Source organism: Campylobacter coli (genome assembly GCF_009730395.1).
GTDB lineage: Bacteria > Campylobacterota > Campylobacteria > Campylobacterales > Campylobacteraceae > Campylobacter_D > Campylobacter_D coli.
In genome coordinates this window covers 807,402-922,744 of record NZ_CP046317.1, presented here as the reverse complement: position 1 = coordinate 922,744, position 115,343 = coordinate 807,402, and the positions used below count along the sequence as shown (strand labels likewise).

Annotated in this window: 116 protein-coding genes (2 of these 116 cut by a window edge); 86 read left to right on the top strand and 30 right to left on the bottom strand. The window is 31.9% G+C overall.

What is annotated here, in order from left to right:
- The 13 genes from FOC43_RS04610 to FOC43_RS04550 form a co-directional block, all read left to right on the top strand.
- Nucleotides 1–395: the 3' portion of an FtsX-like permease family protein gene (locus tag FOC43_RS04610; protein ID WP_002776224.1), read on the top strand. 412 nt of this gene lie to the left of the window's left edge; the window shows 395 of its 807 coding nt (coding positions 413–807); its start codon lies beyond the left edge, outside the window; its stop codon occupies nucleotides 393–395.
- On the top strand, nucleotides 392–1,594 hold the full coding sequence (locus FOC43_RS04605; protein ID WP_002786036.1) for a murein hydrolase activator EnvC family protein: 1,203 nt from the start codon (nucleotides 392–394) through the stop codon (nucleotides 1,592–1,594). Before FOC43_RS04610 ends, FOC43_RS04605 begins: the two co-directional genes overlap by 4 nt.
- Nucleotides 1,595–1,645: 51 nt before the next feature.
- Nucleotides 1,646–2,362: a UMP kinase gene (gene pyrH, locus FOC43_RS04600; RefSeq protein WP_002776232.1), complete on the top strand. Its 717-nt coding sequence runs from the start codon at nucleotides 1,646–1,648 to the stop codon at nucleotides 2,360–2,362.
- Between the two features lie 13 nt (nucleotides 2,363–2,375).
- Complete coding sequence (locus tag FOC43_RS04595) at nucleotides 2,376–2,600, top strand: DNA-directed RNA polymerase subunit omega (protein ID WP_002776235.1); 225 nt, start codon at nucleotides 2,376–2,378, stop codon at nucleotides 2,598–2,600.
- Nucleotides 2,584–4,779 carry a RelA/SpoT family protein gene (locus FOC43_RS04590; RefSeq protein WP_004284955.1) on the top strand — a complete coding sequence of 732 codons (2,196 nt, stop codon included), beginning with the start codon at nucleotides 2,584–2,586 and terminating at the stop codon, nucleotides 4,777–4,779. Before FOC43_RS04595 ends, FOC43_RS04590 begins: the two co-directional genes overlap by 17 nt.
- A gap of 15 nt (nucleotides 4,780–4,794) precedes the next feature.
- Nucleotides 4,795–6,000, top strand: a complete 1,206-nt coding sequence (gene tyrS, locus FOC43_RS04585) for a tyrosine--tRNA ligase (RefSeq protein ID WP_002786039.1) — start codon at nucleotides 4,795–4,797, stop codon at nucleotides 5,998–6,000.
- On the top strand, nucleotides 5,997–7,088 hold the full coding sequence (locus FOC43_RS04580; protein ID WP_002776244.1) for a nitronate monooxygenase: 1,092 nt from the start codon (nucleotides 5,997–5,999) through the stop codon (nucleotides 7,086–7,088). The genes tyrS and FOC43_RS04580 overlap by 4 nt, the downstream gene beginning before the upstream one ends.
- Nucleotides 7,088–9,037 (top strand): N-acetylmuramoyl-L-alanine amidase family protein, encoded by a 1,950-nt coding sequence (locus FOC43_RS04575; RefSeq protein WP_004284956.1) that lies wholly within the window; start codon nucleotides 7,088–7,090, stop codon nucleotides 9,035–9,037. Before FOC43_RS04580 ends, FOC43_RS04575 begins: the two co-directional genes overlap by 1 nt.
- Complete coding sequence (gene mnmC, locus FOC43_RS04570) at nucleotides 9,034–10,869, top strand: bifunctional tRNA (5-methylaminomethyl-2-thiouridine)(34)-methyltransferase MnmD/FAD-dependent 5-carboxymethylaminomethyl-2-thiouridine(34) oxidoreductase MnmC (RefSeq protein ID WP_002780934.1); 1,836 nt, start codon at nucleotides 9,034–9,036, stop codon at nucleotides 10,867–10,869. The genes FOC43_RS04575 and mnmC overlap by 4 nt, the downstream gene beginning before the upstream one ends.
- A gap of 132 nt (nucleotides 10,870–11,001) precedes the next feature.
- A complete protein-coding gene (locus FOC43_RS04565; RefSeq protein ID WP_002776249.1) occupies nucleotides 11,002–12,141 on the top strand; it encodes a hydrogenase small subunit in 1,140 nt (379 codons plus the stop codon).
- A gap of 5 nt (nucleotides 12,142–12,146) precedes the next feature.
- Nucleotides 12,147–13,862: a nickel-dependent hydrogenase large subunit gene (locus FOC43_RS04560; RefSeq protein ID WP_004284957.1), complete on the top strand. Its 1,716-nt coding sequence runs from the start codon at nucleotides 12,147–12,149 to the stop codon at nucleotides 13,860–13,862.
- An 11-nt stretch (nucleotides 13,863–13,873) separates the two neighbouring features.
- Complete coding sequence (cybH, locus tag FOC43_RS04555; protein WP_002787327.1) at nucleotides 13,874–14,566, top strand: Ni/Fe-hydrogenase, b-type cytochrome subunit; 693 nt, start codon at nucleotides 13,874–13,876, stop codon at nucleotides 14,564–14,566.
- The gene (locus FOC43_RS04550) at nucleotides 14,563–15,096 is read left to right on the top strand and encodes a HyaD/HybD family hydrogenase maturation endopeptidase (RefSeq protein WP_002780939.1); all 534 of its coding nucleotides are present in this window, start codon (nucleotides 14,563–14,565) and stop codon (nucleotides 15,094–15,096) included. The genes cybH and FOC43_RS04550 overlap by 4 nt, the downstream gene beginning before the upstream one ends.
- Nucleotide 15,097: 1 nt before the next feature.
- Here FOC43_RS04550 and recR read toward each other — a convergent pair whose 3' ends face one another.
- Genes recR through FOC43_RS04535 form a run of 3 tightly spaced genes read right to left on the bottom strand, consistent with a single transcriptional unit; the run spans nucleotide 15,098 to nucleotide 17,581 of the window.
- Nucleotides 15,098–15,673: a recombination mediator RecR gene (gene recR / locus FOC43_RS04545; RefSeq protein ID WP_002776257.1), complete on the bottom strand. Its 576-nt coding sequence runs from the start codon at nucleotides 15,671–15,673 to the stop codon at nucleotides 15,098–15,100.
- Nucleotides 15,663–16,913, bottom strand: a complete 1,251-nt coding sequence (locus FOC43_RS04540) for an ArsS family sensor histidine kinase (RefSeq protein WP_004284958.1) — start codon at nucleotides 16,911–16,913, stop codon at nucleotides 15,663–15,665. Before FOC43_RS04540 ends, recR begins: the two co-directional genes overlap by 11 nt.
- Nucleotides 16,910–17,581 (bottom strand): response regulator transcription factor, encoded by a 672-nt coding sequence (locus FOC43_RS04535; protein WP_002776259.1) that lies wholly within the window; start codon nucleotides 17,579–17,581, stop codon nucleotides 16,910–16,912. The genes FOC43_RS04540 and FOC43_RS04535 overlap by 4 nt, the downstream gene beginning before the upstream one ends.
- Nucleotides 17,582–17,727: 146 nt before the next feature.
- On the opposite strand from FOC43_RS04535, the gene dnaJ reads away from it, so the two are divergent.
- Complete coding sequence (gene dnaJ / locus FOC43_RS04530; protein WP_002790050.1) at nucleotides 17,728–18,852, top strand: molecular chaperone DnaJ; 1,125 nt, start codon at nucleotides 17,728–17,730, stop codon at nucleotides 18,850–18,852.
- A 139-nt stretch (nucleotides 18,853–18,991) separates the two neighbouring features.
- Here the strand turns inward: dnaJ and FOC43_RS04525 are convergent, their stop codons facing one another.
- From FOC43_RS04525 to dsbD, 4 genes are all read right to left on the bottom strand, one after another.
- On the bottom strand, nucleotides 18,992–20,224 hold the full coding sequence (locus FOC43_RS04525; RefSeq protein ID WP_004284959.1) for a major outer membrane protein: 1,233 nt from the start codon (nucleotides 20,222–20,224) through the stop codon (nucleotides 18,992–18,994).
- Nucleotides 20,225–20,505: 281 nt separating this feature from the next.
- Nucleotides 20,506–21,849, bottom strand: coding sequence for a sodium-dependent transporter (locus FOC43_RS04520; RefSeq protein WP_002838426.1), 1,344 nt, complete (start codon nucleotides 21,847–21,849; stop codon nucleotides 20,506–20,508).
- Between the two features lie 50 nt (nucleotides 21,850–21,899).
- Entirely contained in the window at nucleotides 21,900–22,568 is a 669-nt protein-coding gene (locus FOC43_RS04515) for an MOSC domain-containing protein (RefSeq protein ID WP_002841234.1), read from the bottom strand.
- Nucleotides 22,565–24,265, bottom strand: coding sequence for a protein-disulfide reductase DsbD (gene dsbD, locus FOC43_RS04510; protein WP_002790057.1), 1,701 nt, complete (start codon nucleotides 24,263–24,265; stop codon nucleotides 22,565–22,567). The genes FOC43_RS04515 and dsbD overlap by 4 nt, the downstream gene beginning before the upstream one ends.
- Nucleotides 24,266–24,359: 94 nt before the next feature.
- Between dsbD and ppk2 the strand changes: the two genes are divergently transcribed.
- From ppk2 to FOC43_RS04485, 5 genes are all read left to right on the top strand, one after another.
- Nucleotides 24,360–25,241 carry a polyphosphate kinase 2 gene (gene ppk2, locus FOC43_RS04505; protein ID WP_002776266.1) on the top strand — a complete coding sequence of 294 codons (882 nt, stop codon included), beginning with the start codon at nucleotides 24,360–24,362 and terminating at the stop codon, nucleotides 25,239–25,241.
- Between the two features lie 4 nt (nucleotides 25,242–25,245).
- Nucleotides 25,246–26,436 carry a M20 metallopeptidase family protein gene (locus FOC43_RS04500; RefSeq protein WP_002794738.1) on the top strand — a complete coding sequence of 397 codons (1,191 nt, stop codon included), beginning with the start codon at nucleotides 25,246–25,248 and terminating at the stop codon, nucleotides 26,434–26,436.
- An 81-nt stretch (nucleotides 26,437–26,517) separates the two neighbouring features.
- Nucleotides 26,518–27,690 (top strand): efflux RND transporter periplasmic adaptor subunit, encoded by a 1,173-nt coding sequence (locus tag FOC43_RS04495; RefSeq protein ID WP_002787335.1) that lies wholly within the window; start codon nucleotides 26,518–26,520, stop codon nucleotides 27,688–27,690.
- On the top strand, nucleotides 27,690–29,615 hold the full coding sequence (locus FOC43_RS04490; protein WP_004284961.1) for an ABC transporter permease: 1,926 nt from the start codon (nucleotides 27,690–27,692) through the stop codon (nucleotides 29,613–29,615). Before FOC43_RS04495 ends, FOC43_RS04490 begins: the two co-directional genes overlap by 1 nt.
- 1 nt (nucleotide 29,616) lies before the next feature.
- Nucleotides 29,617–30,981 carry a TolC family protein gene (locus FOC43_RS04485; RefSeq protein WP_004284962.1) on the top strand — a complete coding sequence of 455 codons (1,365 nt, stop codon included), beginning with the start codon at nucleotides 29,617–29,619 and terminating at the stop codon, nucleotides 30,979–30,981.
- A gap of 70 nt (nucleotides 30,982–31,051) precedes the next feature.
- Here FOC43_RS04485 and FOC43_RS04480 read toward each other — a convergent pair whose 3' ends face one another.
- From FOC43_RS04480 to FOC43_RS04465, 4 genes are read right to left on the bottom strand one after another with little or no spacing between them, the layout of a single operon-like run.
- Nucleotides 31,052–32,221 carry a GDSL-type esterase/lipase family protein gene (locus FOC43_RS04480; RefSeq protein ID WP_002787347.1) on the bottom strand — a complete coding sequence of 390 codons (1,170 nt, stop codon included), beginning with the start codon at nucleotides 32,219–32,221 and terminating at the stop codon, nucleotides 31,052–31,054.
- Nucleotides 32,211–33,191 (bottom strand): SGNH/GDSL hydrolase family protein, encoded by a 981-nt coding sequence (locus tag FOC43_RS04475; RefSeq protein WP_002806729.1) that lies wholly within the window; start codon nucleotides 33,189–33,191, stop codon nucleotides 32,211–32,213. Before FOC43_RS04475 ends, FOC43_RS04480 begins: the two co-directional genes overlap by 11 nt.
- On the bottom strand, nucleotides 33,192–34,568 hold the full coding sequence (locus FOC43_RS04470) for an MBOAT family O-acyltransferase (protein WP_002780975.1): 1,377 nt from the start codon (nucleotides 34,566–34,568) through the stop codon (nucleotides 33,192–33,194).
- A gap of 49 nt (nucleotides 34,569–34,617) precedes the next feature.
- A complete protein-coding gene (locus FOC43_RS04465) occupies nucleotides 34,618–35,118 on the bottom strand; it encodes a ferritin (protein WP_002776281.1) in 501 nt (166 codons plus the stop codon).
- Nucleotides 35,119–35,457: 339 nt separating this feature from the next.
- Here FOC43_RS04465 and FOC43_RS04460 point away from each other — a divergent pair, with 339 nt between their 5' ends.
- The 15 genes from FOC43_RS04460 (at nucleotide 35,458) to hypA (ending at nucleotide 49,766) form a co-directional block, all read left to right on the top strand.
- A complete protein-coding gene (locus FOC43_RS04460; protein WP_002776282.1) occupies nucleotides 35,458–36,453 on the top strand; it encodes a substrate-binding domain-containing protein in 996 nt (331 codons plus the stop codon).
- A 9-nt stretch (nucleotides 36,454–36,462) separates the two neighbouring features.
- On the top strand, nucleotides 36,463–37,377 hold the full coding sequence (gene pstC / locus FOC43_RS04455) for a phosphate ABC transporter permease subunit PstC (protein ID WP_002784291.1): 915 nt from the start codon (nucleotides 36,463–36,465) through the stop codon (nucleotides 37,375–37,377).
- The gene (gene pstA / locus FOC43_RS04450; protein WP_002836290.1) at nucleotides 37,374–38,462 is read left to right on the top strand and encodes a phosphate ABC transporter permease PstA; all 1,089 of its coding nucleotides are present in this window, start codon (nucleotides 37,374–37,376) and stop codon (nucleotides 38,460–38,462) included. Before pstC ends, pstA begins: the two co-directional genes overlap by 4 nt.
- Complete coding sequence (pstB, locus tag FOC43_RS04445) at nucleotides 38,459–39,199, top strand: phosphate ABC transporter ATP-binding protein PstB (RefSeq protein WP_002776307.1); 741 nt, start codon at nucleotides 38,459–38,461, stop codon at nucleotides 39,197–39,199. The genes pstA and pstB overlap by 4 nt, the downstream gene beginning before the upstream one ends.
- Nucleotides 39,200–39,259: 60 nt before the next feature.
- Nucleotides 39,260–39,934 carry a DUF2920 family protein gene (locus FOC43_RS08985; protein WP_010790925.1) on the top strand — a complete coding sequence of 225 codons (675 nt, stop codon included), beginning with the start codon at nucleotides 39,260–39,262 and terminating at the stop codon, nucleotides 39,932–39,934.
- A complete protein-coding gene (locus FOC43_RS08980) occupies nucleotides 39,855–40,523 on the top strand; it encodes a DUF2920 family protein (RefSeq protein WP_079254170.1) in 669 nt (222 codons plus the stop codon). The genes FOC43_RS08985 and FOC43_RS08980 overlap by 80 nt, the downstream gene beginning before the upstream one ends.
- 89 nt (nucleotides 40,524–40,612) lie before the next feature.
- Nucleotides 40,613–41,929, top strand: coding sequence for an MATE family efflux transporter (locus tag FOC43_RS04435; RefSeq protein WP_004284965.1), 1,317 nt, complete (start codon nucleotides 40,613–40,615; stop codon nucleotides 41,927–41,929).
- A complete protein-coding gene (locus FOC43_RS04430; protein ID WP_002796834.1) occupies nucleotides 41,905–42,552 on the top strand; it encodes a M48 family metallopeptidase in 648 nt (215 codons plus the stop codon). Before FOC43_RS04435 ends, FOC43_RS04430 begins: the two co-directional genes overlap by 25 nt.
- A 41-nt stretch (nucleotides 42,553–42,593) precedes the next feature.
- Entirely contained in the window at nucleotides 42,594–44,114 is a 1,521-nt protein-coding gene (locus FOC43_RS04425; protein WP_023890787.1) for a hypothetical protein, read from the top strand.
- Entirely contained in the window at nucleotides 44,095–46,281 is a 2,187-nt protein-coding gene (gene hypF, locus FOC43_RS04420) for a carbamoyltransferase HypF (RefSeq protein WP_004284968.1), read from the top strand. Before FOC43_RS04425 ends, hypF begins: the two co-directional genes overlap by 20 nt.
- Before the next feature lie 76 nt (nucleotides 46,282–46,357).
- Entirely contained in the window at nucleotides 46,358–47,095 is a 738-nt protein-coding gene (gene hypB / locus FOC43_RS04415) for a hydrogenase nickel incorporation protein HypB (RefSeq protein WP_002796836.1), read from the top strand.
- Nucleotides 47,095–47,376: a HypC/HybG/HupF family hydrogenase formation chaperone gene (locus FOC43_RS04410; protein WP_002796838.1), complete on the top strand. Its 282-nt coding sequence runs from the start codon at nucleotides 47,095–47,097 to the stop codon at nucleotides 47,374–47,376. The genes hypB and FOC43_RS04410 overlap by 1 nt, the downstream gene beginning before the upstream one ends.
- A complete protein-coding gene (hypD, locus tag FOC43_RS04405) occupies nucleotides 47,360–48,451 on the top strand; it encodes a hydrogenase formation protein HypD (protein ID WP_002785902.1) in 1,092 nt (363 codons plus the stop codon). Before FOC43_RS04410 ends, hypD begins: the two co-directional genes overlap by 17 nt.
- On the top strand, nucleotides 48,448–49,422 hold the full coding sequence (gene hypE / locus FOC43_RS04400; protein ID WP_002784268.1) for a hydrogenase expression/formation protein HypE: 975 nt from the start codon (nucleotides 48,448–48,450) through the stop codon (nucleotides 49,420–49,422). The genes hypD and hypE overlap by 4 nt, the downstream gene beginning before the upstream one ends.
- Entirely contained in the window at nucleotides 49,422–49,766 is a 345-nt protein-coding gene (gene hypA / locus FOC43_RS04395; RefSeq protein WP_002784266.1) for a hydrogenase maturation nickel metallochaperone HypA, read from the top strand. The genes hypE and hypA overlap by 1 nt, the downstream gene beginning before the upstream one ends.
- A 107-nt stretch (nucleotides 49,767–49,873) precedes the next feature.
- Here hypA and FOC43_RS04390 read toward each other — a convergent pair whose 3' ends face one another.
- Both FOC43_RS04390 and FOC43_RS04385 read right to left on the bottom strand, forming a co-directional pair.
- Entirely contained in the window at nucleotides 49,874–50,839 is a 966-nt protein-coding gene (locus tag FOC43_RS04390) for a DNA polymerase III subunit delta (RefSeq protein ID WP_002787382.1), read from the bottom strand.
- Nucleotides 50,832–52,766, bottom strand: coding sequence for an RNB domain-containing ribonuclease (locus FOC43_RS04385; RefSeq protein WP_002781664.1), 1,935 nt, complete (start codon nucleotides 52,764–52,766; stop codon nucleotides 50,832–50,834). Before FOC43_RS04385 ends, FOC43_RS04390 begins: the two co-directional genes overlap by 8 nt.
- Before the next feature lie 122 nt (nucleotides 52,767–52,888).
- On the opposite strand from FOC43_RS04385, the gene ilvC reads away from it, so the two are divergent.
- From ilvC to FOC43_RS04360, 5 genes are read left to right on the top strand one after another with little or no spacing between them, the layout of a single operon-like run.
- Nucleotides 52,889–53,911 (top strand): ketol-acid reductoisomerase, encoded by a 1,023-nt coding sequence (gene ilvC, locus FOC43_RS04380; protein ID WP_002776360.1) that lies wholly within the window; start codon nucleotides 52,889–52,891, stop codon nucleotides 53,909–53,911.
- 2 nt (nucleotides 53,912–53,913) lie between these two features.
- Complete coding sequence (locus tag FOC43_RS04375; protein WP_002820415.1) at nucleotides 53,914–54,945, top strand: divergent polysaccharide deacetylase family protein; 1,032 nt, start codon at nucleotides 53,914–53,916, stop codon at nucleotides 54,943–54,945.
- A complete protein-coding gene (gene dprA, locus FOC43_RS04370; RefSeq protein ID WP_004284970.1) occupies nucleotides 54,935–55,705 on the top strand; it encodes a DNA-processing protein DprA in 771 nt (256 codons plus the stop codon). The genes FOC43_RS04375 and dprA overlap by 11 nt, the downstream gene beginning before the upstream one ends.
- Nucleotides 55,702–56,082: a Holliday junction resolvase RuvX gene (gene ruvX / locus FOC43_RS04365; RefSeq protein WP_002776373.1), complete on the top strand. Its 381-nt coding sequence runs from the start codon at nucleotides 55,702–55,704 to the stop codon at nucleotides 56,080–56,082. The genes dprA and ruvX overlap by 4 nt, the downstream gene beginning before the upstream one ends.
- A 10-nt stretch (nucleotides 56,083–56,092) precedes the next feature.
- On the top strand, nucleotides 56,093–56,947 hold the full coding sequence (locus FOC43_RS04360) for an RsmB/NOP family class I SAM-dependent RNA methyltransferase (protein WP_370300696.1): 855 nt from the start codon (nucleotides 56,093–56,095) through the stop codon (nucleotides 56,945–56,947).
- Between the two features lie 222 nt (nucleotides 56,948–57,169).
- Here the strand turns inward: FOC43_RS04360 and msrA are convergent, their stop codons facing one another.
- Genes msrA through aspS form a run of 4 tightly spaced genes read right to left on the bottom strand, consistent with a single transcriptional unit; the run spans nucleotide 57,170 to nucleotide 60,569 of the window.
- Nucleotides 57,170–57,670 carry a peptide-methionine (S)-S-oxide reductase MsrA gene (gene msrA / locus FOC43_RS04355; protein WP_002776375.1) on the bottom strand — a complete coding sequence of 167 codons (501 nt, stop codon included), beginning with the start codon at nucleotides 57,668–57,670 and terminating at the stop codon, nucleotides 57,170–57,172.
- Between the two features lie 47 nt (nucleotides 57,671–57,717).
- On the bottom strand, nucleotides 57,718–58,236 hold the full coding sequence (gene ppa / locus FOC43_RS04350; RefSeq protein ID WP_002776378.1) for an inorganic diphosphatase: 519 nt from the start codon (nucleotides 58,234–58,236) through the stop codon (nucleotides 57,718–57,720).
- A 9-nt stretch (nucleotides 58,237–58,245) separates the two neighbouring features.
- The gene (locus tag FOC43_RS04345) at nucleotides 58,246–58,821 is read right to left on the bottom strand and encodes an adenylate kinase (protein ID WP_002776379.1); all 576 of its coding nucleotides are present in this window, start codon (nucleotides 58,819–58,821) and stop codon (nucleotides 58,246–58,248) included.
- Nucleotides 58,818–60,569, bottom strand: coding sequence for an aspartate--tRNA ligase (gene aspS, locus FOC43_RS04340; RefSeq protein ID WP_002784258.1), 1,752 nt, complete (start codon nucleotides 60,567–60,569; stop codon nucleotides 58,818–58,820). Before aspS ends, FOC43_RS04345 begins: the two co-directional genes overlap by 4 nt.
- Before the next feature lie 92 nt (nucleotides 60,570–60,661).
- On the opposite strand from aspS, the gene FOC43_RS04335 reads away from it, so the two are divergent.
- The 12 genes from FOC43_RS04335 (at nucleotide 60,662) to mrdA (ending at nucleotide 71,458) form a co-directional block, all read left to right on the top strand.
- On the top strand, nucleotides 60,662–61,522 hold the full coding sequence (locus FOC43_RS04335; RefSeq protein ID WP_002776381.1) for an NAD(+) kinase: 861 nt from the start codon (nucleotides 60,662–60,664) through the stop codon (nucleotides 61,520–61,522).
- The gene (locus FOC43_RS04330; RefSeq protein ID WP_002784256.1) at nucleotides 61,522–63,045 is read left to right on the top strand and encodes an AAA family ATPase; all 1,524 of its coding nucleotides are present in this window, start codon (nucleotides 61,522–61,524) and stop codon (nucleotides 63,043–63,045) included. Before FOC43_RS04335 ends, FOC43_RS04330 begins: the two co-directional genes overlap by 1 nt.
- A gap of 88 nt (nucleotides 63,046–63,133) precedes the next feature.
- Nucleotides 63,134–64,378, top strand: coding sequence for a bile resistance response regulator CbrR (gene cbrR / locus FOC43_RS04325; protein ID WP_002781652.1), 1,245 nt, complete (start codon nucleotides 63,134–63,136; stop codon nucleotides 64,376–64,378).
- A complete protein-coding gene (locus tag FOC43_RS04320; protein WP_002792206.1) occupies nucleotides 64,369–65,181 on the top strand; it encodes a TatD family hydrolase in 813 nt (270 codons plus the stop codon). Before cbrR ends, FOC43_RS04320 begins: the two co-directional genes overlap by 10 nt.
- 2 nt (nucleotides 65,182–65,183) lie before the next feature.
- Entirely contained in the window at nucleotides 65,184–66,317 is a 1,134-nt protein-coding gene (locus tag FOC43_RS04315; RefSeq protein ID WP_002776385.1) for a lytic transglycosylase domain-containing protein, read from the top strand.
- Nucleotides 66,262–67,101: a septal ring lytic transglycosylase RlpA family protein gene (locus FOC43_RS04310; protein ID WP_002776386.1), complete on the top strand. Its 840-nt coding sequence runs from the start codon at nucleotides 66,262–66,264 to the stop codon at nucleotides 67,099–67,101. The genes FOC43_RS04315 and FOC43_RS04310 overlap by 56 nt, the downstream gene beginning before the upstream one ends.
- A gap of 4 nt (nucleotides 67,102–67,105) precedes the next feature.
- Nucleotides 67,106–67,594 (top strand): HAD-IIIA family hydrolase, encoded by a 489-nt coding sequence (locus FOC43_RS04305; RefSeq protein WP_002776387.1) that lies wholly within the window; start codon nucleotides 67,106–67,108, stop codon nucleotides 67,592–67,594.
- Complete coding sequence (locus tag FOC43_RS04300; RefSeq protein WP_002776388.1) at nucleotides 67,585–68,097, top strand: hypothetical protein; 513 nt, start codon at nucleotides 67,585–67,587, stop codon at nucleotides 68,095–68,097. Before FOC43_RS04305 ends, FOC43_RS04300 begins: the two co-directional genes overlap by 10 nt.
- Nucleotides 68,098–68,108: 11 nt before the next feature.
- Nucleotides 68,109–68,540, top strand: a complete 432-nt coding sequence (gene lptA, locus FOC43_RS04295) for a lipopolysaccharide transport periplasmic protein LptA (RefSeq protein WP_002776390.1) — start codon at nucleotides 68,109–68,111, stop codon at nucleotides 68,538–68,540.
- The gene (yihA, locus tag FOC43_RS04290) at nucleotides 68,537–69,127 is read left to right on the top strand and encodes a ribosome biogenesis GTP-binding protein YihA/YsxC (protein ID WP_002781644.1); all 591 of its coding nucleotides are present in this window, start codon (nucleotides 68,537–68,539) and stop codon (nucleotides 69,125–69,127) included. The genes lptA and yihA overlap by 4 nt, the downstream gene beginning before the upstream one ends.
- Nucleotide 69,128: 1 nt before the next feature.
- A complete protein-coding gene (locus FOC43_RS04285; RefSeq protein ID WP_002784250.1) occupies nucleotides 69,129–69,623 on the top strand; it encodes a hypothetical protein in 495 nt (164 codons plus the stop codon).
- The gene (mrdA, locus tag FOC43_RS04280) at nucleotides 69,623–71,458 is read left to right on the top strand and encodes a penicillin-binding protein 2 (protein ID WP_002796846.1); all 1,836 of its coding nucleotides are present in this window, start codon (nucleotides 69,623–69,625) and stop codon (nucleotides 71,456–71,458) included. The genes FOC43_RS04285 and mrdA overlap by 1 nt, the downstream gene beginning before the upstream one ends.
- Nucleotides 71,459–71,490: 32 nt before the next feature.
- Here the strand turns inward: mrdA and FOC43_RS04275 are convergent, their stop codons facing one another.
- The 8 genes from FOC43_RS04275 to FOC43_RS04240 all read right to left on the bottom strand — a co-directional run bounded on the left by FOC43_RS04275 (nucleotide 71,491) and on the right by FOC43_RS04240 (nucleotide 79,391).
- On the bottom strand, nucleotides 71,491–73,278 hold the full coding sequence (locus FOC43_RS04275; RefSeq protein WP_002792214.1) for an aminopeptidase P family protein: 1,788 nt from the start codon (nucleotides 73,276–73,278) through the stop codon (nucleotides 71,491–71,493).
- Nucleotides 73,279–73,362: 84 nt separating this feature from the next.
- On the bottom strand, nucleotides 73,363–73,920 hold the full coding sequence (locus FOC43_RS04270) for a hypothetical protein (RefSeq protein WP_002776400.1): 558 nt from the start codon (nucleotides 73,918–73,920) through the stop codon (nucleotides 73,363–73,365).
- Nucleotides 73,920–74,993 (bottom strand): hypothetical protein, encoded by a 1,074-nt coding sequence (locus FOC43_RS04265; RefSeq protein WP_002787393.1) that lies wholly within the window; start codon nucleotides 74,991–74,993, stop codon nucleotides 73,920–73,922. The genes FOC43_RS04270 and FOC43_RS04265 overlap by 1 nt, the downstream gene beginning before the upstream one ends.
- Nucleotides 74,983–75,858 (bottom strand): GTPase Era, encoded by an 876-nt coding sequence (gene era / locus FOC43_RS04260; RefSeq protein WP_002776404.1) that lies wholly within the window; start codon nucleotides 75,856–75,858, stop codon nucleotides 74,983–74,985. The genes FOC43_RS04265 and era overlap by 11 nt, the downstream gene beginning before the upstream one ends.
- On the bottom strand, nucleotides 75,855–77,174 hold the full coding sequence (hslU, locus tag FOC43_RS04255) for an ATP-dependent protease ATPase subunit HslU (RefSeq protein WP_002776406.1): 1,320 nt from the start codon (nucleotides 77,172–77,174) through the stop codon (nucleotides 75,855–75,857). Before hslU ends, era begins: the two co-directional genes overlap by 4 nt.
- Complete coding sequence (gene hslV, locus FOC43_RS04250; RefSeq protein WP_002776411.1) at nucleotides 77,171–77,713, bottom strand: ATP-dependent protease subunit HslV; 543 nt, start codon at nucleotides 77,711–77,713, stop codon at nucleotides 77,171–77,173. Before hslV ends, hslU begins: the two co-directional genes overlap by 4 nt.
- On the bottom strand, nucleotides 77,713–78,156 hold the full coding sequence (rplI, locus tag FOC43_RS04245; protein WP_002787396.1) for a 50S ribosomal protein L9: 444 nt from the start codon (nucleotides 78,154–78,156) through the stop codon (nucleotides 77,713–77,715). The genes hslV and rplI overlap by 1 nt, the downstream gene beginning before the upstream one ends.
- A 14-nt stretch (nucleotides 78,157–78,170) precedes the next feature.
- Nucleotides 78,171–79,391: an argininosuccinate synthase gene (locus FOC43_RS04240; protein WP_002776416.1), complete on the bottom strand. Its 1,221-nt coding sequence runs from the start codon at nucleotides 79,389–79,391 to the stop codon at nucleotides 78,171–78,173.
- Between the two features lie 139 nt (nucleotides 79,392–79,530).
- On the opposite strand from FOC43_RS04240, the gene FOC43_RS04235 reads away from it, so the two are divergent.
- The 5 genes from FOC43_RS04235 (at nucleotide 79,531) to FOC43_RS04215 (ending at nucleotide 83,762) form a co-directional block, all read left to right on the top strand.
- A complete protein-coding gene (locus FOC43_RS04235; protein WP_002776417.1) occupies nucleotides 79,531–79,776 on the top strand; it encodes an RNA-binding S4 domain-containing protein in 246 nt (81 codons plus the stop codon).
- Nucleotides 79,773–80,180, top strand: a complete 408-nt coding sequence (gene tsaE / locus FOC43_RS04230; protein WP_002776418.1) for a tRNA (adenosine(37)-N6)-threonylcarbamoyltransferase complex ATPase subunit type 1 TsaE — start codon at nucleotides 79,773–79,775, stop codon at nucleotides 80,178–80,180. The genes FOC43_RS04235 and tsaE overlap by 4 nt, the downstream gene beginning before the upstream one ends.
- Nucleotides 80,173–80,901 (top strand): LPS export ABC transporter ATP-binding protein, encoded by a 729-nt coding sequence (gene lptB / locus FOC43_RS04225; RefSeq protein ID WP_002776419.1) that lies wholly within the window; start codon nucleotides 80,173–80,175, stop codon nucleotides 80,899–80,901. The genes tsaE and lptB overlap by 8 nt, the downstream gene beginning before the upstream one ends.
- Nucleotides 80,901–82,151 carry an RNA polymerase factor sigma-54 gene (locus tag FOC43_RS04220; RefSeq protein ID WP_002776420.1) on the top strand — a complete coding sequence of 417 codons (1,251 nt, stop codon included), beginning with the start codon at nucleotides 80,901–80,903 and terminating at the stop codon, nucleotides 82,149–82,151. Before lptB ends, FOC43_RS04220 begins: the two co-directional genes overlap by 1 nt.
- 186 nt (nucleotides 82,152–82,337) lie before the next feature.
- Entirely contained in the window at nucleotides 82,338–83,762 is a 1,425-nt protein-coding gene (locus FOC43_RS04215) for an anaerobic C4-dicarboxylate transporter (RefSeq protein ID WP_002776421.1), read from the top strand.
- A 34-nt stretch (nucleotides 83,763–83,796) separates the two neighbouring features.
- Here the strand turns inward: FOC43_RS04215 and uvrB are convergent, their stop codons facing one another.
- Nucleotides 83,797–85,770 (bottom strand): excinuclease ABC subunit UvrB, encoded by a 1,974-nt coding sequence (uvrB, locus tag FOC43_RS04210; RefSeq protein WP_002776424.1) that lies wholly within the window; start codon nucleotides 85,768–85,770, stop codon nucleotides 83,797–83,799.
- A gap of 153 nt (nucleotides 85,771–85,923) precedes the next feature.
- On the opposite strand from uvrB, the gene FOC43_RS04205 reads away from it, so the two are divergent.
- From FOC43_RS04205 to ispG, 5 genes are read left to right on the top strand one after another with little or no spacing between them, the layout of a single operon-like run.
- The gene (locus FOC43_RS04205; protein ID WP_002776426.1) at nucleotides 85,924–86,154 is read left to right on the top strand and encodes a hypothetical protein; all 231 of its coding nucleotides are present in this window, start codon (nucleotides 85,924–85,926) and stop codon (nucleotides 86,152–86,154) included.
- Entirely contained in the window at nucleotides 86,144–86,389 is a 246-nt protein-coding gene (locus FOC43_RS04200) for a hypothetical protein (protein ID WP_002776428.1), read from the top strand. The genes FOC43_RS04205 and FOC43_RS04200 overlap by 11 nt, the downstream gene beginning before the upstream one ends.
- Nucleotides 86,386–86,832, top strand: coding sequence for a type II secretion system protein (locus FOC43_RS04195; protein ID WP_002776437.1), 447 nt, complete (start codon nucleotides 86,386–86,388; stop codon nucleotides 86,830–86,832). Before FOC43_RS04200 ends, FOC43_RS04195 begins: the two co-directional genes overlap by 4 nt.
- Nucleotides 86,829–88,667, top strand: a complete 1,839-nt coding sequence (locus FOC43_RS04190) for a primosomal protein N' (protein ID WP_002776439.1) — start codon at nucleotides 86,829–86,831, stop codon at nucleotides 88,665–88,667. Before FOC43_RS04195 ends, FOC43_RS04190 begins: the two co-directional genes overlap by 4 nt.
- A gap of 59 nt (nucleotides 88,668–88,726) precedes the next feature.
- Complete coding sequence (gene ispG, locus FOC43_RS04185) at nucleotides 88,727–89,800, top strand: flavodoxin-dependent (E)-4-hydroxy-3-methylbut-2-enyl-diphosphate synthase (protein ID WP_002776443.1); 1,074 nt, start codon at nucleotides 88,727–88,729, stop codon at nucleotides 89,798–89,800.
- An 83-nt stretch (nucleotides 89,801–89,883) separates the two neighbouring features.
- On the opposite strand, the gene flgH is transcribed toward ispG, so the two are convergent.
- Complete coding sequence (gene flgH / locus FOC43_RS04180; RefSeq protein ID WP_002787400.1) at nucleotides 89,884–90,582, bottom strand: flagellar basal body L-ring protein FlgH; 699 nt, start codon at nucleotides 90,580–90,582, stop codon at nucleotides 89,884–89,886.
- A gap of 101 nt (nucleotides 90,583–90,683) precedes the next feature.
- On the opposite strand from flgH, the gene pta reads away from it, so the two are divergent.
- From pta to FOC43_RS04165, 3 genes are all read left to right on the top strand, one after another.
- A complete protein-coding gene (pta, locus tag FOC43_RS04175; RefSeq protein ID WP_072212063.1) occupies nucleotides 90,684–92,189 on the top strand; it encodes a phosphate acetyltransferase in 1,506 nt (501 codons plus the stop codon).
- 13 nt (nucleotides 92,190–92,202) lie between these two features.
- The gene (locus tag FOC43_RS04170) at nucleotides 92,203–93,393 is read left to right on the top strand and encodes an acetate kinase (protein ID WP_002781587.1); all 1,191 of its coding nucleotides are present in this window, start codon (nucleotides 92,203–92,205) and stop codon (nucleotides 93,391–93,393) included.
- Between the two features lie 73 nt (nucleotides 93,394–93,466).
- Nucleotides 93,467–93,958, top strand: coding sequence for a hypothetical protein (locus FOC43_RS04165; protein WP_002776453.1), 492 nt, complete (start codon nucleotides 93,467–93,469; stop codon nucleotides 93,956–93,958).
- Here the strand turns inward: FOC43_RS04165 and FOC43_RS04160 are convergent.
- Together FOC43_RS04160 and rsmH are read right to left on the bottom strand one after the other, a co-directional pair.
- Nucleotides 93,946–94,833: a hypothetical protein gene (locus FOC43_RS04160; protein ID WP_002789913.1), complete on the bottom strand. Its 888-nt coding sequence runs from the start codon at nucleotides 94,831–94,833 to the stop codon at nucleotides 93,946–93,948. The genes FOC43_RS04165 and FOC43_RS04160 overlap by 13 nt on opposite strands.
- Nucleotides 94,833–95,768: a 16S rRNA (cytosine(1402)-N(4))-methyltransferase RsmH gene (gene rsmH, locus FOC43_RS04155; protein WP_002781583.1), complete on the bottom strand. Its 936-nt coding sequence runs from the start codon at nucleotides 95,766–95,768 to the stop codon at nucleotides 94,833–94,835. Before rsmH ends, FOC43_RS04160 begins: the two co-directional genes overlap by 1 nt.
- Nucleotides 95,769–95,920: 152 nt before the next feature.
- Here rsmH and FOC43_RS04150 point away from each other — a divergent pair, with 152 nt between their 5' ends.
- The 5 genes from FOC43_RS04150 (at nucleotide 95,921) to flgG (ending at nucleotide 101,879) form a co-directional block, all read left to right on the top strand.
- On the top strand, nucleotides 95,921–97,408 hold the full coding sequence (locus FOC43_RS04150; RefSeq protein ID WP_002781581.1) for a peptidylprolyl isomerase: 1,488 nt from the start codon (nucleotides 95,921–95,923) through the stop codon (nucleotides 97,406–97,408).
- Nucleotides 97,405–98,793, top strand: a complete 1,389-nt coding sequence (gene ftsA / locus FOC43_RS04145) for a cell division protein FtsA (RefSeq protein WP_072212064.1) — start codon at nucleotides 97,405–97,407, stop codon at nucleotides 98,791–98,793. Before FOC43_RS04150 ends, ftsA begins: the two co-directional genes overlap by 4 nt.
- 16 nt (nucleotides 98,794–98,809) lie before the next feature.
- Complete coding sequence (gene ftsZ, locus FOC43_RS04140) at nucleotides 98,810–99,922, top strand: cell division protein FtsZ (RefSeq protein WP_002781577.1); 1,113 nt, start codon at nucleotides 98,810–98,812, stop codon at nucleotides 99,920–99,922.
- A gap of 322 nt (nucleotides 99,923–100,244) precedes the next feature.
- A complete protein-coding gene (locus tag FOC43_RS04135) occupies nucleotides 100,245–101,057 on the top strand; it encodes a flagellar hook-basal body protein (protein WP_002776464.1) in 813 nt (270 codons plus the stop codon).
- Between the two features lie 30 nt (nucleotides 101,058–101,087).
- Entirely contained in the window at nucleotides 101,088–101,879 is a 792-nt protein-coding gene (gene flgG / locus FOC43_RS04130; protein ID WP_002776471.1) for a flagellar basal-body rod protein FlgG, read from the top strand.
- 243 nt (nucleotides 101,880–102,122) lie between these two features.
- On the opposite strand, the gene glnA is transcribed toward flgG, so the two are convergent.
- The gene (glnA, locus tag FOC43_RS04125) at nucleotides 102,123–103,553 is read right to left on the bottom strand and encodes a type I glutamate--ammonia ligase (protein ID WP_002776475.1); all 1,431 of its coding nucleotides are present in this window, start codon (nucleotides 103,551–103,553) and stop codon (nucleotides 102,123–102,125) included.
- 198 nt (nucleotides 103,554–103,751) lie between these two features.
- On the opposite strand from glnA, the gene FOC43_RS04120 reads away from it, so the two are divergent.
- The 17 genes from FOC43_RS04120 to FOC43_RS04040 all read left to right on the top strand — a co-directional run.
- Nucleotides 103,752–104,456, top strand: a complete 705-nt coding sequence (locus FOC43_RS04120; protein WP_002776477.1) for a chemotaxis protein — start codon at nucleotides 103,752–103,754, stop codon at nucleotides 104,454–104,456.
- On the top strand, nucleotides 104,453–105,709 hold the full coding sequence (locus FOC43_RS04115) for a peptidase U32 family protein (protein ID WP_002776479.1): 1,257 nt from the start codon (nucleotides 104,453–104,455) through the stop codon (nucleotides 105,707–105,709). The genes FOC43_RS04120 and FOC43_RS04115 overlap by 4 nt, the downstream gene beginning before the upstream one ends.
- Entirely contained in the window at nucleotides 105,706–106,200 is a 495-nt protein-coding gene (gene purE / locus FOC43_RS04110) for a 5-(carboxyamino)imidazole ribonucleotide mutase (protein ID WP_002776481.1), read from the top strand. The genes FOC43_RS04115 and purE overlap by 4 nt, the downstream gene beginning before the upstream one ends.
- 12 nt (nucleotides 106,201–106,212) lie before the next feature.
- On the top strand, nucleotides 106,213–106,767 hold the full coding sequence (locus FOC43_RS04105; protein WP_002776483.1) for a DUF3972 domain-containing protein: 555 nt from the start codon (nucleotides 106,213–106,215) through the stop codon (nucleotides 106,765–106,767).
- 1 nt (nucleotide 106,768) lies between these two features.
- The gene (gene glyQ, locus FOC43_RS04100; protein WP_002776485.1) at nucleotides 106,769–107,632 is read left to right on the top strand and encodes a glycine--tRNA ligase subunit alpha; all 864 of its coding nucleotides are present in this window, start codon (nucleotides 106,769–106,771) and stop codon (nucleotides 107,630–107,632) included.
- Nucleotides 107,619–108,344, top strand: a complete 726-nt coding sequence (locus tag FOC43_RS04095) for a Nif3-like dinuclear metal center hexameric protein (protein ID WP_002776487.1) — start codon at nucleotides 107,619–107,621, stop codon at nucleotides 108,342–108,344. Before glyQ ends, FOC43_RS04095 begins: the two co-directional genes overlap by 14 nt.
- A gap of 9 nt (nucleotides 108,345–108,353) precedes the next feature.
- Complete coding sequence (locus FOC43_RS04090) at nucleotides 108,354–109,070, top strand: zinc ribbon domain-containing protein (protein WP_002776489.1); 717 nt, start codon at nucleotides 108,354–108,356, stop codon at nucleotides 109,068–109,070.
- Nucleotides 109,067–110,224: a lipid IV(A) 3-deoxy-D-manno-octulosonic acid transferase gene (gene waaA, locus FOC43_RS04085; protein WP_002784217.1), complete on the top strand. Its 1,158-nt coding sequence runs from the start codon at nucleotides 109,067–109,069 to the stop codon at nucleotides 110,222–110,224. Before FOC43_RS04090 ends, waaA begins: the two co-directional genes overlap by 4 nt.
- Nucleotides 110,205–110,957: an RluA family pseudouridine synthase gene (locus tag FOC43_RS04080; protein WP_002781565.1), complete on the top strand. Its 753-nt coding sequence runs from the start codon at nucleotides 110,205–110,207 to the stop codon at nucleotides 110,955–110,957. Before waaA ends, FOC43_RS04080 begins: the two co-directional genes overlap by 20 nt.
- A 67-nt stretch (nucleotides 110,958–111,024) precedes the next feature.
- Nucleotides 111,025–112,362, top strand: coding sequence for a signal recognition particle protein (ffh, locus tag FOC43_RS04075; protein WP_002776497.1), 1,338 nt, complete (start codon nucleotides 111,025–111,027; stop codon nucleotides 112,360–112,362).
- Between the two features lie 67 nt (nucleotides 112,363–112,429).
- The gene (gene rpsP, locus FOC43_RS04070) at nucleotides 112,430–112,657 is read left to right on the top strand and encodes a 30S ribosomal protein S16 (RefSeq protein WP_002776499.1); all 228 of its coding nucleotides are present in this window, start codon (nucleotides 112,430–112,432) and stop codon (nucleotides 112,655–112,657) included.
- Nucleotides 112,658–112,662: 5 nt separating this feature from the next.
- Nucleotides 112,663–112,905 (top strand): KH domain-containing protein, encoded by a 243-nt coding sequence (locus tag FOC43_RS04065; protein WP_002776501.1) that lies wholly within the window; start codon nucleotides 112,663–112,665, stop codon nucleotides 112,903–112,905.
- Nucleotides 112,898–113,437, top strand: a complete 540-nt coding sequence (gene rimM, locus FOC43_RS04060; RefSeq protein WP_002776503.1) for a ribosome maturation factor RimM — start codon at nucleotides 112,898–112,900, stop codon at nucleotides 113,435–113,437. Before FOC43_RS04065 ends, rimM begins: the two co-directional genes overlap by 8 nt.
- A complete protein-coding gene (gene trmD, locus FOC43_RS04055) occupies nucleotides 113,434–114,138 on the top strand; it encodes a tRNA (guanosine(37)-N1)-methyltransferase TrmD (protein WP_002776505.1) in 705 nt (234 codons plus the stop codon). Before rimM ends, trmD begins: the two co-directional genes overlap by 4 nt.
- A gap of 10 nt (nucleotides 114,139–114,148) precedes the next feature.
- Nucleotides 114,149–114,505 carry a 50S ribosomal protein L19 gene (rplS, locus tag FOC43_RS04050; protein WP_002776507.1) on the top strand — a complete coding sequence of 119 codons (357 nt, stop codon included), beginning with the start codon at nucleotides 114,149–114,151 and terminating at the stop codon, nucleotides 114,503–114,505.
- Nucleotides 114,506–114,656: 151 nt separating this feature from the next.
- The gene (uraH, locus tag FOC43_RS04045) at nucleotides 114,657–115,070 is read left to right on the top strand and encodes a hydroxyisourate hydrolase (protein WP_002776509.1); all 414 of its coding nucleotides are present in this window, start codon (nucleotides 114,657–114,659) and stop codon (nucleotides 115,068–115,070) included.
- A 23-nt stretch (nucleotides 115,071–115,093) separates the two neighbouring features.
- Nucleotides 115,094–115,343, top strand: the 5' end (the start) of a protein-coding gene (locus tag FOC43_RS04040; RefSeq protein WP_002776512.1) for a class II 3-deoxy-7-phosphoheptulonate synthase. Its footprint extends 1,094 nt past the window's final position; the window shows 250 of its 1,344 coding nt (coding positions 1–250); it begins with the start codon at nucleotides 115,094–115,096; its stop codon lies off the right edge, out of view.

Genomic DNA, 115,343 nt, shown 5'->3' with positions numbered 1-115,343 from the left:
TTTATTCTTTGCTTGTTTTGATGAAATTTGTATTTTGGTTGTTTTTATTTATCATTATCTTGCTTTCTTTTGTTTTGTTTTTAAAACAAATGAGAATTTGGCTTTTTGAACACACTGAACGCGTAGAGATTATGTGTTTGTTTGGTGCGCCTTTTTGGTTTAGATCTTTTATGCTATATAAGATTGTGGTTTTGGATTGTTTTATTGCTTTTATTATTTTATTTGTATTTTTTACACAAATTTATAATCTTTCTATAGTCCAAGATAGCCTAAAAGCGGTTGATATTATCTTGCCTCCTATTAATTTTATCGTGCATTTGGGCGTGATTTTTTTAGTGACTTTGTTTATATGTTTATTCTGTGTAAATTCGGTGATGTTTAGGGTGAAAAAATGAGAAAAATTCTAATTTTTCTTTGTTTTTTTTTATTGTCCAATGAAATGCATGCTAATGCCATTAGTGAAAAAACTAAGAATTTAGAAGAAAATAAACGCATTCAAGAGCAGGTAAATAAAAAGCTTGAAGATTTAGCCAATGATATATTAAGTGGAGAAAAGAGCTTGAAAGAGTTAAGTGCTCAAATTGAAACTCTTAATTCTCAAACTCTCAAGCTTGAAGCTCGAGCCAAGGCACAAAATAAAGACTTAAATTTACTCACAAGTCAAAACACAGATCTTTTGAAAAATAAAGCCAATATGGAAGGCAAACTTATAGCCTTGATGGCTAAGGATTTTGCCTATGATTTGCCTATACCGCAAGGTTATGTTGAAAGCAAGGAAAGTTTTATGGCTTTTGAGGTTTTGGGTGGCTTGGATAAAATTTTGCAAGATGAAATTTTTAAACTTTCTAAGGATTATGAAGATATAAGTAAATTAATCGATGATAAGCAAGAACAAATTAAAAAAATTAATGAAGATTTAAAAGATTACAATACCCAATTAGCAAAACTTCAAAATTTAAGACAAAAGCAAGTCAGTGAGATTAAAAAACAAAAAACCGATCGGGCAATTTATGCTAAAAAACTTGAGAATTTGCAAGATCAGCAAGATGAATTAAGAAAAACCTTAAATCAATTAAAAATTATAGAAAGCAAGCAAGAGGATAAAAAACAAAGTCAAAAAACTGCCAGCGATAGCAAAATTGTCAATAATACTCAAAAAATTCGCCAAATTGGATCTAGCTACCAAGGAAGCTCTACTAAGCGTTATACAGGTAAAAAAACTATAGCCCCTTTAGAATCGTTTACCGTAAAACAAAAATTTGGAAATTATATCGATCCTGTTTATAATATTAAAATTTTCAATGAAAATGTTGTTTTAAGAAGCAATAAAGCCGATGCTGTAGTGAAAAGTGTTTTAGATGGAAAGATAGTTTTTGCCAAAGATACAAGTATGCTAGCAAGAGTTGTGATAGTCGAACATGATAATGGAATTCATACTATTTATGCACACTTAGATAAGATAGCACCTAATATCAAAGTCGGTAAAAATGTAAAAAAAGGTGCGGTAGTGGGTAGGATAAAAAATGATTTAACTTTTGAAGTAACACAAAAGAATTTTCATATCAATCCTTTAGAACTTATTAGTTTAAATTAGCTAATTTTAATGCAATTTTCAATATAATTTCAAGTTGATTAAGGAGAAAAAATGCAAGAGAGAAAAAGAGTTTTAGTAAAATTTTCAGGAGAAGCTTTAGCCGGAGAAAATGGTTTTGGTATTGAAAATTCTATTTTAAAATTCATAGCAAATGAGATTAAAGAACTGGTTAAAAACAATATAGAAGTAGGCATAGTGATAGGGGGTGGAAATATCATTCGCGGTGTTTCAGCAGCCAAAGGCGGTCTTATCAAACGCACAAGCGGCGATCACATGGGAATGCTTGCGACTGTTATTAATGCTATTGCTATTCAAGAGGCTTTAGAAAGTTGCGGACTTGATGTGAGAGTACAAAGTGCGATTCAAATGGAAGCTTTTTGTGAAACTTATATTATGAGAAGAGCTCAAAGACATTTAGAAAAAGGTAGGGTTGTAATCTTTGCCGCAGGAACGGGAAATCCTTATTTTACAACCGATACAACAGCTATCTTAAGAGCGGTTGAGATTGATGCACAAATGGTTATTAAAGCAACAAAAGTAAACGGAGTTTATGATAAAGATCCTAATAAATTCGATGATGCAGTATTTTTACAAACCCTAAGCTATGATGAGGCAATGCAAGATAATATTAAAGTTATGGATGATACTGCAATCGCTCTAGCTAAGGATAATTCTTTGCCTATAGTTGTATGTAATATGTTTGAAGAAGGAAATTTGCTTAAAATTATACAAGGCGATAACAGTCTTTGTTCTATAGTTAAAAATTAATCAAGGAGAACTAATGGAAAACAGAATCGAAGAAATAGCAGCTAAAGCTCTAGAAAGAATGGGAGATGATCGCTACCGTCTTTCTTTGGTTGTTGCAAAAAGAGCAGAACAATTAGCCGATGGTGCAGCACCTTTAGTGGATATTGATAAAAGTAAATTAAAATTTGCAGATATTGCTTTATATGAGATAGCAGAAAATAAAATCACTTTAGAGGGTCTAGTTGAAACCAGTCGATGAGGAATTATTGCTCGAAAAACTCATTGAAGATATTAAAAATTGTAGAGATTTAACAAGAGCAAAAGAACTTCTTTTTAGCATTTGTCAAGAGGATGCTATTGTAGAAAAAGCTGTGGATTATTGCATAAAGTCCCACGAAGGTCAGGTTAGAAAAAGCGGAGAACCTTATGCAGTTCATCCCATCTTGGTTGCAAGCTTGGTTGCTTTTTTAAGTGAAAACAAAGCCACAATTTTGGCTGCGCTTTTACATGATGTGATCGAAGATACGCAATGTACCGAAGAAGAACTTAGGGATCAGTTTGGATCCGAAGTTTTAAAGCTTGTTTTAGGTCTTACAAAGATTGTAGAAATCAGAGAAGATAATCTCATTCCTTCAAAATCAAAAAAAAGTTTAACCAAATCCGCTCTTACATTTAGAAATATGCTTTTAGCAAGTATTGAAGATGTCGGGGTTTTGGTGGTAAAACTTTGCGATAGACTTCACAATATGCTAACCTTAGATGCTTTAAGAGAAGATAAGCAAAAGCGTATTAGCGAAGAAACTTTGGTCGTTTATGCACCCATAGCACATAGACTTGGAATTTCTAGTATTAAGAATTATTTAGAAGATTTAAGCTTTAAGTATTTGATGCCTGATGAGTATAAGCTTATCGATAATTATATTAATTCAAACGACCAGCAAATGCAACTAGGACTTAATGAATTTATTTCTAAAATCGAGCTTTTATTTCTTAGCAATGGCTTTAGGCAAGGAAGTTTTCAAATTCAAAAACGCATCAAACACAGTTATTCTATCTATCTTAAAATGCAAAGAAAAGGTGTGGGTATAGAAGAGGTGCTTGATTTGCTTGGTGTACGAATTTTGGTTGAAAATGTGAGCGATTGTTATTTGGCTTTAGGGGTTTTGCATACAAATTTTAATCCCTTGGTTTCGCGTTTTAAAGATTACATAGCTTTACCAAAACAAAATGGCTATCAAACTATACATACCACTCTTTTTGATACAAAAAATATTATCGAAGCACAAATTCGTACTTTTGATATGCATAAAATCGCTGAATTTGGTATAGCTGCACATTGGAAATACAAAGAAGATGGGAGTGTTGTAGCTCCGCGACTTGATTGGCTTACTGATATTTCGATGCAAAGTACGAACAATCTTGAAAACGCAGAAGATTATAATGCTATCGAGCTTTATGAGTATGCAAAAGATAGTCTTTATGTAGAAGATGTGGCTGTTTATTCTCCAAAGGGTGAAATTTTTACTTTGCCAAGAGGAGCTACTGTGCTTGATTTTGCTTATGAGGTGCATACTAAAGTAGGACTTCATGCAAAAAGTGCTTATGTTAACCGTGTAAAAGTCCCTCTTTTAACCGAGCTTAAAAATGGAGATATAGTAAGGGTTGTAACTTCCAATGATAGGTTTTATCGTTGTTCTTGGGTTGATAGTGTAAAAACAGGAAAAGCAAAAGCGAGCATAAGAGAATTTTGTAAGCAAAAAATGAGAGAAATCAATCTTTTAAGCGCGATTAATATGTTAAGTTTTATTTTTAGTGTAGATAAAAACAAGATAGAAAATTGGATTGAAAGAGAGAATTTAGGCAGACGCATACGACAAGTAGCCAGTGATAGTGCTTATTTGAAAGATATAGTCAATGGGCTTAAAAAATACGCTAAAAAATCTTATTGGTTTGACAAATACGAAATCAAAGAACAAAAGATTGGGAATTTTTTATTGTATTCTAATCATAAAATTGCTAATGTGGATTTTGATTACTGCTGTCATCCAAAAAGAGGCGATGCTGTACTTGCATTTATTGAAAATGGAAATGCTATAGTTCATCATAAACTCTGCGATAGGGCAGATAAGATGATAGACAATAATAAAGACATGGTTTTGATTAAATGGGATTCTAATATCCCTAAATCATACAAATTAATCTTTTCTTTAGAAAATAAAAAAGGAATTTTAGCAGAGTTTTTGGCAGTTTTGGCTAAAATGCAGATTAATTTATTAACGATTAGTTTGTCAAGTGATATTAATACAGTGGTGGATTATTTTGAGATCACGATAGAAATTCCTGACAATATAAATCCTGATAATGTCCGAGACAGGTTGAAATCTTATTGTAAAATTTTAGATTTTACTTCATTAAATGACGCTTATAAAGAAGCTTAAACTAAAAGGTAGAAAATGGATATAAAAAATATACTTGCAGAAATCAAACGAGGGTGCGCAGAAATCATCGATGAGGAAAGAATTGAAAATTTGATTAAAAATTATTACGAAAAGGGAGAAAATTTTTTCGTAAAAGCAGGATTTGATCCTACAGCACCTGATTTGCATTTAGGTCATAGTGTGGTTTTAACCAAAATGGCATATTTGCAAAAACACGGAGCTATAGTTCAATTTTTAATCGGTGATTTTACAGGACAAATTGGCGATCCTAGTGGAAAAAGCGTTACGCGTAAAAAACTTGATAAGGAACAAGTATTACAAAATGCTAAGACTTATGAGGAGCAGGTATTTAAGATTTTAGATCCGCAAAAGACACAATTAAAATTCAATTCTCAATGGCTTAACGAACTAGGAGCTACTGGGATAGTAGAGCTTACTTCGACCTTTAGTGTAGCAAGAATGCTAGAGCGTGATGATTTTACGAAGCGTTTTAAAGAGCAAAGCCCTATTTCTATATGTGAGTTTTTATATCCTTTACTTCAAGGATATGATAGTGTTGCTTTAAAATGCGATATAGAAATGGGCGGAACAGATCAAAAATTCAATCTCTTAATGGGAAGAACCCTGCAAAGAATTTACAATATCGGAAAAGAACAAGCTGTGATGATGATGCCTCTTTTAGAAGGCTTAGATGGTGTAAATAAAATGAGTAAAAGCTTAGGGAATTATATCGGCGTTACAGAAAAAGCTAATGATATGTATGCTAAAATTCTAAGTATTAGTGATGAGTTAATGTGGCGTTATTATGAGCTTTTAAGTACTAAAAGTTTAGAAGAAATTGAAAATATGAAAAAAGAAATTTCTAGTGGCAATTTACATCCTAAGCTTGCTAAGGAAAATTTGGCGCTAGAGATTACTACGCGTTTTCACAATGAAGAAAGCGCTAAGGCTGCAAAAGCCGAATTTGACAGCGTACATAGCGGAAATGCTTTGCCAAGCGATATAAAAGAATTTGAGATAGAGGGTGAAATTTGGCTTGCTAAAGCTTTAGTAGAATGCGGTTTGGAAAATTCTACCTCTGCAGCAAGAAGAAGCATTAATGCAAATGCGGTGAGTGTAAATTCACAAAAAGTAAGCGATGAGCAAATGCAACTTGGCACAGGGGAGTATATTTTACAAGTAGGTAAGAGAAAATTTGCAAAATTAAAGGTGAATATATGAGTTTAAAATCCCTTCAAATAGGAAAACACACTATAAAATATCCCATTTTTCAAGGTGGAATGGGGCTTGGTATAAGCTGGGATAAATTGGCTTCAGCAGTGTCATTAAATGGCGGTCTTGGTATCATCTCATCTGTTGGAACAGGATATTATGAAAATCGCACCCATATTAGCAAAGAATTGAATGCTAAGCCTTATGGTAGTGAAAATTTTTATTCACGAGAAGGCTTGCAAACTTTGATAAATAATGCAAGAAAAGTTTGCGGTGATGCGCCTTTGGGTTGTAATATTTTATGCGCAAGTAATGATTATGCAAGAATTGCTCGTGATGCTTGTGAAGTGGGTTTTAATATTATAGTTTCAGGTGCTGGACTTCCTACCAATTTACCTGAATTTACAGCAGATTTTCCTGATGTTGCTTTAGTTCCTATAATCTCTTCACCTAAGGCTTTAAAAATCATCTGTAAAAGATGGCAAAGTAGATACAACCGTCTGCCTGATGCTGTTGTGCTTGAAGGACCTAAGAGCGGCGGACATCAAGGTTTTACCTATGAGCAATGTTTAGATCCTAATTATCAACTTGAGAATTTAATCGCACCTGTGGTTGAAGAGGCTAAAAATTGGGGTTCTTTTCCAGTGATTGCAGCGGGTGGAATTTGGGATAAAAAAGATATAGAAAATGCCATTTCTTTAGGTGCTAGCGGGGTTCAAATGGGAACTCGTTTTATAGGTACTTTTGAATGCGATGCAAGTGATGAGTTTAAAAATGTATTGCTTGCATGTAAAAAAGAAGATATAGAACTTATCAAATCTCCAGTGGGATATCCTGCAAGGGGAGTAAGGACTAATTTACTTGATTTAGTCGATAAAAGAATGGGACCAAAGATCAATTGTATCAGCAATTGTGTAGCGCCATGTGGCCGAGGCAAAGAGGCGACAAAGGTGGGTTATTGTATAGCAGATAGGCTTTTTGATGCATGGTCGGGAAAAAAAGAAACAGGATTATTCTTTACAGGAGCCAATGGCTATCGTTTAGAAAAATTAATCAGTGTTAAAGAGCTTATGGATAAACTCGTCAATGGTGAATAATGTTTAGAATTTTAGTTTTTTGTATCGCACTTTTTAGTATTTGTTTTGGGGCATATGAAAATGAGCTTGCTAATTTTGATAAGAATTTTATCGCGTCAAAAAATGATGCTCAAGTTAAGTTCCATCATCAGCTAAAAAGTCTTTATATACAAAGTGTGATCAATGAAGATGAAAAAACTAAAATTGAAATTTTAAAAAGATTGATTATAAGTTCTAATGCTTTAAATTTGGATGATAAATCTTATGCGAACGAATTAGAAGAAAGCGGAGTGAGTAAGGCTAGCATCAATGCTTTAAGAAAAGCTGTGATTAAGGATAAGCAAAAAGTTCAGCCTGATTCTAAAAATGTCGAGGTTTCAAGCTTTGAACCTCCTAAAAGTACTTCAAAACCCCCACAAACCAAACAAGAAAGCACAAAAACACAAAACAATAAACCCCAACAGACAAAAAAAGTAGATAAGGTTTATGTTTTAAAATCAAGTAAGACAAGTCAAGGAGTGGTACTTGATTTAAATACCAATTTAGAGCAAAAAGATATAAAAAGTTTTGCCTTGGATGAAAAAGGAAATTATCGTTATATCAGTGATTTTGAGGGTATTTTAGAAGGCGGAAGAAAAGAATATAAATTTGATGATTATCGCATAGTAATTTCACAATACAATCCTAAGATGATTCGTATCGTTGCTTATGCTAAGGAAAAAATTCCTCTAAACTTTGATTTTGAAGATGAAAAAATAAGTATTTCTAAAAAATCACAAGCTATACAAAAAAGTACTCCGAGTAAGCAAGAGTCAAAAACAGCAGCAAAACAAGAAAGTGAAAAAGTAGTCGCAAAACAAGAGTCCAAACCAGTTAAAACTCAAGAAGCTAAAACAAATACCAAAAAAGAACAAGAAAATGATGAACCTTTATATGTTTTAGATGTAGATAAAAGTTCTAATTCTGTTGTTTTAAATTTAAGCGATGAGCTTGATGAAAAAGATATTACAAGTTTTAGCACAAAAGATCAAAAATTCTTTAGACAAGTAGTGAGCTTTCAAGGAATTTTAGAAGGTAGTCGCAAGAATTTTACTTTTGGGCAAAATGCTGTTACAGTTACTCAGTATAATCCAAAAACAGTTCGTATTGTACTCAGCTCAACTAAAGAATTTAAGCTTTTTAAAGATTTAGATGATAAAAGTTTGACTTTAGGTTTTAGTGGCAGTACAAGCAAAAGCACTTCAAAAACTGCTAGTAAAAATGTTTTAAATTCTAATTTCAAATCCGATAAACTCATAGTCTTAGATGCAGGACATGGGGGTAAGGATAGCGGTGCTTTAAGCGATAAAAAAGGGAGTTTAAAAGAAAAAGATATAGTTTTAAGCACGACCTTAAAGCTTGGAAATGAGCTTAAAAAACGCGGTTATAAAGTACTTTATACAAGAAGTTCAGATAAATTTATCAATCTTAGAGATAGAACAAAATATGCCAATGATAAAAGAGCGGATTTGTTTTTATCTATCCATGCAAATGCAGCGCCTAATGCATCAAAAGCAAAAAGCAGTGAGGGTGTGGAGACTTTTTTCTTAAGTCCTGCTAGAAGTGAAAGAAGTAAAAAAGCTGCTGAAAAAGAAAATCAGGGTGATTTTGAAGAGATTAATTATTTTTCAAAGCAAAGTATTTTGAATTTTTTAAACAGAGAAAAGATCGTGGCTTCAAACAAACTTGCTATAGATGTGCAAAAAAATATCTTAACCCAAACTCGTAAGAAGTATAAAATTGTCGATGGTGGAGTAAGAGAAGCTCCTTTTTGGGTTCTTGTTGGAGCTCAAATGCCTGCTATTTTGATAGAAATTGGATATATCACTCATCCAAGTGAGGGAAAAAGAATCGCAAATAAAAGTTTTCAAGACACTTTGGTTAAGGGTATAGCTGATGGTGTGGAGAATTATTTTTATAACAATAGATGAAAAAAGCTAATTTAATCTTTAAAGACAATACCCCATTTTCTTTGGATTTTGATGATTTTTATTTTAACTCAAAAGATGGTTTAAATGAGAGCAAATTTGTTTATAGTGAGGCTTTTGAATTTGAAGAAAATGATACATTTATCATTGCTGAAAGTGGCTTTGGTATAGGGCTTAATTTCTTTTTAACCCTTAAAAGATTTCTTCAAGCAAAGAAGCGTCCTAAAAAATTATTTTACACCAGCATTGAGGGTTTTTATATTGAAAAAGACAAGCTTAGAGAAATTTATCAAAAGCTTGGATTTTATGAAGAATTTAAAGAAATTTTAGAAGCTTTTTTAAAGTTTTATCCTAAGGCTAAAAAAGGGTATTATCGTTTTTATTTTAAAGATTGTTTTTTGGATTTAATCTTTGATGATATTGCTATTCTTAGAGAGCTTGATTTTAATGCTGATGTTTGGTTTTTAGATGGTTTTTCTCCGAGTAAAAATTCAGCCATGTTTGATGAAAATTTCATAGCTCAAGTTGCTCGACTTTCAAAGACTAATACCCAAATTTGCACCTTTTCTGCTTCGAGTGCTTTGCAAAAAAATCTTATAAAATATGGCTTTGAAATCCAAAAAACCAAAGGTTTTAGAAAGCGAGAGATGATCAAAGCTTTTTTACGCAAAGAATATCCAACCCTAGATAAAGAAGCTTATTTTCAAAGAATTCCAAGTTTATATAAAAATAAAAAAGTAGCCATCATAGGTTCGGGCATATGTGGTGCAACTTTAGCTTATGAGCTTTCTTTGCGTGATTTTGAAGTCAGTGTTTTTGAAAAAAACGATAGTTTAGGATGTGGCGCAAGTGGCAATGAAAGTGGAATTTTAAGCTCTTTGATTTTAAAGCCTGATGTTGCTTTGGGTGAATTTTCTCAACTTGCTTTTATCGAGGCGAGTCGTTTTTATAAGCAAATTTTAGATTTAAATCTAAAAGGAGTGATAGAATTTGCTCATACTCCTTTGATGCAAGAGCGTTTTATAAGCCAAAAAGATAATATTTTATTTAAGATTGATAAGAATGAAGCTTTTTTAGAAGATGGCGGACACATCAAGCCTAAAGAAATTTTAAAATCTCTTTTTGAAAAAAGTCAAGCAAAAATGTATTTTAATCACGAATATGATTTTTTTCAATACCAAGAAGACAAATTTATTTTGCATTTTAAAAACCAAAAAGCAATGCAAGATTTTGATATTTTAATCTATGCTATGGGTGCTGATACTAAGGATTTTTTAGTTTATGATGGAATGCTTTTAAGTAAGGTTAGAGGACAGGTTACTCATCTAAAACCTTTTTTGGATAATGCATTTGCCCTTTCTTCAAAAGCTTATATTTGTCCTAGTGATGGGGATTTGCAAGTTATTGGCGCAAGTTATGATAGGCTGAATTCAAATCCAAATCCACAAAAAGCCGATGATGAAGAAAATTTGCAAAACATACAAGAGTTTTTAAAAGGCGATGAGGAAATCATCATCAAAGGCTCTAGAGTAGGTTTTAGATCTTATTCTAGCGATAGGTTTGCTATTGTGGGAGCAGCTTATGATGAAGCTTTTTATAAGCAAGAATATAAAGCTTTATTATGGACAAAAAACAAGGCGCAAGTTCTGCCTCAAAATATCCCTAATTTATATCTTAATCTTGCTCATGGCTCAAGAGCTTTTAGCACTTCTGTTTTGGCTGCAAGATATCTTTGTGCTTTGATTAACGAGGAGCCTTTGGGGGTGTTTAAAAATTTTATTCCTTGTATACATCCTGCAAGATTTTTGATCCGCAAGCTAAAGAAAGGGATATAAATTTTTTAGCTTTTATTAATATATCTTTAAGTTTTGTTTATATTTTTCTATTGAAATTTAAATTTTAATACATTTTTAATTTGCTTTGTTTTATTATTAAGTGGAATAAATTACATTAATTAAGGAATTTCAATGATTGATTATAATCAAATAGAGTCCCGTTTAAGCGCACTTGAGAAACTTCCTTCTTTAAATCCTGAAAATTCTATACCAAAAGCTTTGGAAAGATCTGGCTTTACTAGAAGAGATTTTATGAAATGGGCAGGGGCGATGACAGCATTTTTAGCATTGCCAGCGAGTTTTACCCCTATGGTGGCAAAAGCTGCAGAACTTGCAGATAGACTTCCTGTGATTTGGCTTCATATGGCTGAATGTACGGGCTGTAGCGAGAGTTTATTAAGAAGTGATACTCCAACTATTGATAGCTTAATATTTGATTATATTTCTTTAGAATACCATGAAACCGTTATGGCTGCAGCGGGTTGGCAGGCTGAAGAAAATTTAGAAAGTGCCATTGAAAAATATAAAAACAAGTATATTTTAATGGTTGAAGGTGGTATCCCTATGGGAGATACAGAGAATTTTTTAACCATAGGGCCACATGGAAAGAGTGGATATGAGCTTTCTAAAGTAGCGAGTGAAAATGCTTTGGCGATTTTTGCGATAGGAACCTGTTCGAGCTTTGGCGGAATTCAAGCTGCAAGACCAAATCCAAGCAATGCTCAACCTCTAAGCAAGGTAACAAGCAAAACCGTTATCAACGTGCCAGGTTGTCCGCCAAGTGAAAAAAACATAGTAGGAAATGTTTTACATTATCTTCTTTTTGGTGAGTTACCTGCGCTTGATGTTTATAATAGACCAAAATGGGCTTATGGTTTAAGAATTCATGATCTTTGTGAAAGACGCGGACATTTTGATGCGGGTGAATTTGTACAAAACTTTGGCGATGAGGGTGCAAAAAATGGTTATTGTCTTTATAAAGTAGGTTGTAAAGGTCCTTATACTTTTAATAACTGCTCTAGAGAAAGATTTAACCAACACACTTCTTGGCCTATCCAAGCAGGACATGGCTGTATAGGTTGTTCTGAGCCAAATTTTTGGGATACTATGGGACCTTTTGAAGAGCCTATGGCAAGTCGTAAATTTGATACTGTTTTTGGATTAGGAGCTGATAATGTATCAGATAAAATAGGCATAGGTGTTCTAACGCTTACAGGCGTTGCTATCGCAGCGCATGCGGTGATCGCATCCATGAAAAAGAATGAGGAATAAAATACATGAGTCAAAAGATAATAGTAGATCCAATTACAAGAATAGAAGGACACTTAAGGGTTGAAGTTGTTGTTGATGATAACAATGTGGTAAAAGAAGCTTATGCGGGCTCTACTTTGTGGCGTGGTATTGAAACCATTGTTAAAGGGCGTGACCCAAGAGATGCGGGTTTTATGACGCAAAGAATTTGCGGAGTTTGTACTTTTTCACATTATAAAGCAGGTATAGTTGCTGTTGAAAATGCTTTAGGTATTACTCCGCCTTTAAATGCGCTTTTAACAAGAACTTTAATGAATGCAGCGCTTTTCTTACACGATCATATCGTACATTTTTATCAACTCCATGGGCTTGATTGGGCAGATGTTGTAAGTGCTTTAAGTGCTGATGTTAAAAAAGCAAGTGATGAGGCTTTTAAATACACTTCAAATCCTTATGCAACAGGTGCAGATAAACTTCTTGAAGTGCAACAAAGACTTAAAACTTTTGTAGATAAAGGAAATTTAGGACCTTTTGCAAATGCTTATTATGGTCATCCTACTTATCGCTTAACTCCAGAGCAAAATTTGATCGTTTTATCGCATTATTTAGAGTGTTTAAGAATTCAAAGAATCATAGCTCAATGTATGGCTATTTTTGGTGCTAAAAATCCACATCCACAAAGCTTAACCGTTGGTGGTGTAACTTGCGTTATGGATTTGCTAAGCCCTGCTAGAATGGGTGAATATATGGAAAAATTCAAAGAAGTGCAAGACTTTGTTAATCGTGCGTATTATCCTGATCTTGTTATGGCGGGAAAAGCTTATGCAGATGAACCTAGTGTGCTAAATGATATTGGGGTAAACAATCTTTACACTTTCCAAGAATTCCAGCTTGGTAGAGATGAGTGGCTATTTGAAAGCGGAATCATCAAAAATGGCGATTTAAGCAAGGTATATGAAGTAGAAGAAGATAAGATCACTGAAGAAGCGACCCATTCTTGGTATGCAGATAATGAGCCTTTGCATCCTTATGAGGGTAAAACAAATCCAAATTATACAGGGCTTGTAGAGGGTGAAAGTGTAGATCATCATGGAAATACAGTGCATTCTAAGGTATTTGATACTAAGGGTAAATATAGCTGGATTAAGGCTCCACGCTATGAAGGAAATCCTATGCAAGTAGGACCTTTGGCTAATATCGTTGTAAATTATGCTAAGGGTAATCAAAATGTTGTTCCTGTGGTAGATGAGTTTTTAAAAGAAACAGGACTTCCTTTAAATGCTGTATTTAGCACTCTTGGAAGAACTGCTGCGCGTTGTTTGGAAGCAAAAATTGTAGCTAATAATGCTTTAAAAGCCTTCCGTAATTTAGTAGAAAATTTAAAAGTAGATGAGAGCACTTGTGCGCCTTATGTGATCGATAATTCTAAAGAGTACAAAGGACGCTATATGGGGCATGTGCCACGCGGAACGCTAAGTCATTGGTGCAGGATTAAAAATGGAGTGATAGAAAATTGGCAAGCAGTTGTTCCTTCTACTTGGAATGCAAGTCCAAAAGACGCAAATGGCGTAGGTGGAAGTTATGAGCAATGTTTGATAGGACTTAAAATCGCTGATGTAAAACAACCACTTGAAATCATTAGAAAAATTCACTCTTATGATCCTTGTATTGCTTGTGCGGTGCATGTAATGGATACTAAGGGAAATAATCTAAGTAAATATAAAGTAAACGCGAGTTTATAAAAGGGGCTTTTATGCAAAATAAAGAAGAAAAATTGCAAAGAAAGGCTGAATATGAATTTAGCATAGGTTTGCGTTTAACACATTGGGTAAGAGCTTTTGCTATAGTGGTTTTGGTTATAACAGGATATTATCTTTCTTATGTTTTTCAAAATCCTATAAGTAATGGTGAGCCAGTTAATTTCATGCAAGCAAAATACAGAATGGTGCATCAAGCCGTCGGTTTTGTTTTGATTGCTTGTGTGATTTTTAAAGTTTATCTTTTCTTTTTTGATAGGATAAGTCGTAAGGAGCGTATCAGCATAGTAGATGCATTTAATCCAAAATTATGGATAGAGCAGATTAAATTTTATCTATTTTTAGGTAAGCATCCACATCTAAAAGGTGTTTATAATCCTTTGCAGTTTGTAACCTATATATTTTTCTATATTGTTATGGTGGGGATTATTTTAACAGGATTGATTCTTTATACTCATACTTACCATGAGGGTTTGGGAGGATTGTTGTATGAAGTGTTAAGACCTTTAGAAGCCGCACTTGGAGGCTTGGCTGATGTTAGAACTTATCATAGAATTTTAATGTGGGTTATTTTAATCTTCGTACCCGTTCATATCTACATGGCATTTTTCAATGCGATCAAAGGTAAAGATGGTGCGATTGATGCTATAGTTAGCGGTTATAAATTTGTTAAAGAAGAGAAAAATTGAAATTTCTTGTCCTTGGTATAGGAAATATTATGTTTGCAGATGAAGGCATAGGCGTTCATCTTTGCAAACTTTTAGAAAAAAATTATAAATTCACTCATTCAAATCACAGCTTAGATTTTGTCGATGGAGGCACCTTGGCCTTGCAACTTAGCTATATTATCGCAGAGTATGATAAGATGATAGTGCTTGATTGTATAGATGCAGATGATTCAAAAATCGGCGATGTATTTTTCTTTCCTTATGATGCAATGCCTAAAAAGATCAATTGGAGTGGTAGTGCGCACGAAGTAGAAATGCTTCAAACCTTACAATATATGGAGTTAATGGGAGATTTGCCTCATACACAAATTTTAGCTTGTGTTCCAAAGCGTATCAAGCCTATGAGTTTTACTCTATCGCAAGAGATTGTTAGCGCGGGTGAAATTATGGAAAAAACTTTGCTTGAGTATTTAACTAAAGAGGGTTTTAGTTATGAAAAAATAGCAAATCATTCTTTGCAGGAATTAGCTGACATTTCTTATAAAAACTGATTTAAACTTTGGTGCGAAAATTGATGGCTTTGTTTAGAGATATAAAGTCAACATTTTCTAAATTTACTCCACTTGGAATACCTTGTGCGATTTTGCTAAATTGTAAATTTAAATCTTTAAGCCTATCTTCTATATAAAAAATCATTGCATCGGAATTTAAATTATGAGTGAAAGCAAAAATGAGTTCTTTGCTTTGTAATTTTAGTATCATTTGTCTTAATTGAGCAAGCTTTTCATCGTTTAATTCATCTAAAACAAAATACAAGCCCCCATAACTTTTACTCTCTTCTATAACCAAAACATCTTTAGGGCTTTGCACTATACATAAGCAATTTTTATCCCTTTCATCATCGGTGCAAATTTCACAAAGTTCGTTTTCGCTTAAAGACCCGCATTGTTGACAGGGTTTTATAAAACGTATAGCATTTTCTATATTGTGTGCGAGCTTCATACCTTCGAGTTGATTTCCTGTGCAAATATGATAAGCAAGGCGAATAGCAGTTTTTTTACCGATAGTGGGTAATTTTGCAAAACTTTCTACAAGTTCGTTAAATTTTTCTATACCCTTATGCGTCATTGTTTGTTTTTACTCCGAAAAAAATTTTAAAACAATGCTTACCTTCTTCGTAAAAATAAATAATATCAAAATTATGCAGTTTGCATACTTCAAAAACGATATAAAGTCCTAAGCCCATACCTTTGACTTTCTGATATGGTTCGCGTGTAAAAGCCTCAAAATAATGCTCTATAGGTTCTCTTAATGGATTGCCAGGATTTTTTATCACAAAACATTCTTTACAGCAATAAAGCTCACAAGTTCCATTGCTAGAATATTTTAAAGCATTATCAATGAGATTTTTTAAAATCAAAGGAAAAATTTCCATATCTACATTAATCAAGGCATCGTGTTTTAAATTGAGCTTGACGACTCTATTAAAATCATCACGCATCAAATAATCTTTAGCTTCATTGAGTATGGTGCTAAAATGCACAGGTTTAAACTGAAGATTGTAGTTTTTTGAAAAAAGATTTTCAATTTTGGCAAATTCATTAATCAACGAATCCATTTTTAAAAAAATATCGATCAATCTTTCTTTCTGCTTTTCTTCTTGCAGCATTTCAGATATAATCCTACCTTTTCCAATAGGCGTTTTAAGCTCATGCATGATGGTGCGTAGAAAAAGTTGTCTTGATTGTATGAGTTCTTGATTTTTCTTAAAAGCTTTTTGAAATTCAAGGGCTATTTTACCTACTTCATCTTCTTGATAATTCTCAAAATCAGCTTTTCCGCCATTAACCACTTCTGCGACCTGTTTTCTTAATTTTTTAAGTGGTTCAAGGGATTTTAATACTGAAAAATACATAAAAACAACCAAAAAAGAAAAAAAGAAAAAGCCTATCAACAAAAGATTATAAACTCTATTGTTAGTATCTTCTTCAAATAAAGCGCTAAAGTCTTTGCATTGGACATTAAGATAGAGTTTGTTTTGATATTTTAAAGAGGTGAGAGTGCAGGCATTTTCTCCATTTCCTGCGCGAAAAAGGCTTTGTCCTTCTAGTCTTGCGATTTTTACAAAATAATCATTTTGTATAGCAACAAAGCCGCTATTGTTAAGATGAGCTCCTATATCCACTCCAGAAGCATTGCCATAAGAATTGATGATATTTTTTATAAAACTTTCTTGTTTAAAACCTTCTTCTTCGCTGTAGGTATTGCTTTCTATTTTTAAAAGCACGATAAATAAAACGCAAACCAAAAAGAAAGTTACAACAAATAAAATAACAAGTTTGGTATAAATAGAATAATTTCTAGTCATCCTATAAGTTTATATCCTATACCTCTAACTGAAAATATATGTTTTGGAGCTTTAGAGCTATCATTTATCTTAGTTCTTAAGCGACCGATGATAACATCAAGGCTTTTAGAATCTTTATCTTTAAGATTTTTACAGCGACTTACAAGCTGTTCTCTAGATACACTATAGCCGTGTTGCTGGATGAGATATTCTAAAATTTCATATTCCGCAGGGGTTAGAGTTAAGACTTTGTTTTGATAAGTGATTTCGTGTTTTCTTTCATCGATTTTAAAAGCTGAATTGATATTTTCATTGTTGGTATTTTCAGCTCTTTTTGTGCGACGAATAAGACTCATGATTCTTGCGTGCATTTCTTTTGGATCGTAAGGTTTTGGTAAATAATCATCCGCGCCAATTTGGAGCCCTACAACCTTATCGCTTAAATCTCCTCTAGCAGATGAAATGATGATAGGAATATTGTATTTTTGTCTGATTTCTCTACAAACTTCAAGGCCATCAATTCCAGGTAAGGTTAAATCTAAAATTAAACAATCATAGCCTTGTATACCTACATTTAAAGCTTCTTTAGGATTTTCAAAATTTGTGATTTTGATATTAAACTGAGTTAAATATTCTGACAATAATTGGGCAAAATCAGGATCATCTTCTATCATCAACACATTAATCATTTTGTTATCCTTTATTATTTATGGTAAGATTTATATATTTACATAATTTTATTTAAATTTTGATAAATTATTGAGTTTATTTTTGCTAAAATTATATTTTTTATTTTTACAAATTTTATAAATATTTTATTATTTAAAGGAAAAATATGGAGTTAAGCTACTATGAAATTTTAGAAATTACTCAAAGTGCTGATAAAGATACCATTAAAAAAGCTTATAGAAAAATGGCTTTAAAATACCACCCTGATAGAAATCAAGGAGATAAAGAAGCTGAAGATAAATTCAAGCTTGTAAATGAAGCTTATGAAGTTTTAAGCAATGAAGAAAAGCGCGCTATTTATGATAGATATGGCAAAGATGCTTTAAAAGGCGGTGGCTTTGGATCAGGGGGAGCAGGTTTTGGTGGCTTTGAAGATTTGGGTGATATTTTTTCTAGTTTTTTTGGTGGCGGTTTTAGTGGAGCATCGCAACGCCGCAAAAAATCAAGTGATGAAAAATTTCAAGCTGAACTTGTAGTAAATTTAAAACTTAGTTTTAAAGAAGCGGTATTTGGCTGTAAAAAAAATATAGATTTTACTTACAAATCTTCATGTAAAACTTGTAGCGGAACAGGAGCTAAGGATGGAAAACTTCAAACTTGTCCAAAATGTAAGGGCAGGGGACAAGTAGGAATTTCTCAAGGTTTTATCACTTTTGCGCAAACTTGTCCTGATTGTAAGGGGAGCGGAGAAAGCGCAAGTGAGAAATGTAAAGATTGTAAGGGTAGGGGCTATGAAGAGCTTAAGGATAGTGTAGAAGTAAACATCCCTGAAGGTATAGATAATGGGATGAATTTAAGAGTCGCAGCTAAAGGCAATCTTAGCAAAAGTGGCAATAGAGGGGATTTGTATGTAAAGGTTATCGTTGAAGAGGATGATACTTTTATAAGAGATGATGAGGATATTTATATAGAATTTCCGGTATTTTTTACCCAAGCTATATTAGGACAAAGTATAAAGGTGCCTACTATACGAGGGGAAGCGACTTTAAATTTGCCAAAGGGTGCAAAGGATGGACAAAGATTTGTGCTTGAAAGAGAGGGTGTAAAAGATGTGCATAGCTCTCGCATAGGCAATCAAATCGTACAAATTGCTATCAAATTTCCAAATTCACTCAATGATGAGCAAAAAGAACTTTTAGAAAAACTCAGCGAAAGTTTTGGGATAAAAGATGGTATGCATCATGAACAAAAAGGATTGTTTGAAAAAATAACCCATTGGTTTAAATCTTAATTTTCTTCAAGCTTTTTAGCTTGGGAAAATTTCTTTGAATTTAAGCTAGAAAGATATTTTATATAAATTTAAGTTTTAAAAATAAGGCATAAAAAAAGGTGGAGTAAAACTCCACCTTGAACTTAGACTTTAGAGCTTCTTAGAATTTGTAAAGAGCTTGAAGTCTTACAGCATCATGATGAGTGCTATCTGTATCTTTATCAACATTTACATAAGAATAGAATGCTGAGAAGTTAAGTTTTGGAGAGTATTTATAATCTACTCTTGCAACTGCTTCAAGTTTGTCTCCACCAGAATGATTTTCTGTTTTAGTTCCACCGTATACGAAGTCAGCGCCTACACGAACTGTTTCGTTGAAAGTATAACCTGCTTTAACAAATCCGAAGATATTTCTACCAGTGTCACCATTTAGTTTTGAACCATTTGTATAGAAAATTTCCTCACCTGCAAGTAAAGAGCCAAGATTACCTTGATCTTCGATTACAGTTACGGTAGTTTTATCTTTTTTACCGTAGTATAAACCACCAAGAGTTGCATCCCAACCATTTACTTCAATACTACCGTTTAAAGCAAAGAAGTTACCATTTCCATTTCCAAGATCTTTGCGCTCATTATCAAGGCTGTTTCCTAAATAAGCACCTTCAAGAGTCCAATTTACCCCATCAAAGATAGTAGTGTTATAAGCTGCATCTACAGCATAGAAGAAAGCATTGTCAGTCATATAAGCTAACCATAATTGTGGGTTTAATTGACCATTAAATACTTCATAAGAACCGATAGCTGCAGCACCATAAAGATTTTCATTGAAATTTAAAGCTGTTAAGTCTAAATCTCCTCTTTGCTCATCGCTGTTATAGCTATCTACAGCAAAAGCAGCTAGGGTTAAACCATCAATGCTGTTGTTTACTACTTTAACACCTGTTCCTACTAAACCATCGATTGCATTATCAGTCCAGATGGTGTTAAGTTGTTGTTTACCTAGGATTACACTTGTAGCTACATTTTCATCTGTGTAAGTTAGGTATAATTGGCGAACATTTAAAGAAGTTTTTGTATTGCTAACGCTATTAGCTCCATAACCACCATCTTTTGCATTGTAGTCAAGTTGAACGAAAGCTTTGAAGTTGTCTGCTATAGCACCGCTGAAGTTAAGTTGAGCTCTGTATTTGTGATCTTGTTTTCCAGAGATACCGCTACCTTCATTTTGAGCTACACCATTGATATCGCTCCACTCATTGCTTGTTTCGTATCTATATCTTAAAACACCTGATACATCGATATCTTTGATCGCTTCTTCAAGTGGAGTAGCATTCGCCACTGAGAAAGCACCTGCAGCAAGAGCTGCTACTAAACTAAGTTTAACTAGTTTCATGAGAATTCTCCTTGTTTAAAATTAAATAAAACGCTGTAATTGTAGCACATAAATCTATAGTTTTTTCTTAAAAAGCACTTAAAATAATAAAAATTCTAAATTTTTAGAGTGGAAAATATAATAAAAATAGGCCTAGCTTGGTATTTACTAGGTCTATATTAAGGAGTTTTTCTTATGAATGTTTTCGGTTCATTTGGAAGTATAAGTCTTAAAAGTAAATGAGAAGTAATCAAACATAAAAGATGAAAATTTAATTCTCTTATGTTTATATTTATAAAAAATTAATTCGCAATTCCATAAATGAAAATCGCAAAAATGATCAAAGGTATGATGAATTTAATATAATAAAACCAAATTTTAAATCCCATGCTTTTTAATTTACCTTCATTGCTAAGCTCTTTTATGCTTTGCTCTTTGCCAAGAACCCAGCCCACATAAATGCAGCAAAAAAAGGCTGTTAAAACAAATAAAATATTTCCACTGATAAAATCAAAACTATCAAAAATATTTTTCCCTTTGATAAGAGTGATATCTCTCCAAGGTCCATAAGTGAGTATACAAGGAATGTTTCCTAGTATGAAAATCGAACCTAGGGTTAAATTAATAGCTGTTTTTTTAGAAAGTTTGAATTTTTCTTCTAAAACACTGATGATAACTTGGTATATAGGCAAGCTCGTTGTTAATGCTGCGATGAGTAAAAGTATAAAAAATAAAATGCAAATGATAGTCCCAAAGTGGATATGAGAAAATGCAATAGGCAGGGTTTGAAACACTAAAGAAGGTCCTTTATCGGGCTCAAGTCCTGCTGCAAAAAGTGCAGGAAAAATCATAAAGCCTGCTAGCACAGCAATAAGAGTGTTTAAAACTCCTGTATAAATGGCAGTTTTCGTCATGTTTTCATTTTTGCTAAGATGAGATGAAAGGGTGATCATCACGCCAAAACCCAGAGAAAGTGCAAAAAAGACTTGTCCTAGAACATCGATGAGTAGTTTTGGGGATAGAATTTTGTCAAAATCAGGCGTAAGATAAAATTTTACACCATTTATAGCACCTTCAAGGCTTAAGTTGCGTCCTACAACAAGTATAAGACAAATGAAAAGCAAAGGCATGAGGAATTTAACTGATTTTTCTATACCATCTATAATGCCACGCCTTAAAATGATATAATTAATAAGAACAAAAAGTGTAGTAAAAATTCCTACGCCTAAAGGATTGAAAGAAATTTTTTCATTAAAAAAATACTCGGTAAAATTTTTGGTTATGGTATGGGAAAGATTGAAATTCCCTATGATCAACTCAAAAATATAAACAAAAACCCAGCCGCCTAAAACCATATAATAAGCCATGATACCAAAACTACCCAAAAGCCCCATATAGCCTACAAATTTCCATTTGCCCTTAAAAGCGTCGACGCTGTTTGTCATGGATTTTCTACCGATGACATTTTCAGCTAAGATAACAGGAATGCCAATGAGTATCATTGCTACGCAAAATACTAAAACATAAGCACCACCCCCATTTTCTCCTACAAGATAGGGAAAACGCCAAGTCGCACCAAAACCTATGGTTGCTCCTGCGACGGTTAAAATATAAGTAAGAGTGCTACTCCATGTTTGTCTTTGCATGCTTATCCTTTCAAAAAAATTAAATTGTAGCCTAAGAATACTTTAAAAAATTATAAATTTTGCATATAGTCTAAATCATAGGTATTTTTTAAGCGTTTTTGTATAGTTTCGTGCCAATTTTGTGAAATCAGTGTATCGAGTTTGCTTAATTTTTCAAGCAAGCTTGGATTTTGTTTGAGTGCTTGATGGGGGTTGTAAAATAAATGATTGAGTTCTAGGACGCTTAAATTTATAGGATTTTTTTCTATAAGCTCGATTTTAGAATGAGCATGGATTTTTTTACCCTCTAAAACACGATAATACCACCCACTTAATCCTGTTTTAAAAATTTCTTGTGTGAAATTTGGATTTTGATGGACTTTTGAAATTTTAACACAAGGTTTGCGCGGTTCGCTTACTTGCAAAATAGCATTTTCAAATCGGTGTATATCGCCTATACAAACATTTTGTTCGTGTAAATTTTCAAGGGTTAAATTTTCTCCCATCATACCGCATGCAAGTTTTTTTCCAAGAAAATTTTCCCAAAGGGCGTAGTTATGATAAGAATTTGCAAATAAGGCTTTATTTTTTCCGCCGTGATGTTTTGTATCGGCTATGTTATCGTTAAGAATACCTAAAGAATTGATATCTACTTCTTCTAAATAAAGATCTTTTATAAAAGCACTTTTAAAGCCTTTATAATCTTTGATATGTCCTATCTGTAAGCTTTTGAGTTTCATTTTTCTAACTTTTGTAACAAATCATGTGCACTGATAAAACCAGTGATTCTAAGATTTTCTTTGCCTTTTTCAAAAAATATCAAAACCGGTGGGCCAAAAACACCAAATTCTTTCATAATTTCTAAGTCTTTGTCGCTGTTTTGAGTGAGATCAATTTTGATTAAATGAAAATTTTTGAGTTTTTCTTGAATTCTTTCGTCGCTAAAAGTAAGCTCATCTAAGAGTTTGCAATTTTCACACCAAGATGCTGTAAAGTTAAACATGATAGGGCGGGTGCTAGTTTTAATCTCTTTTTGAAGAGTGTCAAGATCGTTTATAAAATTATAATTTAATTTTGAAGAATTTAAGGGCATATTTGAATTTAAATTCAAAGGATTTAAGAAATTTTTTGCGCCAAAGATTCCGCCTAAAAATATACTTAAAGAATAAGCCAAAACCAAAATCAATAAGCTTTTTTTAATCTTAGCTACTGCATTAAAAGCTTGTTCAAAAATTCCCATAAATACACTAAAAAATACGCCCAAAATTCCAAAAGCGATCAAAATATATCTTGTTTCAATGATACGAGAAAGTATCCAAATAGCCATAGCTAGCATAACAAAGCCAAAGAAAATTTTTACTTTTTGCATCCAAGCTCCCGCCTTTAAAAAGCCAAGACCTAAACCAATGAAAAGCAAAGGAATTCCCATGCCAAAGCTCATGATAAAAAGGGCACTAGCTCCTAAAAGTGCATCGCCTGTGTTGGCTATGTAGATCAAAGCACCGGTTAAAGGAGCAGCTACACAAGGGCCTACGATAAGAGCCGATAAAAAGCCCATGATGGCTATACCTAGCACTCCTTTGCCTTTTTCACTTTTTTTGTGGAGAAAATTTTGAAATTTTAAAGGCAGTTCAAAGCGAAAGCTTTCAAACATTGCCAAAGCAAGCAATACAAAAATTAGCGCAAAAAAGATCAAAACACTAGGTTTTTGCAAAAGTCCTTGAACGCTTGCTCCTAAAAAACTCGCTATAACTCCGGCAATAGCATAGGCTAAAGACATAAAAAATACATAAATAAAAGATAAAAAGAAGCTGTGCTTTTTAGAAAATTTTGTTTCGCTTTTAGCTACGATGAGTGAAGATAATATAGGAATCATCGGCAAAATGCAAGGAGTAAGTGAAAGTAAAAGTCCATAGCCTAAAAAGCTTAGTAAGATCCAAAAAAGATTATCTGTGGCTAAGAAATTTGCAATCATACTTTCTTCGGATTTTGCACTCAAGGTTTTTTGCTTTTCTTTATAAGGGGCTGAAATTTCAAATTTATTATCTTTGTGTTTTAGATCAAAATACCAAGTTTGAGGATTGTAGCATAAGCCTTGTTCGGAGCAGCCTTGGAATTGGAGTTTGATTTGATTGTTTTGATTTTGTGCAAAACGCTCAAGTAGTAGGTTAGGCAAGGCTAGATTTAAATCTTGATAATACACTTTTTCATTGAGTCTTTGGGTGCTAGGTGGGAGATTGATTAAAGAGCTGATATCGTTTTGATTGAGATAGAGTTTAAGTTGATTAGAATAAAGATAAATATCTTTTCCTAATTTGATATCGATTGATACAGCGCTATCATAAGAACTCGATTTTACTTCAAAGGCTTCATTTAAAGATAAAACAGAGGCAAATAAAAAATAACAAGTGAATAAAAGTGTAAAAATAAAACGCATTGTCATCCTAGGCTTAAATGTAAAATTTGTGATTTTAATGTGAATTATAGTTTGTTATGGTAAATTTGCTTTAAATATTTTATAAAGGTTGCTCATGCAAGAAAAAGTTCCAGCAAAGATTCAAGAGGAAACAAAAAAGGATGAAATTTATGTTTCTGTTAAAAAGAAAAAAAGCACTATAGAATATGAAAAAGATTTAAAAAATCTACAAATCGAGCTTTTGAAATTTCAAAATTATGTAAAAGCAAAGGGTTTAAAAGTGCTTATACTTATAGAAGGACGCGATGCAGCAGGCAAGGGCGGTGCGATAAAGCGTTTGATAGAGTATTTAAATCCTAGGGGATGTCGTGTGGTAGCTCTTGAAAAACCTAGCGATGTTGAAAAAACGCAGTGGTATTTTCAACGCTATGTAACGCATTTGCCTTCTGCGGGTGAGATTGTGATCTTTGATAGATCTTGGTATAACCGCGCAGGAGTAGAGCCTGTAATGGGTTTTTGTACTCCACAGCAACATAAAGACTTTTTAAGAGAGGTGCCTTTGTTTGAAAATATGATATCAAATAGCAATTTGATGTTTTTTAAATTTTATTTTTCTGTTTCTAAAGAGGAGCAAAAAAAACGCTTTGAAAAACGCCGCATTGATCCTTTAAAACAATACAAACTTTCTCCTGTGGATCAAAAATCTCAAGAATTATGGGATAAATACACCTTAGCAAAGTATTCTATGCTTTTAGCATCCAATACCCCAACCTGTCCATGGACTATCATTTCTTCAGATGATAAGAAAAAAGCAAGGCTTAATTTATTGCGTTTTATATTGTCAAAAGTGGATTATGCGGATAAAAAAATTGGAGATTTTTCAAAGATTGATCAAGATTTAGTAAGAAGTGGCGAAGAAGAAATTCGTAAAATGGAAGCAAATTTGGAAAAAATAGACAATAAAAAAGCAGATGAAAAAATAAAGGATTTGGACTAAAACTATGTTAGAACGCGTTAAAAATTTAAGTGATAAATACTATGAAAAAATTGTCAATTTAAGACATCAAATTCACATGCACCCTGAACTTGAATTTGAAGAGGAAAATACAGCAAGATTGGTATGTGAAATTTTAGATGAATATGGCATTAAGTATGAAAAAAATATAGCTAAAACAGGAATTTTAGCAAGCATAGAAGGAAAAAAACCAAGCACTAAAAAAGCTCAATGCGTGCTTTTAAGAGCGGATATGGATGCTTTGCCTGTGCAAGAGGAAACAAATCTTAGTTATGCTTCAAAAATCAATGGAAAAATGCATGCATGTGGTCACGATGGACACACAGCAGGGCTTTTAGGAGCGGTTTTGATCTTAAATGAATTAAGAGATGAATTTAGTGGAACGATTAAATTTATGTTTCAGCCTGCTGAAGAAGGAAGCGGGGGTGCTAAGCCTATGATAGAAGCAGGCATACTTGAAAATCCTCATGTGGATGCAGTTTTTGGATGCCATTTGTGGGGGCCTTTGCTTGAAAATACTGCTCAAATTGTAAGCGGTGAGATGATGGCAGGGGTTGATGTTTTTGATCTTGAATTTATAGGGAAAGGCGGACACGGAGCGCACCCTCATACGACTATCGATCCTATAGTAATGGCAAGCAAATTTGTCAGTGATGTACAATGTATCATTTCAAGGCGCTTAAGACCTGTGGATGCAGGGGTTATCACCATAGGGAAATTTCATGCGGGGACAACCTTTAATGTGATCCCACAAAATGCTATCTTGCAAGGAACGGTGCGTTTTTTAAGTGATGAAAATCAAAAACTTTTACAAAGTTCTATAGAAAATACAGCTAGAGCTGTTGCTTTAGAATTTGGGGGTGATTTTAAGCTTGATTATAAAAGAGAATATCCTCCTTTAATCAATGATGAAAATGCTGCAAAAATAGCTAGAAAAGCTTTTGGCAAGGTATTGGGCGAGCAAAATATCATTAGCGTAGCTAAGCCTGATATGGGAGCTGAGGATTTTGCTTTTTTAACGCGTGAAAGAATGGGTGCTTATGTTTTTGTGGGTATTTCAAAGGATTTGAAAAATCCTACCTTGCACCATAGCTCTACTTTTTGCTGGGAAGATGAAAATTTAAAAGTCTTAATGCAAGGCGATAGTATGATGGCTTTAGAATTTTTAAATTCTTAAAAATATGAATTTAAAAATTCACAAAAAATTCACTTTGCATAGATACAATTGCGAGATTTATTTTTTAATTTAAGGTTTAGAATGAAAAATAGGGTCGTTTTGATTGTGGTGATTTTAGCACTTTTTGGAGTGGGCGCTTATTTTATATTTTTTAATGATAATGAAAAAATCACCTATCTTACCCAAAAGGTTAAAAAAATAGATATTTCTCAAACTATAGAAGCAGTGGGGAAGGTTTATGCTAAAGATCAAGTTGATGTGGGTGCTCAAGTAAGCGGGCAAATCATTAAGCTTTATGTGGATGTGGGTTCGCATGTAAAACAGGGTGATTTGATCGCGCAAATTGATAAAGATAAACAGCAAAATGATTTAGATATCACAAAGGCGCAGCTTGAAAGTGCTAAGGCTAATCTAGAAAGTAAAAAAGTCGCCCTTGAAATCGCAAGTAAACAATACCAAAGAGAACAAAAGCTTTATGCTGCTAAGGCAAGTTCTCTTGAAAATTTAGAAACTCAAAAAAATAATTTTTACACTTTAAAGGCAAATGTTGCAGAACTTAACGCTCAAGTAGTTCAGCTTGAAATTACTCTTAAAAACGCTCAAAAAGATTTAGGATACACAACCATCACTGCGCCTATGGATGGAGTTGTGATCAATGTGGCAGTTGATGAGGGGCAAACTGTCAATGCAAATCAAAATACCCCAACCATAGTCCGCATAGCTAATTTAGATCAAATGGAAGTAAGAATGGAGATAGCCGAAGCGGATGTTGGTAAGATAAAAATCGGCACGGAGCTTGATTTTTCTTTGCTTAGTGATCCTCAAAAAACCTATCAGGCAAGTATAGCAAGTATAGATCCTGCAGATACTCAAATCAGTGATTCAAGTACGAGTTCTGGCTCTTCAAGTTCTAGCTCTTCAAGTTCAAGTTCTAATAATGCGATATATTATTATGCTAAATTTTATGTGGCAAATAAAGACGATTTTTTGCGTATTGGTATGAGTATACAAAATGAAATTGTTGTTGCAAGTGCTAAAGATGTTATTGCTGTACCTACTTATGCAATCAAAAATGACGCAAAAGGGTATTATGTTGAAATTTTGCAAGATCAAAAAGCAGTAAAAAAATATGTTAAATTAGGCATTAAAGATTCTGTAAATACTCAAATTTTAGAAGGTTTAAGCGAGGGTGAATTACTAGTAGTAAGTTCAAGTGGTGATAATGCTGCTCCTAAGTTAAGATTGAGATTTTGATGATTTTCTTAAACAATATTTGTAAAAATATAGGCGAGAATGCCATTTTAAAAAATGTAAGTTTAAGTATAGAAAAGGGTGAATTTGTCGCTATCATCGGACAAAGTGGGAGCGGAAAAACTTCACTTTTAAATATCATAGGCACTTTAGATGAGCCAAGTAGTGGGAGTTATATTTTTGATGATTATGAAGTAACCCAGCTTAATAGCGATGAAAAAGCGAGATTAAGACGCGAAAAAATAGGCTTTATTTTTCAACGCTACAATCTTTTAAATCTTCTAAGTGCAAATGATAATGTCGCATTACCTGCTGTTTATGCGGGTAAAAAAGTACAAGAAAGAAATTTTAGAGCCCAAGAACTTTTAGGCAATTTAGAGCTTGAGCATAAGATAGAATCAAAGCCCAATGAGCTAAGTGGAGGACAGCAACAGCGTGTTTCTATAGCTAGAGCTTTGATGAATGGAGGAGAGCTTATTTTAGCTGATGAGCCAACAGGGGCTTTAGATAGTAAAAGCGGTATTATGGTGCTTGAAATTTTAAAAAAATTAAATACACAAGGGCATACCATAGTGCTTGTAACACACGATCCAAAAATCGCAGCACAAGCTAAAAGAGTGATAGAAATCAAAGACGGCGAGATTTTAAGCGATAGCAAAAAAGATAAGATTGTTTATCAAGGACAGGTTAAAAGTATGCCAAAAGAGAAAAAAACTCTTACCTTGCTTAAAAATCAAGCCTTTGAATGTTTAAAAATAGCTTATTCTTCCATACTTGCACACAAACTTCGTTCCATTTTAACCATGTTAGGGATTATTATAGGTATAGCTTCGGTTGTGTGCGTAGTAGCTTTAGGGCTTGGCTCTCAAGCTAAGGTTTTAGAATCCATCGCAAGACTTGGGACTAATACCATTGAAATTCGTCCTGGTAAGGGATTTGGGGATTTGCGTTCGGGTAAGACAAGGCTTAATTTTAGTGATTTAGAAACGCTTAGAAGTTTAGATTATTTAGAAGCAGTAGATGCACACTCTAATACTTCAGGCGTGGCAACTTACACGAATATTTCTTTAAGCGCTAGAGCTGAAGGAGTGGGAGTAAATAATTTTGCTATAGAGGGTTTAAAACTTCAAGTGGGTAGAATTTTAAATAATGAAGATATAGAAACTAATGCTAATGTAGCGGTGCTTGATTTTAATGCTAAGAAAAATCTTTTCCCTCACCAAAAGAGTGAAGATGTTTTAGGGCGTGTGGTGATTTTTAATTCTCAACCCTTTAAAATCATAGGAGTTTTACAAAAAGATACAGAAAAGCCTATAGAAGATAATGTAGTGCGCCTTTATATGCCTTATACTACGCTGATGAATAAGCTTACAGGCGATAGAAATTTGCGTGAAATTATAGTAAAAGTAAAGGATGATGTGAGTTCTACTTTGGCTGAAAATGCTGTCATTAGAATTCTAGAAATCAAACGCGGACAAAGGGATTTTTTCACTTTTAATTCTGATACCTTTAAGCAAGCTATCACAGCAAATAAACGCACGACTACCATACTTACGGCTTCGGTGGCGGTGATTGCTTTGATTGTTGGGGGTATAGGCGTGATGAATATCATGCTTGTTTCGGTGAGTGAAAGAACAAGAGAAATAGGAATTCGTATGGCAATAGGCGCTAGAAGAGAGGATATCATGATGCAGTTTTTAATCGAAGCGGTGATGATATGTTCTATGGGTGCGATTTTAGGAGTTTTGCTTTCTGTTTTTGTGATTTTTGGTTTTAATACTCTAAGCACTGATTTTCCTATGATTTTAAATGCGTATTCTGTGCTTTTGGGTTTATTAAGTTCTGTTTTAATTGGGGTTATTTTTGGATTTTTCCCTGCAAGAAATGCAGCCAATTTAAATCCTATTAGCGCCTTATCAAAGGAATAAAATGAAAAATTTATTGAGTATTTTACTGGCATTTTTTTTAAGCGCCTGTGGTGTAAAACTTAGCTTGCCTAAAGAGCCTACAATGAGCGAAGAGAGCTTTAAAGACTTAAATATCACTTATGATTGGTATAAGGCTTATGATAATGCTAAATTGAATGAATTTTTAAATTTTGTTTTATTAAATAATAGCGATATAAATATAGCTAGAAGCACTTTGCTGACAGCTTTAGCAAGGGCTGATTTGATAGATTATGATTTTTATCCGACTTTAAGTGCAAATTTGGGGTTTAGTGGAGAAAAGAATTTAAATTCTGGAGTCCAAAGTAAGAAATTTAGCAATAGTCTTAATTTAAGCTATGAGCTTGACATTTATGGAAGGATAAGGGATAGCTCAAGTGCGAGTGATTTTAGTGCAAAGGCTAGTGCTTATGATCTTGAAAATTTGAAAATCAGTATGATTAATACGGCTTTAAATGGTATTTTTGAACTTGCTTATTTTAATGATGTGGATAATTTACTTAAAGAGTATCTAGCTAATTTAGAACAAATGAGAGAGCTTTATGCTTATAAATTTGAGCTTGGAAAAATCGAAGAACTTGATTTGCTTAATATAGAGCAAAATTTATTAAAGGCAAGGCAAGATTTATTACGCAATGAGCAAAATCGCAATTTACTTATAAAAAATTTACAAGATTTGATAGGAAAGCAAGAGGGCTTTGCGTATATTGATTATTTTAAAGCTTTAACTCTTTCTGATTTTAAGAATTTAAATCCTAATTTTAATATTCCTTTAGAAGCTCTTGTGTATCGTCCTGATGTGCGTTCTAAGCTCAATACCCTTAAATCCGCTTTTAAAGACTATACTTCGGTGCAAAAATCAATCTTTCCAAGCATTTCTTTAGGCGGGGCTTTAAATGGCAGCGATAAGCAATTTGATGATAGTTTTAAATTTGAAGTTTTGAGTGGCAATATAAAAATTTCCTTACCTTTCTTAGACTATGGCAGAGTAAAGCAAAATATCAAAATTTCGCAGTTTGATTATGAGAGTGCGCTTGTTAATTACGAGCAGAGTTTACAAAGTGCTATGAATGAATTTGCCTTAAATTATAAAGACTATCAAAGCAATACTATGCTACTTCAAATTTTAAAAGATACTAGCTTTAAGCAAGAGTTGATCACTCAAGCTTATTGGGAAAAATATAATTTGGGTAAAAGTGAATTAAAAGATTATTTAGATGCTTCTAATACTTTAAATTCCGCTAAGCAAAGTTTGCTAGGAGCTAGGTTTAATCTTCTTAAAACCATCAATTCTTATTATCAAATCACAGCTTTAAACTATGATGAAAGAAATTTGGAAATGCCTTAATTTGTATCGCTTTATCTGCTAAAATATCAAGTAGATAAGGCTTTTTTAATTATATCGATAAAATTAAAAATCAATAATGCACATATTTTTTTAAATCATCAAGCAATTTTTTAGCCATTAATTCATAGCCTTTAATGGTTAAATGTACATCTTGCAAAGAGAGTTTTTGCTCTATCCATTTATTTTTTCCACCGCTATCTTGCATGAATTGGTGCATATCAAAAAGAAGGGTTTTTTCTTCTTTGGCTACCTCATAAAGTGCTTGCCTTATAGCAAAAAAATCAGGAGCTAGGGTGTATTTTTTACCTTGTTTTTTTACCACAGTAGGAGGAGAAACAAGCATGATAAGGGCGTTTTTATTGTAAGTTTTGAGTGTGTGAATCCAATCTTTTAAATTCTTTTTAAATTTGTTTTTTTCAAAACCTTTAAAAAGTGCGTCATTAGAACCATAAGCAAGTAAGATTAAATCATTAGATAGGAGTTTTAATTCTTGCTCGCTTACTTTTTTATTCCACGACATCCAAAGATCGCTTTTTGCCCCATTGATCGCTATGGTATCTAAATAAGCATTATCCTCTTTGCTGGTGATAAAATATCCTCCTAATTGAGCGTTTTTTTGTAAGGCAGAAATTTGCAAAGGAAAAACAAGTTCGTATTCTTTATATGACCATTTATTGGCTACTGATCTTAGCTCATAGCTTTTGTTTTGAGCGTCTTTAATGCTAAAGGCATTGGTGTTATTTGGAGCTTTAAAGACAAAACCTACTTTAAATTTTTTCTTGTCTAAATTAGTATCAAGGGTGATTTTTGCACCCTTTTCTTTAGCCTTAGCTATTATCCCACCTAAAGGAAAATCAATACCTGCGGTGTCTGTATTTCTTGAATTTAAAATTTCATAATCTTTATAAGAATAATCAAGATTTAAATTTTGTTGATATTTGGGTTGCAAAGGGTAGGCAAAGCCTATGGAATTTGATTTTATCAAATATCCTCTAATAACACGCGGAAAAAAATCTGCTGCCGTGTGAGAATCTCCATAAATTCTAATACCTATGTTTTTATGCTCTTTAAGTTTTTGCTCCAAAAGCTTTAAGTCTTTTTTGGAAGCATAATTGCTTAAAGCACTTTTGTTTTTGGTTTGGCTTAGAATTTCATCTATGGTATGGTTTGTGTTATTTGCGTATAAATTGATTGAAAATATAAGAATTAATAATATAGCTTTAAATTGCTTAATTTGCATTTTCTTCCTTGATTGTTATATGTTGAAGCAAGAGTTTTGACATCTCTTTTGCTCCGTTTGAGGTAAAATGAATTCCATCGTCTGTTCTCATTTTTATACTTTTGTTGTTTTCATTTTTAATATAGGTTGAAAATTCATCATTAACGCTAAAAAATAGTTTTGTATTGATAAAAATTTGTTTATTTTTGAGAATTTCTTCGCTATAAATTTTGTTTAGAATTTGTATTTTTTCATTGAGTTCATTTTTTTTAACAGGAGGAATTTCAAACCAAAGAATTTTTGCATGATGTTGTTTAGCTATATTGATGATTTCATTTACTCTATAGGTGTAGATGTCAATCCAGCTATCTGAACCAAAGCGGTGATAAACTCCACCTTTTTTGATATCCCAAGGATCATTTGCCCCTAGTAAGACAACTAGATATTTAATGTTGGGATTTTTTGCAAAAGCTTCTTTGGTTGCTTTTGCCCAATCAAAATAAGATTTGTAAGAAAGTCCTGTATTTTGCTTGCTAAGATCATTAGCTTTTAAACCTAGATCAATTAAATCACGATTGAGTGCAATTGCAACGCCTTGCATTAAAGAATCGCCTATAAATAAAAATTCATCACCTTTATGAACTTCTAATTTGGTATTGTCAATAAAACTGACATTTTCGTCTTCTGTTTGCTGTATATCTTCAATAGTGGTGTTTTTATCGATAAAATCATTACTTGCATTAAGTTCATCCATATCTTCTTGAACCATGATATTTTCTTCTATATTTTGAGGTAGAGGCTCATTACTTAGTATTGCACGGATTTGTTCTAGTTTATTTTTAAAACCATTGGCCTCTTGTAAAATATCGTTTTTAGGATAAAATGCAAAGTGATATTTTTGCTCGATATAAGAAAAAATGCTTTGATTCATCACAAGGCAAACAAGTATAAACACTATAATTAAAATAAAGAAAAATCTAATAATTTTCATTTAAAAACTCGAATAAATAAAATCAGGAATGCCATTTGGCATAAAAGCAAACACTAAAAGCAAAATAAAAGTGATTACAAACGGCTTGAGTAAAAACGGCGTAAGATTTAAAATCCTTACGCAATATTCTCTAAAATTAACAAATAAAGGATAAATCATAAAAAGCACAGCAAAGCTTACAAGCATATAAATATCGTTATAGCTAGGAATTTGGAAGAAATTATTATAACAAGCTTTGAAGTATTCTAAGGCATCTTCTAAATTTTTATTATAATAAAAGAAAATCCAAGTAAAACATACAAATTGAAAGGTTAAAAATCTTCCTAAAGCTGGAATTTTTTGAAGGCTGAATTTGCTTAAAGCAAGTAAATGGATAAATACAATACCCAAGCCATGCAATAAACCCCAAACCCCAAAAGCCAAAGTACTTCCATGCCATAAGCCCGAAAGAATAAAAGCGATGAGTATATTGGCTATGGTGCGAGGCATTCCTTTTCTGTTGCCTCCTAAAGGAATATAGATATAATCTCTTATGAAAGTTGAAAGGCTGATGTGCCATCTAGCCCAAAATTCTTTAAGATTTTTAGCTAGATAAGGCATATTAAAATTCGGTGGCAAGGTAAAACCTAACATTAAAGCAAAAGCACAAACTAGATCTACATATCCACTAAAATCGCAATATATTTGCACCGCATAAGCGTAAATTGCACTTAGAAGTTGTATAAAATTATAAGATTGTGGAAAATCTAAAATATTTTTGGCATAAATTCCTAAGTAATTAGCAATAAGAACTTTTTTCACTATACCAAAAATAAGCAAAATGATGATCAAATTTGCATGTTTAAATTCGCGTTTTTGATAAGCTTGTTCGAAAAAAAACGCACTACGCATAATCGGCCCTGCAAGTAGGGTAGGGAAAAATGATAAAAAGGTTGCTAAATTTAAAAAGCTTTCTAAATGATGTTTTTTGTATACATCTACAAGGTAAGTAATAGAAGCAAAGGTGTAAAAACTAATGCCTATAGGCAAGATAAGTTCGATATTTAAAAAATCAAGCCCCAAAAAGCTTAGCACTTGATCAAGACTTCCTTTGATATTTGGAAAATATTTGAAAAAACATAAATTTAATATTATAAAAGTTATACAAGTAGCAAAAATATATCGTTTTCGACGCACAAAGATAAGCAAGGCAAAAAAATGTATAAAAAAAGTGTAAATAAATAAAATTAAAGCAAAATAAGGATTAATCAGTATATAAATAAGATATGAAAAAGCCAAGATTAAAATATTTTGTATTTTATAATTATCTTTAAATGCCCAATATATGGCAAAAAATACAATCATTAAAATACTAAATTCTAAAGAAAAATAAGTCATACGCTACCTAAGATGAAATTATATTTTTGCCTTTTTCAAGGCAAAAATATTATTTTTTAGACAAAGCTAAATTTTTGATATATTGATCAGCTAGATATAAGCCGTTTCCATTGTCACTGATGAGTTTGATTTTATCTACTATACCACGGAAAAGTGCTTCTTCTTCGTGCTGTTCGCTTACATACCATTGAAGAAAATTAAAAGTAGAATAATCTTTATTGCCTAGCATGTGCTCTACAAGATCGTTGATTGATTTTGTAATGCTTTGTTCATGCTCGTAAGTTTTTTCAAAAACATCAAGTAAAGATTTGAAATTTTGTTCAGGTTGCTTCACTTCTTTAAGCTCTACATGTGAATCTGTTTCATTAAGATAAGTTATAAGTTTTCTTGCGTGTTCGCTTTCTTCGCTTGCGTGTTGAAAAAGAAAGAGCCCAGCTCCATCAAGACTATTTTCATAGCACCAAGAACTCATACTTAGATATAAATTAGCTGCATACATTTCTTTGTTGATTTGCTCGTTTAATAAATCAACTACTTTTTTTGAAAGCATTCTATCTCCTTATTTTTATTTTTTAGAATGTTTTTAAAATGATATATTGATTTTTTTAAAACAAGCTAAATTTTTAAAGGATTGAAGTTAAAATATATAAAATAAAAATAAAATGTTTCTAAATGAAATTAAGCTTTATATTTTATTACGAGTATAGATTTTATTTTAAGGCTGAAAATCTGCAAAGATTTTTAGGTGGGCGTGCCTTTAGAGGTTTCAAAAGGACTAAGTCCTTTGTCGCAAGACGGAATTTATTTCCGTCGCGAAGTAAAAAATGTTTCCAAAATGTTTCCAACTTTTTCTAAACTTCCGTTACTTTTTTAAAAGTAAGGAGAAAAAATGAAAAAAATTCTAGCTTTAAGTGTTGCAAGTTTTGCTTTAGCGGGTGCTTTAAATGCGGCTGATTTAAAAATCGCAGGTTCATCAACCGTGTATCCATTTACTTCTTTTGTAGCTGAAGAGTATGCAGCGATTCACAATACAAAAACTCCTATTGTAGAGAGTTTAGGAACAGGGGGTGGATTTAAAGTATTTTGCGAGGGCATAACTGACATTTCTAATGCTTCAAGAGCGATGAAATTTAGCGAATTTGAAACTTGCAAAAAAGCGGGAGTTACTGATATAGTAGGGATTATGGTAGGTTATGATGGTATAGTTTTAGCGCAAAATAAAGCCAACGCACCTTTAAATATCACTAAAAAAGAACTTTTCTTAGCATTAGCAAAAGAAATTCCACAAAATGGAAAACTTATACCAAATCCTTATACAAACTGGAATCAAATCAATAAAAATTTACCTAATCGTAAAATCAGCGTTTATGGTCCTCCATCAAGCTCAGGCACAAGAGATACTGTAGAAGAACTTGTAATGAGTGATATTTCTAAAAAAATTCCTGAATACAAAGGCGAGTATAAAACCATACGCCAAGATGGAGCTTATATTCCAAGTGGTGAAAATGATAATCTAATCGTTTCAAAACTTACTATCGATAAAGATGCTTTTGGGCTTTTTGGTTATGGATTTTTAGTAAGCAATGTGGATAAAATCAATGCAGCAGATATTGATGGTGTAAAAGCAGATGAAAAAAATATTGCTGATGGAAAATACGATCTTGCAAGAAGTTTATTTATCTATATCAATGCAAAGAAAAATCCTAAAGAAGCCTTTGAATTTGCAAAAATTTATATGAGTGATGATTTGGCAAAAAGTGGTGGAGAGCTTGAAAAAATAGGACTTGTTCCTTTAAGTGATGATAAATTAAAAGCTTCTCAAAAACATGTAGAAGATAGAAAAATTTTAAATGATGAGCTTGTAAAAGCTGGAAAAGTTTTTTAAGGAAAAACTTTGCTAAAAGAAAAAATAATCAAATTCGCACTTTTTTTATGTGCTTTTGTAAGCGTGATAGTAAGTTTTGCTATCATGCTTACAATTTTAATTGAAGCTTTAAAATTCTTTCAAAAAGAAAGCGTTGTTACCTTTTTATTCTCAAGTCAGTGGGCAGCTGATGCAGCTTTTATGAATGCAGATGGCACGAGCAAACAAGGTGTTTTTGGGGCACTATCGCTTTTTTGGGGAACTTTTTATATTTCATTGATTGCTATGCTAACGGCTTTACCTTTAGGGGTTATGTGTGCTATATATTTAGGTGTTTTTGCTGGCAAAAAATCTAAAAATTACTTAAAACCTATTTTAGAAATCATTGCAGGGATTCCTACTGTTGTTTTTGGATTTTTTGCGGCTATAGTCGTAGCGCCTTTTATAGTGTGGTTTTTTTCTTTATTTGGGATACAGGCAAGTTTTCAAAGTGCTTTAGGCGCAGGTTTTATCATGGGGATCATGATAGTACCTATAGTGGCTTCTTTATCTCAAGATTGTATTGAAGCAGTAAGCGAGAAAAGGATTAATGGCGCTTATGCTTTAGGTATGACAAAAAAAGAAGTGGTTTTTGCTGTGATTTTACCTGAGGCTATTCCTGGTATAGTTGCAGCTTGTCTTTTAGGACTTTCAAGAGCCTTAGGTGAAACCATGATAGTGGTAATGGCAGCTTCTTTGCGTCCAAATTTAACGATGAATTTTTTAGAAGATATGACAACAGTAACGGTAAAAATCGTAGAAGCTTTAAGTGGAGATCAAGCTTTTGATAGTTCTTTGGCTTTGAGTGCTTTTTCTTTAGGTTTGGTGCTTTTTATCATCACTTTAATCATCAATATGTTTAGCGTTTATCTCATCAATCGCTTTCACAAAAGGAAAAATTTATGAAAAAACTTTTTAAAAAAAGACAAAAAGCTTCAAAGTCTTTTAAAAGACTTTGTAAAATGGGGCTTTATATTAATTTAATTTTTCTTTGTATCTTTTTAGGAAGTGTGGCTTATCTTGGATTTCCTGCTTTTAAGCAAACCTATATTTTTGTAGAGGCTAATAGAAATTCTCCTGCTTATGATCTTTTATCTCGTGCTGAGCAAAGAAAGATAAGAACAGGGCAAATCACTGAAAAATCTTGGCTTTTGGCAAATTCAGAAGTAGATCAATATATGAAGCAAAAATATAATCGCCTTAGTGAAAAACAAAGAACTTTAGTCGATGATCTTATGCAAAAAGGCGAGATAGAGCTTAAATTTAATAGCAATTTCTTTTTAAATGGGGACTCAAAATCTCCTGAAAATTCAGGAATTTTATCTTCAGTTATAGGGACTTTGCTTGTTATGCTTGTTTGTATGGTTGTGAGTGTTCCTATAGGCGTTGCAGCGGCAATTTACTTAGAAGAATTTGCACCACAAAATATCCTTACACATTTTATAGAAGTGTGTATTAACAACCTTGCAAGTATTCCTAGTATCTTGTTTGGACTTTTAGGACTTGGAGTGTTTATCAATCTTTTTGGAATGCCTCGTTCAAGTGCTTTAGTGGGTGGGCTTACTTTGGCGATCATGAGTTTGCCTATTATCATTGTTTCAACCAAAGCGGCCTTAAAAAGTGTGGATATCAATATGAAAAATGCTGCTTATGCCTTAGGTATGACAAAGGTTCAAATGGTAAAAGGTATTATGTTACCTTTGGCTATGCCTATGATTTTAACAGGTTCTATTTTGACTTTAGCAGGGGCTATAGGCGAGACTGCACCTTTGATGATTATCGGTATGATAGCATTTATCCCTGATGTAGCTAGTTCGATTTTTGATCCAACTAGCGTTTTACCTGCTCAAATTTACTCATGGTCGGCTATGCCAGAGCGTGCATTTTTAGAAAGAACAGCAGCGGGTATTATTGTGCTTTTAGGACTTTTAGTTGTGTTAAATCTTAGTGCAATATTATTAAGAAAATATTTTCAAGGAAAATTAAAGTGATAGCAAAAACAACAAATTTAAATTTATTTTATGGAAAAAAACAAGCTTTATTTGATATCAATATGCAAATAGAGCAAAACAAAATTACCGCACTCATCGGTGCTTCTGGATGTGGTAAATCTACTTTTTTGCGTTGTTTTAACAGAATGAATGATAAAATCGCAAAAATCGATGGTTTGGTGGAAATTGAAGGAAAAGATGTTAAAAATCAAGATGTAGTAGCTTTGCGTAAAAATGTAGGCATGGTTTTTCAACAACCTAATGTTTTTGTAAAAAGCATTTATGAAAACATCTCTTATGCACCAAAACTTCATGGTATGATTAAAAACAAAGATGAAGAAGAAGCTTTGGTGGTGGATTGCTTGCAAAAAGTGGGGCTTTTTGAAGAGGTTAAAGATAAATTAAAGCAAAATGCCCTAGCTCTTTCAGGCGGACAACAACAACGCCTTTGTATCGCAAGAGCTTTAGCGATCAAACCGAAACTTTTGCTTTTAGATGAGCCAACTTCTGCACTTGATCCTATAAGTTCAGGCGTGATTGAAGAGCTTTTAAAAGAATTAAGCCATAATCTTTCTATGATCATGGTTACGCATAATATGCAACAAGGCAAACGCGTAGCTGATTATACAGCATTTTTTCATCTTGGAGAGCTTATAGAATTTGGTGAAAGTAAAGAATTTTTTGAAAATCCAAAACAAGAAAAAACCAAGGCTTATTTAAGCGGTGCTTTTGGATAAGATTTATTTTTTGGAAATTTGATGATATAATTAATTAAAAATTTCAAAAAAAGGTTTAATATGATTATAAACCAAATTTATTCTATAGATTCTTGTGATGATGTAGAATTAAATATCAAAAGGGGAAGTAAATTAGAATTTAGATTGACTTATGATGATAGTAAAGAAATAGAAGCTATTGTTTGTATTATATCCGGGTTAGGTGGAGATATAGATGATAATTTATATATAGAAGAGTATTGTGCAAGAAACTATAATGTGGCTGTTTTAAGTGTAAATTATCATTGTATAGGTAATCGTCCTCAAACTGGAGCGTCATTTTATATTAATGAACTTGATAGATTGATTTTAAAGACAAGCTTAGAAGCAATTGGAATACAACTTCCTGTAGATATGCAAAATTTAAAAACATACGATGAATTTTATTGTGTAGTGGATTTTGTTAATAAATTTATAGAGAAATTAAAAAAAGAAAAAGAATTGAGTGAAGATTATTGTCTGTATTTAAGCGTAGGTCTTGAACCAACTAAAAATGAATATCAAAATTATGGTATTATGCAGGCAATGGATATTATAAATGCTATTTTATATATAAATATCAACCTTCCTTTTAAAGTTTCTAATATGTCGACCGTGAGTAGGATGGGGGGGGGGTATAAAGACTATATTAATAGGTGTTTCGCATGGAGGATATTTAGCCAATTTATGTGCAAAAATCTCTCCTTGGAATATTGATGTTGTTTTAGATAATTCTTCTAATGTGACTTTGGATAATGATTTATGGAGATTTATAGGCTTTGGAAGGGAGATAGATTATGTAAAGTATTGTAGTGTAGGTATTACATATATGTTTAAGAATATTAAACTAGCAGCTTTTGATAAAACTTATTGGACTACGAATAAACAATCTCCATATTATTTTTCAAATGCAAGAAAAATAGTAAGAGAACCATTGAATAAAGAACATTTAAAAATTCAAAGTTTATATCCAAAACCAAAATATATCGCTTATCATTCTAAATTTGATCAGTATGTTTTACTAGAAAAAAGAGAAAATTATTTTAATATTTTAAGAGAATTGGGGTTTGAGGTTGATTTTATCAAAATAACTGATGAAAAAGAAATAGATGGAAAATTTATTAAAAATTTAGAACATGGTTGTGGTATACCTATGAAACTACTTATTAAAAAACACTTATTGCAAATCTTAAAAGAACCTTTGCAAGATAAAATTTGCAAGAAGGAAGTCTCATATAAATGTGATGAGCTAGTGTATACTTTCAAAGAAGAAAATCATCAAATTATTTTAAATATAACAAATTGAGTATATTAAATATTTATATTTAAAAAAGTAATTTTTAAGTAGAATTGTTTTTTAAAAGAAATATTTAAAAAAAGAGATAAGATAATATCATGGCAAAAAAACAACTCTCTTTAACAAGACTTAGTTTTCCTATATTTTGGGATTTGCTTTCTAAGTATTTAACCGTGATTATCAATACCGCTATGGTGTCGCATTATTCTAATTTTCTTGTCGGTGCTATGGGGGCTGGAAATCAAATTTTAGATCTTTTTATCACTATTTTTTCATTTTTAAGTGTGGGTTGTAGTGTGGTGATCGCACAAGCAATTGGTGCAAAAGATCATGTTTTGGCAAGAAAAGTGATTCATCAAAGTTTGTTCTTAAATGCACTTTTAGGCTTTGTATGCGGTGTGCTTATTTTATGGCACGGGGAGTATTTGCTTTATCTTTTAAAAATCCCACAAGAATTGCTCAAAGATAGCGAAATTTACTTACATATGCTTGCAATTTGTTTGTTTTTTGATGCCATAGGTATTGTTTTAGCGGCTATTGTAAGGGTTTATAATATGGCTTATTGGGTTATGCTTATAGGCTTTTTGATGGATATAGTGGTGATTTGTGGAAATTATTATGTTTTGCATTATACAAAATCAGAACTTTTTGGAGTAGGGCTTAGTAATATTTTTGCCCGTATTGTTGCTATAGTGGCTTTACTTGTGATACTTTTTTATAAACTTAAAATTCATCTTAAAATCAAAGAAATGATAAAACTTGAAAAAGAAGTTTTAAAAAAGGTTTTAAATATAGGAGGATTTTCAGCAGGGGAAAATCTTTTGTGGATAGTCCAATACACTATAGCTTTTGCTTTTGTAGCAAGCTTAGGCGAAGCAAGTTTGAGTGTGCAAACGATTTATTTTCAAATTTCAATGCTTATCATGCTTATAGGACAAGCTACGAGTATAGCTAATGAAATTATAGTAGGTAAATTAATCGGTGCTAGATATGAAAATATAGCTTATAAACATGCTTGGCGTGCTTTATATTTTAGTGTAATAGCGAGTGCTTTAGTGGCACTTTTGAACTATCTTTTTCAAGATTTTACTATGCAAATTTTAGGGCTTAAAGAAGAGTTAAAAAATTTAATGATACCTTTATTTGCTCTTTCAATCTTTCTTGAAATTTCACGAACTTTTAATATAGTCATGGTGAATTCCTTGCGCGCAAGTGGCGATGCTAAGTTTCCATTTTTTAGCGGACTTGTTTTTATGATGGGGGTATCTTTGCCTGTGGGTTATGTGCTTTGTTTTCATTTTAATCTTGGAATTTTAGGGGTTTGGATAGGATTTTGTGCAGATGAGTTTTTGCGTGGAATGGTAAATTCATACAGATGGAAAAGTAAAAAATGGCAAGGCAAAGCTCTAGTTTAAAATCATTTATTTATAAAGATGAGTGCTATTTTTATTCTAAAAAACGCATAAAAACTTTAAGATTAAGGCTCAATGAAAGGGGTGAATTTGTTCTTAGTATTCCTTATTTTTGCACCTTTAAAAGTGTTTATGAGTTTTTAGATAAATCAAGTTCTTGGATGAATGAGGCAAAAAAAAGATTTGAAAAAAAAGCCTTAAAAGATGATGAGTTAATTTTTTTAGCTAAAAAATATAAAATTATTTTTGATGAAAATGTCAAAAAAACTTATTTTGATAAAGATAAAATTCTTTGTCAAAATAAAGCAAAATTAGATTTATTTTTAAGACAAAATGCTAAAAAGATTTTTACTTTTTATCTTAAAAAATGGAGTAAAAAAACAGGTTTATTTTATACGCATTTAAGCATTAAAAATATGAAAACGCGTTGGGGTTCTTGCAATCATAATAAAGCTTATATTAATTTAAATTTAAAACTCATTCAAAAGAGTTTAAAGGCTATTGAATATGTGGTTTTGCATGAAATTAGCCATTTAAAATTTCCCAATCATAGCAAAGAATTTTATACTTTTATAGAGCATTTTATGAGTGATTTTAGGCAAAGAGAGAAAGAATTTTTAAGTTAAAAATGTTATATTTATAGTTTATTTTTCAAAAAAGGCATAATATGACTTTGGATTTTGATTTTATTTATAATGCAGATAATGATATTTTTGAATATTTATTGCGTTTTTATGCGAAAAATTACAATTATATCCTTAGCAAAGAAGAAAATACCTATCATTTTTCTATCGATGCAGATGAAGAAAATTTAAAGACTTTTTGTGATTCTTTGAATTTCATGAGTCATAGCGTTTTTTTGAAAAAATTTGATGTAAAAGCGGGGCAGGGTTTTAGCCCTTGTATACCAGAAGATAAAGAATTTTCGAAATTTTCTTATATTACGCATTTAAATTCTAATGCTTATCAAGAAAAAAAACTTTTAAACAAAAACGAATGGGGCGTGTTTTGTGAGTGTGAATTTTCAAGCAATTTATCAGAATTTGAAAAAATCAATGAAGAAAATTTCAATACTTTTTTAAATCTTGCTTTTGATTTGTTAAGTCAAGAAAAAAAGATTTATTTAAAAGATAAAAATGGCATTTATGAATTTTCTTTGTTTAAGAACGAATTTATAGGAGATTTTTTACTTCCTTGTGATATTAAGGCTATAAATTCAGTTTTTGTTTGTTCAAATGAAAATTTAAAACTTCTTGCAAGTTTAGAAAAACCTTTGATGAAGCTAAGGTTTAATGCTATGTTTAGAAAAAATCACAATCTTGATTTTAGTGATTTTAAAATTAGACTTGCTAGGGATTTATTTTGTTTTGCTTTAGGTTTAAAACTTTTTGAAAATGAGTATAAATTTTTAAGCGTAAAAAAGATAGAAGAGTATCAAAAAGATTTTTATATCAGTGCTTTAGATGAGCAAGTGGTGGTTTTGGAAGGCTTTGAATTTATCAATGCTAAGGCAAGAGAGCTTATTTTTTCTAAAGAAGATAAAAATATGGCAAGAATTTCTTATCTTGTAAGCCGTTGTAAAGAAAAGGCTTTTATTTTAGAGCTAAGTAAAGATGATGAAGATATTTTGCTTATCAACAAAGAGCTTAATTTGCTTAAACTTTGCTTACCAAAACACAGCAAAGAGCTTTATGAAGAGATACAAAAAGATGAAATCGGCGCAAGACTTTTAGAAAATTTTGCCAAAGAATTTCCGCTTTTAAATGAGAGTTTTGAACTTAAAGACAATTTTTATTCTTTACTTTGCTTGGTGGGTAGGGTGTTAAATTTGGATGAAAATTTACACAAGGCAGGAGAAAAACTTTTAAAAATCGCAGACGAATCTAAAATGCCTCGTGGGGTGAAGATTGATTATCGTTTGAAAGAAGATAAAAGTTTTGATTATACTAGGACCTTAAGATCTACTATGAGCTTTATGCTAGCAGGGGTAGATAGTGCAAATATCGCTTATGGAGCTGTGGAAAGCTTGGCTTATTTTTTACGCGATACTTATGATGATTTAAGAGAAAAAAAACAGAGTGAAATGGCGCTAATTAGTGGATCTTTGTTTGAGCATAAAGCCTTGCTTAGAAATACTTTAAAACATCTTAAAAATTGTCAGTTAAGCGATGTGCCACTTAGGATATAAACTTCAAATTTCAGGACTTGTTCAAGGCGTAGGTTTTCGTCCTCTTGTCTTTGAGCTTGCCTCTGAATTAGGACTTCATGGAGAAGTAAAAAATGATGGTTTTGGGGTAGAAATTATCCTTGCTTGTACCAAAGAAGAATGCGAGAATTTTATCTATAAGCTCAAAGAGAAGCTCCCACCTTTAGCAAGGATAGATAGTATTGATATCACAGAGCAAACGACTACAAATTATACCCATTTTAGCATAGGTACTTCTTTGCAAAATGCAAAAACTACTCCAATGCTTAGTGATTTTGCACTTTGTAAAGAGTGTAAAAAAGAATTTTTTGATGAAAAAAATCCGCGTTTTTTATATCCTTTTATCACTTGTACGCATTGTGGGCCAAGATTTAGCATCATTAAAAATCTCCCTTATGATAGGTGCAATACCACAATGGAAGCATTGAAAATGTGTGAGTTTTGCAAAAGTGAGTATGAAGATCCTAAAAATAGGCGTTTTCATGCCCAGCCTATAAGTTGCCCTCAGTGTAAAATCGATGTTTTTTTAAAAAATAAAAAGGGTGAAATTCTAGCTCAAGATGATGAAGCTTTTAAGACCTGTGCTAAGCTTTTAAAGCAAGGAAAAATTTTAGCTATCAAAGGCATGGGGGGATTTCATTTGATGTGCGATGCCTTTAATCTTGAAGTTATAAAGGAGCTAAGACTTAGAAAAAACCGCCCCAAAAAACCCTTTGCCTTAATGTGTAGAGATGTGAGCGATGCTAAAGAGCTTTGTTTTGTGGATGAAGAGGAAGAAAAACTGCTTGGTTCTATTTTAGCTCCTATCGTGATTTTAAAAGCTAAAAAAGCCTTTTCTTTAATCGCTCCTGATGTGGATAAACTCGGCATTATGTTAGCCTATACTCCACTGCATCTTTTACTTTTTAGATATTTTGATGGGGTTTTAGTAGCAACAAGTGCAAATTTAAGTGGTGAAAGTATTATTAAAGATGAGGATAATTTGCTTAAAAAGCTTGGCAATGTTTTTGATTTTTATCTAGACTATGCAAGAGAAATTCACAATCCAAGCGATGATAGCATTGCTCAAGTTATAAATGGAAAAACTATGTTTTTACGCACTTCAAGAGGTTTAAATCCGACTTATTTGGAAATTAAAAGCGATAAAAAAGGAGTTTTTTTAGCTTTGGGTTCGGAGTTAAAAAATGAATTTGTGATTTTTTATGAAAATAAACTTTTGATTTCTCCTTATATAGGAGATTTAAAAAGTATTGATGTGCACGAGAGATTTTTTAAACTTTTAGAATTTTTTAAACAAAATTATGATTTGAAATTTGATGCGATTTTGTGCGATAAACACCCGCATTTTAGCTATGCAAAAGAATTTGAAGAAAGGATTAAAATTTCTCATCATTATGCGCATTTTTGTGCGGCTTATTTTGAATACGAAGAAAATTTTGCAAAAGATGAAAAGGCTTTAGCTTTTATTTGTGATGGAACAGGTTATGGCGAAGATGGTAAAATTTGGGGTGGAGAAGTTTTTGTAGGAAATTTAAAAGAATATGAAAGAATTGCACATTTTGAAAATTTCACTCTTATAAATAGTGATATTAAAAATATACAAAATTTAGCCTTAAGTCTTATTTTTCATTATGATTTAGAAGATAAGGCTAAGGATTTTTTAGCAAAAATTCCAAAAATAAAACTTGAAAATCTTAAAAAAATTCACACCCACTCTACACTTCAAACAAGTTCTTTAGGACGCATTATCGATGCTTTTGGGAGTATAGTTTTTAATATGGAAAAAATTTCTTACGAAGCACAAATCGGGCTGATGTGTGAAGCATTTTATGATGAAAATTTAGACTTTTCTTACGAGCTTTTTTCTAAGGATGGAGAAATCAACTTTAAAGAACTCATTGAGGGTGCTTTAAAGGATGAAAAAACTAAGGCAATTACAGGCATGTTTAATGCTTTAGCAAATTTTATCATAGATTTTAGCAAAGATTATGATTTAAAAGTGCTTTTAAGCGGAGGGGTTTTTCAAAACAAAACCTTGCTTGAAATTTTAAAAGCTAAAAATTTTGATTTTTTTATACCTTTAAAGTACCCTTGTAATGATAGCTCCATAGCCTTAGGACAAATGGTGCATTTTTTAAAAAAAGACTGATAATATCTTTAAAACTCATTAAAATTTAATACTTTTAAAGATAAAATCAAAGAAAAACTTTCAAAAGGAACATAATATGTGTAAGGATTGTGGCTGTTCAATAAATTCGGCTCATACTCATGAGCATTCTCATCATCATGAAAATCCAAGCCTAAAAGAAAGCAAAACCATAGAAGTAATTTCTAAAATTTTAAGTAAAAATGACGAAGAAGCCAAGCATAATAGGGCGCATTTTAATGAAGCTAACACGCTTTGTATCAATTTAATGAGTTCCCCAGGTAGCGGAAAAACTACACTTTTAGAAAGTACGATCAAAGCTTTAAAAAACGAACTTAAAATCGCAGTGATTGAAGGGGATTTAGAAACCAATAACGACGCTTTAAGAGTAAAAAATGCTGGAGCTTTGGCGTATCAAATCACTACAGGGCAAAGCTGTCATTTGGACGCTTTTATGGTGCATGAGGCTTTGCATCATTTAGCTATTGATGATGTGGATTTGCTTTTTATAGAAAATGTTGGAAATTTGGTTTGTCCTGCAAGTTATGATTTAGGAGAGCATTTAAATGTGGTTTTGCTTTCGGTAACTGAAGGAAGTGATAAACCGCAAAAATACCCTGTGATGTTTAAAAAGGCTGATATAGTTTTAATCACAAAGGCAGATTTGGCCCATCATTTTGATTTCGATATTAAAGAGGCGACTAGGTTGATTAAAGAATTAAATCCTAGAGCAGATATTATCACCCTTGATGCAAAAAATGGCACCAATATGGAGCTTTGGTATAAGGTGCTTAAACTTAAAAAGGAGCTTTTTTAATGTGTTTGTCTATACCTTCTGAAATTTTAGAAATCGATGAGTTAAACAATGCTTTAGTACAAACTTTAGGCGTGAAAAGAAAAGTTAATTTGGATTTGATTGATGAACCTTTAAAACAAGGCGATTATGTCTTAATCCATGTAGGCGTTGCTATGGAAAAAATCGACAAAGAAGCTGCACTAGAAAGCATTAAAACCTATCAAGAAATAGTAGAAAAAATGAATAGTGGAGAGATAAAAAGTGATGAAGGAGATTTGGGTTTAAATGAATTTTATCGATGAATTTAGAGATAAAGAAAGCATTTTAGCTTTAAAAAAACTCATAGAACAAGAACTTAAAAATCCTATTAATATCATGGAAATTTGCGGTGGGCATACGCATAGTATTATGAAATATGCCCTGCCTTCTATTTTGCCAAAGGAAATTAACTTTATCCATGGGCCAGGATGTCCTGTTTGTGTTATGCCAAGAGTTCGCATTGATACAGCTATTAAGCTAGCCTCCATGAAAGATACGATTTTTTGTACCTTAGGGGATCTTTTAAGGGTGCCTGGAAGTGAAATTTCTTTACTGGATTTAAGAGCTAAAGGGGCTGATGTTAGAGCACTTTATTCTCCGCTTGAAGTTTTGGAAATCGCTAAGCAAAATTTAAACAAAAATATCATCTTTTTTGCTATAGGTTTTGAAACCACTACGCCTATGAGTGCTTTACTTCTTCAAAAGGTTATAGAAGAAAAAATAAATAATGTCTTTTTTCATATCAATCATATCACGGTTCCAGCACCTGTAGAAGCGATCATGAACGATGAAAATGTAAAAATCAATGCTTTTTTAGGCCCTTCTCATGTGAGTGTGATAACAGGTTATGGTATTTATGAGCCTTTAGCAGCAAAGTTTAAAACCCCTATAGCGGTGAGTGGTTTTGAGCCAGTTGATATTTTAGAAAGTGTGTTAAATATCATAAAACAAAGCAATGAAGGCACTTTTAAAGTGTATAATCAATACAAAAGAGCCGTAAGCAAAGAAGGCAATGTTAAAGCACAAAATTTAGTAAAAAAATACTTTAGGGTGTGTGATTTTGAATTTCGTGGCTTAGGACTTATTAAAGATGGAGGCTTGGAGCTAAAAGAAGAATTTAGCGCTTACGATGCGAGTAAAAAATTTGATTGCACGGTGCAAAGCAAAAATGAAAGCAAAGCCTGTATTTGTGGGCAAATTTTAAGAGGTTTAGCCAAGCCTTATGATTGTAAAGTTTTTGGTAAGGCTTGTACGCCAAGAAGTCCTATAGGAAGTTGTATGGTTTCTGGAGAGGGTGCTTGTGCGGCGTATTATAAATACTCAAAGGTGAATGTATGAAAAATATTTCCTTAGCCCACGGAGGTGGCGGAGAAGAGATGAACGAGCTTTTAACTAAGCTTTTTAAGATCTTTGATAATGAAATTTTAAACGCAAATAATGATGCAGCGATTTTGGGAAATTTGGCTTTAAGCACGGATTCTTTTGTTTTAAGTCCGATTTTTTTAGATGAAGAGGTCAATATAGGCAAACTTTGTGTTTGTGGTTCTATTAACGATGTTTTGATGGTGGGTGCTAAGCCAAAATATCTAAGCTTAGGGCTTATCTTAGAAGAAGGTTTTGAGCTAGAAAAATTAGAACGCATTGTAAAAAGCATTAAAGAAGAATGTGAAAAATGTGGAGTTATGTTAGTTTGTGGCGATACTAAAGTTGTTCCTAAGGGTAAAGCAGATGAAATTTATATCAACACTACAGCCTTAGGTGAAATTATTTCTAAAAAAGAAAGTAAAAATATCAAAGCAGGGCTTAGCATACTTCTTTCAGGTGATATAGGAAGGCATGGAGCTAGTGTTTTAATCAAAAGAAATGAGTTAGAAGCTGATGTTAAAAGTGATTGTAAGGCTTTGGATAAAGAGGTTTTAGAGCTTTTAGAAAAAGATATAAAGGTTGTAGCAATGAGAGATGCTACTCGTGGGGGGCTTAGTGCGGTTTTAAATGAGTGGGCAAAGCAAAGCGGAAATGATCTTTTGATCTTTGAAGAAAAAATCATCGTTCAAGATGAGGTTTTAGGACTTTGCGAGCTTTTTGGTTATGAAGCTTTTGAGCTTGCAAATGAAGGCACTTTTATACTGTGCGTGGAAAAAGAAGATGAGTTAAAGGCTTTGGAAATTTTAAAAAAATACAATGTAAATGCTAGTATCATAGGAGAAGTTTTAGAAGAGAAAAAAGCTCGTGTGATTTTAGAAAATGCTTATGGAGCTAAACGCTTTTTAGAAGCTCCTAAGGGCGAACTTTTACCGAGAATTTGCTAATGCACGAGCTTAGTATAGTAGAGTCTTTAATCGAACTTTGCGAAGAAAATGCTTTTGCTCATAAAGCTAAAAGTGTGCAAGAGATTTATGTAAAAATAGGTCGTTTAAGCGGTATAGAAGTAGAGCTTTTTAGGCGTTGTTTTGAAACTTTTAGGGAAAATTCAGAGCTTTGCAAAAATGCAAAGCTTTTTATAGAGCTTGCACCGCTTGAAATTTTGTGTTTAAAATGTGACCAAACAAGTGTTTTAGAAGAAAATGTTTTTAAGTGCCCTAAATGCGAAAGTATAGAGTATAAAATCTCACAAGGTGAGGATTTGCACCTCATGCGACTTGTGATGGAGTGAGTCAAAAAATTGATTTTTTGCAAAACGATAATCTCTTAAATAAAGAATTTTAGGGAAATTTTACAAGAAATTTAAAGAGCAAAATAAGAAATGAGATTGTCAATAATCTAACTTTTTATAATCCTTGCAAGCTTTAGCAAAGTGGCGATTAGAAATTCTTTTTTAGCAAGTTTGGAATTGGTTTTAAGTTCGTATTCACTTTTAAGCAAAAGGTTAAAAATTTCTTTATAATGTTTGATTTTTAAGCTAAAAGCTTGTTCGTTTAAATTTTGTGCTACTTGAGGCGGAGGAGTATAACCTAAGAGTTCTTTAAAATCCACTTTCCCATAAATTTTAGCATAAAGAGCAATTTTAAAAAGACGGTAAAAGGCAGAACTTAAAGAGTTAATCAAAGCAATTTCATTAAAATTATCCAAAATCTTCTCAAGCTCATTTTTAAAATCGGCTCTTTTTAAAATCTTTTCAAAGAAGCTTTCAAAACTTCCTATGTTTAAGCTATAACAATATTGCTCTATGGTTTTTTCATCCACTCTTAAGCCGCTGAATTTATTAAGCTCGCTAGCAGCAAGATACAAATTCTCATCAAAGCTTGTAAAAAGGGTAAATAAAGCATTTTGAGTGATTTCTATATGGAGTTGTTTTGCTTTTATGCTTAAAAGCTTTATCCCTTCTCTTGCGTTATTGGCCTTGAAAAAACGCACAAAATTAGGAGAAAAGATTTTTTCTATATCGCTTTGTTTAGAGCTTTCATCGTAAAGTTCTAAAAGTAAGAAATTGTCTTTATTATTTTTACAAAGCTCAACTAAAACTTTAAGTTCTTTTGTGGGAATTTTTTTAGAAGTTTTGATTTCTAAAAGCTTTTTTTCGCTAAAAAGCGAACCTCCGCTTAGAAAATCACTTGCACGAGTAAAGCTGTATTCTTCAAAAAATAATTTTAAAATTTCATCCGCTTGGTATTTTTCCTTGATAAAATCAGCATAAAGCTCACTTTGAAAATTATCAGCTCCATAAAGAAAGAAAAAATTATCAATTTGATTTTTGGAAAGTAAATTTTGAAGTTCTTTTCTATACATTACTTTCCTTTCTAAGTCTTTGGGTGATTTTTGCATAAATTTTTGCCATGATGATGTCAGCTTCTAAAATTTGCACTTCTACGCTTTCTAGTAAATTTACCCGCGTATCATAAAGGATGATATCAGCTCCTTTGATCTCATCATCAAGTTTTGCTATACAAATTCCATCATTTTGCACTACTAGGGCTTTAAATTTTTTGCCTATATTTTTAGCTGCCCATCTCGCAAATTTTCTATCCATAAAATCATAAGCGACTTTATCAGCCTCTCTTTCAAGCACGCTAAGGTTTTCGCAAGTGCTTTGTATATTTAAAAGTAGGTAATTAAAAAGTTTTTCATCTTTTTTTTGTTTAGCTTTTAAAAGTCTATGTAAGATAAGATCAGAATACCTGCGTATAGGACTTGTAAAATGTGAGTATTTGTCAAAACCTAAACCAAAATGCCCCCCGTTTTCGCTAGAATACTCTGCCTTTTTTTGAGCTTTAATGATGAGTTTATCCACTTCCGCTCTTAAGCCAAGCTCATCGGCTAAAGCTTGTATATCGCGTATAAGCTCAGGCAGGTTAGGTTTTAGTTTTACATCGATTCCAAGCTCTAAAAGTTCATTTAAAAGTCTATCTATCTTTTTCATATCTGCACTAGAGTGATTTCTAAAAACACCTACATCGATGAGTTTTGCTGCGGCTTTATTGGCTAAAAGCATACAATCTTCGATCAAATTATGCGAAGGCGTGTCTTTTTCAAAAACTGTGCTTTTTAGACTTAAGTTTTCATCTAGATTCATTCTTAATTCTTCGGTGCGAAATTCAAAGGCATTTTTAAGACGCATTTTGCGTAAATTTTTTGTGATTTCAAAAAGCTCATAAAGCCATGAAAGCTCTTTTAAATCAGGTTTTTGTATCAAAATTTCATCAACTTCATCATAATTAAAACGGCGTTTTGAGTTGATAATACCTTCAAAAAGTTCTTCTTTTATGACTTTATTTTCATGATCGAGTGTGATTTTAAAACAATACGCTAAGCGATCTAAATGAGGCTTTAAAGAACAGATATTTTCACTCAAAGGACGAGGTAGCATAGGTATAGCAATATGTGGAAAATAAATAGAAAATCCACGATTTCTTGCTTCTTTATCTATAGCGCTATAAGCATGAACATATTCGCTAACATCAGCAATAGCTACATAAATTTCTCGTTTTTGAGTGTCAAAATAAATCGCATCATCAAAATCTTTTGCATGTATAGGATCTATGGTGCAAAAAGGCAAGGCTCTTAAATCCATGCGATTTTCATACATGCTTGCATCAACGCTATCGCCGTTTGCTAGAGCTTCTTTGATGCAAGCGTCGCTAAATTCGTTATTTTTATTAAAAAGAGCTAAGGAGATTTTTTCATCTACGCTTTCATCATCGATATGTCCTAAAACTTCTATGATATTGTTATTTTCATTTTCTATTTTTAAAATTGTCCCTAAAGGTAGTGCTTTTAAGGATTTTTGAGAAGCTTTTAAGGTGGTGCTTAATCCTGTTTTGATATTCATTCCAAGAACTGCTTCGCCGTATCTTTTGGTGATAACAAGTGAGGTTTCATTAGCTCTTTTTAAAACCAAAACCACTTTAGCACTAGGGCGTTTTTTCTTTAAGGGGAGTAATTTAGCAGCAACGATATCTTTGTAATTTGCTCCTTTTAAATTTTTATTTTCTATAAGCAAATCTTTTTTAAAACTCTCATCAAAACACTGTAAAAATCCTGTGCCCTTGCTCGAAATATCAAGGGTTCCAAAAACATAGCCATTATTAAGATAGTATCTATTTTTGTGTTCTTTGATGATGTTATTAGCTAGAAGCTCTCTTAGAATTTGTTTAAATTCATTGCTAACTTCATGAGCACTTATGCCGTAATTAAGATTGTTTAAAAATTCTTTCACTGCTTTACTTTATGTAAATTTTCTTGAGAATTCTTGCATAAAGTTTATAAAAAAAATATGAAATTTAAAACTTTATTGTTATAATAAGATCTTTAATTTTGAATTTATTAAGGAGTAAAATAATGGCTGTTACAGTTTATTATGACAAAGACTGTGATTTAAGTTTGATTAAATCAAAAAAAGTGGCAATTATAGGCTTTGGATCTCAAGGACATGCCCATGCTATGAATTTAAGAGACAATGGGGTTAATGTTGTCATCGGGCTTCGTGAAGATGGGGCAAGTTTTTCTAAAGCAAAAAGTGCAGGTTTTGAAGTGATGAGCGTAAGCGAAGCTTCGAAAGTAGCAGATGTGATTATGATTTTAGCTCCGGATGAAATTCAAGCTGATATTTTCAATGCGGAAATAAAACCAAATTTAAGTGAAGGCAAGGCTATAGCTTTTGCACATGGTTTTAATATACATTATGGTCAAATCGTAGCTCCTAGAGGTATAGATGTAATCATGATAGCCCCAAAAGCACCTGGGCATACAGTAAGAAATGAATTTGCTATAGGTGGTGGAACTCCTTGTTTAATAGCGATTCATCAAGATGAGAGCAAAAATGCTAAAAATTTAGCTTTAAGCTATGCAAGTGCGATCGGGGGTGGACGTACAGGTATTATAGAAACAACCTTTAAAGCCGAAACAGAAACAGATCTTTTTGGTGAGCAAGCTGTGCTTTGTGGTGGGCTTAGTGCTTTGATCCAAGCAGGATTTGAAACTTTAGTTGAAGCAGGATATGAGCCTGAAATGGCTTATTTTGAGTGTTTACATGAGATAAAACTTATCGTAGATTTGATCTATCAAGGTGGAATTGCAGATATGCGTTATTCTATTTCAAACACTGCAGAATATGGCGATTATATCACAGGACCAAAAATTATCACTGAAGAAACTAAAAAAGCTATGAAGGGCGTTTTAAAAGATATACAAGATGGAAATTTTGCTAAAGATTTTATTTTAGAACGCCGTGCAGGTTTTGCAAGAATGCATGCAGAACGCAAAAATATGAACAATTCTTTAATCGAGCAAACAGGCCGCAATTTACGCGCAATGATGCCTTGGATTAGTGCTAAAAAATTAATCGATAAAGATAAGAACTAAAATTGTCAAAAAAACTGATTCAAATCAAGCGTTATTTAATCATCGCTATACTTTTTTTAATATGCGTGATTTTATTTTTGGGAATTTTGATTCAATATCAAGATTCTCAAAATGCATTAAAATTCGCTCAAAATTCTAGTAAAAATATAACAATAGAACCCAAGCAAGAAAATATATCCAATGAAAATCATTTGGGTATTTTTAAAGAAATTCCTTATAAAGACGAAAATGATAATTTTCAAGAAAACAATCAAAGCATTTTAGAAGAGCAAATAAAAGATTTAAATTTAAGTAGTATTATAGATGAAAATTTAAGCCTTGTAGTAGAACAAAATTTAAGCAAGGAAGAAAATCTTACAAAAGATATGAATTTAAGTAAAACAAAACAAGCCCGCCTTGCTATCATTATAGATGATATGGCGAACATAAGTCAAGTTAGGGCTTTACAGGCATTAAAACTCAAACTTATCCCTTCATTTTTTCCACCCGATAAAAATCATATCGATACCCCAAAACTTGCTCTAAAATTTGATTTTTATATGGTGCATTTGCCTTTAGCGGCGATGAATTATACTAAGCCTGAGCTTGATACCTTAAATCCAAGCGATAGTGAAAAGCGTATTTTTAAAAAAATACAACAAGTGAAAAAAGATTTTAAAGATTTAAAATTTATCAACAATCATACAGGAAGCTTATTTACAAGTGATGAAAAAGCAATGAAAAAACTTTATAAAGCCTTTGAAAAAGAAGAATTGATTTTTGTAGATTCTAAAACCATAGCAAGCTCTAAAGCGCCTAAAGTGGCTAAGGCTTTGGGGCAAATTTATATACAAAGAGATGTGTTTTTAGACAATCGCGATGATGTTGCTTATATCAAAAATCAACTCATAGAAGCGGTAAGGCTTGCTAAGCAAAAAGGCTTTGCGATAGCTATAGGACATCCTAGAAAAAATACTTTTAAAGCCTTAGAGCAAAGCAAAGATTTGCTTAAAAGTGTTGAGTTAGTGTATTTAAGTGAGATTTATGCAAAGTGAAATACCAAGCGCTTATCTAGAGCTTTTTAAAGAGTTGAAAAATCCTCCTAAAAAACTTTATTATAAAGGAAATTTAAAACTCTTAGAACAAAGAAAGATAGCCATTATAGGCTCTAGGCGTATGAGCACTTACACTAAAAATTGCGTTTTTGAGCTTTCAAATTTGCTTAAAAATTCAAAGATAAGTGTTGTAAGCGGAGGTGCTTTGGGTGTTGATATTAGTGCAAGTATGGCGGCTATGCCAAACACTATAGGGGTTTTTGCCAATGGTCTTGATGAAATTTATCCTAGAAGCAATGAAAAAATTATAAAACAAATTTATGAAAATGCTTTGGCTTTAAGCGAAAACGAATCCTACTATAAGCCTAAGCCTTATGATTTTTTACTTAGAAATAGGCTGATTGTCGCTTTGAGTGAAGCCGTTGTTGTTGCGCAAGCAGATTTGCAAAGCGGCTCCATGCAAAGTGCAAGACTTGCTTTGGAGCTTAATAAACCTTTATATGTTTTACCCCAACGCAAAAATGAAAGCGATGGGACAAATTTACTCTTACAAGAAAAAAATGCGAATTTGCTTTTAGATTTTAAAGAATTTGCAAGTTGTTTTGGGGTTATAGAAGAAGAAAAGGATGAATTTTTAGACTTTTGTAGACAGGGCGTAAGCGTGGATGAGGCAACTCAAATTTATAGAGAAAAAGTCTATGAGTACGAGCTTGAAGGAAAAATTTCCATAGAAGGTCTTTTTATAAGGGTTTTGGTATGAGAGCTTTGGCCTTAGATGTGGGTTTAAAGCGTATAGGCGTGGCGCTTTGTATAGATAAAATCGCCATTCCTTTAGAAGGTATAATCAGAAAAAACCGCAACCAAGCTGCAAATGAAGTTAAAAATTTACTTCAAATTCATGATATTTCTTTATTGATTGTAGGTATTCCTAAGGGAGGATCGAGCGAAGAAGAAATGACAAGGCGTATCAAGCATTTTGTATCTTTGCTTGAATTCGATAAAGAAATTCGCTTTGTAGATGAAAGCGGAACAAGTAAAGAAGCTTTAGGATATGGTGTGGCTAATACACGCAAAAAAGATGCCAAGCTAGACTCTTTAGCAGCTTTAATCATGATAAAGGATTATTTTGGAATATAATCTAGCCAGTATTTATAATGATAAAGAACTTGAAAATCTTAAAAATTCTTTTAAATTGCCCAAAAAAATATGCTGTTTTATAAATCGCCTAAAATGTGATAATTTAACACTTGAAAGAGAATTTCAAGATTTGAATTTAGAGTATAAAAAGCTTAATGAGTACTGCTATCTTTTTAAGGCTTGTGATAAAAGTATTTTAAGCTCTATGCAAGCTTTTAATGAATTTAAATTTTATATACAAAATTATGCTTCTTATTTGTGCGCTTTAAATTTGGATGTAAAGGCAGGGCAGAGTGTTTTAGATATGTGTGCAGCACCTGGTGGAAAAAGTATCAATCTTGCTAATTTTATGCAAAATGAAGGTTATCTAGCTTGCAATGAAGCAAGTAAAGATAGGTTTTTTACCTTGCAAAAGAATTTGAAAAATTATGGAGTAAAAGCTCGAGTTTTTATGAAAGATGGTAAAAATATAGGAAATTTATGCCCTTTAAAATTTGATAAAATTTTACTTGATGCACCTTGTTCTACTTTAGCAAAAATGGGTTTAGAATTAGAAAAAAGTTCTAAAGAGATTAAAAACATAGCTAAACTTCAAAAAAAACTTTTACATTCTGCACTCAAGGCTTTAAAAGTAGGCGGAGAGCTTGTTTATAGTACTTGCACTTTTACCAAAGAGGAAAATGAAGAAGTGATAGAAAATGCTTTAAAAAGTGATTTTGATATAGAGCTTTTGGATATAAATTTAGAAAATGCTTTGGCAAAAAATGGGCAAAGTAGCGAATTTGAAGCGATTTCTAAATGTAAACGCATTTTACCTTGTGAAGAATACGACGGATTTTTTATCACTAAATTAAGGAAAAATTGATTTTAATTCTTTAAGGCTAAGTTCGCATAGAAGCTAAAATTTCATTATATATTAAAATTATTCACATCTTCAAGTAAATTCACAAAAAAACTTAAAAAACAATAAATGTTTTTTTGGAAAATTTAAAACTTAAAGTCCTATTTTTAGGGCTTTGAAAAGAAAATCACATCGTGAAAAGCCTGTGAATAAAAAATAAATTTTTTAAAACTTAAAAAGATAATTTCACTCGTAATTTCTAATTTTTTCTAGTTTAGGTGCTATAACAAAACGACAATAGCTTTGATTGGGATTGTGTATAAAATAATGCTGATGATAATCTTCTGCTTTGTAATATTTTTGAAGTTTATAAATTTGTGTGACAATCGGAAGTGAAAAATTAACTTGTTCTTTTTTTATAAAATCTTCTATGGTATTTTTATCGCTTTGGTTTTCATAAAAAATTGCCGAACGATATTGAATTCCTATATCAGCTCCTTGTTTGTCAAAGCTAGTTGGATCATGAATTTTAAAAAATAAGCTTAAGATTTGTTCTAAGGAAATTTTGGCTTCATTGTAAATGATTTTAACCACTTCTATATTGCCATCGCCATTGCAAACACTTTCATAGCTAGGATTGTCATTTCCACCTGTGTAGCCTACTTCAGTGTGTATAATGCCTTCAAAATTTTCAAAAGCAGCTTCTACACACCAAAAACATCCACCACCTAAAATGATATTTTTCATAAAGAATTTCCTTAAAGATTTAGCCTATAAAAGGCTAAATAAAGAATTTATTTGTAGTTTTTAATCGCTTTTTCTAAAATTTCAACAGCAGCTTTTTCATCTTTGAAATCTTGCACTTTTACCCATTTGTTAGGTTCTAAGATTTTATAAGTTTCAAAGAAATTTTTGATTTTATTTAGAGTTGCTTGTGGTAAATCAGTATAGGTTTTGATATTGTCATATCTTGCGTCGATTTTAGAATTTGGCACAGCAAGAAGTTTTTCATCCATTCCACTTTCATCTTCCATGATTAAAACACCGATTAAACGACATGGAATAACTGCGCCTGCTTGGATAGGGTATTCATTTAAGACTAAGATATCCACAGGATCGCCATCATCAGCTAAGGTATTTGCGATAAAACCATAATTTGCTGGATAAAACATCGCGCTAGCCATAACGCGATCCACCATGATCGCACCGCTATCTTTATCGATTTCGTATTTAATACTTGAGCCGTATGGAATTTCAATTACAGCATTGATTTTGTTTGGAATATCTCCGATTTTGATTTTGCTTAAGTCCATTTTTTATCCTTATATACTTTGAATTTTTTTAATCAACTCTTTCATATCAGCAACGATAGGTTCGATAGTGCGTTCTCCATCGATAATGAAATGAAGTTTTTTCTTTTGGTAAAAAGAAATGATTTCTTCTAGTGGCTCGGTATACACTTTCATTCTATTATAAAACACTTCTTCGTTGTCATCTGCGCCACGACTTCTTCCTAAAACGCGATCTTTAGCTACTTGTTCACTCACTCTTACTTCGATTACGCCTTTTAGACAAATTTCATTTTGCTCGCTTAAAACTTTATCAAATTCTACCATTTGCTCCACACTTCTTGGATAGCCATCGATAATAACTGTTTTTGTAGGAGCAGCTTTTAGCGCTGAAACTATAGTATTTATAACTACATCTAATGGAACTAAATTTCCCTTAGAAATAAAACCATCTATGGTTTTGCCAAGTTCACTTCCGCTTGCTACTTCCGCTCTTAAAAGATCTCCTGTAGAATAATGAGTAACATCCGCATCAGCTTGTGCAATCAAACTAGCATCTGTAGTTTTTCCGCTTCCTGGTGCACCTATAATTAAAAATAATTCTTTCATTTTATATTCTCCCTTAATTTGATTCCTAATTCTCTCATGGTTTCATTGCTAGCAGCTGAAGGAGCATCCGTCATCAAGCATTGTGCTCTTTGAGTTTTTGGGAATGCTATAACTTCTCTTATGCTATTTGCTCCTGTTACTAGCATGATAAGTCTATCAAGCCCTATAGCAATACCTCCATGTGGTGGAGCGCCAAAACTTAGAGCATCAAGTAAAAATCCAAATTTTTCTTTTTGCTGTTCTTCATCGATATTGAGTAATTTAAAAACTTTTTGCTGGATATCATTTTTATGAATTCTTATACTACCACCACCCAGTTCAACGCCATTAAGTACAACATCATAAGCGATAGATGATATTTCTTCTAAGTCGGCCTCATCGATATTTTTTGGCATAGTGAAAGGGTGGTGCATTGCAGAATAACTTCCATCATCATTTTGTTCAAACATAGGAAAATCAACTACCCATAAAAATTCCAAAGCATCAGGGTTGATTAAATTAAGTTCTCCAGCTAGGAAAATTCTAAACCTTCCCATATAATCAAGCACAGTTTTTTTAACCCCTGCGCCAAAAAATACCACATCGCCTACTTCAAGTTCACAACGCTTAATAAGTTCGTTTAAATCCTCTTCGTTAAAAAATTTGCAAAGTGGACCTTTAAGCCCATCTTCTTTAACTTGTATAAAGGCTAAGCCTTGAGCTCCAAATTTGCGTACAAATTCTTCAAATCTTTGCATTTGTCTTTTTGAAAAGATAGTATCACCCTTTGGAACGCGTAAAGCTTTGACACGATTTTTTTTGCTATCTTTGGCAATATTTGCAAAAATTTCATTATTTGACTTTGCAAAGATATCTATAACATCGATCAGTTTTAAATCAAAACGCAAATCAGGCTTATCACTTCCGTAGTTTTCCATAGCCTCTTTGTAAGGCATTTGTCTAAAAGGGATTTGAATTTCTTTACCACAAGCTTTAAAAATATCTTTTAAAAAGGTTTCAGCCGTAGCAATCACATCTTTTTGCTCGCAAAAACTCATTTCAACATCAATTTGTGTAAATTCAGGCTGACGATCTGCTCTTAAATCTTCATCTCTAAAGCATTTAGCGATTTGAAAATAACGATCAAAGCCGCTACACATTAAAAGTTGTTTGAAAAGTTGTGGGCTTTGAGGAAGAGCATAAAATTCTCCTTGATGTACGCGTGATGGTACAAGATAATCTCTTGCTCCTTCTGGAGTGGCTTTGGTTAAGATAGGGGTTTCAACTTCTAAAAATCCCATATTTGCTAAAGAATTTCTAGCAGCTATACAAGCTTTGGAGCGTAGAGCAAAATTTTCATAAAGCTTAGGATTTCTTAAATCTAAAAAGCGGTACTTAAGGCGTAATTCTTCATTTACACTTTCATCACCTATGCCAAAAGGAGGGACAGCACTTTCATTTTCGATAATGAGCTTGCTTACTACTACTTCAATTTCACCGGTTTTTAATTTAGGATTTGTAAGTCCTTCTCCTCGGGGTCGAATTTTTCCTTCGGCTATTAAAACAAATTCATTTCTTGTGCGAGAGGCTATTTCATGAGCTTCTTTGCTATCATTTGGATCGCATACAAGTTGGATAATACCACTACGATCTCTTAAATCAATAAAAATTACGCCGCCATGATCTCGGTAGCTATTAACCCAGCCGCAAAGTTTAACCACTTCGCCTATGTGGGTAGAATTTAAGTCTGTATTGTAATGACTTCGCAAAATTTTTCCTTGAAAATTAATTTTTTTAACATATAAGTTAAAATTATAATATTTTTATTCTTTTGCTTAGCTAAGATTTGTTATAATTTTTTATGCAAAATAAAATAGATTATAAAAACATTAAAAAAATCGGACTTGCGGCGCGTCCTAATTCAAATTTAGACAAGGAAATTTTGATTCTAAAAGAAATTTTAGAAAAAAAAGGTGTGGAGCTTTTGCTCTATAAGGAAAGTTCTGAAATTGTAAAATTACCAAAATACGACCTTGATACATTGTTTGAGCTTTCAGATTTTGTAATTTCTTTGGGTGGTGATGGAACTTTGATTTCTTTATGCCGAAAAGCTTGCGAGTATAATAAAGCGGTTTTAGGAATTCATGCGGGTCATTTAGGATTTTTAACAGATTTTAAGGTGGATGAAGCTGAAGTTTTTTTTGAAGCTTTTTTCAGGGGAGAATTTAGGGTAGAAAATCCTTTTTTATTGAGTATTATTTTAGAAAGTAATGATGGTCAAATCATGCAAAAATTTGCTTTTAATGATGTAGTGATCAGCAAGGATAGAAAAGCTTCTATGGCGCATATAGAGGTATTTCGCAAAGCTAAAAAATTTAACGAATATTTTGGAGATGGTCTTATAGTAGCCACTCCAGCAGGTTCTACAGCATACAATTTAAGTGCAAATGGGCCTATAGTTTATACTTTAGCGCAAGCTTTTATACTTACGCCCGTTTGTTCGCATTCTTTAACCCAACGCCCTATAGTACTGCCTAAGGGCTTTGATCTTGAAATAGGCGCAAAAGATTGTATTTTTAGTATAGATGGACAAGAAAATTATAAAATGAATGATTTTAAAAGCGTTAAAGTGGGGCTTAGTGATAAAAGTGTGGCACTTATACATCCTAAAAATCGAGATTATTTTCAAATATTAAGAGAAAAATTAAATTGGGGACATTGATGATAAATAGAGTTTTGATGAAAGAAAATCTTGGCTTTAAAGAGGTTGAGCTTGAAATTTCTCAGGGACTTACAGTCTTTACGGGTTTAAGCGGGGCGGGAAAGTCTGTACTCTTTAAGGGTATATTGTCTGCTTTTGCATTAAGCGAGAGTGAGGCAAAGCTTGTTGAGATTGAGCTTGATGATAAGATAGATTTAGAAGAATACGGCATAGAAGGTGAAGAGGAAAATGTTTTTAAGCTTTTAAAGGATAAAAATACAAAATATTTCATCAATAATCAAAGTATTTCAAAAAAAAGTTTGATTCATTTGAGTAAAAAATTTATTAAATATCTAAGTGCTAAAGAAATCAATGAATTTAGCAATGAGAAATTTTTAAATCTCTTAGATGCTTTAGAATGTGCGAAAAATCCTGAATTTGAAGATTTTTTATCTCATTTTAAAGATGATTATAAACAATGGCTTCAAATTTCAGAAGAATTGACTACAATTTTAGAAGAAGAAAAAAGGATTGAAGAGCTTAAAGAATTAGCAAGCACGCAGATTGAAAGAATTTCTAAAATCAATCCTAAAGTCGGAGAATACGAAGAGCTTTTAAATCTTAAAAAGAAATTATCAAAAAAAGACAAAATAGAAGCAGCTTGGGAAAAGGCAAGTGCTATTTTTGAATTAGAAAAAGTAGTTATTGATGCTTTAAATCTTAGCGAAAAAGATACGAGTTTTTTTAGTGAATGTTTAAACGAACTTCGCATCATAGCTGAAAATGAAAAAATCGAAGATTTGGATTTTGATATAGAAGAAGTACTCAATAGAATCGAGGATTTATCCTCTTTAATCAAGCGTTATGAGAGTATAGAAAATGCTTTAGAGGTATTGGAAAATAAAAAAAATGAACTCGCTCATTATGATAATTTAAGCTTTGAAAAAAAAGAACTTGAAAAAAAACTAGAAAAAATCGAAAAGAAAATCAATCAAAGTACTCAGTTATTAACTCAAGCTCGTATGCAAAATTTAAAAACTTTAGAGGATTTTTTAAACGATTATCTAAAAAACCTTTATATGAAAAATGTAAGTTTGGAATTAGTAGATACTTCAAAAATCACTTCTTTGGGAAAAGATGAGATCAAATTAAGTATCAATGCTGCAAATTTAAAAAATTTAAGTTCAGGTGAGCTTAATCGTTTAAGACTTGCTTTTATCGCGACTGAGTGTAGAATTTTAAATTCAGGCACAGGGATAATATTTTTAGATGAGATTGATGCTAATTTAAGTGGCAAAGAAGCGATGAGTATAGCCAATGTTTTAAATGAGCTTTCTGCTTTTTATCAAATTTTTGCTATATCTCACTTACCGCAGCTTTCTTCAAAAGCTCATAATCATTTTTTGGTTGAAAAAAATGCTTCTTGTAGCACGGTTAAAAAACTTAAAGATAAAGAGAGAATTAAAGAATTAGCAAGAATGATAAGTGGCGAGACTATTACAGATGAAGCTTTGGAATTTGCTAAAACTTTGTTTAAAGCTTAAGCGGAATTTTTATTTGTTTGTGTTAGAATTGGGATTTTTTTAATTTTATTATAAAGATTTAGTTTTAAAAAAGGTATTTTTATAGATTATGAATAAAAAAATTTTGCTGATCGATGATAATAAAATGCTTGGAAAGCTTTTAGCTAAAAAGATACAAACTACTTTAAATCATGAAGTTGATATTGTTTTTAGCCTTGCTGAAGTTAAGGCATTGCCCAATGATGAGTATTTTTTAACTTTTGCAGATTTATGCTTGCCTGATGCACCTAATGGGGAAGTGGTGGATTATGTTTTGGCAAAAAATTGGCCTGTTATTGTATTAACCGCGAGCAACGATAAAGCTACAAGAGATAAATTTATGGATAAAGATATTTTAGATTATATCTTTAAAGAAAGCGATACCTGTATAGATCAGATTATAGATTCTATTGTCAAGCTTGAGCGTTATGCTAAGACTAAGGTTATCTTAGCCCTAAGTAAACTTCCTGAACGTAATGAAATAAAAAAAATTCTCACACAAAGAAAATTTAATGTTTTGGCCGCTGCTCATGGTGAGGAAGCGATGAGTTATTTAAATGACAATAGCGATGTGAAGCTTATTATCGCTGATGCGAACATGCCTGTTATTAGCGGAAGTGAGCTTTTAAGCGAAGTAAGAGCGCGTTTTAGTGATGATGAATTGGGTGTAATTATTTTAGGTGATAAAGATGATGCTTTAGAGGCTAGTTTGCTTGTAAGTGGAGCTAATGAGTATTTGGTAAAACCCTTAAGTAAAGAAAGTTTAAATTGTCGCTTGGATAAATGTCTTCATTATATGGCCAATATGCAGTTTTTAAGCATTTATAACAATCTTGATCCTATTTCCGGGATAAAAAATTCCAATGCTTTATTGAGTTGCGTTGAAGATTATTTAAATGAAATTGTAAGCAAAGAAGAAGAATTTGCTTTTGCATTCTTAGATATAGATAATTTAAGAAATTTAAACGAAGAATACGGCTATGAAGTAGGGGATAAAATTATTAAAATTTGCGCTGATGAGATTGTTAATGAAACCAAAGGGCGTGATATTGTGGGTAGATATAGTGCTGAAAAAATTTGCATAGTATTAAAGAATATTTCGCAAGAAAGGGCGATTAAAATTCTTTCTCGTATTCGAGTCAATATAAAAAAAGTTGGAATTTTAGTCAATTTAGATGAAGTCTTTTTTACTGCTTCTATAGGGGTAGTTTTTGCTAAGAGTGGAGATAAATTTGAAATCTTAGTCGATAAAGCTTCAAAAGCACTTTCGCAAGCTAAGGCTAATGGTAAAGATAGAGTAGAAGTATGTTCTTAAATCTTGAATTTAAAGATGGTCTAAAGATCATCGATACTCATTGTCATTTAGATAGTGAAGTATTTAAAGAGGATTTAGATGAGCTTTTAAAGCATTCATTTGATAATGGTATAGAAAAAATCATCATACCAGGTGCAGATATTAAAGATTTACCTTATGCAGCAGAACTTGCTAGCAAATATGAAAATGTATTTTTTGCCGCAGGTGTGCATCCTTATGAGCTAGAAGGTTTTGATGAGAAAATTTTAAGAGCATATTTGCAAGACGAAAAATGCGTGGCCGTAGGTGAATGTGGACTTGATTATTTTCGTTTTAAAAGTGAAGATTTAAAAGAGAGAGAAAAAGAAAAAGAGGAGCAAAAAAGGCTTTTTGTAGCTCAACTTGAGCTAGCTAAAGAATTTAAAAAGCCTGTTATTATCCATTCTCGCGAAGCAAATAACGATACTTATGAAATTTTACACGAGCATTCTAAAGATCTTGTTGGAGGGGTTTTGCATTGTTTTAACGCAAGCGAACATTTATTGCGTCTTAGTGATGATGGATTTTATTTTGGAATCGGTGGTGTTTTAACATTTAAAAATGCTAAGAATTTAGTAAATATTTTACCACAAATTCCAAAAGATAGATTGTTGCTAGAAACCGATGCTCCCTATCTTACTCCAGAGCCTTATCGTGGTAAAAGGAATGAGCCTTTATTGACTCAATTTGTAGCCAATAAAATGAGTGAAATTCTTGATTTACCAAAGCAAGAGCTTTTAAGGATTTGCTTGGAAAATTCTTACAGATTATTTTTTAAAGGTTAAATATGAAAAAAATTATATTTTGTTTTATTTTATTTTATAACTTTCTTTTTGCACAAACTACCACTCCTGAATTTTATGAAAGACAAATGAGTGTTTTAAGAAATTTAGACATTGATCCAAGTTTTATCAGTGATTTAGCTTTTGTGCAAAGTCAGCAGGATTTAAGATCAAAGCATGCTCCGACTTTGATTGATGGTATACAAAATTTCTCAAAAGTTACTCCTATGATAAGAAAAATTCTAGCACAACAAGAAGTTCCTGAAGAAATTTTATATCTAGCTATGGTAGAATCAGGATTAAAAGCGCATAGCGTTTCTAATGCTAAGGCAGTAGGTGTGTGGCAATTTATGCAACCCACGGCAAGAAATTTAGGACTTAGGATTGATGCTTATGTTGATGAAAGACGCGATCCTGTAAAATCTACATATGCCGCGGTTCATTATCTAAAAAGCTTAAAAGAAGAATTTGGGAAATGGTATTTAGCACTTTTAGCTTATAATTGTGGAAATGGGAAATTGCGTCAAGCAATAAAGCAAGCAGGAAGTGATGATTTAAGAGTATTAATCGATCCTGATAAAAAATATCTTTCTTTAGAAACTAGAAATTTTATACGCAAAATTTTAACTTTAGCTTTCTTGGCTAATGATAGGGATTTTTTACTTGATAAAGATGGAGCTTTGGTTAATTATGCTTTAAATAACGATTTTGCAAAGGTTGATGCTCCTTCTTCGGTCGCATTAAAAGATTTGGCTAAAAATTTAAATATGGATTTGGCAACTTTTAAAAAATATAATCCACATTTTAAACATGGTTTTACTCCTCCAGGTAAGGGGTATTATATGTATATTCCTTTAAATAAAGTAGCTTTTTTTGATAAAAATTTTAAAGTTGAAAAGCTTGCAAAAGTAGATACAACCATACCTATGACTAAAATTTATGTTGTAAAATCAGGCGATTCTTTATATAAAATCGCTAAAAAATATAATACTAGCGTAGAGCAAATTCGAGAATTAAATAAAATTGCCAAAAATCACTTAAGTATCAATCAAAAATTAATCATACCTATTAAGGAGAATAAAAATGCAAACTATAAAACAAAAGCTAAAGAAAACTTTACCCAAGTTGTTAGCCGCTAGTTTAGTTGCAACTTTTTCTAGCGGATGCTTCGGAGGTCTTTTTTCTAGCGTAGGTTCAGCACAAATATATTATCCAAGTAATGATTTTCATAGTAGTCCTTCAGGATCCGGAAGTAAAGGGACTATGAAACCTTATACTATAAATGGTAAAACTTATTATCCAACTGTTGTATCAGTGGGTGAAACAGCAGATGGTATAGCAAGTTGGTATGGACCGGGCTTTCATGGTAAAAAAACTTCTAATGGTGAAACTTATAATCAAAATGGTTTAACCGCAGCTCACAAAACTTTACCTATGAATACCATTTTAAAGGTAACTAACCTAAACAATAACCGCCAAGTTACCGTGCGTGTTAACGATAGGGGTCCTTTTGTAAATAACAGAATTATAGATCTTTCTAAGGGTGCTGCAAGTCAAATCGATATGATTGCTGCAGGAACAGCTCCTGTGAGACTTGAGGTTATAGGTTTTGGTTCGGCTAATTCAGGTAATAATGTCGTTCATTCAAATATAAATTATGGAGCTAGTGGCGGAATTGCAAATAATGGTCAAATTTATGAAGGTGGAAATTTTATGGTGCAAATTGGAGCGTTTAAAAATCCATCAGGAGCTCAAACTATAGCATCTAGATATAAAACTTATAGAACCTATTCTTCAACCATACGCAAAAGTTCGGTTGATGGCTTGAGTCGCGTTTTCTTGACAGGATTTAGAAGTGAAGAAGAGGCAAGAGATTTTGCAGCAAGTGGTGCATTTGCTGGTGCTTTTGTTGTGCGTGAGTAAAACAATGATAGAATTGATATTTTTAGATGTAGATGGTTGTCTTACAGATGGTAAAATCATCTACACTTCCAATGGAAGTGTGATTAAAGAATTTGATGTTAAAGATGGTGCAGCTATAGAAGCTTGGATTAAGCTGGGTAAAAAAATTGCTATTATCACTGGAAGAAATTGTCCTTGTGTGAGTGCTCGTGCTAAGGATTTGAAAATAGAAATTGTACATCAGGGTGTTAAAGATAAATTAACTTGTGCTAAAAAAATTTTAGAAGAGCTGAATTTAGATTTTTCTCAATGTGCGGCTATAGGGGATTATTTTAACGATAAAAATTTACTTGAAAATGTTGGCCTTAGTTTTAAGCCTAAGGATGCACATAGGGATTTAAAAGTTGATATCACACTTGATAAAAAAGGCGGAAAAGCAGCTGTGGCTCAAATGATAGAGTATATTATAAAGAAAAATGATATGCAAGAGGAATGGGATAAGCTTTGGCTATAAGAATTTTTGGAATTTTGATCGCTCTTTTTACTATTACTTTTACAATTTTAAGTTTGCAAGATCCTTATTCTTTAAATATTAAATCCTATGCTTTAAATTTTAAAAATATCGAAGCTTCCGATTTAAATGCTTACGAGCTTAATGCAAGCAATGTAAAATCATACTATAAAGCGCAATCTTGGGCGCGTTATACAGACAAAGATGAGTTTGATAATTTTGTCAATTTTAATTTGGATTTTAATTTAAGTGCAAATAAATTGGAACTTAAAGGCAAGGAGATGGATAAGGTTTTGCTTGAAGGCAATGTTACCTACATAGGTTTAAATAATACAAAAATTTTTGCTGATAAAGTAGAGTATGCGCCTAAAAATAAAATTTTAAGCACCAATACAGGATTTAAAGCTTTGATAAATGGAAGCATTATTAACGGAAATACTTTAAACTACGATGTAGAAAAGAAAATTTTACAAGTTCAAGGAGTGAATGCGTGGTTAGAAAGATAATTTTATTTTTGATGAGTATCAGTATATCTTTAGCTAGCCAGATAGAGGTTAAGGCCTTAAATTTTTATTCGGATGAAAATAAGGGTGAAAGCATACTCAGTGGCAATGTTGAAATCATAAGAGGTGATGATATTTTAACTGCTGAAAAAGTGATTATATATACAGATAAAAATCGCAAACCTATGCGTTACGAAGCTGTGCAAAATGCTAATTTTAAAATTGTTTTAAAGGGAAAAACTTATAAGGGGAGTGGAGATAAATTTATTTATAATGTGGCTAAAGATATTTATGAAATTGATGGAAATGCTTTTATTAATGAACTTGAAAGTAATCAAAAGCTTTATGGTGATAGGATAATAGTAGATAAGAGAAATAATGTTTATCGTGTTGAAAGCAAGGATAAAAAGCCTGCTCGATTTATATTTGATTTAGAGCAAAAATGATAATAAGTGCTAAATTTATCACCTCTTTAGACAAATTTGATAAAAATTTTGCATCCCATTTTAGTGAAGTGGCATTTTTAGGAAGATCAAATGTGGGGAAAAGTTCTTTAATTAATTCTTTATGTAAGCAAAAAAAGCTTGCTAAGAGTTCTGCTACACCTGGAAAAACGCAATTGATTAATATTTTTGAAGTTTTATGTAAGAAGGATGAGGATAAATTTAGTATCCATTTTATTGATTTACCCGGTTTTGGTTATGCGAAAGTTTCAAAAAATCTAAAAGAAATATGGAATAAAAATTTAGATGAGTTTTTAAAATTAAGAAGTTCGATTAAACTTTTTGTGCATTTGATTGATTCAAGACATACAAATTTGGATATTGATTTAAATTTGGACAAGTATTTAAAAAGTTTTTTAAAACCTGATCAAAGAGTATTAAAAGTGTTTACAAAATGCGATAAACTCAATCAAAGTGAAAAAGCTAAACTTAAAAATAGTTTCAAAGACGCTATTTTAATATCCAATTTAAACAAAATGGGTCTTGATGATTTAGAACATGAAGTTATTAAGCAAACTTTAGGTTTATAAAATGAGAAAAACTATCAGTGCTTATAAGGTAAAACTGAATGGAAGTTATGTTTTTTTAGGTTTTTTGTGTATCTTATATCAAATTTTAGGCTCTGTTTTTCTTTATATGCCTTTGCTTTACGGTGTATTTTTTTGTTATATGTATTTTCTTTTAGAAGAAAGGCAAAAAACCTTTAACAAACTTGATTTTAGGTGGTATTTTTCTTTATTTTTTTTATTTTTTACAGATATAACTTATGATTTTTTTCTCTTTTCTTCTTGGCTTGCCTTTGTTATTTTTTATTATACTTGCGCAGATTGGATTAAAACAAATTTAAAAATAGGAAAAATTATTCCTATTATACTTGTCCTTTGTGTTTATGCTTTTATTTTTATTTTAGATGCTATTTTTTCGTATGTAGGAGATCAAGAGTTTAAAATGCCAAATTTTGGCTATATGATATCGATTATGTTTGAGTGTTTGTTTGCTTATATGTTATATAGGAGTAAGTTCTAATGAGAATGCGTTTGGTTGTTGGCTTTATATTATTGTTTTTTATATTTTTATTAAGCCGTGTGTATTATTTAAGTATAAAATCAAATGTGTATTATGAAGAACTTGCCAAACAAAATGCTATAAAAACTGAATTTATAGTCCCAACTCGCGGACAAATTTTAGATCGCAATGGCACTCCTTTGGCGATTAATGATTTGGGTTTTAGTATTTCTATTAAGCCTTATTTAACTCTAAAAAGGGCAAATAGAGGTGTATTAGAAAAAGAATTAAATCAACTTCAAGGATTTTTTCCTGATTTAAACACTACTAAGCTTGCTGAATTTTATAAGAGGAATGACTCTTATTATAATCAAGATTTTATTAAAATCATAGACTTTATACCTTCGCAAGAAATGATGAAGCATTATTCAGAACTCAATTTAAATCAAAACATACGCATAGATCCTGCAGTGCAAAGAAAATATCCTTTTGGAAAACTAGCTTCGCATATCATAGGCTATGTAGGCAAGGCAGATTTGCAAGATATTAAAGAAAATGAAATTTCAAAGCTTACCAATTTTACAGGAAAGAGTGGGATAGAGCGTTATTATAATGATGTTTTGCAAGGAGAAAAAGGAACTAAGATTTATAAGGTTAATGCCTTAAATCAAGAAGTGGAGCAACTCTCCTATACTTCGGCACTTTCTAATGATATAGAACTTACCATAGATATAGAACTTCAAAGCTTTTTAACGCAACTTTTTGAGGGTAATGCGGGTGCTGCTATTATTATGGATATTAGCGATGGTTCTATTTTGGCAGCAGGAAGCTTTCCTGAATACGATTTAAATCCTTTTGTAACCGGAATTTCTTATAAAGAATGGGACGAGCTTTCTAATAATCTTGATCATCCTTTTACAAATAAACTTATCAATGGATATTATCCTCCAGGTTCTGTTGTTAAAATGGGTGTTGGTTTGTCTTTTTTAAATTCAAAAAGTATCAATCCCTCAACCCAATTTTTTTGTAATGGTAGTATAGAGCTTGGCGGGAGATTTTTTCGTTGTTGGAATAGAGTAGGGCATGGAGCTGTAGATTTAAAACATGCGATAAAAGCAAGTTGTGATGTTTATTTTTACGATGGAAGTTTGCAAGTGGGTATAGATCAAATAAGTCGTACTTTATCACGCATAGGCTTTGGAGCTAAAACCGGTGTGGATTTACCTAATGAATTTGTGGGAATTTTGCCAAGTAGAGAATGGAAAATGCAAAGATATAAGCAAGCTTGGTTTCAAGGTGATACCTTAAATACTTCCATAGGGCAAGGAAATTTCTTGGCTACACCTATGCAGATTGCTAGATATACAGCTCAAATTGCAAAAGGTGCTGAAGTTGTACCTCACTTTCTAAAAAGTGTAGAAAATAACAATACTATCACAGAAGATAAAGCGCAAGATAGTAATGAAATTTTCACCCTTTTTGAAAAAAGTCAACTCCCCTATATAAGAGATGCGATGTATGCGGTTGCTAATGAGCAAGGAGGTACTTCTTATCATTATTTGCGCAATTTAGAAGTAAAAGTTGCTGCTAAAACAGGAACTGCACAGGTGGTGGGTTTTTCTCAAGCTGATAAAAATAGGGTTGATGAAAAGCAACTTAGATATTATACAAGATCGCACGCTTGGGTAACTTCTTATGCACCTTATTCTAAACCGCGTTATGTGGTTACTGTTTTAGTAGAACATGGTGGAAGAACGATAAGCTCAGGTGTTGCTACAGCAAAGATCTATCAAAAAATGATAGAACTTGGATATTTTAAACCAGAAAATAAAGCTAATAGCCCAAAAAAGAACTAGAAAAAATATTATTTTTCTAAGATTTCTTTTTGTTAAACCGCTTTAGTTCTTTCTTTGAGCCATTTTAAAGCTTTTAAATTATCATGAAGCTTAGGAGAGAGTTTTTCATAAACTTCTTTATGATAAGTATTAATCCACGCTTTTTCTTTGGCATCTAATAAGGTTTTATCGATACAACTGATTTCAAAAGGGCAAAGCGTTAAGGGTTTAAAATATAAAAATTCACCAAAATCTTTGTTTTTGGGATTTTCTATTTTTGCATTAACAACCAAATTTTCAAGCCTAATACCCCATTTTCCTGTTCTATAAATTCCAGGTTCTATAGAAGTTAACATACCTTCTTTAGCCTTTGTTTTTTCAAGCACAGGGCTAAAATAAGAAAGAGTTTGCGGACCTTCGTGAACATTTAAAAAATAACCCACCCCATGACCAGTGCCGTGTGTATAATCAAGCTGTTCTTGCCACAAAGGAGCTCTTGTGATAGCATCAAGCAAAGGCATGGCAATATCTTTTGGAAAAATAGTACTTGCTATGGCTATGTGTGCTTTTAAAACTAGGGTATAATCATGAATTTGTTCCCCGTTTAACTCACCTATAGCTACAACTCTAGTAATATCCGTGGTGCCATTTTTATATTGCCCACCCGAATCTATAAGCAATAATCCATTTTTTTGGATATAAGAAAAGCTTTCTTTTTCGGCTTTATAATGCGGTAAAGCTGCATTAGCGTTAAATCCTGCTATGGTAGAAAAACTATTGCTAATATAATAAGGACTTTGAGATCTAAATTCAGTGATTTTAGTATCGATATCAAGCTCGCTGATTTGTGTATTATTTTTGATATTTTCTTCAAGCCAAGTAAAAAATTTACATAAAGCCACTCCATCTTCTATCATGGCATTTTGTATATGTGCGATTTCCTTATCTGTCTTGATAGCTTTTAAATGGGTGCTAGGATTGATCTCTTCTAAAATTTCAACGCTTTTATCTAAAATTTCAATGAGTAAAGCAGTTGTTTTTGAAGGCTCAATGAGTAAATTTGTATTTTGGAGTTTTTTAAGCTCATCTTGAATTTTATTATATTCCTTAAGACAAATTCCATCTAAATTTAATTTTTTTTCAAGTTCAAAGTCAATTTTTTCCCTATCTATAAAAAGCAAAGCCTTTCCTTCCAAGATTAGTAAATGACTTAAAAATATAGGATTATAGCATACATCATTTCCTCTTAAATTAGTAATCCATGCTATATCATCAAGACTGGAAATAAGATGATTTTTTGCTTGTAGTTTGTTCATTTTTTCACGCACTAATAATAGTTTTTCTTTTCTAGAATAGGAGCAATATTCTAATTTATGTTCATAAACCTTATTTTTAGGTAACGCAGGACGATCTTCCCAAATGAGGCTGATTAAATCGATATTTTTTAGCTCGGCTTTGCAGTTTTTTTGTATTTCTTTTTGTAAAGATAAGGATAAAACTGAAAAATCTATACCTAAATTTTGCTCCTCATTTAAATTTTCTTTTAGCCATTTTAAAAAGGTATTATTTGCATCTTGTTTTTGTAAAAGTATGCCACTACCTTCTAATTCCTTTTGTGCTTGAATCCAATACCTTCCATCTGTCCATAAAAAAGCATCTTGAGAAGTGATGATTAAGCTTCCAGCAGAGCCCTTAAAGCCACTTACAAAAGCTCTGCTTTGATAAAAGCTAGGCAAATACTCATTTAAATGCGGATCAGCACTTAGGATCAAATAAGCGTCAAGTTTTTCTTTTATCATAAATTGTCTGATTTTTTCAACTCTTATTTTACGAATATTCATTTTTTTCCTTTTAAATTTGCATTATTTTATAAATCTTTTTATCAAAATAACATTATAGCCTTTATAGATAAAAAGCTATAGTATTTATTTTAGTTTTGCTAGGGAAATAAAAGAAAGCGTTAGTTTTAAATGAAGATTTAAACTTGTTGTATTGTCAATTTCAAATTTGTGGATTTGATAGTGCAAGTCTGAATTTTCTAATTGTTTCATAAAGGAAAGTATTGGACTAAAATCACCAAAAATATTGAGTGAAATTTTACGATAAGAATTTTCTTCTGATTGCAACCACTCTATATTAGAGATCCAAAGATTATTTTCAAGAGCTAGATTTTGCAAATTTTTAATGTATGTTTCATGGTTTTTATTAAAAACATTAAGATAGTTTTCATAACTTTTTATTTTATCTTGGATAAAAACAAGCTCTTTTTCAAGTTGTTTTATTTGTTGGTTTAAATCTTGATTTGTCGTGATTATTTTATCCATATCATTACTTTGAATGAAAAATTCATGATTAAAAAAGCTTTTTAAGTAAGAATGGTAAAAATGAAAAGAGAGTAATATTGCTAGGAGTATGGTTGTAAGATATATTAAAATTTTCTCCCTAGAACTTAGATTTTCTAAAAATTGCTCAATTTGATTCATTATAATGCTCTTAAAGTGATTTCGTGCAAGGATTTATCTTGTGAGATAAGACTAAATTGGGGACTTGTAAATTGAAGTGCTTTATTAAAATCCTCTTCGTTGCTAAATTTTATAGTGATAAGGGTTTTATCTATCATGAGATTAGAAATTCTTAAAGAATGATGATTTAGCCATGCAATAGCCTTTGTTAAAATCAAAATTGTATTTTTATCCGCTTTAAAATTTTGCGTAATTTTAGATAATTGTTCAGAGTATTTTTCTAATAAAAGATTTTGAGTTTGAATTTCTAATTGAAGTTGTTCTATATTGGCCTTAAGTTTTTGGCTTTGTTTTTCTTGAATTTCATAGATTTTATTTTGTGAAATTTCATTTTGTATATGTGTTGTTTTGGCATTTTGGTATTGCGCAAAGTCAATTAATGATAAAACTACAATACTGATTATAAAACTTAGAGCAAATAAGAAAATAAATTTAAAATACCAAGGAAGATATTTTTTATAGTGTTTGATAAAATTAGCATTTTTATCAAGATGGTGAATGCTATGTTTTGAAAGTGCGATTTTATCTTCTTGAATCATTTTAAAAGGAAGTTTTGCTTTTGCACTTATAAGATTGAAAATTTCATGAGCTTTTGTGCTTAGCAGTATTTTACTTTCATAGTGTTGTAAAAGCTCTAAAATACGGCTTTTGTTTATAAATTCTTCTATATTATCACAAAAATCGAGTGTTTTAAAAGTTTTAAATTTACCTTGCTCGTAAAAACATAAAAATACTTTTTGCGGTTTTATTTCCAAGATACAAAAATTCTCTTCTTTGATTTTATTTTCCAAAAATAAGCTTTGAAAGACGAGGGGTTGGGGAAAACAAAATTGAGTTTTGGGTAGTTTTGCAACCCGTGCTAAAAAACAATGATAAATTTGATCTTGTTTTAAAAAAGCCAATTGATATTCAAAAGGATTTTGAAGATCGCATTCTTTTGTTAGCTCTTTAAAAAGGTCATCTTCTTCAAAATTGCCATTTTTTTGTTTGTAGATAAGATTTTCAAAACTTATAAAATGAGCTTTATTCTTCATAATTTAGAATTTTTTTAAGAAAAATTTCATCTTTTTGCCAATTTTTCTTTACAATGACAAAAAGCTTTAAGAGTACTTTGTTTTGAATGAGTTTTGAAATTTTAAATCTCGCATCTTTTCCTATTCTTTTAAGCGTCGTTCCATCTTTTCCTATAAGCATGGCTTTATGGGAATTTGTATCGGTGATAATTTGCGCATCAATGATAAAAAGATTGGATGTTTCTTTGGTATTTTTTATCATAATTTCACAAGAATAAGGCAATTCTTCGCTTAAATTTTCATAAATACTTTCAAGTATAAATTCTCTAAAAATATCTTTTTGAGAACTAGGTGTTAAAAATTCACTATCATAAAAATACTCATGTTCAGGTAAGAGCTTGCACAACTCATTTAGCAGTGGTTTTTGGTAGTTTTTTTTCTTGCAAGAATAGGGCAAGATAGCTTTAAAATACTTGCTAAATTTTGCATATTCATTGAGTTTTTTTAAAAGTGTGCCATTATCAGCTAGATCTACTTTGTTAAGAACGATGATATGAGGAACTTTAGGGTTTAAGCTTAGGAAATTTTCATAATCTTTTACACTATCAAAAATACTAGCAACAAACAAGATAACATCGCAATCACCCATAGATTTTATAGCGCTTTGGATAAGAAATTGATTAAGCGTTGCTTTGCTTTCATGAAGACCAGGTGTATCTATAAAGATGATCTGATCTTCACCATTCATGACTATAGCTTTGATTTTACGCCTTGTGGCATTTTGTTTGTGAGAAACTAGGGCGATTTTTTCTTCTAGCAAGGAATTAATTAAAGTGCTTTTTCCCGCATTGGTACGCCCTATGATGCTAACAAAGCCACTTTTCACAAAATATACCTTGCAAGATCTTTATTTTCTATAATATCTCCAAGTTTTTCTTCCACCATTTTTTTATCAACTACGAATTTTTTACCCGCATACTCATCTGCTTCAAAGCTTAAATCTTCAAGCAATTTTTCTATAACTGTATGCAAGCGTCTAGCACCTATATCTTGCATTTCTTCATTGGCTTTAGAAGCAATTTTTGCAATCTCTTTAATCGCTTCATCATCAAATTCAAGTTCTAAATTCTCAGTTTTTAAAAGCTGTTCATATTGTTTTAAAAGTGAATTTTTAGGGCGTGTTAGAATTTCATAAAGTGCTTTATCATCAAGACTATCTAGCTCTACTCTTAAAGGAAAACGACCTTGAAGTTCAGGGATTAAATCGCTTGGTTTGCTAAGATGGAAAGCTCCTGCTGCGATAAAAAGGATATGATCGGTTTTTAAAGTGCCGATCTTTGTTTGTACGCTTGAGCCTTCAACTATAGGAAGTAAATCTCTTTGAACACCCTCTTTGCTTGGATCTTGGCGATTTGAATTTCCACTTGAAACCGCAATTTTATCAATCTCATCTATAAAAATAATTCCTTCATTTTCCGCTCTTTTTAAAGCTTCACTTTTGATGCTTTCTTGATCTAAAATCTTCTCTGCTGCTTCATTTTTAAGGGCATTTTTAGCATCTTTAATTTTCATTTCTTTTTTGACTTTTTTACTGCCAACGCCTATAACTTTAACTATATCTTGCATTGCTCCCATTTCAGGCGGTAAATTAGGATTTGTATCAAACATGCTTTGTGAAATTTCTATCTCTATCACGCTTTCATCTAAATCCCCATTTCTAAGTTTTGTCCTCATTTTTTCAAGGCTATTTTTATATTCTTCTTGTTTTTCATCACTGATGCCTTTAGGTAAAGGGGGAAGAAGTTTTTCTAAAATTTTATTTTCTATAAATTCATCGATTTTATCTTTATTTTTTTCTCTTTGTTCATTTTTTACCAAATTTAAAGCTGCATTTGCAAGATCTCTTACCATGCTTTCTACATCACGACCTACAAAGCCTACCTCTGTGTATTTACTCGCTTCGATTTTAATAAAAGGAAAGCCCATCATCTTAGCCAAACGCCTTGCAATTTCAGTCTTACCCACACCCGTTGATCCTATCATAAGGATATTTTTTGGCACTATATCATCTTGGAGTTCAGGGCTAAGCTGCATTCTTCGGTAGCGGTTTCTTAGGGCTATTGCTATAATTTTTTTAGCTTTTTTTTGTCCTATGACATAATCATCTAAAAATTTAACGATTTCTTTAGGAGTTAAATTCATTTTTCATCCTCAATTACATAAGTTTTTATATTGGTATTGGTATAAATGCAAATTTCACCCGCGATTTGAAGACTTGATTTGACTAGTTCTTCTTCATCCAAATTTGCATGTTTTGCCAAAGCTCTAGCTGCTGAAAGCGCGTAATTTCCACCGCTTCCTATGGCAGCAATTTGTCCATCTTCAGGCTCGACTACATCGCCTGTGCCTGAAAGTAAGAAAATATGATTTCTATCAAGTACTAGCATCATAGCTTCGAGTTTTCTTAGATATTTATCCTTTCGCCATTCTTTAGAAAAATCAATCGCTGCTTTTAAAAGATCACCCTTAGAGCTTTGAAGTAGATTTTCAAACATATCAAAAAGATTAAAAGCATCAGCTGTTGATCCTGCAAAACCTGCTAAAACTTTGCCGTTGTTGAGTTTTCTTATTTTTACTGCATTGCCTTTTAGCACCGTATTTCCAAAGCTTACTTGGCCATCTCCACCGATTACGGATTTGTTTTTGCCTTTGTAAGCTAAAATAGTTGTTGCATGAAACATTATTCAGCCTTTATGTTTATATTAAATTTTGCGTGGATAGCATGACCTAACTTAACGCTAACTTCGTGAGTTCCAAGGCTTTTTAAGGTATCGCATTCTAAGCTTTTTTTATCGATTTCTATATGGCTTTGTTCTTTTAAAGCATGAGCGATTTCATCTTTAGTTACCCCACCAAACAAGCTTCCATTAGCTCCTACAGGCTTTGAAATTTCAAGTGTAACTTTGCTAAGTTCTTCTTTTAGTTTTTCTAAATTTGCAAGTTCAAAGCGTAAATTCTCCGCTTCTTTTTTCTTATCACTTTCGTATTTTCTTAAAACTTCATTTGTTGCTGCCTTAGCAAAGCCTTTAGCAATGAGAAAATTTTGACCATAACCATCTTTTACTTCTTTGATTTCGCCTGCTTTTCCAAGAGCTTTAACATCTTTGATTAATAATACTTTCATTTTTTAATCCTTGTTTAAAATTTTCTTCCATTTTTTCCTGCAATAATAAAACGCAAAGCATTCAGTTTGATAAAACCTGCTGCGTCTTTTTGATTATACACTTCATCTTCTTCAAAGGTACAATAAGCTGCATTAAATAAACTATCATTAGCACTTTCTCGGCCTATAACCATTACATTACCTTTGTAAAGTTCAAGTTTTACTCTACCATTGGCATGTTTTTGAGATTCGTCGATTAGAGCTTGAAGCATCATTCTTTCAGGCGAGAACCAATAACCATTATAAATCAAACTTGCATATTTTGGCATAAGTTCATCTTTTAAATGCGCAGCTTCTCTATCTAGTGTGATGCTTTCAATTGCACGGTGTGCTTTTAAGAGTATAGTTCCTCCTGGTGTTTCATAGCAGCCACGACTTTTCATTCCTACATAGCGATTTTCTACTATATCAAGGCGTCCTATGCCATGTTTTGCACCAAGCTCATTAAGCTTGCTTAAAAGCCCGGCAGGGCTTAAATGCTCTCCATTGATGGCAACTAAATCTCCCTTTTGAAAATCAAGTTCTATAATCTCACTTTCATTCGGTGCTTCTTTTGGACTTTTACTCCATCTCCACATATCCTCTTCAGGTGCGTGTGCAGGATCTTCTAAAACAAGTCCTTCATAAGAAATATGAAGCAAATTTGCATCCATAGAATAAGGAGATTTCCCTTTTTTCTTAGAAATATCAATACCATGTTTTTGCGCATAAGCTAAGAGTTTTTCGCGGCTATTTAAATCCCATTCACGCCAAGGAGCAATGATTTTTAAGTCAGGATTAAAGGCTAAATAACCTAATTCAAAACGCACCTGATCATTTCCTTTTCCCGTAGCCCCATGACTTACCGCATCAGCTCTTGTTTGCAGGGCAATTTGTGCTTGAGTTTTTGCAATCAAAGGTCTTGCTATGCTAGTTCCAAGTAAGTATTCACCCTCATAAATAGTATTGGCTCTAAACATAGGAAATACATAATCTTTAACAAATTCTTCTCTTAAATCTTTAATGAAAACATTTTCTTCTTTAATCCCTAATGAAAGAGCTTTTTTTCTAGCAGGTTCGAGCTCTTCGCCCTGTCCAATATCTGCTGTAAAAGTTACTACTTCGCATTTGTATTCATCTTGAAGCCATTTTAAAATAATACTTGTATCAAGTCCGCCAGAATATGCCAAAACGACTTTTTTTACTTCATTTTTCATAGAGTATCCTTTGTTAATATTGATTTAATTGTCAAATTGTATCTAAAATTCATTAAAGAAAAGTTTTTAAATTGATGAAGAAAAGTTAGTCAAAGCAAAATGGGTTTCAAAAATTTAATTTTTTTGGTAAAATTCCATTATGAGAGTAGATAAATTTTTAAATGCGGTTAATATTACTAAAAGAAGAGCTATTTCTGAAGATATGTGTAGAAGTGGTGTAGTGGGGATTAATGGAGTGATAGTAAAGGCGAGCAAAGAGGTTAAGGTAGGAGATATTATCAGTTTGCATTTTACTGATTATACGCAAGAATATAAGGTTTTAGCTTTGCCTACTACTAAAAATATTCCAAAAAATGCACAAAGTGAATATGTGGTGAAGTTATGAAAGAATTTATTCTAGCTAAAAATGAACTCAATACCATGCTTCAAACTTTACCAAAACAAGGTGTTGTTTTATTACAAGGAGAATTAGCTAGTGGTAAAACAAGCCTAGTGCAAGCTTGGGTTAGTTTTTTAAATTTAGATGAGAAAGTAGATTCTCCCACCTTTTCTATCATGCAAAAATATGAAAATCAAGATATATGTATTTATCATTATGATATATATCAAGAGGGTTTAGAAGGACTTTTAAAAAATGGTTTGTTTGAGAATTTTTTTGAAGAGGGTTTACATTTGGTTGAATGGGGAGATGAGAATTTAAAAAAAGCTTTGCTAAAACTTGGAATTCCTAGCTTGGAAATAAAAATCAGTGTAGAAGATGATAAAAGAAAGTATGTAATTCATGAGTAAACTAGAAATTGTAAATTTAGAAAAAATTATTAAAAAAACAAAGATTATCCAAGGCATATCCTTAGAATTAAATAGTGGTGAGGTTGTGGGACTTTTAGGGCCTAATGGAGCAGGAAAAACAACTACATTTTATATGATATGTGGACTAATATCTCCAAGTAGTGGAAAGGTGCTCTTAGATGGTTTGGATATTACTAAAGAGCCTTTAAATAAACGAGCAAGGCTAGGCATAGGTTACTTACCTCAAGAAAGCAGTATTTTTAAGGATTTAAGCGTTGAAGATAATTTGCTTTTAGCTGCTCAAATTTTTTACAAGGATAAGAAAATTTTACATGAAAAAGTGGAGCAAATGCTCGAGCTTTTAAGCATAGAACCTATTCGCTTAAGAAAAGGCTTAAGCTTAAGCGGTGGAGAAAGAAGACGATGTGAAATTGCAAGATCTTTGATGTGTGAGCCTAAATTTTTGCTTCTTGATGAGCCTTTTGCGGGGGTGGATCCTATTGCAGTGGCTGAAATTCAAAGTCTTATCAATGAGCTTAAAAAGCTTGATATTGGAATTTTAATTACTGATCATAATGTTCGCGAAACTTTAGCAATTTGCGATAGAGCTTATGTAATAAGATCAGGCTCTTTACTTGCAAGCGGAAATGCTGAAGAAATAGCAAATAATAAAGATGTTAAAAAATATTATTTAGGAGCGGAGTTTAAACTCCTTGATTGATGTTAAGGCAAAAGACTACCCAGGCTCCTAAAACTAAGATTTCTCAAACTCTGCGTTCGTGGTTGCCTATATTACAAGCAAATATAGAAGATTTAAAAGAAAATTTAGACAAATTCGCAGAAGAAAACCCTTTTTTAAGCGTTCAAGAACCCATTCAAACACACGAGCATAATAAAAATTATTTTGATTCTTTTTATAAACGCAACGCAAATTCGGCATTTGTGGATAATAAAGGTCTTGCTACAAAAAGCGTATATGAACTTCTTAATGAACAGATTATACCCCCTCTTTTTCCTACAAGTAAATCTCAAGAACTTGCAGGCAAAATCGTAGAATGTTTAAATCATGAGGGATATTTTGAATACGATGAAGAAATTTTAAAAGATTATGATATAAATGAATTAGAGCGCATAAGAGCAAGATTTAAATTTCTTGATCCTGTGGGAGTGGGAGCAAAAGATTATAAAGAAGCTTTTTTATTTGCGCTAGAAAATATAGAACTTGATGCAGAGCTTTATGATTTTTGTAAAATGCTTATTCAGGATTTTGAAAATATACAAAATTACACTAAAGAGCCTTTATATAAGGAAGCATTAGCGATTTTTAAGCGTTTTAGCATACCGCCTTTTTTGGAGTATTTTGAAGATTCTCGCGTTATTATACCCGATATCTTTGTTTATAGGGAAAATGATGAAATCAAGGTAAAAATCAATGATGATTATTATCCTGAAATTTCCATTGAAACTGATGGTTTAACTCACGAATACTTAAATCACTACATCAAAGAAGCAAAAAATTTAGTTGATGCTTTAATGATGAGAAAAGCAACGCTTTATAAAATAGGACTCATGATAGTAGAATACCAATACGATTTTTTCATGGGTAAGGATATTAAACCTATGACTTTTAAAGACTTAGCTCTTGATTTAGAGCGCAATGCTTCAACTATTTCAAGAGCAGTGGCAAATAAATACCTAAGTTGTGATAGAGGGCTTATCCCTTTGCGTGATTTTTTTGCTTTTGCACTTGATGAAGAGGGCGAGACTTCAAATGTGGGCGTTAAGGATTTTGTTGCAAATTTGGTTAAAAATGAAAATCGCTCAAAACCTTTAAGTGATAGTAAAATCCTAGAGTTGATTAAAAAAGAATTTAAAGTCGATATAGGACGACGCACTATTACTAAATATCGCAAACACTTAAATATACCAAGTTCAACGGATAGAAAAAAATTATACGAACTTGAAGGATAATGCTTAAATTTATCATTTCTTTAATCTTGCAAATCAAAAATATAAAAATACACTGAATTTGTATGAATGTTATTTTAATGTATATTTTAATATTTATTGGTATATTATTTTAACTATATGTTTTTTTATTTAAAATTGTGTTATAATCACAATAATTTTTAAATTTATTCCATAAAAGGAGTTAAAATGGACTTTTTAACGAGTCTAGATGAGAGTATTCAGTTTTTGATACAAATCATCATTGTTTTAATTTGTCTTTTTTACGGTGCAAAAAAAGGTGGTATAGCTCTTGGCTTACTCGGTGGTATAGGTATTTTAATGCTTGTTTTTGCTTTTCATATAAAACCTGGAAAGCCCGCTATAGATGTAATGCTTACTATCTTAGCTGTGGTTGTTGCAAGTGCGACTTTACAAGCAAGTGGCGGTCTTGATGTAATGCTTCAAATAGCTGAAAGAATTTTAAGACGCAATCCTAAATTCTTAACCATTTTAGCTCCCTTTGTAACTTGCTTTTTAACCATACTTTGTGGGACAGGACATGTGGTTTATACTATTATGCCTATTATTTATGACATAGCGATTAAAAATGGAATTCGTCCAGAACGCCCTATGGCAGCAGCTTCTATATCTTCACAAATGGGTATTATTGCAAGTCCTGTTTCTGTTGCAGTTGTGAGTTTAACAGCTTTGCTTTTAAATGCAGAACATAAATTAGCAGGTTTTGATGGCTATATCAATCTTCTTCAAATTACTATACCTAGTACGCTTTTTGGTGTTTTATGTGTGGGAATTTTTTCTTGGTTTAGAGGAAAAGATTTGGATAAAGATGAGGTTTTTCAAGAAAAACTTAAAGATCCTGAATTTAAAAAATATGTTTATGGTGATTCTAAAACACTTTTAGGTGTTCAACTTCCAAAAAGCAATTGGATTGCAATGTGGATTTTCTTAGGAGCTATTGCTTTAGTGGCTTTATTAGGTATATTTGATTCTTTACGCCCAAATTGGGGACAAGTTGTAAAAAATGGTATTCCTCAAGTAGATGCTTTAGGCAATCCTAAAATGGATATTTTATCTATGGTTTCAGTGATTCAAATGTTCATGCTTTTAGCAGGTTCTTTGATTATTATCTTTACTAAAACAGATGTAAAAAAAATCGGCTCAAATGAGATTTTTAAATCCGGTATGATAGCTCTTGTTGCAGTTTTTGGAATTTCTTGGATGGCTGATACTATGTTTGCTGTTCATACTCCTATGATGAAAAAAGCTCTTGGAGATGTAGTTGTAGATTATCCTTGGACTTATGCAATCATGCTTTTACTTATTTCAAAATTTGTAAACTCTCAAGCAGCAGCTATTGCAGCTTTTGTTCCTTTGGCCTTAGGAATAGGTGTTGAACCAGGTGTGATTGTGGCTTTTGCGGCAGCTTGCTATGGGTATTATATTTTACCAACTTATCCAAGTGACTTAGCGACTATACAATTTGATAGATCGGGTACGACTCATATAGGTAAATTTGTTATCAATCATAGTTTTATTTTACCAGGTCTTATAGGTGTGATTAGTTCTTGTGTTGCGGGATATTTCTTAGCTTTAGCAGCAGGATATCTTTAATATTTTGCAGGATTTTTCCTGCAAAATAAAAATACTATAAATCTTTTAATTTATTGATCTCATCTCTTAAAGTCGCTGCTTTTTCAAATTCGAGCGCTTTAGCAGCTTCAAGCATTTGTTTACGAAGCTCTTTTACGATTTTAGCTCTTTCATTAGCAGGCATTTTTTCAAATTTTTTACCTTTGCGATAAATTTCTCCTAAGTTTTCTTCATTTTTTAAACTTTCTTCGATGTGTCGCTTGACTGAAGTTGGGGTGATGTTATGTTTTTGATTGTAAGCTTCTTGAAGTTTGCGACGCTCATTTGTAGTATCCATAGCTTCTTGCATGGATTTTGTAATCTTTTTGCAAAAGAGTAAAACTTTACCATTGACATTTCTAGCAGCTCTTCCCATGGTTTGGATTAAACTTGTAGTGCTTCTTAAAAAACCCTCCTTATCTGCGTCCATAATGGCAATAAGCGAAACCTCAGGCAAATCAAGTCCTTCTCTAAGTAAATTTATACCTATTAACATATCAAAAGCACCGCTTCTTAAGCCTCTTATGATTTCATTGCGTTCTATTGCATCAATATCTGAATGCATGTATTTTACTTTAATACCAAGTTCTAAATAATACCTTGTAAGCTCTTCAGCTAGTTTTTTAGTCAACACAGTAACTAAAACGCGTTCGTTTCTTTGTATAACTTTTTTGGCTTCATCAAATAAAATTTCAACTTGATTATCGCTATCTTTAAGTTCTATCAAAGGATCAAGTAATCCTGTTGGACGCATAATTTGATGAAAGATATTTTCCTTGCTAAGTTCAAGCTCAAGCGGGGCAGGGGTGGCTGAAATAAAAAGAAACTGACAATCTTTATGGATAAATTCATCAAACATTAAAGGACGATTATCAAGAGCTGATGGAAGACGAAAACCATAATCTACTAAAGTTTGCTTTCTACTTCTATCTCCTGCAAACATACCTCTAAATTGTGGTAAAGAAACATGGCTTTCATCGACTATAACAAGAAATTTCCTATTTTTAATCGCAAAATAATCAAAAAGCGTATAAGGAGTATCACCTTCTTTAAGCCCTGTTAAATGTCTTGCATAATTTTCAACGCCTTTACACATTCCTGTGCTTGTAAGCATTTCAAGATCAAATTCAACCCTTTGTTTAAGGCGTTGATATTCTACGAGTTTATTTTCATGTTCAAAATAAGCAAGGCGTTCGTTAAGTTCTGCTTTTATGTCTTTTATCGCTTGTTTTAGTCTTGTTTCACCTACACTAAACTGGCTTGTAGGATAAAGTATGAAGCGTTTTAAATCTTTGCCTTTTTTATTTTCTAAAACATTATAATGATACATTGCATCCAGTTCATCACCAAAAAATTCAAGTCTTACTACTTCATCTTCGTAATAAGCAGGATAAATATCTATAATATCACCTTGTACGCGAAAATCAGCACGATCAAAGAAATTATCATTTCTTTTATAACCCATGTCTACAAGTTTCTTTAAAAGTTCTTTTTGTGAAATTTGCATGTCTAGTTCAAAGATTAAAACCATTCCTATGTATTCATTTGGATTTCCAAGTCCATAATTAGCCGAGACACTAGCGATACAAACCACATCCTCATAGCTTAAAAGCGAAGCAGTTGCGCTAAGTCTTAAGCGTTCTAGATCCTCATTTGTGGAGCTATCTTTTTCTATAAAAACATCGGTGCGCGGTATATAAGCTTCAGGCTGATAATAATCATAATAAGAAATAAAATATTCCACATGGTTCTTAGAAAAAAAACCTTTAAATTCGCTATAAAGCTGGGCGCAAAGGCTTTTGTTATGACTCATGATAAGGGTTGGCATATTGAGTTCTTTTATGACATTTGCCATGGTAAAAGTCTTTCCGCTTCCTGTTACGCCGAGTAGGGTTTGATATTTATTACCTTTTTTTATGCTTTTGACAATACCTTGTATTGCTTGTTCTTGATCAGGACTTGGTTTAAAATCGCTTGTAAGTTCTAACATTTTCCCACTTTTTGAAAGTTTTTTAGAAAAATTCTAAAAGAAAATGCTTTAATTAAAAATTAATTGACTATAAAAAACCTAAATTTAAATTTTTTTCTGCTACAATTACAAAAAATATTTTTATTTTAAATTTCTATAGCAGAAGGCAAATTTATGTTTGATGAAAAAATTATTAACACAATGTCAGATAAAGTCAATGAGTTGATTGAAAAATACAACGAAGTGTGCGAAGCAAATGAAAATTTAAGAAACGAACTTGTAAGCGTAAAAGCGCAAAATGAAGCAAAGAGTAATCAAATCATGCGTTTGGAAGAAGAGCTTAAGTCTCGCAATATAGAAAGTGAAGATATTTTCAAAAAAATAGAGGCTGTACTTGGCAAGTGATAATTTAAAACAAGTTATTATCAATGTTTCTGCAAAGGATTTCATTGTTAAATGCAGTGGAGAATTTGCAAATTTTTTAGAAGATGATATTGCTCTTATTTCTGGTGGGACTAAAAAAATAGAATTAAAGCGTTTCGTCGATGCTTTTGTAAAAAAAAGCTATGAGAATTATATCTTAGAAAGAGAACTTAAAAAACTTATAAAAGCGATCAATGAAGAACTCCCTGTAAAATGAAAAAGGCTTTTACTCTCTTAGAGCTTGTTTTTGTGATATTGATTTTGGGGATATTGGCAAGTTTAAGCTTCTCTTTTGCCAATCAAAATAAAAACGATGCGAAATTATTAAAATTGAAAATAGATTATGAAATGCTAAATTCAGCCCTATCCCTTATGCGTACTCAAGTTGAACTCAAACAAATCAGTTCTTTTTCTCCTAATCTTGATGAAGCAAAAATCAACACTCAAAAAGAAAAACTTTTTTACTGCCAAACTAGTCAAAATTGCACCTATTCTTTGCTTCATACACCTATTTATTCTAGTTTTAATGCTTGGATGAAAACAGCACCCAATCGATATAGATTTTTTTTAAATACAAAAGAATGGGTTGATTTTTTTTATAATGCTGATTTTGCTATTTTAGAATGTTTGAGTGAAAAATATTGTAAAGAATTATTATGAGATATTATGAATTAGCGGTTTTTGGATTTTATTTGCAAAATTTAACCTTTCATAGCAAGGAAGAAATTCCAGCTTTAAGAGAGGTGATTATTGATTTAAAAAATAAAAAAAATCTTAGAGCTTTAGTATTGAAAGAATGCCAAAAGCCCGAATTTCAGACAAAAGAGATTAAAGAAATTACATCTTTTTCATTAAGCTGTGTACAATTTGAATTGGCGAAATTTATTTCGTATTATTATTCTTCAAAGCTAGGTTTTGTATTAGGACTTTTTTCTACTTATCAAACTTACACTTGTGATCTGATTAAAATAGAAAATGAACCCAAATTAAGCCAAAAACAAAAAGAAGCTTTGAAATTTATAAAAGCTAATCCCACTTCTTTGCTTTTTGCAGATACAGGTAGTGGAAAAACTGAAATTTATATTTGCTTAATAAAACAATATTTAGAGCAAGGAAAACAAGTTTTACTTTTAATGCCAGAAATTTCTCTTACTCCACAGATGCAAAAGCGTTTAGAAGTGTATTTTAAAGATAAATTTTTTCTATGGCATTCTAAAATTTCAAAGAAAAAAAAGCAAGAAAATTTAGAGCGTTTTTGTAAGGGTGAAGCACTTTTGGTCGCAGGAGCAAGATCGGCTTTGTTTTTGCCTTTTGTAAATTTAGGGCTTGTTATAGTGGATGAAGAACATGATAATTCTTACAAAGCGTCTAATCAACCTTATATTAATGCTAGGGATTTAACACTTTTTTTAAGCTCAAAATTTGACATTAAGGTGCTTTTAGGTTCTGCTACTCCTTCTTTAACGAGTTTTTACAAGCAAAAGAGTTTTAGACTTAAGGGTACTTTTTTTGAAAGTAAAAAACACTTTTTATATGATGAAAACGAATTGGGCGTAACTCCTATGCTTTTGGGCGAGTTGCAAAAAAGCTTGGAAAATCAAAAACAAGCTATCATTTTTTTGCCCACTAAGGCCAATTTTAGACAAATTGTGTGTAAAGATTGTGGGCAAACTATAAAATGTCCTTTTTGCTCTATTGCTATGAGTTTGCACAAAAAAAGAAATGTTTTAAAATGTCATTATTGTAATTACACTTCTTTAATAGAGCAAAATTGTCCTAGCTGTCAAGGTGTGATGCTAGAGGCTAGGAAGATGGGCACAGCAGAATTACAAGAACTTTTGCAAGAGGCTTTGCCTTTAGCAAGGATAGCTAAATTTGATAGTGATGAGATTACGAGTATTCGAAAGCTTAATGCTATTTTAAAAGATTTTAATGAAAATAAGATCGATATACTTATAGGAACTTCCATGCTTGCTAAAGGACATGATTATCATAGTGTAGATTTAAGCGTTATTTTAGGACTTGATGAGTATTTGTTTCGTCCCAATTTTAAGGCAAGCGAAGAAACTTTGGCTTTGGCTATGCAAGTGGCAGGAAGAGCAGGACGCAAAGGTGAGGGAAGGGTGCTTTTGCAAACTAAAAATAGGAATTTTTTTGAAAGATATATAGAGGATTATGATAGCTTTTTGCAAGATGAATTAGAAAATAGAAAAGATCTTTATCCTCCTTTTAAACGCCTTTTGAGAATTGTTATCGAGGATAAAGAACAAAAGCAAGCTCAAAATTTGTGCAAAAAATTAGTTGATCAAATTAGCCACATTTTAAAAGTTGAAATTATAGGCTATGGAGCTTGTAGTATAGAAATGCTCAAAGGACAATATCGTTTTTATATATTGCTTCGTAGCGATTTTTACAAACCTTTAATCAAGATACAAGAATATGCCTTAAATTTTAAAAATGTTAGCGTAGATATAGATCCTATTGATTTTTTATGAGGAATTAAAGCAAAAAATAGCTAGAATTTTAAAAATTATTTATAAAAAGAAGCTTGAAAATGGAATACAAAAGATTTAAAACAAGACAAATTAAAGTGGGTGATGTTTTAATAGGTGGCGATGCGCCTATTTCAGTGCAATCTATGCTCTTTACCAAAACAAGAGATATTGAAGGTTCTTTAGAGCAACTCAATCGGCTTTATTTTGCAGGAGCTAATATCGTGCGTTTGGCGTGTTTGGATATGGCGGATGCAAGGGCTTTAAAGGAGATTAAAGCAAAAAGTCCCTTGCCTTTAATTGTAGATATACATTTTAATCACAATTTAGCTGTATTTTGTGCTGAATTTATTGATGGGGTTCGTATAAATCCAGGCAATATAGGCTCAAAAGAAAATGTTAAAGAAGTAGTAAAAGCTTGTAAAGAGCGAGGCATTCCTATACGCATAGGTGTAAATCACGGCTCTATAGAAAAAGAATTTAGTGATAAATATGGATATGGTGTAGATGCGATGTTAGAAAGTGCATTGTATAACATTAAACTTTTAGAGGATTTGGATTTTTTTGATATAAAAATTTCGATGAAAACTTCTGATACTCAAAAGACCATAGAGGCTTATGAAAGATTAAGACCACTTTGTGATTATCCTTTTCATTTGGGAGTAACAGAGGCAGGGACTAAATTTCATAGCACGATAAAAAGTTCTATTGCTTTAGGAAATTTGCTTCTTAAAGGCATAGGTGATACCATGAGGGTTTCAATGACGGGCGAACTTGAAGAAGAAATCAAAGTCGCAAGAGCGATTTTACAAGATAGCGGGGTGCAAAAAAGTGGAGTAAACATTATCTCATGTCCAACTTGTGGAAGAATTCAAAGTGATTTAATCAGTGCTATTAAAATCGTAGAAGAAAAGACTAAACATATCAAAGAGCCTTTAAATATCAGTGTTATGGGCTGTGTTGTAAATGCTTTGGGTGAGGCTAAGGGCGCTGATGTGGCTATAGCTTTTGGAAAAAATCAAGGACTTGTTATAAGACATGGAGAAGTGGTGGCAAAACTCAAAGAAAACGAGCTTGTGGATAGATTTTTAGCTGAAGTAGAAGATGAGGTTAAGAGTAGAGAGATAAAAGAATAGATTTTATTTTAATTATAGATATTTAAAATAAAATCGCAATAAAATTTAAGTCCTTATTTTAAGGACTTAAATTATAAGTTTATTTAAAAAGGCCATATAGCTTCTATGACTTTGCTTCCCCAAGGTTTTCTAGTGCTTCTATCCACTTCACCTTCAGTTTTGTAAAGAATTTTTGCATCTGCTATATATCTACTATCTATAGTATTATCTTGACCGATATCATAAGGACGAATCACACCGCTAAGTTGTATGATTTGTTTTTCTCCATTGATCAAAAGCTCTCTTGAACCCTCAATAAAATAATTACCATTAGACAAAATTTTAATCACGCGAGTTGAAATCGTAGTGTTAAAACTTTCATTGCGACTTTGAGTGCCTGTTCCTTGGTAGTTGTTAGCACTATTGGTTTGAAAGCCTATATTAGAATAAGCATTTACTTTATCGATCGCAGTTCCAAGTAAGCCACTTCCACCTGTTAAAGCTCCTCCTCCTAAATTGGAAGTATTGGTTCTACTTGTGGCCTTATTGGCTTGAGTGCTTTGAGTAGTGCTTTCTTGGATAACCACAGTAACTAAATCATTTACATTCATTGCTTTTTTATCAGAGAATAAAGGATTATCGCCTTTTCCAAAAAGCGATCCAGGAGAAGTTTCTACATTGTTGCTTTGTTTAGGTGCAAGCTCTTCTACATAAGCAGGAGGTTTCATAGAAATTTGCGGATCTACTGTTGCAGAACATCCAAAAAATGCAAAAGGTAACACATAGAATAAAACTTTTTTCATTTTCGTCCTTTAAATGATGAAATTTCATTTTTATTTGTTAAAATAGTTTTTCAAGTAAGTATAAAGCAAAGAGTGTTCCACTTTTTAAAACCAAGGAGAAAATAATGGCAAATCTTTATTTGATGAGATCTAGGAGTGATGAGTTAAATACATTAGTCACCACGAAATTATTGAAAAACTATAGCAAGATATATAAAAATATAGCTATTTACTGTCCTGTGATTTATGTACATCGTATCCCTGTTTTGCAAGGATGGCTTGAGGAATTTGATATTAAGCAAACTTTGAAAAATGCTTATAGTTTTACTTTTAGAGAAGCTATGGAAGAATTTAGCAAAGATCCGCATAGTTTTTTCAATACTATCTTAGAAGAGTATGAGGAATTAAATCGTAAATATGATTTTGTTCTTGTTAATAGTTTTTGCGAATTTGGAATACTTGATGGTTTTGATTTGAGTATAAAATTGGCTAAAAATCTTAACACTCCTATAGCGGCTATTATTAATAATGAGGATAAATTAATAGCTCAAAAATATTTTGATGAAGCTTTAGATGGTAGAGATTATGCTTTGATTAATGAAAATTTTAATTTTGAAGAAATGCATAAGTTGCAAGCTTATGATTTTATGACTCCGCATCGTTTTAAATATGAACTCATTAAAAAAAGTGTTAAAAATAAAAAAACCGTTGTTTTACCAGAAAGCAATGATGAAAGAATTTTAAAAGCAGTTGAAATTTTACTTAAAAGTAGTGTAGTGGATCTTATTTTATTGGGTGATGAGCAAGATATCAAACAAAAAGCCGATGAATTGGCACTTGATTTAACCGCAGTAAAAATACTCAATCCGCTTCATTCAGAATATAACGAAGAATTTGCCACTTTGTTATATGAAGCAAGAAAATCTAAAGGAATGAGCCTTGAAGAGGCTAAAGAATTGGTTAAAGATAGGACTTATTTTGGAACCTTGTTGATACATAGTGGGAAAGCTGATGCTATGGTAAGTGGAGCATCTACTACGACAGCTGAAACTATTCGTCCTGCGCTTCAGATTATCAAAACTCAAGAGGGTGTTGACTCTGTTTCGGGAATTTTCTTTATGGGGCTTGATGATAAGGTTTTAGCTTTTGCAGACTGTGCTGTAAATCCAAATCCAAATGCCGAGCAACTCGCCGCTAGTGCTTATGTAAGTGCTATGACTGCAAAGTCTTTTGGTATCGAGCCAAGGATAGCTTTGCTTTCTTATTCTAGTGGAGATAGCGGTAAGGGTGAGAGTGTAGATCTTGTTAAAGAAGCTTTAAGAATTGCTAAAGAAAAATATCCAGAATTAAATATCGATGGCCCTATGCAATTTGATTGTGCTTATGATCCTAAAACTGCTGCTAAAAAAATGCCAAATTCTAAGATAGCAGGTAATGTAAATGTATATATCTTTCCTGATCTTGACGCTGCAAATATTTGCTATAAGGCTGTGCAAAGAACGGCAAATGCTTTGGCAATCGGTCCTATTTTGCAAGGACTTAAAAAACCTGTAAATGATTTAAGTCGTGGATGTTTGGTTGATGATATAGTAGATACGGTTATTTTAAGTGCTATACAAGCACAATAAGAAAGGAAAGTGAATGAAGATTTTAGTTTTAAATTCAGGCTCTTCATCTATTAAATTTAAATTTTTTGATGATAAAGTGGTTAAAGCCAGTGGTTTGGTAGAAAAAATTGGAGAAGAAAAATCAAAAGTCATACTAAAAAATGCCTTAAATGATGAAACATTCGAAAGAGAACTTCCTATAAAAAATCACGAACATGGATTGCAAATTGTCAACGAGCTTTTTAAAGAATCTGGAATTTTGGAAGATTTAAATGCTTTAGATGGCTGTGGTCATCGCATAGTGCATGGAGGAAGAAATTTAAGCGAGCATTGTTTAGTGGATGATTATGTTCTTAAAGAGATAGATAGGGTTAGTATTTTTGCTCCTTTGCATAATCCTGCGCATTTAGCAGGTATAAAAACAATGATCAAAGCTGCACCTAGTGTTGCTAATGCAGCTATTTTTGATACAGCTTTTCATCGCACTATGCCTGATTTTGCTTATATGTATGCTTTGCCTTATGATTTTTATGATAAGCACAATATAAGAAGATATGGTTTCCATGGTACTTCTCACGCTTTTGTGAGTGCTAGGGCAGCCCAATTACTTGGAAAAAATAAAGAGGATTTAAACGCAATTTCAGCACATCTTGGAAATGGTGCGAGTGTTTGTGCTATTGAGGGAGGTAAAAGTATAGACACTTCCATGGGTTTTACTCCTCTTGAAGGTCTTGTTATGGGAACTCGCTGTGGTGATTTAGACCCTGCAATTTTGCCATTTATTAGCCATCTTAAGGGTTTAACAATAGAAGAAATTGATACTTTGCTTAATAAAAAAAGCGGACTTTATGGAATTTGCGGTTCTAACGATTTTAGAGATATAGGAGCAAAAATCGAGCAAGGTGATGATAGGGCACGTTTAGCTTTTGATATGTTTTGTTATCGCCTTTTAAAATATATAGGGGCTTATTTTACGGTTTTACCTAGAACTGACGCTATTATTTTTACAGGCGGTATAGGTGAAAATGCTGCTTTAGTTCGCCAAAAAGTTTGTGAAAGATTATCTCATCTTGGTGTTGAGCTTGATATAGAATTAAACAACAAAAAAGCAAGCTGTGAAAGAATGATTAGTACTGCCAATTCTAAGGTAAAGATTTTTATCGTTCCTACAGATGAAGAACTTGAGATTGCCAGAATCACAGAAGAGTTGATAAACAAAAGCTAAGAGCTTTTGTTTTAACCCAAATTTAATTTTCTTTAGATAGTATTTTAAACTAAAAATTTAAAAGTGTAAAAATATGAAAAAATTTAAAGATTTTAGTTGTAATTTTCTTTTTAAGATATCCGATCAACCTGTTCTTTTGCGTGATTTGCTTGAGGCTAATGCTTTGTTTAATGATGGAATGCTTGTGGATCCTTCCAAGCTTAATTTTAATTTTAAAATTTTAAATTCTTATATATATTTTGGAATTTTTTGTGCTTTGGTTTTATTACCATTATTACTCATTACGCATTATCTTTTTACTCGCCTTGATTTTCATATCAGTATTATCAGCGCTGTAGCGGTTACCGCATGTGTTTTTATTTCTTATGATATTTTTAAGGTTTATGCTCGTAAAATGATTTCAAAAAAATTAATACAAAAAGCATGGGCTTTGCACTTTCCTTATTTTTCATATGAAAAATATTCTATTATGGCTGGAAATTTTTATAAAGAAGCCTTAAAAGAAGAAATTCCAAAGGCAAATTTAGAACAATATGTTTTAGAAAAAATCATTCATTCTAAATAATCTAAAATTTGATTTTGAAAGCGCATGATTTCTAAGCGTCTTTTTAAATCTTTATTTTCTTCATCAAGTACGCTTTCTTCTACTCTTAAAGTGGCAATTTCTCGGCTAAGATAGTAAATTTGATTTCTTATATAAATTTGTGGTACAAATAAAACAAGAGCAAAGCTGACAAATAATACGGCAAAAAGTAAGTGATTGAAATTGAGATTTTTATCTTCTTTAGTAGCATTACTAAATCCTTCTAGTAATACATTTTTAACCTTTTGTGTATCTTCATCATGTTCTGTTTTAATGGGTTGAATTTCGGATTTTTCAATCTCTATTTTTACTTCTTGAGTTTGTATTTTTTTTTGTAAATTTTCTAGACTTTGTTTTATATCGGGTTTTGGGTCAGTTTGCGTGGGTTGAATCTTGTTATTTTGTATTTTTTTGATTTCTATTTGCTTGTCTGTATGCAAATGTTTTTCTTGAGTATTGTGTGTGTTTTTATTTTGTATACCTTGAATTTCTTTTTTTTTCAGAAAAGAAAAAAGTTTTTTTGTTTTTTTCTTTTTTGATTCTTGATTTTTGTTTTTTTCTTTTATTTTGGAAAAAATTTTTTTAGCTAAAGACTGCTTTTCTTCCAATTTAACATTTATCAAATCTTCTTTTAAGTATATATTTGATTTTTTTGTATATTCTAACTTATAGTCTTCTTCTGTTTCATCCAAGAAATGATTTGAGCGTTTTTTAAAGCGGCGTCTTAAAATATCATCACTAGAGATTTCTTCTTTTAAATCATCATCTAAAGGCTTACCTTGATTAACAGCGCGAGAAAATTTAAGCATTTTCTGGCGTATGTTTTGCTTTTCTTTTAAAAAATCATCATCTAGCATTATTTTTCCATATTTTTAAAATGAAACAGGCGCATTTTTGCACAACTTGAACGAGAATTAATCATAATTTCTTCTTTGCTTGGAGTTATAGCTTTTTTGCTTATAATTTCTCCTAAAGAATGATTGTTTCCACATTCGCACCTAAAAGCTCTTTCATCACAGATACAATTTTTAGCCCATTTTTTAAAATAGTTTTTTACTATCCTATCTTCTAAAGAATGAAAGCAAATGATAGCTAGAATACAATTTTTTAATTTAATTTTTTCTAATTTTTCTAAAAAATTTTTTAAAACTTCAAGTTCTTGATTGACTTCTATTCTAATAGCTTGAAAAACTAGGGTTGCTTTAGAAACACTTCTGTGATTTTGTTTTGTTTTTCCTATTATTTCGTAAAGTTCTTTAGCACTTTTTATTTTATTTTTTTGTCTTTCTTGGCAAATTTTTTGAGCGATAAAGTACCCATCATTTAATTCCCCATATTTTTTGAAAATATCACTCAATTGCTCTTGGGTATAATTATTAATAATCTCAAAAGCTGAAATTTTAGCATCTTGATTCATTCTCATGTCTAAAAAATCAGAATGAAGATTAAAGCCTCGTTTGTTATTGTCAAGTTGATAAGAAGATACTCCAATATCAGCTAAAATGCCTTTGAGATCGTTCAGTTTATCGTGTGAAATTTGGTCTAAAATTTGACTAAAATTACTTAATACAAATTCTGTTCTATCTTTAAAATCATGAAGACGCTTTTTAGAAAATTCAAGCGCTTCTTTGTCTTGGTCGCATGCTATAAGTTTAAGGTTTGGATGATCTTTAAGTAAGGATTCGCTATGGCCACCAAAACCCAAAGTACAATCTAAAAAATATCCTGAGTTTAGTTTTTCAAATGCTTGATTTACCTCATTGAGCAAAACGGGAATGTGTGGAATTTTCAAATCCTATATCCTATAAAATTTTTATAAGCTATAATTATAACGAAATTTTAACTAAAATCAAAATGAAAATATTTAACAAAAAACCACTAATTAAACTCTAATTAAACACTTCTGCGATAAAATATGTAGTTTAATTTTTATCAAGGAATGATATGCTTACTTGGATGCAACATCACAAAAAATATCTTGTTGTTACTATATGGATTAGCACCATAGCTTTTGTTGGAGCTGGGTTTTTAGGTTGGGGTGCTTATGATTTTAATCTTAATAGAAGTTCGAGTGTTGCTGTAGTTGGAGATGAAAAAATCAATTATAATGAATTTAATGTAAGATATAATCAGATTTTTAATTATTACAATCAAATTAGCAACGGTGGCTTAAATGAGGAGAGTGCTAAGCAATTGGGAATTGAAAATGCTGCATTAAGCTCTTTGGTTGAAGATAAGCTTTTGTTAAATTTTGCTAAAGATTTGGGATTAGGTTCAAGTGAAAATGAAGTTATTCAAGCACTTGCTGAAACTAAAGCCTTTCAAGATCCTTCAGGTGATTTTAATAAAACAATTTATTATGAACTTTTGAATGCAAACAATATGACTCCAAAAGAATATGAGAAAACTCTTTCAAATGAAATTATTATCGGCAAACTAGAACAAATATTCAATCTCCCTCAAACAGATGAAGAGTTGAAAATGCTAGGAGCTAGTTATTTTATGCAAGATTCTTTAAATATAGCAAAACTAGAGCAAGATAAAGAAAATATAAAAGTTAATGAAGAAGAGCTTAAAAAGCTTTGGAATGAACACAAAGAAGATTATAAGACAAAAAAAGTATATGAGATTTCTACTTATTATCTACCGGTGGATATGCAAAAAATTGATGATAGTAAGCTAGAAGAATTTTATAATAATGAAAATAATAAATTTAAATATAAAGATTTTAGTGGCAAAATCATGAGTTTTGAAGCTGCTAAAAAGGATGTTGCTAAAGATTATGCTTTAGCACAGCTTAAAAACATAGCTAATGCTAAATTTTTGGAATTGAAAGAAGGTAAAGATAAATTCCAAAAGGATGAAAATATCACAGATTCAGATGTTTACTATCCACTTGAGGCTTTATCTCGGGTAAAAAATGGAGATGTGTTAAGACCGAGTGAATATCAAAATGGTTATATTATTATCAAGCTTAACAAAACCAATCCTGTAAGAACTAAGACTTTTGATGAGGCTAAAGAAGAGCTTATGCCTATTTATATCAGCGAACAGGTGAAAAAGAATTTAGAAGAAAAAGCTAAGCAAAATTTAGAAAATTTTAGCGGAACTAATATAGGTTTCGTAAGCAGGGATACTGTAAGAAATGATGCTAAAATTAGTAATATATTAAATGAAGCAGAATTTAGTTATTTTCTAATGAATGTTTTTAATTCTGATCAAAATCGTTCTTATGTTATTTTAAATGAAGATAAGGCTATGCTTTATAAAATTAATAAGCAAAAGCTTGATATGAATCCTGAAAAATTTCAGCAATATCGCATAATGCTTAATCAAAATTTACAAAGTTTAAAAGCTAATGAAATGAAGCAGGAGTTAATCGAAGAGCTTAAAAAAACATATCCAATAAAAATTTATTATAAAGGTAAATAATTTTGAATATATTAGGAATTGACTTAGGTTCAACACAAACTTGTGCCATTGTCGCTCAAAAAGATGAGGAAGGTTTAAAAATTATTGGTTTTGCAAAAGCAAAAACCAATGGTGTAAAAAAAGGCGCTATTACCAATATCGAGCTTGCTTCAAAATCGATCGAGGAAGCAGTTAGAAATGCAGAGATGATGAGCGGTGTTCATTATGATAAAGTAGTGGTTTCTATTTCGGGCGCTTATACTAAAAGTGTTGATAGTATAGGTGTAGTAAATATACCAAATCATGAAATAGGCATCAAAGAAATTCATCGTGCGGTAAGCACAGCCAAACACACTGCAAATCTTCCGAGTGGTTATGAAATTATTCATGTTTTACCTTATAATTTTAAGGTAAATGATTTAGAACATGTAGATGATCCTTTGGGTATGAGCGGAAATCGCTTGGAGGTTTCGACTCATATAGTTATTTCTCAAGAATCTCATATTAAAAATTTAAAAAAAGCTGTTGAGTTGGCTGATTTAAGAGTTGATAATATAGTCCTTTCTGGCTATGCTTCAGCTATAGCTTGTTTAGATGATAGTGAAAAAGAACTAGGTGCTGTTTTGATTGATATGGGTGGAGCGATCTGCGATATGGTTGTTCATACTGGAAATTCAATTCGTTATAATGATTGCTTGCAAATTGGATCGATTAATATTACTCAAGATTTATCGATGGCTTTGCACACTCCTTTAAAAGAAGCTGAGAAAATTAAATTAAATTATGCAGCCCTTTCTCAACAACCTAATGCATTGATACAAATTCCTTCTATGGGAGATGAAAGAAAAGTAAATGAAGTTTCTTTAGATATCATCTCAAATGTAATCTATGCAAGAGCTGAAGAAACTTTAATGATTTTAGCCAAAATTTTAAGCGACAATCGTTATGCAAATAGTATAGGGGGTGGCGTTGTATTAACAGGCGGAATGACTAAATTAGCAGGTATTGATGAATTAGCTCCTGCAACTTTTGATAATCGTTCTGTTAGACTTGCTACTGCTAGAAAAGATTTAATTACTGGGTTTAGTGAAATTTTTAATGATCCTGAAAATACTTGTGCTATAGGACTTTGTTTATATGGTGCGGGTTATTTTACGCCTTATGAACTTGATTCAAATGAAAAGTTAAGATATAAAGGGGAGATAGAAAATTATAACCGCCAAATTAGACAAGAAATAATTCCACAAAAAGAAGTGGAAAATGAAACAAAATCTGATTTTTTTGGCGAAAATTTGCAAGAAAATGATACAATAATAATACAAGAACAATTAGATTTTAAAGAGCCAAAAGAGAAAAAGCCTAGTGTTTTTTCAAATATTTGGCATAAAATAATGAATCAATTTTAACAAGGAGAAAGTTTTTATGAGCGAATTTTTAGTAGAAGAGATGCAACATAATAAAGGCGCTAAAATTAAAGTTATAGGCTGCGGTGGTGGCGGTGGAAATATGATTAATCATATGGTCAAGATGGGCTTAAATGACCTCGATTTAATCGCGGCTAATACTGATGCACAAGCTATTTCAAATTCATTAGCAAAAACCAAAATTCAACTTGGCGAGAAAAAAACAAAAGGCTTGGGTGCGGGCATGCTACCAGAGGTTGGAGCAGAGAGTGCTAGAGAAAGCTTTGAAGAGATTAAAGCTAGTCTTAGCCAAAGTGATATCGTTTTTATTGCTTCAGGTTTTGGTGGTGGCACAGGAACGGGTGCTACTCCAGTAATCGCACAAGCAGCTAAAGAAATAGGTGCTTTAACTGTTTCTGTTGTAACTATGCCTTTTGCTTTTGAAGGGAAACAAAGAAAAAAACTTGCTGAAAACGGACTCCTTGAATTGAAAAAAGAAAGTGATTCTATCCTTGTAATTCAAAACGAAAAGCTTTTAAGCATTATCGATAAAAAAGCAGGAATTAAAGATGCTTTTAAATTAGTTGATGATATTTTGGCGCGTGCTGTTAAGGGTATGGTGTCTATACTTTTAGACAATGGTGATATCAATGTTGACTTTGCTGATGTTAGAACCATAATGAGCCATCGTGGTTTAGCGCTTATGGGCGTAGGCAGTGCTAGCGGTGAAAATGCTATCGAAGAGGCTCTTTCTAATGCCATAGAATCTCCATTATTAGATGGTATGGATATTAAAGGAGCTAAAGGGGTTATTTTACATTTTAAAACAAGTTCTAATTGCTCTTTAATTGAAATTTCTGCTGCTGCAAATAATATAGAAGAAATTGTTGATGAAAATGCAAAGATTATTTTTGGTTCTACTACAGATGATAGCATGGAAGATAGGGTAGAAGTGACCATTATTGCCACAGGATTTGAAGATAGAGACAGCATAGCTAAAAAAGCCGCTGAAGAAGCTGAAACTCCTAAGAAAAATCCTTATTTAAATCTTAGAAAAGTAAGTGGTGGTTTTGATGAAGAGATAATGGCTCAAATTGAAACTCCTACTTTCTTACGCCGCCAAATGGACTAAAATAGAATATTTTTAAGCAAGATTTTTACTTAAGTCTTGCTTTTTTAAAATTTTTACTATTTATTTTAAAATATTTTTTACCCATATTCCTAGAAAGAAAACTCTTATTTCTTGGGTAAAGAGATGAATGTTGCTGCTTTTTAAGCGATTTAATGATACTTTTGGTTTTTTAGTATAATTCCTTGTAAAAACACAATATGATGCAAATTATCATTCAGTATTTTATTTCTACTTGCTTAATCCCCTAAAATTCATTCTTTTTAAAAGTTGGAACACTCTTTGCTTTATAGATTAAAAATATCAAAATTTATAGGTGAAAAATATGCAAAATGGATATTATCAAGCAACGGGTGGGATGGTAACTCAGTTTAATAAACTTGATGTTATTACAAACAATCTTGCCAATATTAACACGAGTGGTTACAAAAGAGATGATGTAGTAATTGCAGATTTTAAAAGGATTTTTAAAGAAACTCAGGATGAGTTGCCTATAGAAAATCACACAAGAGATGCATCAAGATTTGTCAATACTACCATAGATGGCGTTCCTCAAGTCTCTCAAGGATATACAGATTTTAGTTTAGGTTCTTTAAAAACGACTAATAACCCTTTGGATTTGGCCATTACTAGAGAGGATGCTTTTTATTTAGTTCAAACAAAGGATGGTGAAATAAGATTAAGTAAAGATGGAAATTTTCAACTTAACGAAGAGGGATATTTAGTCAATAAACAAGGATATAGAATTTTAAGCAGTGATTATTTTAATAATCCTCAAAATGCAGGAATTCGTCTTCCTAATGGTGCGGTTTATATCAATGTAGATAAAAACGGAAGTATTGAGGTAGATGGCGTTCAAAATGCGAGATTATTTATCGCTCAAGTAGATGATATAAGAGCTTTGCAAAAAGATGGGGATAATGTTTATAGGATAGATGATTTAACGCGTATTAGAGATTTGGATAATTCTAATGCAGTGCGTCAAGGTTTTTCTCAAGGCTCTAATGTCAATCCGGTAACCGAAATGGTAGGACTTATAGAGGCAAATAGAATGGTAGAAATGTATCAAAAAGTTATGACAGCTCATATGGATGACTTAAACCAAGAAGCTATCAATAAACTTGCAGCCGTTAAATAAAATAATATAAAATAAATTAAAGGATAAAAAATGATGAGATCACTTCATACTGCTGCTACGGGAATGGTAGCGCAGCAAACACAAATTGATGTTACTTCAAACAATATTGCAAATGTTAACACAGCAGGTTTTAAAAAGGGTCGTGCTGAATTTGCTGATCTAATGTATCAAGTTATGAAATACGCAGGAACTTCAACTTCAGCCACAACACTTTCTCCATCGGGCATAGAAGTGGGTATTGGTGTGCGTCCAACAGCAGTGACAAAGGTTTTTACTGAAGGTAATTTAAAGGCTACAAGCACAGATAGTCTTGATATGGCAATTGCGGGAAATGGTTTTTTTCAAATTCAACTTCCTGATGGCACGATAGCTTATACAAGAAATGGACAATTTACAAAAGATAATGAGGGAAATATCGTTAATGCAGATGGTTATAGACTTTTACCTGAAATGACTATACCAGAGGGTGCAACTGCGATTAATGTGGCTACTGATGGCACAGTTTCTGTAATGCTTCCAGGAGAACAACAAGAAACACAAATCGGTCAAGTTGAGCTTGTACAATTTATCAACCCAGCTGGACTTCATTCTATGGGAGATAATCTTTATCTTGAAACAGGGGCAAGCGGTGCACCTGTAGCAGGTATAGCAACCCAAGATGGACTTGGAACAATAAGACATGGCTTTATAGAGTTAAGCAACGTGCAGCTTGTTGAAGAGATGACAGATCTTATCACAGGACAAAGAGCTTACGAAGCAGGTTCAAAAGCTATCACGACGAGTGATGATATGCTTGGAATTGTCAATCAATTAAAAAGATAATTTAAATTAATTATATAAATTTATGGTATTTTTATGCCATAAATTTTTCTCATATTAATTCACTTAAAATTTCATATACTTACTAAAATCATGGTATAAAAATGAAAATAAATAATATTCTGCTGCAATAATAATTTTTAATTCTTTTTTGAAAATAAATTTATATAATATCAAAGATATGGATTTAAGAAATTTATCAATAAATAAAGCAAAGCGTTTAAAAATTTACGCTTTGCTTTTTATTTAGCAAGAATAGCAAGTTTTAAATTCGTATGCAGTTGGACGCGCTTCAACAGGCCAAACTTGAGTTTCAAATTTCAAATGTTGATAATCATCTATAAAAATATCGCTCATTACAGGTTTTAAGAAAGCGTTGTAACGAATTAAAGCTTCAAGACTTCCTCTTAGAGTGTGTGGTAGTTGCTCTATGCCTTTTTCACGAATTTCATCTAAAGTAAGATCAAATAAGTTTTCATCCATAGGTCCTACAGGAATGGTTTTGTTTTTGATTCCATCAAGTCCTGCCATTAAAAGACTAACAAAAGCTAGATAAGGATTAGCGGTGCTATCAGGGAAACGAATTTCAACACGAGCTGAATTCTTACCTATACCATAAGGCACGCGACAACTTGCACTTCTATTTTGGCAAGAATAAGTTAAAATACAAGGAGCTTCAAAACCTGGAACTATTCTTTTGTATGAATTTGAGCTTGGATTAGTAAAAGCTGCAACAGAACGAGCATTTTTTAAAACCCCACCTATGTAATTAATAGCAGTTTGGCTAAGTCCTCCATAACCTTCTTTGTCATAGAATAAATTCACACCATCTTTCCATAGACTCATATGAACATGCATACCATTTCCATTGTCACCATAAAGAGGCTTTGGCATAAAAGTTGCAGTTTTGCCATTTAAATGAGCTACCATTTTGACAATATATTTGTAGATTTGTACATTATCTGCAGCCTCCACAAGTGTGCCAAAATTTACTCCAATTTCCGCTTGCCCTTGTGCAACTTCGTGATGGTGAACAAAGGTTTTAAGTCCTACTTTTTCAAGAGTTTGAACCATTTCAGAGCGAATATCTACCAAAGAATCTATAGGTTGAACAGGAAAATATCCGCCTTTGTTTCGTGGACGATGACCTGTATTGTAGCTATCTGCGAAATCTTTATCATCATTCCACTCTCCTTCTTCTGTATCCACTTCATATTTAGAACAATGAGTTGTATCTACAATTTTTACACTGTCAAAAACAAAAAATTCATTTTCAGGCCCAAAATAAGCAGTATCAGCTATGCCACTATTTTTAAGATGTTCCATTGCTTTTTTTGCTATACTTCTTGGACATTTTTCATACATTTGTCCTTTATAAATGTCATAAACATCGCAAAAAACTATAATAGTAGGATCAGCTGTAAAAGGATCTAAAAATGCACTTTGCGCATCAGGTTTTAAAATCATATCTGATTTTTCAATAGGTTGCCATCCATGAATTGAACTACCATCAAATGGAATTCCTGCTTCAAAAGTTTCTTCGCTAATTGCATGAAGATTATAGGTGATATGATGCCAAGTTCCTATCATATCAGTAAAGCGAAAATCTACAAAAAGAACTTCGTTTTGTTTACAAAAATCAAAGAATTCATTAACATTGTTAACAAATTTGCCCATCTTTTACTCCTTCTTTAAGATAATTTATGAAAATTGTATCATATTTTTTTTAATTCAGGTTTAATTAATATATTTTTTTAATCATTTTTTGAAATTTACTTACAAAACTATGAAAATTTAAATTTATATTTTCATTTTAGATAAATTTGATTATAATCGTAGTACTAAAACAAAATCTAGGTTTAAAAAAGGAAAAAAATGACTCAAGAAGAACTTGACGCCTTGATGAATGGTGATGTAAATTTTGATGAGGATGCAGAGTCTAACATTAAAAGCGAAACAGAGTCTCACAATATAGAATCTGAAGAAGGATTAATGCTAGAAGATGTAAAGGTGTCTGATTATAAACCAGATCCTAGTGTTGTATGGCCACCACCACCACCAAATCAAGAACATAAGGTAGTTCATCAACTTGATGATGTTACTAAAGACAGTGAGTTAAAAGCTACTGAGATGATGGATAAGCTAGAAAGTATCAATAATTTCTTTGCAGATTCTGAAAATTTGTTTAGTGAGATTGATAAAGTATTAGCTAAAAATATTGAAATATTTTCAAAACTAAATGAGAAATTTCCAAATGTTGTCAGTTTTAATGAAGCTTTGCAGTTAAATTCAAAAGTGAAAAAAACAAGTCAAGAAATTATTGATAAGTTGCAATGTGGACAAGATGAAGTAATGATGGCAATGGATGCTATGCAATATCAAGATATTCACCGTCAAAAAATAGAGCGCGTTATCAATGTAATGCGTGCCTTGAGTCGCTATATGAGTTCTTTGTTTGAAGGTAGGATTGATGATAAGAAACGAGTGAGTTCTGCAGTTCATATTGAAGGTGATTCTACTACTGATATTGTAAGCAATGATGATATAGAAGCGCTTATAGCAAGTTTGGGTCAAAAATGATTATTCCAGAGATTGTAGCTCCTGCGGGAAATTTTGCAAAATTAAAAATCGCTTTAGCTTATGGAGCTGATGCAGTTTACGCAGGGGTAAATAATTTTTCTTTGCGCTCTCGCACTGCTAGAGAATTTAATTATGAGAGTTTTGAAGAAGCTATTGAGTATACCCACCAAAGAGGCAAAAAGGTTTATGTTACTTTAAATGGTTTTCACTTGGGTGGACAAATAGAATCTTTAAAAAAACATATTTTAAAGCTTAAAGAGATGAAACCCGATGCTTTTATAGTAGCTTCAGTGGGTGCAATGGCTTTGGTTCGAGAGTTAGCTCCTGAAATAGCCTTGCATGTATCTACTCAAGCTAATGTTTTAAACTATCTTGACGCAAGAGTTTATAAAAATATGGGTGCAAAACGAGTAGTTATCGCAAGAGAGTTGAGTCTTAAAGATGCTAAAAGTTTAAAAGAAAATTGCGATATTGAGCTAGAAGCTTTTGTGCATGGATCGATGTGTTTTGCTTACTCGGGTCGCTGTTTGATCAGCTCGGTTCAAAGCGGAAGAATGAGTAATCGTGGCTCTTGTGCTAATGATTGTAGATTTAATTACGAACTTTATGCAAAAAATCCTGAAAATGGAGTACTTTTTCGTTTAGAAGAAGATGAAAATGGTACCCATGTATTTAACTCTAAAGACTTAAATTTATGCTCTTACATAGAAAAAATTATGAAAGAAGATTGCATAAGCGCATTTAAAATAGAGGGCCGTACTAAAAGTGAGTATTATGTTGCACTTACAACTAGAACTTACAAAATGGCCATACAAGATGTTTTAGAAGGTAAATTTGAGGCAAGTAAGTATGAAAAAGAAATTGCTACGCTTAAAAATCGCGGTTTTACAGACGGTTATCTTGTCTCACGCCCTTTAGAAAAAGCAGATACACAAAATCACGATACGAGCATAGAAGAGGGTACTCATCAAGTACATGCTATCGTTGAGGATGGAGAGTATTTTAAATGCAAGGGCAAGGTTGTTTTAAACAAAGCTTATGAAATTTTAATGCCTTTAGGTGATGAAATTGAGACTTGTGATAATAAATTGGGTAAGATTTATAAAAAAGAAGATAAATATTTTGTAGAATTTAAAAAACTTATTTCTAAAAACAATAAAGAATTCAACGAAATTCATAGCGGAAACGAAAACGAAATCAAAATGCCAAATAAAATCAGCAGTTTTAGTTTTTTAAGAAAGGAAATTGGATGAAATTTGTATCAATTATGATGGGAAGCAAGAGTGATTATGAAATCATGAGCGAATGTGCCAAAACGCTTGAAAAATTTGGTGTAAAATATGAACTCATTATCAGTTCTGCTCACCGTAGTCCAAAGCGAACTCAGGAATATATTAAAGAAGCAGAAGAAAAAGGAGCTAAAGTTTTTATCGCAGCTGCTGGGATGGCAGCGCATTTAGCAGGAGCAGTTGCAGCTTATACAACCAAACCTGTTTTGGGAGTACCTATGCCTGGAAGTGCTTTAGCGAGTATGGATTCTTTATTTTCAACCGTGCAAATGCCAGGTGGAATTCCTGTGGGAACTTTAGCAGTTGGCAAAGCAGGAGCTAAAAATGCAGCTTATTTAGCTATGCAAATTCTTGCTCTTAATGATGAAACTTTAGCAAAAGCTTTAAAGCAAGATAGAAAAAATCAAGAAGAAAACTTAATCAGTGATTCTAAGAGTGTAGAAGTTTTATTGTAAAAAAGGATGAAAATGCAAACTTATTTAGAGCTCCAAGAATTTTGTAAACTTGTGCATTTAAATGAAGATGTTGTAAAGGGAATGATGGCAAATGGTGCTTTAAATTTCAAAGAAGAAGAGGGAAAAATTTATATCGAAGCAAACCAAGGAACTTTTAGCGTTGTTCCAAGTGCTTCTAACTCAAAGCCTGCTATGGTAAATTCTATGACTTTGGCAGGAGAAAGCTTTGTAGAAAAGACTATAGGAACAATTTTAAATTTGCATGAGAAGGTTTTAGATGCAAAGGATGAAACTCTTGATGCTTTAAAAAATGAAAATAAATTTTTAAAAGATGCGCTTTATTCAATGCAAGAGCTTTATGATGAAGATAGAAAAACTATTGAAACTTTAAATCATGAATTAAAACACGCCCGAGAAGAAATAGAATTTTTAAAACGTAAATATAAGCTTATGTGGAGTAAGACAGCTGAAATTTTTGGGGCAAGAACTGAGCCTGATTTGGAAATGAAAAAAGATGAAAATTCTAGTACAGCAAATGAAAAATTAAATGAAAATAAAGAAGGTTAAAATGACTTTTTCTCAGATGATATTAAATTTACAAGAGTTTTGGCAAAAACAAGGTTGTGCAATCATGCAGCCTTACGATATGCCAGCAGGAGCTGGAACTTTCCATCCAGCAACTTTTTTAAGAAGTCTAGGTAAAAAACCTTGGGCTACAGCTTATGTGGCTCCTTCTCGTCGTCCAACAGATGGAAGATATGGAGAAAATCCTAATCGTCTTGGGGCTTATTATCAATTTCAAGTCCTAATGAAGCCAAGTCCTGATAATATTCAAGAGCTTTATTTAAAAAGCCTTGAAAATTTAGGTTTTGATCTTAAAAGCCATGATGTGCGTTTTGTTGAAGACAATTGGGAGAGTCCAAGTCTTGGCGCTTGGGGTCTTGGTTGGGAAGTTTGGCTTGATGGTATGGAAGTAACTCAATTTACCTATTTTCAACAAGTTGGTGGAATCGCAGTAGATTTGGTAAGTGCTGAAATCACTTATGGGCTTGAAAGAATTGCTATGTATCTCCAAAATGTAGATAATGTTTATGATATTGTTTGGAGCGAATTTAATGGGGAAAAAATTAAATACGCAGATGTGCATAAGCGCAGCGAGTATGAATTTAGTAAATATAATTTTGAAATCAGCAATGTAGATTTTTTAAATCAGCAATTTGAAAATACTTATAAAGAATGTAAAAGTATTTTAGAACAGGGATTGGCTTTGCCTGCTTATGATTATTGTATGCTTGCAGCTCATACTTTTAACTTGCTTGATGCAAGGGGTGCTATTTCTGTTGCACAAAGACAAGATTATATGCTAAAAATTCGCGAGCTTTCGAAAACTTGTGCTGAAATTTATAAGAAAAATTTAGATGAAACTGATTGAAATTTATAATTTTTTAGACAAGCTAAGCCCTTTTGAAACTCAAGAAATTTGGGATAATAGCGGTCTTTTACTTGGGAATTTTAACGATGAAATTCATAATGTTTATCTAAGCCTTGATATAGATGAGCAGTTGATCCAAAATGCAGAAGAAAATTCCTTATTTATCACGCATCATCCTTTAATTTTTAAAGGCTTGAAGGATTTGGCAAATTCAGCCTATCCTAGAGCTTTTGTTAAGGAAATGCTTAGAAAAAATCTTTCTTTAATTTCTATGCATACTAATTTTGATCTTAGCCATTTAAATACTTATTTTATAGAAGAAATTTTGGGATTTGAAATTTCTTCTAAAAATAAATTTTTAGCTTATATAGATGTAGATATGAGCTTTGAAGAGCTTTGTATTGTGGTTAAAAAGCGTTTAAATTTAGAAATTCTAAGAACAAGTTTTTGTGGAAAAGAATATTTGAAACGCTTAGCTGTTTGCACAGGGAGTGGGGGAGATTTGTTAAATGAAGTTAAGGCAGATTGCTATTTAAGTGGCGATTTTAAATACCATCAAGCCTTAGAAGCCATAAGCAATCATCTAAATTTGATTGATTTAGGACATTTTGAGAGCGAACGCTATTTTGCTCAATGTTTAGCAAAACACTTGAAAAATTTGCCGCTAAAAGTTATAATAACAGTTTCAAAAAATCCATTTCAATATTTTTAAGGAAAATAAATGAATAAATATCTCGAACAATTAGTGCTTTTATCAAAAATAGATCAAGAAATTGACAGCTTTGAACCGAAGATGGAAAGTATTAGCAAGACTTTAAAAGATGCTGAAAATAAGATTGCTAAATTTAATGTTGAATTAAATAATTTAGAAAATGAAATTCAAGATGTAGAAAATCAAAAAGTTCAAAATAATGCTCATATTTCAGAGTTTTCAGCTAAAATCAAAGAGCTTTCTAAAAAGAGTGGAGCTGTTAAGACAGAAAAAGAAGCAAATGCTTTAAAAATCGAAGAAGATATCGCTAAAGAGCAGCTTGATGCGGCTAATGATGAGATTGTTCGTTTGGATAAAATTTTAGAAAATAAAGAGCTTTTCAAAAAAGAACTTTTGGAAGAAAGAGCAAAAGAGGAGCAAAATTTAGATGAAATAAGAGTAAGCATTAGTTCTCAAATGGATGGCTTGGAGAAAGAAAGAATGAATGTTTATACTAAAAAGACTAAATTAGTTGCAGAGATGAATCAAAAAGTTTTAAGCTTTTATGAAAAGATTAGAAAATGGGCTAAAAATACAGCCGTAGTTCCCGTTAAAAAACAGGCTTGTTATGGCTGCTTTATGAAAATTTATGATAAAACTTATTTATCAGTGATTAAGGGTGAAGAGATTATAACTTGTCCTCATTGTGGAAGAATTTTATATAAAGAGCAAGAAGATCAAAATTGATTTTTCTTTATTATATTTTAGTGTGGATAGCTTTTTTACTCTGCGCTATCCCACTTTTTTTACTTTCTTTATTTAAGCCAAAATATAAATATAGCTTAAAGGCTAGATTTTTTCTCTTTCGTAATATATCTCAAAAAAGATCGGATGTGCATTTTCATGTTTGCTCATATGGAGAAGCAAGAAGTGTCAAAGAGCTTGTTTTAAGATTTGATTCAAGAATTACGACTATTACACAGACGGGTTATGATTATGCTAAAGAAATTTGCAATAAGGTAAATTATCTTGCTTTTGAAAATTGGATTCCATTTTGGCTCAAACCTAGCAAGGTATTAGTGATTTTTGAAGCCGAGTATTGGTTAATGCTCGTTTTTATAGCAAAGCTTCAAAAAAGTAAGGTTATTTTGCTAAATGCTAGAATTTCAGATAATTCATATGCAAGCTATAAAAAATTTAGATTTTTTTATAAGAAAATTTTTTGTTATATAGATGAAGTTTTTGCACAAAGTGAGGTGGATAAAATAAGATTAGAAGATTTGGGTGCTAAAAATGTTAAAATTTTTTCAAATATTAAATCCAAATTGCAAATATTTCCTACACAAAAATACCTTAAACCTAAGCGAAAATTGATTATTTTTGCAAGCACTCATAAGGGTGAAGAAGAACTTTTACTCAAGCATTATAAAATGGATAAACAAGAGAAATTAATCATCGCTCCAAGGCATCCTGAGCGTTTTTTAGAAGTGGAACAATTATTGCACGATAAAGGTTTAAAATTTGATAAATTTAGTTTATTGCAAAATGAAGATAAAAAATTTAATCAAGATATTTTATTATTAGATTGTTTGGGTGAGCTTGTAAATTTTTACGCCATTTCAGATGTAGTTGTACTGGGAGGTTCTTTTTTTGAGGGGATAGGAGGACATAATCCCATAGAGGTGGCTCATTTTAATAATGTATTGATAAGTGGGATTTATATACATAATCAAAAAAGTTTATTTCAAGAAGTGGATAATGTCTATTTTTGTGAAGACTTAAAAGAACTTGATGGTATAATTCATAATTACAATTTAAAAGCAAAAATAGCACAAAATAATGATTTATCAACCATAATACAAGCTATACAGGAAGGTATTGATGCAAGAAAAAGCATATAAACTTTTAGCTTTGCAAGAAAATATTTCAAACCGCGAAGCAAAAGATTTGATAGATAAGGGTTGCGTTTTTTCTCATGGTAAAAAGGTAGTTGTAGCAAGAGCTTTGATGAGTGATAAGACGAAATTTAGCATTGTAAAAACTAGCAAGCCTAAAGTAATTTTTGAAGATGAAAATATCATAGCCATAAATAAACCCTATGCTTATATCAGTGAAGAACTTGAAAAAAAATTCAATGCAAAGTTACTTAACCGTCTTGATAAAGAAACTAGTGGTGTTATACTGCTTTGTAAAAATGAAGATTTTCGAAAAATATGCATTGAAGAGTTTAAAAAACAAAGAGTTTATAAAAGCTATATAGCTGTTTTGGATGGAATTTTAGCAGAAGAAATTGAGATTGATGAGCCTATATTAACCATAAAAACTAAGAATGGAGCTTTGAGCAAAATTTCTAAAGAGGGTTTAAGCGCGGTCAGTATTTTTACTCCTATTATGATGCAAGCTAAAAAAACTTTGGCTAAAATTATCATTAAAACAGGCAGAACCCATCAAATAAGAGTGCATGCTAAATTTATCAAGCATGGAATTATAGGAGATGAAAAATATGCTAAAATTTCAAGTGATAGGATGTATTTGCATAGTCATGAAATTCGAATTTTAAATTATCAATTTAAGGCAGAATTAGATTCTAGCTTTTCAAAGCTTGGTTTTGAGATAAAAAATTTAGATTTTTAAAGCCATTTAAGAAAAGATTTTGTATAATACTCAACTTAAAATTTAAAAATAATAGAAAGGTAATAAAGTGTTTGAATTAGTCAGCGAATCTTTTAAATCAGCGATTAATAAACTTCGTTTTGTTGATGATGAAAAAGCGCTTAAAAATGCTTTAGATACCTTAAAAAAAGCCTTACTAAAAGCAGATGTACACCATAAAGTGGTTAAAGATTTGCTTTTGCTTATTGAAGAAGATGTTAAAAAAAATGGCATAGGACAAAAGCAATTTTTAGAAGCTATTAAAACCAATTTAGAAAATATTTTGAATGCTGATGGAAAAAATCAAGGTTTTGTTTTTGCTACTAAGCCTCCAACTGTTGTTTTAATGGTGGGTCTACAAGGTGGAGGTAAAACCACAAGTACGGTTAAGCTTGCCAACTATCTAAAACTTCGCAATAAAAAAGTTTTAATAGCTGCTTGTGATTTACAGCGTTTGGCTGCAGTAGAGCAACTTAAACAGCTTTGTGAAGCTAATGAGTTAGATCTTTTTTATATCGAAAATGAAAAAGATCCGATTAAAGTGGCACAACAAGCTTTAGAAAAAGCAAAAAATTCTATGGCAGATGTATTGCTAGTCGATACTGCAGGAAGATTGGCTATTGATGAGGCTTTAATGAATGAATTAAAAGCGGTAAAAAATGTTTTAAATCCAGATGAAATTTTCTATGTCGCTGATGCTATGAGTGGACAAGATGGTGTTAAAACAGCCTCAAGTTTCAATGAGCTTTTGGGTATTACAGGAGTTATTTTATCTAAATTTGATGCAGATACCAAAGGGGGTATAGCTTTAGGTATTACGAAGCAAATTGGAATCCCTTTAAGATTTGTAGGCGTGGGTGAAAAGATAGCGGATTTAGAAATTTTTATTCCTGAAAGAATAGTTAATCGTATAATAGGTGAAGGCGATTTGGCAACTTTAGCTGAAAAAACTGCGGCCATTATCGATGAAAAAGAGGCTAAGAAATTAAATCAAAAAATCAAAAAAGGCGAGTTTAATTTCAATGATTTTTTAACTCAAATGGAAAGTGTTAAAAAATTGGGTAGTATGAAGTCTATTATAGGAATGATACCTGGACTTTCTAATGTTGCTTCAAGTGTAAAAGATCTTGATTTGGATAATTCTAAAGAAATTATACATATTAAAGCCATGATTTCATCTATGACGCCAAAAGAAAGAGAAAATCCAGATTTACTTAATAATGCTAGAAAGCGTCGTATAGCAGAAGGCGCTGGATTGTCTCAAGTTGAAGTTAATCGCTTTTTAAAACAATTTGCAAATGCTGCTAAACTTGCTAAGAGATTTTCAGGAAAAAAGGGTATGGATAGTTTAATGCAAATGATGAATCAAGCTAGAAGACAATTTTAGATTTTTTATCTATAAATACTTTTAATAGTATCTATAGTTAAAAAATTTTTATTTTTAAGGAGTGTATATGACAGTAATTAGACTTACAAGAATGGGAAGAACTAAAAGACCATTTTATCGTATAGTAGTAACAGATAGTAGAAAACGTCGTGATGGCGGATGGATAGAAAGCATTGGATATTATAATCCTATGGTTGAGCCTGAAGTGGTAAAATTTGACTCTGAGCGTCTAGCTTATTGGAAAAGCGTTGGTGCAAAACTTAGTGATAAAGTAGCTTCTATTACTAGTAAATAAATTTCATGGTAGAAAATTTTTTAAGAGAATACGCTAAACTCATAGCAGATTATCCGGATAAAATTGCAACAGAAAAAATAAAGCTTGATGAAAATTTTGCTGAAATTATACTTTATGCTGATAAAATTGATACCGGTAAGCTTATCGGCAAAAATGGAAAAATGATCAATGCAATAAAAACAGTTGTCTCAGCTTGTAAAAGCAAAGATTCAATGAGTTATCGTGTAACGGTTAAAGCACTTGAGTGAAAGAAATTTTATTCAAGTTGCCAAACTTGGAAAAACTGTTGGACTTAAAGGGTATTTAAAACTTTACAACCTAAGTGACTTTATCCAGCAATTTAAAAAAGGAGCTTCTTTTTTCACTGAAAATGGCAAAAGTCAGTTGAAAATTAAACACTACAATTTAGCTAACTCTTCTGTTTTGTTTGAAGGTTATGAGAATGTTGAAGCTGCAAAACAGCTTATTAATCTAATTCTTTATCAAAGTATTGAAGCTACAAGACAAACTTGCATATTGAAAAAGGATGAATTTTTTTATTTTGATATTTTAAAATGCGAAGTATTCGATGATGAGCGAAGGTTGGGGAAAGTGGTGGATATTCTTGAAGTAGGAGATTCTTATTTATTTGAAATTCAAAGCGATCAAGAGTTAATTGATAAAGCTTATGCTAAAACTTTTTTTATTCCCTATATTGATAAATATGTCAATAAAATTGATATAGAAAAATATTCTATTTTTTGCACCAAAGATGTTTTTTTAATCTTAGAAAATTCATGAAGTTTAGTTTTGTTTCTTTATTTCCCAATTTGCTTGAATTTTATTTTAAAGATTCTATTCTTGCCCGAGCAATTCAAAAAGAGCTTTTTCAACTCGACTTTTTAAACCCAAGAAATTTTACAGATAATATTTATCATAAAGTAGATGATTATAAAATTGGCGGTGGAGCTGGTTTGTTAATGCAAATTAAACCTCTTTATAACACTTTAAAATTTATCAAAGATAGTGAAAAAGATCCTTATTTTATTTTTCTAAATCCAAGTGGAAAAACTTTCAATCAAAAAGATGCAAAAAGATTAAGCAAGAAAGAAAATATTGTTTTTGTTTGTGGGAGATATGAAGGCATTGATGAAAGAGTAATAGAAATTTTTGCTAATGAAGTGTTTAGCATAGGAGATTTTATTTTAACGGGCGGAGAACTTCCAGCGCTTACTCTTTGTGATGCTATTGCAAGAAATATCAATGGAGTTTTGGGTAATGCTTGCAGCCTGGAAGAGGAAAGTTTCGAAAATGATTTATTAGAAGCTCCTTCATTTGCAAAACCTTTTATTTTTGAACAAAATTTTAAGAAATTTTATACTCCTTCAGAGTTTTTAAAGGGTAATCACGCTAAAATTGCGACTTTAAAAACTACTTTAGCGTCTTGCAAAACGAAATTTTTTCGTCCAGATTTATTTTTAGAGCATGAACGCAAAAAATAAGGAATTTTTTATGAAAAATAAATACATAGAACAATTTGAAGCAAAACAAATTGAGGGAAAAAATGTTCCAGAATTTCGTGCTGGCGATACTTTAAGACTTGCAATTCGCATCAAAGAGGGCGATAAAACTAGAATTCAAAATTTTGAAGGAATTTGTATAGCTAGAAGAGGTAATGGTGTAGATGAAACCTTTATCGTTCGCAAAATGGGTGCTAATAATGTTGGCGTAGAAAGAATTTTTCCAATTTATAGCGAAAGTTTAGAGAGTATTACTGTTGTAAGAAAAGGTCGTGTTCGTCGTGCTAGATTGTTCTATCTTAGAGATAGACGCGGTAAAGCAGCACGTATTAAAGAACTTAAAAAATAATCTGCAAAATTATTATTTTGCAGATTTAGCATCTTTCTGTTTTTTAAATAAATATATTTTAACTAATTTATAAAATTTATTATTTAGTTATTATTGTTAATAATATTTTGTTATGATTTAGATATATAAAATATTATTAAGGGAGAAAAATATGCTTTCTACAAAAAAAATTTTATTGGCTCTCATAAACATACCAATATTTCTAAATGCAACTGAATATCAGTTAAGTACCCATATTTTAGACATTAACTCTGGCCAACCTGCATCTAATGTAAAAGTAGAGCTTTATAACTTGGATCAAAATCGACAATGGGTCAAGATAAGTGAAAAATTTACAAAAAAGAATGGTAGGATAGCAGATTTTCTTCCCTATGAAAAAACAGAAAATCGTTCTTTTGGAGTTTATAAACTCAAATTTTATACCAAAGATTATTATATATCACATAAAGTTGATAGTTTTTACCCCTTTGTAGAAGTAAGTTTTGAACTTTTAAAAGATCAAAAACATTATCATATACCTATTACCTTATCTCCTTTTGGTTACTCAACCTATAGGGGAAGTTAAAATTATATCTTTAGGAAATAACGATGACTTGGACTAAAAATTCTTGGAAAAATTTTTCTATTAAGCAGCAGCCTATTTATTCTAATCAAGAGGAGCTAAATAAAGTCTTAAATAAACTTGAAAAACTTCCTCCTTTGGTTTTTGCAGGTGAAGTAAGAGAGCTTCAAAGTGCTTTAGCAAGAGTATGCCGAAAAGAAGCTTTTTTACTTCAGGGTGGAGATTGTGCAGAAAGTTTTGCAAATTTTGGAGCAGTAAATATACGAGATATGTTTA

Coding starts and splice junctions, on each gene's coding strand:
- FOC43_RS04480 (WP_002787347.1), bottom strand. CDS start 32,221: ATGCAAATTAAGCAATTTAAAGCTATATTATTAATTCTTATATTTTCA.
- cbrR (WP_002781652.1), top strand. CDS start 63,134: ATGAATAAAAAAATTTTGCTGATCGATGATAATAAAATGCTTGGAAAG.
- hypF (WP_004284968.1), top strand. CDS start 44,095: ATGTGCCACTTAGGATATAAACTTCAAATTTCAGGACTTGTTCAAGGC.
- FOC43_RS04330 (WP_002784256.1), top strand. CDS start 61,522: ATGATAAATAGAGTTTTGATGAAAGAAAATCTTGGCTTTAAAGAGGTT.
- hslV (WP_002776411.1), bottom strand. CDS start 77,713: ATGTTTCATGCAACAACTATTTTAGCTTACAAAGGCAAAAACAAATCC.
- FOC43_RS04235 (WP_002776417.1), top strand. CDS start 79,531: ATGAGAGTAGATAAATTTTTAAATGCGGTTAATATTACTAAAAGAAGA.
- FOC43_RS04560 (WP_004284957.1), top strand. CDS start 12,147: ATGAGTCAAAAGATAATAGTAGATCCAATTACAAGAATAGAAGGACAC.
- FOC43_RS04470 (WP_002780975.1), bottom strand. CDS start 34,568: ATGACTTATTTTTCTTTAGAATTTAGTATTTTAATGATTGTATTTTTT.
- FOC43_RS04495 (WP_002787335.1), top strand. CDS start 26,518: ATGAAAAATAGGGTCGTTTTGATTGTGGTGATTTTAGCACTTTTTGGA.
- ftsZ (WP_002781577.1), top strand. CDS start 98,810: ATGAGCGAATTTTTAGTAGAAGAGATGCAACATAATAAAGGCGCTAAA.
- hypB (WP_002796836.1), top strand. CDS start 46,358: ATGTGTAAGGATTGTGGCTGTTCAATAAATTCGGCTCATACTCATGAG.
- flgG (WP_002776471.1), top strand. CDS start 101,088: ATGATGAGATCACTTCATACTGCTGCTACGGGAATGGTAGCGCAGCAA.
- FOC43_RS04575 (WP_004284956.1), top strand. CDS start 7,088: ATGTTTAGAATTTTAGTTTTTTGTATCGCACTTTTTAGTATTTGTTTT.
- FOC43_RS04090 (WP_002776489.1), top strand. CDS start 108,354: ATGAATAAATATCTCGAACAATTAGTGCTTTTATCAAAAATAGATCAA.
- mnmC (WP_002780934.1), top strand. CDS start 9,034: ATGAAAAAAGCTAATTTAATCTTTAAAGACAATACCCCATTTTCTTTG.
- FOC43_RS04605 (WP_002786036.1), top strand. CDS start 392: ATGAGAAAAATTCTAATTTTTCTTTGTTTTTTTTTATTGTCCAATGAA.
- tsaE (WP_002776418.1), top strand. CDS start 79,773: ATGAAAGAATTTATTCTAGCTAAAAATGAACTCAATACCATGCTTCAA.
- ppk2 (WP_002776266.1), top strand. CDS start 24,360: ATGCAAGAAAAAGTTCCAGCAAAGATTCAAGAGGAAACAAAAAAGGAT.
- FOC43_RS04500 (WP_002794738.1), top strand. CDS start 25,246: ATGTTAGAACGCGTTAAAAATTTAAGTGATAAATACTATGAAAAAATT.
- FOC43_RS04095 (WP_002776487.1), top strand. CDS start 107,619: ATGAAACTGATTGAAATTTATAATTTTTTAGACAAGCTAAGCCCTTTT.
- msrA (WP_002776375.1), bottom strand. CDS start 57,670: ATGAAAAATATCATTTTAGGTGGTGGATGTTTTTGGTGTGTAGAAGCT.
- FOC43_RS04310 (WP_002776386.1), top strand. CDS start 66,262: ATGCAAACTATAAAACAAAAGCTAAAGAAAACTTTACCCAAGTTGTTA.
- lptB (WP_002776419.1), top strand. CDS start 80,173: ATGAGTAAACTAGAAATTGTAAATTTAGAAAAAATTATTAAAAAAACA.
- rplI (WP_002787396.1), bottom strand. CDS start 78,156: ATGAAAGTATTATTAATCAAAGATGTTAAAGCTCTTGGAAAAGCAGGC.
- hypD (WP_002785902.1), top strand. CDS start 47,360: ATGAATTTTATCGATGAATTTAGAGATAAAGAAAGCATTTTAGCTTTA.
- ppa (WP_002776378.1), bottom strand. CDS start 58,236: ATGGACTTAAGCAAAATCAAAATCGGAGATATTCCAAACAAAATCAAT.
- hslU (WP_002776406.1), bottom strand. CDS start 77,174: ATGAATTTAACTCCTAAAGAAATCGTTAAATTTTTAGATGATTATGTC.
- FOC43_RS04065 (WP_002776501.1), top strand. CDS start 112,663: ATGGTAGAAAATTTTTTAAGAGAATACGCTAAACTCATAGCAGATTAT.
- FOC43_RS04435 (WP_004284965.1), top strand. CDS start 40,613: ATGGCAAAAAAACAACTCTCTTTAACAAGACTTAGTTTTCCTATATTT.
- FOC43_RS04520 (WP_002838426.1), bottom strand. CDS start 21,849: ATGCAAAGACAAACATGGAGTAGCACTCTTACTTATATTTTAACCGTC.
- recR (WP_002776257.1), bottom strand. CDS start 15,673: ATGACGCATAAGGGTATAGAAAAATTTAACGAACTTGTAGAAAGTTTT.
- FOC43_RS04160 (WP_002789913.1), bottom strand. CDS start 94,833: ATGCTAGATGATGATTTTTTAAAAGAAAAGCAAAACATACGCCAGAAA.
- FOC43_RS04275 (WP_002792214.1), bottom strand. CDS start 73,278: ATGAATATTCGTAAAATAAGAGTTGAAAAAATCAGACAATTTATGATA.
- rplS (WP_002776507.1), top strand. CDS start 114,149: ATGAAAAATAAATACATAGAACAATTTGAAGCAAAACAAATTGAGGGA.
- FOC43_RS04165 (WP_002776453.1), top strand. CDS start 93,467: ATGAAAAAATTTAAAGATTTTAGTTGTAATTTTCTTTTTAAGATATCC.
- FOC43_RS04315 (WP_002776385.1), top strand. CDS start 65,184: ATGAAAAAAATTATATTTTGTTTTATTTTATTTTATAACTTTCTTTTT.
- FOC43_RS04305 (WP_002776387.1), top strand. CDS start 67,106: ATGATAGAATTGATATTTTTAGATGTAGATGGTTGTCTTACAGATGGT.
- FOC43_RS04115 (WP_002776479.1), top strand. CDS start 104,453: ATGATTATTCCAGAGATTGTAGCTCCTGCGGGAAATTTTGCAAAATTA.
- FOC43_RS04320 (WP_002792206.1), top strand. CDS start 64,369: ATGTTCTTAAATCTTGAATTTAAAGATGGTCTAAAGATCATCGATACT.
- dnaJ (WP_002790050.1), top strand. CDS start 17,728: ATGGAGTTAAGCTACTATGAAATTTTAGAAATTACTCAAAGTGCTGAT.
- FOC43_RS04205 (WP_002776426.1), top strand. CDS start 85,924: ATGTTTGATGAAAAAATTATTAACACAATGTCAGATAAAGTCAATGAG.
- tyrS (WP_002786039.1), top strand. CDS start 4,795: ATGGATATAAAAAATATACTTGCAGAAATCAAACGAGGGTGCGCAGAA.
- FOC43_RS04540 (WP_004284958.1), bottom strand. CDS start 16,913: ATGACTAGAAATTATTCTATTTATACCAAACTTGTTATTTTATTTGTT.
- FOC43_RS04190 (WP_002776439.1), top strand. CDS start 86,829: ATGAGATATTATGAATTAGCGGTTTTTGGATTTTATTTGCAAAATTTA.
- FOC43_RS04265 (WP_002787393.1), bottom strand. CDS start 74,993: ATGAAGAATAAAGCTCATTTTATAAGTTTTGAAAATCTTATCTACAAA.
- ruvX (WP_002776373.1), top strand. CDS start 55,702: ATGAGAGCTTTGGCCTTAGATGTGGGTTTAAAGCGTATAGGCGTGGCG.
- FOC43_RS04515 (WP_002841234.1), bottom strand. CDS start 22,568: ATGAAACTCAAAAGCTTACAGATAGGACATATCAAAGATTATAAAGGC.
- FOC43_RS04525 (WP_004284959.1), bottom strand. CDS start 20,224: ATGAAACTAGTTAAACTTAGTTTAGTAGCAGCTCTTGCTGCAGGTGCT.
- FOC43_RS04345 (WP_002776379.1), bottom strand. CDS start 58,821: ATGAAAGAATTATTTTTAATTATAGGTGCACCAGGAAGCGGAAAAACT.
- FOC43_RS04285 (WP_002784250.1), top strand. CDS start 69,129: ATGAGAAAAACTATCAGTGCTTATAAGGTAAAACTGAATGGAAGTTAT.
- FOC43_RS04425 (WP_023890787.1), top strand. CDS start 42,594: ATGACTTTGGATTTTGATTTTATTTATAATGCAGATAATGATATTTTT.
- uvrB (WP_002776424.1), bottom strand. CDS start 85,770: ATGTTAGAACTTACAAGCGATTTTAAACCAAGTCCTGATCAAGAACAA.
- FOC43_RS04150 (WP_002781581.1), top strand. CDS start 95,921: ATGCTTACTTGGATGCAACATCACAAAAAATATCTTGTTGTTACTATA.
- FOC43_RS04105 (WP_002776483.1), top strand. CDS start 106,213: ATGCAAACTTATTTAGAGCTCCAAGAATTTTGTAAACTTGTGCATTTA.
- pstA (WP_002836290.1), top strand. CDS start 37,374: ATGAAAAAACTTTTTAAAAAAAGACAAAAAGCTTCAAAGTCTTTTAAA.
- FOC43_RS04475 (WP_002806729.1), bottom strand. CDS start 33,191: ATGAAAATTATTAGATTTTTCTTTATTTTAATTATAGTGTTTATACTT.
- hypA (WP_002784266.1), top strand. CDS start 49,422: ATGCACGAGCTTAGTATAGTAGAGTCTTTAATCGAACTTTGCGAAGAA.
- FOC43_RS04170 (WP_002781587.1), top strand. CDS start 92,203: ATGAAGATTTTAGTTTTAAATTCAGGCTCTTCATCTATTAAATTTAAA.
- FOC43_RS04390 (WP_002787382.1), bottom strand. CDS start 50,839: ATGTATAGAAAAGAACTTCAAAATTTACTTTCCAAAAATCAAATTGAT.
- FOC43_RS04565 (WP_002776249.1), top strand. CDS start 11,002: ATGATTGATTATAATCAAATAGAGTCCCGTTTAAGCGCACTTGAGAAA.
- trmD (WP_002776505.1), top strand. CDS start 113,434: ATGAAGTTTAGTTTTGTTTCTTTATTTCCCAATTTGCTTGAATTTTAT.
- FOC43_RS04485 (WP_004284962.1), top strand. CDS start 29,617: ATGAAAAATTTATTGAGTATTTTACTGGCATTTTTTTTAAGCGCCTGT.
- FOC43_RS04490 (WP_004284961.1), top strand. CDS start 27,690: ATGATTTTCTTAAACAATATTTGTAAAAATATAGGCGAGAATGCCATT.
- FOC43_RS04220 (WP_002776420.1), top strand. CDS start 80,901: ATGTTAAGGCAAAAGACTACCCAGGCTCCTAAAACTAAGATTTCTCAA.
- FOC43_RS04430 (WP_002796834.1), top strand. CDS start 41,905: ATGGCAAGGCAAAGCTCTAGTTTAAAATCATTTATTTATAAAGATGAG.
- FOC43_RS04240 (WP_002776416.1), bottom strand. CDS start 79,391: ATGAAAAATGAAGTAAAAAAAGTCGTTTTGGCATATTCTGGCGGACTT.
- ispG (WP_002776443.1), top strand. CDS start 88,727: ATGGAATACAAAAGATTTAAAACAAGACAAATTAAAGTGGGTGATGTT.
- FOC43_RS04580 (WP_002776244.1), top strand. CDS start 5,997: ATGAGTTTAAAATCCCTTCAAATAGGAAAACACACTATAAAATATCCC.
- mrdA (WP_002796846.1), top strand. CDS start 69,623: ATGAGAATGCGTTTGGTTGTTGGCTTTATATTATTGTTTTTTATATTT.
- uraH (WP_002776509.1), top strand. CDS start 114,657: ATGCTTTCTACAAAAAAAATTTTATTGGCTCTCATAAACATACCAATA.
- flgH (WP_002787400.1), bottom strand. CDS start 90,582: ATGAAAAAAGTTTTATTCTATGTGTTACCTTTTGCATTTTTTGGATGT.
- yihA (WP_002781644.1), top strand. CDS start 68,537: ATGATAATAAGTGCTAAATTTATCACCTCTTTAGACAAATTTGATAAA.
- FOC43_RS04335 (WP_002776381.1), top strand. CDS start 60,662: ATGCAAAATAAAATAGATTATAAAAACATTAAAAAAATCGGACTTGCG.
- FOC43_RS04270 (WP_002776400.1), bottom strand. CDS start 73,920: ATGAATCAAATTGAGCAATTTTTAGAAAATCTAAGTTCTAGGGAGAAA.
- FOC43_RS04535 (WP_002776259.1), bottom strand. CDS start 17,581: ATGATTAATGTGTTGATGATAGAAGATGATCCTGATTTTGCCCAATTA.
- pyrH (WP_002776232.1), top strand. CDS start 1,646: ATGCAAGAGAGAAAAAGAGTTTTAGTAAAATTTTCAGGAGAAGCTTTA.
- hypE (WP_002784268.1), top strand. CDS start 48,448: ATGAAAAATATTTCCTTAGCCCACGGAGGTGGCGGAGAAGAGATGAAC.
- lptA (WP_002776390.1), top strand. CDS start 68,109: ATGAGTATCAGTATATCTTTAGCTAGCCAGATAGAGGTTAAGGCCTTA.
- glnA (WP_002776475.1), bottom strand. CDS start 103,553: ATGGGCAAATTTGTTAACAATGTTAATGAATTCTTTGATTTTTGTAAA.
- dsbD (WP_002790057.1), bottom strand. CDS start 24,265: ATGCGTTTTATTTTTACACTTTTATTCACTTGTTATTTTTTATTTGCC.
- glyQ (WP_002776485.1), top strand. CDS start 106,769: ATGACTTTTTCTCAGATGATATTAAATTTACAAGAGTTTTGGCAAAAA.
- FOC43_RS04135 (WP_002776464.1), top strand. CDS start 100,245: ATGCAAAATGGATATTATCAAGCAACGGGTGGGATGGTAACTCAGTTT.
- FOC43_RS04465 (WP_002776281.1), bottom strand. CDS start 35,118: ATGCTTTCAAAAAAAGTAGTTGATTTATTAAACGAGCAAATCAACAAA.
- FOC43_RS04120 (WP_002776477.1), top strand. CDS start 103,752: ATGACTCAAGAAGAACTTGACGCCTTGATGAATGGTGATGTAAATTTT.
- ilvC (WP_002776360.1), top strand. CDS start 52,889: ATGGCTGTTACAGTTTATTATGACAAAGACTGTGATTTAAGTTTGATT.
- FOC43_RS04460 (WP_002776282.1), top strand. CDS start 35,458: ATGAAAAAAATTCTAGCTTTAAGTGTTGCAAGTTTTGCTTTAGCGGGT.
- FOC43_RS04595 (WP_002776235.1), top strand. CDS start 2,376: ATGGAAAACAGAATCGAAGAAATAGCAGCTAAAGCTCTAGAAAGAATG.
- purE (WP_002776481.1), top strand. CDS start 105,706: ATGAAATTTGTATCAATTATGATGGGAAGCAAGAGTGATTATGAAATC.
- FOC43_RS04410 (WP_002796838.1), top strand. CDS start 47,095: ATGTGTTTGTCTATACCTTCTGAAATTTTAGAAATCGATGAGTTAAAC.
- dprA (WP_004284970.1), top strand. CDS start 54,935: ATGCAAAGTGAAATACCAAGCGCTTATCTAGAGCTTTTTAAAGAGTTG.
- FOC43_RS08985 (WP_010790925.1), top strand. CDS start 39,260: ATGATTATAAACCAAATTTATTCTATAGATTCTTGTGATGATGTAGAA.
- cybH (WP_002787327.1), top strand. CDS start 13,874: ATGCAAAATAAAGAAGAAAAATTGCAAAGAAAGGCTGAATATGAATTT.
- FOC43_RS04215 (WP_002776421.1), top strand. CDS start 82,338: ATGGACTTTTTAACGAGTCTAGATGAGAGTATTCAGTTTTTGATACAA.
- rpsP (WP_002776499.1), top strand. CDS start 112,430: ATGACAGTAATTAGACTTACAAGAATGGGAAGAACTAAAAGACCATTT.
- FOC43_RS04080 (WP_002781565.1), top strand. CDS start 110,205: ATGCAAGAAAAAGCATATAAACTTTTAGCTTTGCAAGAAAATATTTCA.
- FOC43_RS04195 (WP_002776437.1), top strand. CDS start 86,386: ATGAAAAAGGCTTTTACTCTCTTAGAGCTTGTTTTTGTGATATTGATT.